This is a genomic window from Vibrio sp. Vb1127 (assembly GCF_033338735.1).
In the GTDB taxonomy this organism is placed as follows: Bacteria; Pseudomonadota; Gammaproteobacteria; order Enterobacterales; family Vibrionaceae; genus Vibrio; species Vibrio alginolyticus.
Genome location: NZ_JAWOTF010000007.1, coordinates 1 through 115,343 on the forward strand (window position 1 = coordinate 1; position 115,343 = coordinate 115,343).

A 115,343-nucleotide genomic window follows, 5' to 3' on the forward strand; every position below is an offset into this window, starting at 1 on the left:
GCCTTTTTCATTTTCTTATTACCCTAGTTGTAATCGATGGGCTTTCTTGCCCGATGTGTTGATGACGCTAAGGTAAAGGCTGAAAATGAAAGATAGATTTCTGTTAAGTTATGATTTGATTGCACTTTTATTGCTGGAAAGAATAAGTTCCCCTTCTCATACCACTTATAAAAAGAAAGGTTTATCTTTTTTGAGGTTTTTTCCTCTCCGTTAAAGACTGTGTTTTTTTCAAAAAGTTCCTGAATTGCTTCTTGACCCTAAATGTAAGTAAACATTTCAATTTGGCAGGGAAGTTTGGCCTAAAAATAGCGAATCATCAGCTATTTGTGAGCTAACTCTCTCTAAAGCATTTCTTATTGTAAGGTTTTTATTTCTCGATTTCTTGAAGACTAAGTAAACGATTGCTTTTTAGGTTTTGTCTGAGATCTTTTCACTCGGTTGTCAGGAACTAATCAAATAAAGTGTCGGCAGTTGTTACACAAAGGTAAAACTAATCTGGTGGAAACGATGCCTCGGATAGCCTTTGTATTCCTCTCTTTGTTCATCATTTCGTTTTTACGAAAGTGAACCAAAGCCGGGTCTAAAACTGACTAACCAACTAATAAGTAATGGATTTAGAAATGAATAAAAAATTATTAGCAGCGGCAATCGCGGCAGCAACCTTCGGTACTCAAGCAGTTGCAGTGGAACTATATAATAACGATGGCACAACATTTTCGATGGGCGGCCACGTTTCTGTTAATTTAAATGGATCAGAGCAAGGTGACACGGATGTGGGTACTAACTCTCCTCGTATCAATATCTCTGCGACACAGGATTTGGGTAATGGCTTCACCGCAGACGCACGTGGTGAATGGGCGCTAAACTACTTAGACGGTGGTGAAGAGTCGTTTAAAACTCGTCTAGGTTACTTAGGTATAACGCATGAGGTTTATGGTCGTGCAGTAGGTGGTACGCAATGGTCACCTTACTACGATGTCGCAGGTATTGCAGATATGCCAATCGCGTTTGCCAACGACTTCATCTATGACGATCATGGAAACCTTGGCACTGGCCGTGCGGATAAAATGCTTTCTTACCGTAATGCCATCGAGCTGGGTGAAGCGGGTGTGATCAACTTTGGTCTTGGTTGGCAGGGTGCAAACGATGATTACACGCGCAACGATGCTGGAGTTATAACTGGCGGTGCTAAATACGATGACCGTGTGCAAGCTGCGCTTTCCTACTCAATCATGGGCGCTAAAATCGGTTACTCTTACAATGGCGGCGATTTCCAGCACCCTGCATATGCAGGTAAGCACACGGCGGAATCACACGTTGTATCAGCATCTTACGGTGCGTACGGCCAAGGCCTATTCCTTGCTGCGGTTTATGGTTCAAACGAAAACATGAACTTCAGTGCAAAAGGCGACCGTTTAGAAGAAAGTGATGCGTACGAAGCGATCATCGCATACGCTCTAGCAAACAGCCTAAACTTGAGTGTTAACTATGAGATGGTGGAAGGTAAAGAGTTTAAGAGCTCTAAAACAGAAACTGCTCGTGAAGAAATGGCACTACAAGCAGAATACAACTTCACGCCTAAATTTGTTGGTTACGCGGGTTACCAATTTGACCTAAATGACGACAATGGTCGTGAAACTGATGACAAATGGGCGTTAGGTGCTCGTTACTACCTATAATAGGGTTTAGCGAGAACTATTATTCAAGCTCATTGATCTAAAGCCAGCCTCGTGCTGGCTTTTTTGTCTATTTGTTTTACAAATACTTTGCTGTGTCAATTAGATGATACAAAACTCAAAACGGGGTGAATGTCTTATTTTTTACACTAGAGGTTGCTATTTAGTGTCGTTAAGTCAATAGGTTAGATTATGATGGGATTTTTGTTTTGCAGGGAAGAATGATGAGTGTTATTCAAGTTGAAGAAAAGAAAGTAGAAGTGGGTAAAGTGCTTTGTGTTGGACGAAATTACGTTGAACATATTCATGAGCTTAATAATGCAATGCCTGAGCAAATGGTGGTATTTAATAAACCCGCAACTTCCGTATCAACAACTCTGCGTTCATTCCATCAAGAGCCCCTTCATTATGAGGCTGAAATCTGCTTTTTGATCAAGGATGGACGTTATTCAGCGGTTGGTTTGGGATTGGATCTGACCAAGCGTGGTTTGCAATCCTCGCTTAAAAATCAGGGGTTGCCGTGGGAGCGTGCTAAGGCATTTGATGGATCTGCTGTGTTTAGTCGGTTTGTCTCTTTGGAAAACATTGATATCAATGATCTTAACCTTGAGCTCTTAATTAACTGTGTTCGTGTACAAAAAGGTCACGTTAACCAAATGCTCTATCCGCCGCTAAGTATCCTGGATGAATTAACCAGTTACACAACACTTCAAGATGGCGATGTAGTGATGACTGGTACACCAAAGGGCGTTGGTGAGGTACATGAAGGTGACATCTTCCTTGGTCGATTAAAGTGTGGCGATGTCACCTTGTTGGAGATTGAGTGGTTGGCGGATTAAAGCCAAATTCGCAGAACGAGAAATACCACCATACTGATAACCGTCGTTAAAAGAACATTTTTAGTAAAATACGCGATTAAAGCAGCCAGTACGGCAGCCAGTAAAAATGGGTTTTGCACATTGACGCTGAGCTCCCCATCGGGAATGAAAACGATAGGTGCCCAGATCGCAGTCAGTACTGCGGGGCTAGCGTAATTGAGTACTTTTTGAGTGCGCGTCCCTAATCGCAATGGTAGCTTGGGTTCTAAAAACAAGTAGCGGCTGGTGAAAACAAGTACCGTCATCAGCAAAATAGCCAACATGATCATTAGCGTTTCTCCTTTACTTGTTCCACAAAGTAACCAGTAAGCATGGCTAAAATGCTCGAAATCATCAAACTTCCCTCAATTTGATAATAGGTTAGGGCAACTGAGCTCACCAAAGCTACAATAACACTCGCGAGCACCGCTGCATTTTTAATGGTGGGTACTACTATCGCGATAAAAGTAGCGGCTACAGCAAATTCCAAACCCATTTCGTTCAGTTCAGGGATTAGACTTCCCGCAATAATGCCCGTCAATGTCGCGACATTCCAAAACAGGTAAAAACTCAGACCAGCCCCAAGTGCATACCAGCGATTAAACTGTTTATCGGAGTGGTGGCCTACAATCGCAAACAGCTCGTCAGTAAGTAAGAAGCCGAGTGATAATCGCCATTTTAGAGGGAGCGGTGCAATTTTACTGCGCATCGATACACTGTAGAGGAAATGTCGAGAGGTGATAAAAAACGTTGTCAGTAACATGGTCACTAGACCTGCTCCGGTTTTAATCATTCCCATCGCGACGAGCTGTGCAGAACCTGCGAACAAAATGGCGGATAGTGCTTGTCCTTCCAAAGGGTGAAGCCCAGTATCTATTGCGAATGAGCCTGCGAGTAAGCCCCAAGGGAGCACTGCGATACTCAGAGGCATCATCGCAAGTGTACCTTGCCAAAATAGCGTGGCTTTTGATTCTTTTTGTAACGGCAAAGTGTGGTCCATAGTTTCTTCTTATTTATTCCTAAATCAGATTACCAAGATAGCTCGGTAGTCGCATAACGCCTTGTACAATATTGCTGCTTTAGCTGTGACGGACGTATTGGCCGGGAGTGACGCCCATGGCTTTTTTAAAGTGTCGATGCAGATGGCTTTGATCATGGAAACCGCATTCTTGTGCCACGTCTGAAATTTTTTGTCCCATTTTTAATAGCTTCTTCGCCATACGTAAACGTTGCTGAATTTGATAGGCATGAGGCGGAAAGCCAAATTGCTTTTGAAACTCTCTCAGCAGATGAAAAGGGCTTAATCCAGACAGTTTCGCGAGTTCTTCTAGTGAGACGTCCGTTTGTGGAAAGTCTTCCAAAAATTCTCTGACGAGCTGCACTTGTCGCTGAGCTCTGGTTGACTCTTTCAGTGGTGCCCGATGAGTGCTGTGTTTACTGGCTAGCTTGATCAACGTGCCGTAAACCAAAGTTTCTCTCAATAAACGGTTGTCTGATTTTTCTAGTGTTTCAAATACCAGTCGTAACTGACTAGCCAGCTCAGGATCGTAAACCACAGGTTGAGGGAAATAGGGCAGAGCTACATTTGGTGAGCCAAGCTCTTGTCCTAAAGTTTGAAACTGCTGAGGTACGGGGTACATTGCTTTGTATTCCCAGCCGCCTTCCGAGGCTGAATGCCCGTTGTGTACTTCATCTGCATTAACAAGGATGATGCTGTCCTGTGGCGCGATATGATTCCCGCCCGTCCTAAAAAATTGTTGTGCCCCTTTTTCGATGACACCAATAGTGTAACCTTCGTGGCTATGGCGTGAAAAATTCTGCTTCTCATACTTTGCATCGAGAAGCTCTAAACCTCCGAGCTCTTGAGCTATCTTGAAGGTAGCGATTTCCTTATTCTTTTCTTTCATCTTTATCCGGTCTGCTCAAGAAAATCATTTTAGAAGTGTAACGGATCCATCGTGCTTATTTTTGTACAAAATTGCTATTCGATTTTGATAAACAGGCGAATTGATTGCTATTTTTCGGCTGGGCAAACTATGATTTTTATTTTTTGATTTATCTTGGCTATTTTGGGCTGGATGATGTCATTTTGTTGGTATAACATTCGCCGCCTTGTTGTAGAAAAGCGGTTCCATCATGATTGATTTATCTGTACTTCCTGTTTATCTCACCGCAGTTGTCGCCTTATTGCTCTTACCAGGGCCTGATATGTTGCTGATAGCGAGCTCAAGTATGAGTTACGGTAAGAAGGTCGGTCTTTTTGCTAGCTTAGGCAATGCGACGTCTGGTGTTATTCTTACTTTGCTTGCTGCGATGGGCGTATCTACCCTGATTGCCATGAGCCCAATAGCCCTTAAAGTCCTTCATCTATTAGGTGGCGCTTACTTGTTAAAAATGGGTTGGGACTGCTTACGAGCTGAGGCATCTTCGGCTCCGGAGCTTGATGGTCAAAACAAAATGGCATCAACTTATTATCAACGTGCTTTGATGAGTAATTTGCTTAACCCTAAAGCCTTGGTCTTTTTTGTAATGTTTTTGCCGCAGTTTGTCTCAAGCAATATCACGGCATCTTCTGGTGAGCAGATGCTAGCGCTAGGGTTATTGTTGAACGTTCTTGGCTTGTCATTCAATTTATTACTTGTTGGGTTAGCAGGCACATTGGGCAAAGGGCTGCTCGAGAACGAAAAATTCCGCACGTATCAACATAAACTAATGGGGTTAGTGTTTGTTATTCTGGCGTTGTGGATGCTGAGTAGTTTCGCCTTGTAAAGTTATCATATTCCATCAGAAAGCCAGCAATTGCTGGCTTTTTGTTTTAGGATATTGGTGTTTCCTAAGGAGAGGATATATGAAGCTTGAATTTTGTTTAAATCCAGATCAAACAGACCTTGATTTTGTTCGTGAAGGTATTCGATCTCATAACCGACTGCATTTACCTGAAGGGGAAGTGCATGCTGTAGGCTGTTTCGCAAAAGATGAGAATGGCAAGATCATGGGTGGCTTGACTGGCGAAATGTTTAAAAATACGGTGTTTGTTGAGTTTTTGTGGGTAGACGCTGAAAGTCGAACCTCTGGTCTCGGTAGTCAATTAATGTCGATGCTAGAACAAAAAGTAAAGCCTCATGGGGTTACCCATGTTTATTTGGATACCTACAGCTTTCAAGCTCTTGAGTTCTATCTCAAATTGGGTTTTGAGAAAGTGGGGCAGTACTCAGGCTATCCTGCAGAGGGCATCCACAAGTACTTTCTACAAAAGGAAATTGTAGGCTAGGGAAAGCACGGGTTAGCTTGACTTGTTCTAGTGAAAATCAAAAAAGAGGCGCGAATTTGCGCCTCTTGTTGTATCAAATATCTATGTTTCTCTTTGACTTACAAACTTTGCTGGTGCGCGTCGATAAGTTCGTTCATCTTCGCTTCTGCTGCTTGCTGTGCTTGTTCATAGCTCATATCCGCAGGGAAGAGGTTGATGACTTCGTAGTAACATTTTAGTTTTGGCTCAGTACCAGAAGGACGAACAATCACGCGTGATTGATCTTCTAGGTGATAAATCAATACGTCACTTGCTGGTAAGTCAATGGATTCTTCAGAGCCGTCGTCAAACATGCGAACCGATGTTTTAAGATCTTCGGTTACTGCAACTTTTTTACCAGCAATCTCTGTTGGTGGATTTGCTCGGAGTTTGTCGCCGATTGGTGGAGAGTTCGGGTCGAGAGCGATGCTGCGTTGCGCGTTGAAGTAGAAACCGTGCTCGCGGTACAGCTCTTCCAGTTTATCCCACAGTGTTTTGCCTTGCGCTTTAAGCTTGCCTGTTAGCTGTGAAAACGCGACGATTGCAGATAAACCATCTTTATCCCACACCTTGTTACCCACGGTATAACCGAGCGCTTCCTCATAAGCAAACAAGAATGGGTTGACTTCTGTCTCTTGTTCCATGGCAACATTAGTAAGCCATTTAAAGCCAGTTAATGTTTGATAGTATTGTGCGCCATGCGCCTTAGCGATGCTGCTCAGCATTCTTGAGGATACGATGGTGTTGCCAACCAAAGCGTTAGGTTGCTGTTCCAGCAAGTAATCGCCAAATAGTGAGCCCACCTGATCACCTGTTAGCATTTGATACTCGCCATCTGGGCGTTTAACTGCCACGGCAAAACGGTCTGCATCTGGATCGTTCGCGCAAGCGATATCGGCATCTACGGACTTACCTAATGCCATCACCATATCCATTGCACCGGCTTCTTCAGGGTTTGGGAAGTTGACGGTTGGGAAGCTTCCATCAGGTTCGCGCTGTTCCTTAACACTTGCCACTTTTTGGAAGCCTGCGTCGGCAAGTAGCGTTTCCGCCATATTCGCGCCAACGCCATGCATTGCGGTGTAAGCAATAGATATATCGGTATTGTTGTCAGGAGTAAGCAGCGCGTTTTCGTTCATTGTCTTACGGTAAGTTTGGTAGTAGTCGTCTTCCAACCAAACTAACAAACCGTGCTGTTTTGCATCATCGAGAGACATTAAAGGTAATGGCTTCGTTGTTGCGTCATCAATTTTCGCTGCGATTCCAGAGTCGTGCGGAGGAATAATCTGTGCGCCATTCTCCCAATATACTTTAAAGCCATTGTATTCTGGTGGATTGTGACTGGCAGTAACAACAACAGCGGCCGCCGCATTCAATGTACGGACACCAAACGCGACAATTGGGGTTGCTGCAACGTCATACGTTAGGTAAACCTTGATACCAAGGGCCGTCAGTACGGATGCGGTATCATGCGCGAATTGCTTTGAATCGGGACGACCGTCGTAGCCAATAACGACACCACGACTCGCGGCATCTTTGACTTGCTCAAGCAAATAGTTCCCTAAACCAGTGGCGGTCTCTTGAATCACCAAGCGGTTCATTCGGTTTGGACCTGCGCCCACTTTGCCACGTAAGCCTGCAGTACCAAAGGCAAGGCGTGAGCCAAAGCGATCAGTAAGTTCTTGTTCATTGTTCGTATCGACGAGGTGTTGTAGCTCTTCACGAGTCTTAGGGTCAGGGTCTCGTTCTAGCCATTGCGTAATTAGTGCTGTCATATCAGTCATTCCTTAGTAGGGGGAGCCTACTTTCTTGGACACTTCGTTTGGTAAGTATCTCAATGTTTTCTTTTAAATCAATGTAAATGGTTCTCAATTACATTTCAAAGAGGGCAATCGATAAACCGAATTAATTTTTCTTATCCGAACAAAATTTAATCATATTTAATTTCTTGAAGAACCTTGGAACTATAACTAGCCTTTTAACATAAATATAACAAACCGTGTCGAAATCGTAGTTTTTGTGATTTTTCGTAAAGTTGTTCGATATTTGCATCGGGACGCAAGGAAGCTCGCGTAGGCGTAGCGGCTGAGCAGAGGAGAGATCTTTTGAAAAGATTAACGACTACTCTAGCCTTATCACTGAATGTGATTTTAATCACATTTTCCTCTTTTGGTTGGTCAAAGGAAAATGACTACAACATGACAAAAGGGGTCACAGAGATAAGTGGGCAAGTGTATGAATTACATATGCTGATTTTCTATATCTGCTGTGTAATTGCTTTGATTGTTTTTGGTGTGATGTTCTATTCCATCTTCCGCCATCGCAAGTCAAAAGGAGCAGTTGCCGCACATTTCCATGAAAGTACAAAAGTGGAAATTATTTGGACGGTCATACCCATCATCATTCTTGTCGCTATGGCGATTCCCGCAACAAAAACTCTAGTAGCAATGGAAGATACAAGCCAATCGGATATCACGGTCAAGATCACAGGTTCGCAATGGAAATGGCATTACAGCTATTTTGGCGAAGATGTTGAGTTTTTTAGTTTGCTTGCCACCAGCCAAAAACAAATTGATGGAATCGAAGCTAAAGGCGCACATTACTTACTGGAAGTAGACAACCCTTTGGTGTTGCCTGTGAATCGCAAAGTGCGTTTTTTGATGACTTCTGATGATGTCATTCACTCTTGGTGGGTACCGGACTTTGCCGTCAAGAAAGACACCATTCCAGGTTTTATTAATGAAGCATGGACAAGAATTGATGAGCCAGGCGTATATCGCGGCCAATGTGCGGAGCTATGTGGTCGTGCACACGGATTTATGCCAGTGGTGGTGCATGCGATGGAAGAAGAAAAGTTCGATGAATGGCTAGCGAGTAAGAAGCAAGAACTCGCACTTCAAAAAGCGGCGGCACAAGAAGCGCTCTCTCAAGACTTATCTATGGACGAATTGATGTCGCAAGGCGAATCGATATACACGGCGCGTTGCGCTGTGTGTCATCAGGCAAATGGTGAGGGGATTCCGGGTGCATTTCCCCCGATTAAAGGCAGTCCTATTGCAACCGGAGATGTTACAGAGCACATAGATATTATTGTCAACGGTCGCCCTGGTACCGCAATGCAGGCTTTTTCTAATCAGTTAAGTGACAAAGAAATTGGCGCGGTTATCACATATCAACGAAATGCATGGGGCAACGATACTGGCGATACAGTGCAAGCATCCGATGTGAATGCCTTTAAGGCACAAGGCAGTGCTAAGGAGGAAATATGAGTAAGCCAATAGATAAGGCAGTGAAGTCTGCGCCAGCAGAAGCCAGTGCGAACAGTACCATTGCGATTGATGATGGTCACGAGCATCATGCACCCCAGGGCATCACTCGTTGGTTGTATTCTACAAGCCATAAAGACATAGGCACCCTCTACCTTTGGTTTAGCTTTGCGATGTTTCTAACAGGTGGTGCGATGGCTATGATCATTCGTGCCGAACTGTTCCAGCCAGGGCTACAGCTAGTCGATCCGCAGTTTTTTAATCAAATGACCACGGTACACGGTTTAGTAATGGTATTTGGTGCGGTGATGCCAGCATTTACGGGTCTTGCTAACTGGATGATCCCGATGATGATCGGCGCTCCAGATATGGCGCTACCGCGCATGAACAACTTGAGCTTTTGGATCTTACCTTTTGCATTTCTCATCTTGTTGAGCTCGTTGTTTTTACCTGGCGGCGGTCCTGATTTTGGTTGGACGTTTTATGCTCCGCTGTCCACGACTTATGGCCCGGATAGCACTGCGCTGTTTGTATTCTCTGTTCATATCATGGGTATCAGCTCCATTATGGGCGCGATCAACGTTATCGTGACGATCGTAAATATGCGAGCTCCGGGAATGACTTGGTTCAAGTTACCAATGTTTGTTTGGACTTGGCTAATCACCGCTTTCTTGTTGATCGCGGTTATGCCGGTACTAGCGGGTGCGGTGACCATGGTTCTTACTGACAAATATTTCGGGACTAGCTTCTTTGACGCAGCTGGTGGTGGTGACCCGGTAATGTTCCAACACATCTTTTGGTTCTTTGGTCACCCAGAAGTGTACATCATGATTTTACCGTCGTTTGGAATCATCTCCGCCATTCTGCCTGCTTTCAGTGGTAAGAAGCTGTTTGGTTATCATTCGATGGTTTACGCGACGTGCAGCATTGCATTGTTATCTTTCCTTGTGTGGGCGCACCACATGTTTACCACGGGGATGCCAGTTTTTGCTGAGCTCTTCTTCATGTATTGCACTATGCTGATTGCGGTACCAACGGGGGTTAAAGTCTTTAACTGGGTTGCCACCATGTGGCGTGGAGCTCTGACATTTGAAACGCCAATGTTGTTTGCCATTGCCTTTATTGTGCTGTTTACCATTGGTGGCTTCTCGGGACTGATGTTGGCGATTGTGCCGGCGGACTTCCAATATCATGACACTTACTTCGTAGTTGCCCATTTCCATTATGTGTTGGTATCTGGTGCGGTATTCTCGATCATGGCAGCGGCATACTACTGGCTACCTAAGTGGACGGGTAATATGTACGACCACAAGCTGAGTTTATGGCATTTCTGGTGCTCAATTATTTCCGTCAATGTCCTGTTTTTCCCAATGCACTTCCTAGGCTTAGCGGGCATGCCAAGACGCATACCGGATTACGCCATTCAGTTTGCTGATGTTAATCAAATAGTATCAATTGGTGGGTTTGCATTTGGGTTGTCACAACTGATCTTCTTATGGTTGGTGATCAAGTGTATTCGTGGCGGGGAAAAGGCTTCTGCAAAACCGTGGGAACGTGCGGAGGGCTTAGAGTGGACAGTGCCAAGCCCTGCGCCACATCATACGTTTACTACACCGCCTGAGATTGACTAGCAAAGAGTGGGGTGAGTGACATGAAACCGAATCCATCAAACAAGAAGCTCACAGTGAAGTTGCTTTTGGCGACCCTGTTAATGTTTGGCTTCGGCTATGCACTGGTCCCACTTTATGACGTGATGTGCGACGCACTGGGAATCAATGGAAAGACAAGTGAAGTAGCCGCCATTCAACCGACAGGTATGCAACCGGACATGAGCAGAACTGTTCGCGTGGAGTTTATGGCGCATGTCAGCCCAGATATGCCTTGGGAGTTTAGACCCAAAGTGATTTCGATGGATGTTCACCCAGGTGAAGTCGTACAAACCGAATACCTTGCATTTAATGAAAGCGGGCAGAAGTTGGTGGGGCAAGCCGTTCCTTCTGTTTCTCCCGGGACTGGAGCTGCTTACTTCAATAAGATTGAGTGTTTTTGCTTTAACCAGCAGCCTCTGGATGGTAAACAGCAAGCTCAAATGCCGTTGATTTTTTATATCGAACCGGACTTGCCGGAGTCTATACACACGTTAACGCTGTCTTACACACTCTATAAACTTCCCCCTCCTACAGGCTCTTAGCCACTCAGGGAGAGAGATACAGACCAAGGTTGGTCAGTAAGGAGAGAAATTATGAGTAACAAGCCAGGAACATATTATGTTCCCGCTCAAAGTAGCTGGCCGATCATCGGTGCATTTGCTCTGTTTTTGGTTGCTGTTGGCGCAGGCATGACCGTCCAGGGGACACAAAGTGACGGTGCAGTGGGAACCATTGGTGGCATTGTGCTAGCGGTGGGCTTCTTGTTCTTGCTTTACATGTTGGCTGGTTGGTTTAGTAATGTGATTACTGAATCACTGAGTGGAAAATACAGCTCGCAAATTACTCGTTCTTTTCGCCAAGGAATGAGCTGGTTTATCTTTTCTGAAGTGATGTTTTTTGGTGCCTTTTTTGGTGCCTTGTTCTACGCCAGAATGATTTCTGTGCCTTGGTTAGGTGGGGCAGATAATAACTTCATGACTAACGAAGTCCTGTGGCCAACCTTCGAAGCGATGTGGCCACTCACACTGACGCCGGGAGGAGAAACAACACAAGCTATGCCGTGGCAGGGCATACCCCTTACCAACACTATCTTGCTGCTATTGTCGTCTATTACGCTACATATGGCGCATATAAGCCTTGAACAAGACAAAAGAACGGCACTGATTGTTTGGTTAGAGATAACCATCGTACTTGCTGGCTTCTTCCTATATTACCAAGCGGTTGAGTATGTTCATGCTTATCAAGACATAGGGCTCACGTTGCAGTCCGGTATTTACGGTAACACGTTCTTCATGTTGACGGGATTCCACGGTTTACACGTTTGTCTTGGGACTATCTTCTTAATCGTGCTGCTGTTCAGAATCGCTAAAGATCACTTTTCGCCAAAGAACCATTTTGCCTTTCAAGCGGGCAGCTGGTATTGGCATTTCGTGGATGTGGTTTGGTTATGTCTGTTTGTGTTTGTTTACGTACTTTAGGCGCAGTGTGAACTCTTGGTTCGACTAATAAGGGCGAGGGTTTGGTGCTAGCCAACCCGAGCTGAGCGCAATAAGCAAAAGGACGACCACCAAAGCGGAGAACATGACTCGACGGCCTAAGTAATGACTCATGGGTTTGTCTCTTTTTTCAGGATTATCTGGGTCTTCACGAACCATTTCGATAAGCGCTTTTACGAGGTTGAAGATAATGAAAAGCAGCAAAAGGACAAGCGTCAGTTTGAATAGAAATACGGTGGACATGGCACCTCCGGTTTCATCATTGTTGTTATCAAGACAATTATGGCTATCGAAACGGTTTTGGGTTGCAGTTGGTTTAACTGTGGTTGTGTTTTCTCTTTTGGTCAAACTGGGTTTTTGGCAGTTTGAGAGAGGGCAAGAAAAACAAGCATTGGAACAAGCCATTCTCGCGCGTGCGGATAGTGCGTACCAAGCACTAAGCGTCGTTCTTGAAGACAACGACTGGCGAGAGGAAAGTATCCTCGGGAAAAAAGTGGAAGTTAATGTTGTTCCTCAGGCGTTTCCCGTAATTTTGTTAGACAACCAAACGCATCAAGGCAGTGTGGGATATTTAGCATTTCAGATTGTATTGACGATCGATGAGCCTAGTGCCTATGCGTTATTGGAGCTTGGTTTTGTCGAGGGAAGAGCAGAACGCTCAGTGTTACCAACGGTCACCAAACTCGATAATTCGACTTTCATCACAGGACGCCTGTACCGAAAATCTACTAATCCACTGAGTTCAGAGTTAATGCCGGAAGTTGGCGATGTTATTCGCGTGCAAAACCTAAACATCGCGCAATTGAATCAGCTACTGAATATTGAACTTATGCCCGCAGTCTTGCAGCCAGACAATTTAACTCGTTGGCCCTATGACTTTCCTTGGAATCCATTGCCACTCAATAGTGCCAAACATTTTGGCTATTCGATTCAATGGTTTTCGATGGCAGGTGTTTTCTTAATACTGACTTTAATTGTTTTTGTTCGTTGGCAAAAAAAGTTGCGTCACATGGAGGTGAAGCATGACATCTAAAGTAACCAAAGGACGACTAATGTTGATTGCGCTGGTTTGTACGTTCGCGCTTCCCGCTGTCATTGCAAAAGTCATTCTCACACAAGGGTGGTATCAAAGCGGAGTGACCAATAGAGGCGAGTTAGTCGAACCATACACGACGTTAGAGCAGCTTGGTCAAGAGTCACCTCTCAAAGACCATGGTTGGCAACTCGCTTATGTATTGCCTAACGAATGCACTGAACAGTGTAAACAGCAGCTTTACCTGCTTCAGCAAAGCCATGTTGCTTTAGGTAAGTATCAAGAGAGAGTAGTGCCAGTCGTTTGGCAGACTGAGCATTCAGAACCCATGGAAGTATCGATTTTAGCGATGCAAATGAATGAATTGGTTACCGCTAAAGTGAAACCTGGGCAAATATTGATCGTTGATCCTCTTGGGCAACTGGTGATGTCTTACTCGCCGAAACCAAATGAGGACTTAGTCCTATTGAATAAAGGTATGTTGGCGGACTTACGCAAGCTCTTAAAACTGTCACGAGTCGGTTAGAGGAAGTGCATATGAAATTAATTCAGTTGGTTAGATTCAGTTTGCTGCTAACTCTCGTGGTGATCATGTTAGGGGCATATACTCGCCTTTCAGATGCAGGGTTAGGTTGCCCGGACTGGCCTGGTTGTTATGGGCACTTTTCTGTACCGCATCAAGAAGAAGACGTCATACGTGCTAACCTGAACTTCCCCGAGCGGGCAGTAGAGCATGAGAAAGCATGGCTTGAGATGATTCATCGCTATTTTGCGGGAACGTTAGGTTTAGTCATTTTTGCGATGGCAGCGATATCAGTAAGGTCTGAGCGTGTAAATTCAACCATTCCGATGTTGCTAAGCGTATTGGTGATTGGGCAGGCACTTTTGGGAATGTGGACAGTTACTCTTAAATTAATGCCCGTCATCGTGATGCTTCACTTGCTCGGTGGTTTTGTTTTATTGGCGTTACAGGCGATTTTTTACTGCCAATTAAAAGCGCAAAACAATCTCTATTTCTCTCCATCTTCTAGCTCTCTGAGAGGCTTTTCATTGTTGGTTTTTCTGGTTGTTTTGGTGCAAGTGCTCCTTGGAGGATGGACTTCGTCAAATTATGCTGCGCTGATGTGTACCACACTGCCGATTTGTGAGGGAGACTGGATGAGCCATCTCTCATGGAAAGAAGCGTTTTCTTTCTGGCAAACTGGATTCGAGAATTATGAATTTGGTGTCTTGGAGTATCCGGCAAGAATGACTATACACGTCACTCATCGTATAGGCGCTATTGTTACCGCCACCGTGGTATTGGCTTATAGTATTGGGCTTATGAGGCAAGATTCTCATCATTCACAGAGAATTGGAGGGTGGTTGTTATTCACTCTGGTGTGCCAAATTATGCTGGGTGTAAGCAACGTAGTATTTCAACTTCCTATCTATGTCGCGGTGGCGCACAACCTTGGTGCCGCTGTTATGTTGAGTCTCGTTTGTGTTAGCCAGTTTTACTTGTGGCAGGGTAAAACGGCTTGGAATTACACCGCGAAAGGAGTTCGCTATGAGTAAAGAAATCGCGCTGTCGTTAAATGGGCGAAAGCGACTAAGTTCCGTTTATTTGAAGTTAACGAAACCTAAAGTGGTGGCGTTAATGTTGGTGACGGCAGTAGTAGGTATGAGCTTAGCCCCGGTTGATGATTTCCCCTGGTTGCAGGCGGTAGTTGGCCTAACGGGGATTGGTCTGATGGCAGGGTCTGCGGCAGCGTTTAATCATCTAATTGACCGCCGAATTGATGCGAGAATGGCACGTACACACAAACGACCATTGCCATCGGGTGAGACTAAACCATCATCGGTGATAGCCTTCGCTACAGTTTTAGGTGTCTTAGGGTTTGTACTTCTCTATGCGATGGTCAACCCGCTGACGGCATGGTTGACTTTGATGAGTTTGCTCGGCTATGCGATGGTATACACAATGTACCTCAAACGTGCTACGCCCCAAAATATCGTCATTGCAGGGATTGCCGGTGCGATGCCGCCTCTTCTCGGTTGGACTGCTGTAACAGGGCAATTACATGCGAATGCTTGGCTGCTCGTAATGATCATTTTTATCTGGACGCCACCACATTTTTGGGCTCTGGCTATTCATCGTGTCGAGGATTACCGCAAGGTAGATATTCCCATGCTGCCAGTGACACACGGCATTGAGTACACCAAAACTTCTATTCTGTTGTATACGGTGCTATTGACTTTGGTTTGTGTCCTACCGGTTTTAGTTGGTATGGTCGGCGTGGTGTATCTTTTTGCCTCGCTACTACTCAATGCTGGCTTTATGTACCATGCATGGAAGCTAAAATATGCACCAGAGCCAAATACCGCGATGGAGACGTTTAAATTCTCTATCTATCATCTTTTGGCGTTGTTCATTGCATTGCTTTCGGATCACTATATTGGTTTTTAACCTCTCTTAAAACAGAAAACGCCGCTTGGTTCGCGGCGTTTTTGGTTTTGATACTTTGGCTTTAAGACAGAGCTTTCTAGATTTATTGAATTTCTAGCAGTTCAACATCAAAGATCAAAACACTTGCTGGTGGAATTGGGCCAGAGCCACTCTTACCATAGCCAAGCGTGCTTGGTACGAAAAGGCGGATTTTCTCACCTTCTACCATGTATTGTAGACCTTCTTGCCAGCCTTTAATGACTTGGTTAAGGCCAAATGAAATCGGCTCACCACGATTAACAGAGCTATCGAATACCGTGCCATCAATCAAGGTGCCGTGGTAGTGTACTTTTACTTTACTTGTTGCCGTTGGGTGAACCTCACCTTCGCCTTTTTCAAGAACCATGTATTGAAGGCCACTTTCTGTTGTGATGACGCCTTCTTTTTTCGCATTTTCTAGTAAGAATGCTTGGCCTTTGGCAAAGTTTTCATCTGCTACTTTATGGTTTGTCCAAGTACGGTAAATGAAAAAGCCCGCCAAAATAAAAATAATAAGAGGAAACAAAAATTTAGACACGTAATCTCCTTGTCTATTTAGGTTGTTTTAGCAAAAAGTTGATGGTTTCTGCCATGGCTTCAACGCTGTCATGACCACCAGTAATCACTTGATATTTTCCGTTTACGATAAAGGCTGGAACGGAGTTAATTTGGCCTCGCGTGGTGATCGCTTCTGCCTTAGTGATGTACTCAAACAGCGCTTTTTGCTGTGCTTCATCTAAATGGTAAGGGCTGATAAGGTTGCGAGACTCAAAGGCTTTCTCAACAGCGATTTGGCGTTCCTCAGCCGTTGCATCGGCACCCATTTGCACAGCAGTAAAAAGATCCGCCATAAACGCTTTATCTGGTGTTGATTCAAGCTGCATTACGGCAGTATAGAAGATGATGGCGCTCACTTGTGCACTTTCATTGAACGTTACATGCATTTTTTCAACGCTTTGATCGGTCAATGATTCAATTTGAGGGACAAACTCTTCCATTGAGCGGCAGTGGCCACAAGTTAAAGAGAATGCTTCAGTCAGGGGAGCTAAATCATATTCTTCAAGGGATACTGGCAAAACTTTGTATTGTTTGCCTTGCTGAGGCTGACTCTTGCCGCTATCGCATGCCGACAAAGCCATTACGGCAACAACAACAGCAAAGCCTTTCGATATGGTTTTTAACATAGTAGTGCTCTAAATGAGAAATTTGCGTTAGTTTATCGGTTAACGATAGTGACTAAAACCATTAAATAACAATAAAGTGAGACCATTGGTAACAGACTTAGCCTGACGTATGGGCTGCAAGGGTAGGGTATTTTAGTGTTGCGTTTTATTTGAGAGATGATTTTGCATTGACTCCAGTGGCATGAACGCTGCATAGACAAACCAATCGGTGGACAAAAGCGCTAAAGATTCGGCGTGTTTTGTCGACACAATGAACAAGAGTTTTTCTACGTTGGTAATGGTATGAAGCATTGGTTTTTAATTGTTTGTGGCATTCTGGCCGGGTGCAGTAGCCTCGATCAAGATATGGTCCCAGGTGGGAACATTTTAGATACAGCTCCTAAATCAAACACAGAGCTGAGACACCCAGAATGGGGATACCCGAGCGCATCCAATGTGGCTTCTTCCCCTCGTTCATATCAAACGGCGAGGGCGTCAGTAAAAAAGTCGCAAAACGTGACCTCTCTGGAAATGTTCCTGAGCAGGCATAACATTCCTCACGAGACGCTCAGTGGTGGTCACCTGATGATACGTTTGAAAGAGCAAGTGCATTTTCAAACGGGTTCTGCACGGTTATCTGCTCAATCTCAAGACTGGATTCGAAACATTGGTCACTATCTGGCTGGAAGAACTGATGTTGATGTCGTGATTGATGGTCATGCGGATAGCACGGGAGCTGAAAGCTTCAATGACACGCTATCTGAAAAGCGAGCTCGTGAAGTAGAAAAACAACTATTGGCGACGAGTATTCCACGTCAACGAGTGTTTTCTAGAGGCTTCGGAGAGTATGTACCGAAGTGCAGCAATGCGACAGCGAGTGGTAAAGCTTGCAATCGGCGCGTAGAGCTAACATTGATCGTGGATGAATAACGCAGACGTTAGGCGGTAATCTTCGTTGTGTTGTTCTCGCATACCCGTTATTTGCTTAGTGGAGTTTAAGTTCGGAGTTGAGCAAGAAGACTGAATAAGGAAAGCTCGCACGGCAACATTTAGCTAGAAAAAATAGAAAAGAGGCACCGTTAGGTGCCTCTTTTACATCCGCCAATGTTCATAGGGGGAACTTAGGCAAATTCTTTTTCAACGTAAGCGACGATGTCAGATGACTCGTATAACCACTGTGTCTCGCCATCTTTTTCGATACGAAGACAAGGGACTTTAACTCGCCCACCACCTTGCTCTAGTTCAGCTCGATGAGTCGGGTTATTTTTTGCATCACGTAGCTCAATGTTCACCGATTGACGCTTCATTGCACGGCGGACCTTTACGCAAAAAGGGCAGGCTTCAAATTGGTAAAGTGCGTATTGTTTCGCTTTTTCATCAATACGTTGCTGTTCTTCTGCGGTGCGCTTAATACCACGAGGTGAGAACACCACGTTCAGCAATAAGATAACCTTGCCTAAAATCCAACGGATAAACTTCATAATGATCCCTTGATGTTCATTGGGTAATTGTCCTTTAAGAATGCAATCATGATGCTTGTTGCACTGAGCGTGAAGTCTATCAGTTGTTTGAAATGGATAAAACCATGTATTTTATATGGAAAATAGACGTTTAAACCAACCCCAAAAGCCACTTGCTGAAGCCGGACGGACCTCTTTACCTTGATAAAAACTTTGCATGAGTTCGGTTCTGAATGCATCAACGTCCATGCGTTTCATGACAAGCTCGTGCTGCAATGTATTTTGAGTCTGCTCGGCATGATCGTGCGCCAAGCTGAAATCCATATTTAAATAGCCTTGCGTGTATAACCAAAGGTGGGTGACTAAGATTAGGTCTTCAGCAGATTGGTTAGTAAACTTATCCGCGTGCTCATTACCCAAGGAGTCAGTCAGAACTTGCTGCATACGCTGGGTAGAGTGAGCATGTTGCTCGTAGTTAGCACTTGCTTCAATATGTGATTTGGTCAAAAGGCCAAGCAGGTGAAGAGTAGGTGCTGTTGTGGGTTTGTTCTCACAAACTTTTGTAAATAGTTGTGACTGTTCTTTTAACCAACGTCGCTTTGCTGCTTTATGTTCTTTAACAAAGGGGATTTCTTCAAATCCCATCTCTTGACTCAGTTCACTAAGAGACGTCATGGTTTTTTAGTTCCTTCACCGTTACTTCGATATGTTGATCATTGATATCAACAAAAATTGAGCTGCCAGTAATCATAACAGAAAGGCTAGTACCTCGGTCAAGGTGCTGACAAATCAAGTCGATAGCGTCATAGTCAAAGCTCTCTACGTTGACGGGAAGCATTGAGAACTTTCCTGACATTTTGTCCCACCAGACAGCCGCTTTGGTGTTATAAGTGTAAACTTTTACATGCTTTGCTAGGCGAGAAGCTTTCTTAATTCTGTCTGGTTCTGGTTCGCCAATTTCAATCCAGTGAGTAATGCTTTGATCATCGCCAACATGCCATAAATCAGGCTCTTCAATCGTAGAGAGTCCTTTTGTAAACTCCAGATTGCTTTGAGCATTTAAACAGTAAGCTAGAATGCGAGCCAACATTCGTTGCGGCTTTTCAGAAGGGTGGAGGGCGATAGTTAGATTTTTAGAATCGTAATAGTCATTATTCATATCGGAAATGGCGATACGAAATTTGTAAATGGTTGGTTTAAGAGCCATAGATTTATATCGTTTTGTTGGCAAAATAAGTTTTAGGCAAAAAAATAGCCAGCTTTAAAAGCTGGCTATCGTATCAAATTCTTTAAGAATTAAAGTACTTTGATTTGCTCTGCTTGAGGGCCTTTTTGACCTTGAGAGATAACAAATTCTACTTTCTGGCCTTCAACTAGAGTACGGAAGCCGTCACCAGTGATTGCAGAGAAGTGAGCAAATACGTCAGGACCGTTTTCTTGTTGAATGAAACCGAAGCCTTTAGTTTCGTTGAACCACTTAACTGTGCCAGTAGCTGTGTTAGACATGTCTATTTCCTAAATATCTAAATAATGTAATCTTTCGCCTCAACGGCGCTTATAGCGTGGAAAAATAAATTGCTATTGCGTACCACAGGACGACGGGTTACAAGTAATCCAACGAAATGTGAAAACAAAGAACTTTCTTTCTAGCCGTGTTTGAGTCTAGGTTAATTCCACGAAGAGTCAACATATATTAGTGCTTTATGGACAAATATTTGTATTTAGTCACTATTTAACCAGCATGTTTTTGATTAAATTTCAAATAAATGACGGTGATGTGAAGTTTTTTAGCATAAAATTCAACTAAATCTATAAATTTGACTTATTTATATAATTATTGTCCAATCTGGTTCGACCATTAAGGAGGATTTATGGCAAAGCGTAAAATCAGTCCTCAACCGAGTGGCTCACAACATGAGACCGACTTCGGCAGAGGTGAAATCAAAGACAACGCGCTAAAAGCGGTTGTTACCAGTCAGCTGTTCCAAACACGAGTCGTTAAAGCGAAAAAAGGTAAAGGTAGCTTCAGCCGTAAAATGAAGCATAGAGGCAAAGAGCCCTATTCAAAGTTCTCCCCAAGGTGGATTTTGAATAGGGCTTTTTTATTGGTACTAGGTGTTTGCAAAACTGATGATATTCAATTTTTTAGTACCAGATAAGTTTTCCTAATTTATCATGTACTGCTTCAACTGCTTCAACTGCTTCAACTGCTTCAACTGCTTCAACTGCTTCAACTGCTTCAGCGAACCAAGTGCTTCAGCGAACCAAGCGTTGAAAGTACCAATTAAGTACTAAAACTTACTAAGTTAGATTCATATCAATAAGCGTCACTTCCTGTCTTATGCAACTCTACTATATCTTTAGTCTAATCAAACAGCCGAGATTATGGTTTAAAAAGACTGGTGAGAAGTAGGTATGTCATCGACGAGTTATGGTACTTATGGTTGCAAATGTAAAAAAGCGTGTGCTTCTTTATTACTACTGTGGCTGTCCATTTGTCCGATGGCGCATGCACACAAGTCAGAGTCTCATTCTTTAATTGTTGCTAACTCCAAAGCGTGGAAGCCGTTCTCTTACCTTAGCCCAGATGGTGAACCTAAAGGTATTTTAATCGACTTTTGGAAAGAGTACGCGGCGAACAACCAAATCGACGTTCAGTTTCTCCTTTTGGATTGGGATGCTTCTTTACAAGCCGTAAAAGAGGGTAAGGCTGACTTTCACGGAGGACTTGTCTACTCGCCCGAAAGAGCGAAGTATATGGACTTTGGCGCAGTCATAATGCCTATCCAAACCAAATTGTACGTAAATAAAGATGTACTTTCGGTTGATATCAGGAGTGTTTTAACTGGCGAAATGACGCTGCCAATTGGCGTTGTTAAAGGAAGTTACGAGTCTGAGTTTGTTCAGACGAATTACCCGAATGCACCTATCGCAGAATACATTAACAATGATTCGATGATACAAGCCGCCGTCGATAAAAAGGTGCTGTACTTTGTTGCAGACCTGCAAGTTGCTAACTTTTATATGGCAACCACGCCGGGAGCGGGTATGTTTGTCCCGACAATTAGCTTATATAGTAAAGATCTTCGGATTGCAGCAGGAATGCACAGTGCAACTTCCATTTTAGAGGTATCAAGAGCGTTTGAAAAAGTCATCGATACGGATCGTGAGCGGATCCTCACCCGTTGGAGTGTGGTGAAAACGGTTTATCCACTTTATCTTTTCCCTATTGCTATTTTCATTATGGCGATTGCAACGCTTTATCATATTTTTGCCCTCAAACGTATGGTTGCTCTTCGGACAAGGCAATTAACGATTGCCAATCAGCAATTGCTGGAGATGACGTTGACGGATTCTCTCACAAAGCTATACAACCGTAGACACCTTATTGAGCAATTGGCGCTACTGAATCATTTGAAGCGAAACTTAACGGTGATGGTGTTTGATATTGATGATTTTAAATCAATCAATGATCGATATGGCCACCTTGCTGGAGACCGAGCAATAGTTGCCATCGCAGAAGCCGCTAAGTCGATGACTGATGACCGAATGACATTGGCGAGAATTGGAGGAGAAGAGTTCGCACTCGTTACGTCGTCTCTGTCAGAGCGAGAAGCACTCAATTTTGCCAATATGCTCTGTAAAGCAGTTTACGATCAGCCTGTTATACTGGGTGGACAAGCAATTCATTTGAGTATCAGTTTGGGCTGTGCTTACTATCCTGAGTTTACCCACATCGTGAGCTTGCAAGATGCTGACGAGTTGATGTATCAAGGTAAGTCTGAAGGAAAGAATCGTGCAGTTTTCCAAGTTATAACAGACTGTCAGCTTCAACCTGCGCTTCGTCAAGTGAATTAGATCTCGCTAATTCAACTGATACTTCAAACCATCCTCAAGCCTCAAAGTTTTAGTTAGAGTAACGTGGTAAGCGTTGACGATCACGTTGCGTTGTTTTCTTTGAGGCCAATTTGCGTACAAATACTATCACTTTCATATATATAAACCCCCGCCTGCTCACGTTTTTATCATAGAAGCAGTAATTGTTTTAAAGTGATAAGTGATTTCTTGGTAAAGATCAGAACCCCTGTCTACACTCAGTGTAAAGTAATGCATATAAAGCATGATGCATACAGTGTTGTACAAAAACAATTAAAGAAGATAATAAATAAGTTGGCTTGAGAAGGACGGGGAATGAACAACGAATGCTTTGCTAGGTTCCGAGCTGTCACGGATGAACTGTCAATGAAAGAATCGTTGTCAGTTGGGAAAGACCCTTATGCTCACTATCTCAAAGATATTGTGGGGATTGATTTGTTGTCTCGTGAAGAGGAGTTGCATTACGCCAAACTTAATCGAGCTGGTGATGAAGAAGCGCGCGAAATGTTGATTGAGTCTAATCTTCGACTTGTTGTGAAAATCGCAAAAGGCTACCTCAAACGGCCAGGCAATAACTTTACTCTGCTCGATTTAATAGAAGAAGGTAATATTGGTTTGATAAAAGCGGTCGATAAGTTCGATCCTGAGCCAGGCTACCGTTTTTCTACTTATGCGGTATGGTGGATTCGCGAGAATATAGAAGCGGCATTAATGAACAATGGCCGCACGGTACGTTTACCTGCTCATGTGTGCAAAGAGATAAATAGCCTGGCTTTAAAAAAGCTCGATGCGTCAAAAAGTGAGAGCAAGGAGTTGTCTATTTCTGAACTCTCACGCTGCTCAGGGGTGAAAGCAGAGCGTATAGATGAACTTGTTGCGCTTAGTGGCTTTATTGATGTATCGACCACTGCGGACCTACATCGTGTTCCATTTGTTCTTGAACTGTGTGAAAGTGAGTATACGCCAGATCCACAACAAGACTGTGAAAACCAGTGCTTTGCTCAAGCTATTGAAAATATTATTAAAACTTTGCCAACTAAGTTGCAGAAAGTCTTGGTCCATCGATTCGGATTATTTGACCAGAGAGTGAAAACCTTGTCGGAAATAGGCCTGTTATTAAACGTATCTAACGAGCGTGTTCGTCAGATGCAGATTGAGGCGGTTGAACGCGTGCAGAAACGTCTCCGATTCGATGGTTGGGTTTAAGATTTTTAGCCCCTTATCCTAGCCGATTAATTTACTGGCTTGCTACTCTGTTCTTCCGTAAGTAACAGCAGCTCAAGCTGTGCTTTAGCTGCTGCCTCCAATCTCCATACACTCAATAATCGGTTAAGTGCTGCGCGATAAGTACGACTTTTGAGTAAAAAAGCGAGCGTACTTGTGTAGTTGTTTACGACTTGCGCTTGTGTCTCGACTAATGCGGTTTTGTTTTCGATGTCGATGTGTTGAAGGTTAAAGTCAGGAAGAAACGCACACTCATACCATACCTCTACAATTTCACGAATTTCGAGTTCTTCTTCAGGCACGTCGAAGTCTTGTAACTGGTAGTTTTCTGGTATCGTTGATAAATAAACCACATCCAATTTGTCTGCAACAAATGTATACATCGGATTCCTTAGTGTACGCGCTTACAGAGTAAATAGTCTCATCGTTTACATTTTTGTCAATGACCGTGCTCAATTATGAATGATGAACCACACCACATTCCGAACTTAACTTAGACTTTTTAAGTACTTATCGGTTAACCCGAAATACTTCAAGTTGCCATCTGGCTCCAAGACTAAGCTCATATTGGAAGTAGAGATCATGCCCGGATCATTCGTTGAGAAAATAACGGTCTTATTGAGTAGTTTGTCGCTGAATAACCGCTTGAAGTAGTGCGAGTTTTCTTGCTCTGCACCATTAAATGGCTCGTCAATGATAATCAAAGATTGTTCGCAGTTGCCTAGCCCTAATGCGAGCCGCAGCCTTTGTTGAATACCATTTGGTAAACTTTTGCAGATATCAACGCTCAATTGAGTGTCCAGGCCTTGTGGCAACCATGTATCGAGCTCAAAGAAACTCACCATTTCACGCATTTTTTCTGTTGGGATTAACCCATTATGCAAGATGAAGTTAGTCTCCAGGGAGCCTTCAAAAATATGCAGGTTAAACGGGATGTAGTTAATCGAGGTTCGATAGCGGTAACTGTTGAATTGTTTGATGTTATAACCGTCCACCGAAACTGAGCCTTGATAGCGTTCCTCTAGCCCAGCGATAATAGAAATGAGCGTCGTTTTACCGCAACCTGTTGGTCCACAAATCACAACTTTTGCGCCCGGTGGAATTTTAAAACCAAGATTAGTTAAACCTGTTGCCGCACCACTATAACGATGGCTCACACCAGAGCCGACGATACTACCTTGAAATAGGCGAATAGGGGGGCTTTTCTCTAACGTTAGCTTATCGTCATTCATCGCCATAAGGTTGTTGATTTGCGCAGAAGACGCCTTAATGGATTGGAACTTAGAAATAGAGTTGTAGATGCCCATAATAGGCCCCAACGCCTTCCAGACTAAAATTACGGTAGCGAGCATTGCACCTGCATCGGAGGTGCCGTCCATCACGCCGATAACGGCCGCGACGATACTTGCGGTACCAATAACCTGAATCAAACTCCCGCCTGCTGCCTGAACTCTGCTATTAGTCACTGAAACATGTTCTGCATCGTTGGTGCTTTGTAAATGCGATGCGCTAAAGCGGGACTGGATAACACGCAACAATGGCAAGCCTTGGATGGTTTTTATACCGCGAAGAATCTCATTCCATTGGTAAGAAACCATGGCGTTAGCGCGTGAGCTCTTAGACGTGGCTTGTGAATAGATGTAACGAGAATAAACACAGAACACCAACATCAGAATCAAACCCGCCATGACGACCAATGCTGCGGTTCCTGACATGATGGCAATCGCGACAATGAACACGATAACAAACGGCATGTCGAAGTAGCTCAAAGTTGACTCTGCCGTTACCAATCGGCGGAATGTGTCGATGTCTTTCAAACGCGCCAACTGAGAAGACACGCCAGCGGTGGATGTCATCGCATAAGGGAGCCATAAAAGCTTGGATATAACCGCTTGAGAAATGTGTACCGCCAAATCCTTACCTGACGTGGCAATGATGTTGACTCGCATTTTCTTGAAAAAGTATTCCGAAAACCCAACAATCACGGCAAACAACGTGAGCCAATAGAGCGTGGCTTGCGAGCTAGACGTCAAGGCGAAGTTGTACACACTCATAATAAAAAAGGGCTGGAGTGCGCCGAGAATACTGACCACGAAGCTGAGGATAATCAGGCTCTTGAGTTCATTGTTGTAGCGATAAAACGCGTATTTAATCCAGTTACTGCGGTCTTGAGATTCAGGTGGCGGCTCTCGGAACAAGCGCGAGTATTCGCTGATCGAGACCAACAAACATGGCTTCTTGCAGAGCGGGTATTCAATGGTGTTGTTATTGGTGTAATCAAACAGGATCAGTTTGCCGTCTTTGGTGCCCAAGAAAATCGCAGTGAGGTTTTCGATCTCGATAAAACAAGGATGAGGGTGCCCCTCGATGTGTTCCAACGTTTTTAATTTGGTGACGTCACAACGGTAACCAAGGCGTTCAATCGTGGCAACAAAACTGTCGCTGTCTTTTGGTTTAGGGATAAAAGCGTCACTGAGGATAGAAGGTGTGCCTTCCCATTCAAGCGCAATGAGGGTGTAAGCTAAACCACGAATCAAAGGTGACTGATTGTATCGCTCGTCATAACTGCGAGCCTCAAAGTCCAACAAGCGCTGAGGGACATTATTAAAATCAACCAAAATACTCATTGGTCACCTCCGGTAAGTTTGACGCGTTTGAGGCGATGATTGAGCTTGTCCATCTTATTGCTGACGATGATGAGTATTTTGTCGTTGGCGCGATAGGCAGTACTGGTCAAAACCAATCGAGCAAAGTCGTCATCATAAACACAGTCGATGTCGTCGAAGATCAACACACGTTTGTTCGCGAGTAAGGCACGCACCAACAACAGGGCATAAGCGACTTGGCGAGAGAATGGGTTGCGTAAATGTCCTTTAAGCTCGGTGTAAAAACCAGCGGGAAGGGCATCGATTTGTGCTTTGATGTTCATGGTTTCGCAAAGCGCAAATGCCGTGTTATTTAAGCTTGGGCGGAAACAAGTCAAGTTGTCGATGATGGTGCCTTCGACGAACGAACTGGTTTTGTCGACCATGAGCACGCTATTACGCCAGACGTTGTAGTTGACGTCATCGAGTGGTGTCTCGTTGATCTTAATGTCCAGTTTGTTGTCGGTGTTTTGCCGCGTAATGCAATTGGCAAGATGGGTTTTGCCTGCGCCGCTTTTCCCCGTCAGCAAGTAAGCCTGACCACGTTCAAACTCGATGCGTTGCTTTTCCGAATACTTCACCGAGATGCGCTCGACTTCTGTCGTATCATTTTGTTGTTCTACAGATGCCGCAAGCTCAAGCAGCTCGGCGATACGTTGAATATGAAGCTTGTTCAACTCCCATCGACTCACCGTGCGCATTACTTGCTGGTATGGCGCGAAGTAGCGGTTGGTAAGCATGATGATGGCAGCCATGATGCCTTGGCTAGATTGCATGTTGATAACTGCCGTTGCCAAAACTACCACCACACAAGCAATGGAGAGCTGTTGTATGAGCGACAAGATAAGGCTGAAGTTCGATTCAATTTGCTCGTATTTGATGTTCTCGACTTCACGCTCTTCCACCATTTGTGTCATGAGGCTCTCAACGCGATATTCCATATTGCGCGCTTTGATATCGAGTGGGCTAGAGATGATCTCGATGATTTTAGAAGTAGTTAAGCCTTCGATGTCGGATTTGTTTTCTAAGCTGTTGATTTTCTGCTTAGATAGGCTCAGTGCGAACACCGCCAAAATGATGGAGGCGAGCAAGATGGTCACTCCCGCCCAAATGTTGATCACACCGATAATCAGAATGGTCAGTATGCTGACGGCAAGGTTGATCAATGCCCGTACAGATTCTCCGCCAAAGAAGGATTTAATCTCTGGAATGGTCGCAATACGCTCTAGGTATTCACCGGGTTCTAGACGACGAAACTTCGATATCTCAGCCAAACAGATTGATTGAAACACCTTGTTGGTTAAGTTGGTTTCGAATTGCTTCATGATCACCGACGAAATCTTCTCTTCCTGATTCTTTAAGTGATAGTCGAGGAAGATGGTGATCAAGATAATGGCAAACAGAAGAAACAGCGTGTCTTTGGCTTGGTTAGGTAAAACACGGTCAAAGATAATAAGAATCGAAAAGGGCAGCACTAAACCAAACAGTGTTGAGATGACCGTTGAGAAAGTCAGATAACACTTGTCAGCAAAGTTAATCTTTTGGGAAAAGTGCTCAGTTTGCATTGCGACCTCCTTTCTTAATCGATGGTTTAGAGAGAAGGTGTTTTGGAACTAAGTCTTGATTGCTTCTGCCTTCGATATCGCTCATCAACTGCATGATGCTTTCGATAGATTGAACCGATAGCATGCCTTTGATTTGCTCAAGATTGATCGATTCAATGATGTAGTCATAACGCGCGCTCTCGTAATCACGTAGCGCGCTAAACAGTTTACTTTCCGCGGCCAGTAAGTCGGTAATGGTTCGCGTGCCAAGTTGGTAGGCGCGTTGAATGCCTTTGTAGGAAGCGTAGTTGGCACGGATGATGTTCTCGTAACTGCTAATAGCGCGGGAGAAGTCATTAATGTTGAGTACCGAGGTGTTAACGCTATTGCGAGTTGTGAACAACGAATCTTGGTACAGCAGCTCCGTTCGCTCGATGGCAGTCGACGATTTTTGATAACCGTAGTAATCCGAACCGCCGGAGAAAATCGGCACATTCAAGTTCAAACCGACGCTGGTGGAGTTACTGTCCCCTGTTGCGGTGGGGTCGGTTCGGTCATAGTTGTTCGCATCGTCGTAACGGTAACTGGCAGAGAGCGATACCGTCGGCACAAAGTTTGAACCGCTTTCTTTCAACCCTCTTCGGCTGCGTTCTACGGTTTTCTTCGCAACCAATAAATCGTTATTGAGCTTCAAAGCTTGTTCAAGAATCGCGCGTTGTTCGGATTCGCTGATTTCCGCCAAGGGCACGCTTTCGTAGATGTCCTGCGATGGGGTGACTGGATATTGAACTTGAATCTCTAAACCGTTCAAAATCACACGTCGATCTTTCTCTAAGGTTCTTAAGCGGTTGGCAATGCCTTCTTTCTGAGCAATTACCTCATACAACTCGCTCGCCGCAGTGTTGCCAAGCTCCACGTTGCGACGCATTTGGCGCTCACGTGTTTCAGACGATTTAAGCTCGACTTTGGTGGCTTTGATTTGCGCGTTGTTTTTCAGGTACTCGAAATATTGCGTCGCGATTTCAGAAATGGTGCTCTGGATTTTGTTCTCGTGTTTGATTTCTTCAATGTTGAAATCAAGTTTCGCGGTGCCGTATTTGAAGATGTCGCCAAGGTTAAACACTGATTGAGATAAAGACACGCTGTAGCTGTTTGAGTTGTAGCTAGAACGCGTATCCGGTGTTCCCGTTAATATGGTCTCGTTTTCATTCCATGTGGTATCAGCAGCACCGTTTAAAGAGGGTAGGAACTTAGAGCGGCTAATGTCGATGTTGTATTCGTTTTCTTCCACGCCTTTGTCACTAGCGCGCAGAGATAAGTTGTTTTCCAAGCCGAGTTTGACCGCCTCAAGCAAGGTGGTCGCCATTGCCGAAGGAGCATTGCTCAATGTAAGCGCTGCCAATACGCAGCTAGTTAAGTTTCTGTACCGCCACATACTTGTTGATCACCTTGATGATTTCGTCGTTTTTATAAGGTTTGCTGATCACGTAATCCATTCCAGCTTCGATACAAGCTTGGTGTTCATTACTGCTGGTCAATGCTGTCGCACCTATGATGGTGCAGGGGTTTTGTCCGTTCTCTTGTTCGTATTGTCGAATGCGTTTGGTTGCTTCAATACCGCCCATGCCTGGCATGATGCAGTCCATAAAAATGATATCCGAGCGCTGATTCATGAAGTGCTGAACGGCGTCTGCGCCATCGCCAACGGTATCGGCTTCGTATTCTTGCTTGCTCAAAATACGTTTGAGTAGAATCTGTTGAACACGGTCATCCTCAACAATCAGGAATGAGCTGTTCTCCATCTGATCTTCTGAGGCTTCCGCTTCCATGATTGCTAAAAGATTGGGGATGAACTCATACGGAATCGCAGGAGAGTTCAGAATCTTGTCGACAAAGGTATGGCTCTCTTGTGCTTGCTGAGTGCTAGTGACTGAAAGCAGCAATTTAGTATTCGGGTGATTGCGCAGTTGCGATTTCACCGTTTTGCTCAGTGAGGGCAGCTTGTTTGGCTCGAACGTGTCGGTCAGCATGATGGCGTCGTATTCGCCAAAGGTTTTTGCAGTAGAGAAGAGCTCGTTCGGTGTGCGAATTGGCGTAATCTCTAAGCCCAAGTTGACGAGCATTTTGTTCATCACATCAATGCGCAGCTGAGAGTTGGCACACAGTAATAGGCGCTTATTGTCGAAGCGAGTTTTCTCGGTGTGGAAGCTCTTGGCTTTCAAATCGAGCTGAATTTGAAAACGTTCCTGATTGCCCGATTGATACCAATGGCTCTCGTAATAGCCGTAATCTTTCAGTACGCTTTTCGCCAAATCGTCTTTGGTTGCAGTGTGCTGTTTATGGTCGCTCCAGTGTAGAGTATTGAGCTTGGCAAACGGCACATCCAGTGTGGTTAAGAAGTTTAGATTGATGGTCAGGCGAGTGTTTTCAATGTCTGACGCCGCGCCCGATTCAATGGTGACAAACAGTTTCTTATCGGCTTTGAGTTGGATGGCATTCGATAGCTGTAGGAACAACACCCAGAATAAGCTGGTGGACTGTCCTTCAACACGATTTGGTAGGTTATCCGAGATAAAGCAGTCTAGTTCACCTTCATTCCGCTGTACTTTTGAACTGATGTGAATCATCAATTCAGACAGCACATTAAGCAGTGAAAACTCTTTCGATTTGCTCTCGGTCCCTTGTGAAATGAGTCGGTTGTAGTTCTCTGCCAATTCAGACAGGGTATTGGCAGCCGAGGTTATATCTTGCGCCATCAACACGCCGCTCTCATCGGTCTCTTGTACAAGATATTGCACACCGCCGTTAATGGTGTTGGTGATGCCTCGAATCTCGTAACCAATAAGAGCATAGAGCTGTTTGTAGAGATCGTTATTGCGTTTTTGCTCTTCGAGTTTGCTGAAAATCAGTTTTAAGTGAGAGTAGATCTGACGCTGCTTCGGATTGATGCTCACTTCATTCAGCAACTCTTCTAACCTTTGTAAATCCAGTTGTTTGAGCTCTTGATAAAGCCCATCGAATTCTTGGTCAATGTCTCGCTCATTCGAACTGGATTTTTTCAGTTTTAGGATTGCCACTAAATTCGATAGAACGGCGATACCAACCAACACAACAACGACCATAAACAACCAAATGAAGAACTCGTTTTTCTCCATCATTAGGTCGCTCGCGTGGTTGTTAAACATGGTGCGATAGTTGTCGTCCATTTGTAGGTAGTTATTGGTGAGCGAGAGATACAGTGCCAACACATCGTCACGCGTTTTTGAGCTGTCCGAGAAGCGATTAATCGCCAGTTCAAGCTGCGTATATTCGGTCGCGCCTACCAAGCTAAACTCGGTTTTGTTGAGTGACGCGAGAGACTTAAACTGGTCAATTTCGTCTTTCAGAACCTCAAAATCAAGCTCTGTTGTACTGCAATAACGTGCGCTTAAACAGCGTTGAAGCGTTTGAATATCAAACTCGATAGTTTGGTTGAGCTGTTGAGCTTGAACCAAAAGAGGCGCGTTTTGCACTTTCTCGACTGAATCCACTTTTTCCCAAGAGATATACAAATAAAAGGCGAGGGCAGCCAGCATCAAGCTGAAAGCAATGCTTAGGCGCATAACAGGAACGGAAATATTGTAAGAAGGTTTGCTACTCATCCATCACCTCTCATCGAATGCGTCTTCGATAGCCGACATAACCGGCTTCGCTGCGTATTCGATCACCCGGCGTGAACCTGTTTTCACGTCTGCGGTAAACTCCATATAAGGGGACAGCTTGTATTGTGTGCCTCCGCGCTCTAGATAGTTTTGACTGATTTGGATTTCCGCGAGATAGAATTCAGCGTCTTCTTCTTCATAAGAAGAACGGCTGATCGATGCAATTCGACCTTCCAAAAATCCGTATTTGGCAAAGTTGTAGGTATCCATCTTCACTTTGACCGCTTGTCCGATTTCTACAAAGCCCATGTCTTTACGCGGGATCTTCGCCTCTCCGTGAAGGGCGTTATTGATCGGTGCAATGTCCGCGATGCTTTCACCTGGCGGTATCACAGCGGAGCGGAAGTTGAAGTGCACTTTATCTACTACACCGTCAATAGGGGCGTAAACCACGAGGCGATCCACTTTATCTGAGTGTTGAGGACGTAATATACGTTTCAACTTTAAGTCCTTGTTTGCTTGAATGATTTGTGCTTGATACTCGGCATTACGATTCTCCACCAAGTCTCGGTACTGCTTCTCTAGTTTGTCGAGTTGGAAGCGCTCATTCATGACCGACTCATCAAGGTTTTCTATCTCACGCACCATGTTTGACTCTTGAACCTGCATATTCAGAACATCGACGTAAGACGCCATTTCCTCTTTGTACAAGGTGTTCTTAATATTGAGCTGCTTGCGTATCAAGGAGAGCTGGTTCTCGGAGCTTTTACGGCGCTTGAGCATTGAATCAATAAGCGAATTCTTATGTTGGATATCGTGAGTGATCAACTCTTCATTGGAACGGTTTTTAGAAAATTCTTGCTGCCAGGTATTCATGTTGACTTGCACTAATTCTGGGTAGTTTTCGATGTAGGCAGAAAAATCGGGTTCCACCATATCGCGCAGGCTTTCGTAACGAATCTTGTCTAGCTCTAGCTGAATGATCTCTGTGTTTACCGTATCGAGTTGAGTGTTTCTATCCAGAGAGCGAAGGCGTGCAATAGGCTGACCTTCGTAAACTACTTCGCCTTTGCGCACTAGCATTTCTTCTAGAATACCGCCTTCAAGGTGTTGCACTTTTTCGATGTCAGATTCGAGCAATAGCTCACCGCGCACCGACACCACAATGTCGATACGAGCCTGAGATGCCACGGCGATAGCCACCATGGAAAGCAAAAAGATAACCAGCAAGGTTTTGTGTACGCTGGTCATTGCACTGGCTAGCACGATTGTATCGTCTGTTGTTACCTTCGAAGCTTCGTTGTTCGAAACGAGCGCCTTTTTGAGGTGATGTTCTATTTGCTTATTACTCATGAGCCACCCCTACGATTCACTACCTGTGCGGCTATCGATTGAATTTTCGATTTTTAACAGCTGGCTAATTTGTTTGTTTACGTTGTTAAGCTCGGTTTTAACGTCCTCGATCAATTCATTAGGAGCAGGGAAATGGTGTTTGTTTAAGTGTTCAATCTTTGCCAATTTTGGTGGTAAGTCGTCATCACATAACAAGACGAGAATGGTCTTTAGTCTTTTTGAATAACATCTGAGTGCTTCAAAACGGTTTTGTTTATGCAGCATCTCAATATCAATCCCTGCGTCACTGAAATCTTGGTAAAAATCGCCTAATAGCAATTGCAGCCCTTTATGGCTGTTGTCGACTGAGCGCAACAGATTTGTCATATTTATCATTATCCCACCGCACTAATTGCTTTAATGACAACAAGTAAGGATCTTTATACTGGGTTTTCAAATTTTTTTGTTTTTATGGAACTCGAAAGGTATGAAAAAAGTTGTATAAAAAAGTTGGTTTCTAAAAATGGTGTCCTTTACTGCCTCTAAATACGATCAGTTAGCTAAAAGCAACGGAGGCTGTAATGGCAGGCGACACTAATCAAGAAAAAGACAATGAAAAGCTTAACGATGCGGTAGAGCAAACAGAAACGAAGGATACGGGGACAAAAGAAGAAAAACAGCAGTCGACCGTCTCTTCGACTGTAGCGACCGGTGCTGAAAGTGCAGATGCTGTTGATGAAGCCAATCGTGCGATGGAAGAAAATCCTAGTGGCGCGGGTACGGAAGAAGAAGCAGTGAGCTCGGGTGGCGCAGTTCAAGAAGAGGATACTGAAAGTAGCAGCGACTCTGACGCTACACAATCCAATGTTGTTGATAGTGTAGCTTCTAGCGGAGAATCAGGTGACCAGGCTCTGGGCAGCGGTGGTTCGGATTCTGGGGCGGGTGCCCAAGCGGTCGGTGGTGGTGATGCCTCTGGCTCTGAAGGTGGTTCGGACGCAGAAGGCAATGAAGCGCAAGGACAAGCGGTACAAACTTCATCTGCGCCAAGTGCTTCTTCAGACTCTGAAGGTTCTCAAGGTGGTGACGAGCTAGATTCAGAAACCACTGAAGAGAGCTTCGCGGTGGATGTACAAGACACCAGCGAAGAAACCACGACGCAAGTAGAAGACGATTTCGACTCCGAAACTACGAGCGAGACGTTCCAAATTAAAGTCGAAGGTGAAAATGACGCGCCAGAAGTAGGGCAAGATCTGGCATACATCATGGATGAAGATGGCACTATTACCTTCACTCAAGAACAACTTCTCGGGTACGCGAGTGATGTTGATGGCGATGATCTTGCCGCATTTAACGTGCAAGTGGGTGCTAATGCATCCGTTGTGGATAATGGTGATGGCACTTATACCGTCACACCTGAAGCTGATTTTAATGGTGAACTCGACTTAACGTTTGATATCAGTGATGGTCAAGAAACCATTTCTAGTTCGATTGATTTAACTGTTCGTCCAATCAATGACGCACCAGTGCCTGAAGATAAAACCTTTGAGATTGAAGAGGATGGCACTCTGATCTTCACCGATGCTGACCTGCTTGCTGGCGCAACGGATATTGAAGGCGATAACCTCACAGTTGAAGGTGTAAGTTACGATGGTGGCGACGGCATCCTGACCGATAACGGTAATGGGACTTACACTTTCGCGCCAAATGAAAACTTCAATGGCGATGTGAACTTCAGCTTTGATGTGTCCGACGGTACAGATACGGTTTCTGCCAACATTGATGTAAGCGTCACACCAGTCGATGACGCACCAGTATCTGGCAATCTTGCTTACTCGGTGGATGAAGATGGCTCGATTCGTTTGAGCCAAGAGCAGTTGTTGTCGCAAGCTTCCGATGTGGAAGGCGATGCACTGACGGCGTCTAACCTTTCGGTAGATGGCAATGCGACGGTGACTCAAAATGACGATGGTAGCTTCACCATCACGCCGGACGCAGATTTCAACGGTGATATCGACATCAGCTTCGATATTTCCGATGGCACGAACACCGTTCAAGCAACCGCTGATCTAACCGTTAACCCAATAAACGATTTGCCGGTTCCTCAAGACCAGCAGTTCAGCGTGGAAGAAGATGGCACGCTGATCTTTACGGACGCAGACCTGCTTACTGGCGCAACGGATATTGAAGGCGATAACCTAACAGTTGAAGGTGTGAGCTACGACGGTAGCGATGGCATCCTGACCGACAACGGCAATGGGACTTACACTTTTGCGCCAAATGAAAATTTCAATGGTGATGTGAACTTCAGCTTTGATGTATCCGATGGCACAGATACGGTTTCTGCCAACATTGATGTAAGCGTCACACCAGTCGATGATGCGCCAGTGTCTGGCAATCTTGCTTACTCGGTGGACGAAGATGGCTCGATTCGTTTGAGCCAAGAGCAGTTGTTGTCGCAAGCTTCCGATGTGGAAGGCGATGCACTGACGGCTTCTAACCTTTCGGTAAATGGCAACGCGACGGTGACTCAAAATGACGATGGTAGCTTCACCATCACGCCGGACGCAGATTTCAACGGTGATATCGACATTAGCTTTGATATCTCAGATGGCACGAATACCGTTCAAGCAACCGCTGACCTAACCGTTAATCCAATCAACGATCTGCCTGTTCCTCAAGATCAACAATTCAGTGTGGAAGAGGACGGCACACTGCAATTTACTGATGCGGATCTGCTTGCAGGTGCTACCGACATTGAAGGCGATGACCTTTCTGTAACGGGAATCAGCTATGAAGGCACCGACGGCGTTCTAACTGACAATGGCGATGGCACGTATAGCTTTGCGCCAAATGAGAACTTCAACGGTGATTTAAACTTCAGCTTCGACGTGTCTGATGGCACAGATACAGTTTCAGCGAATGTAGATGTGAGCGTTACGCCGGTGAATGATCCTCCGGTGGCTGGTTCAACGTCTTACACGGTTCACGAAGATAACTCTATTACCATTTCTGACGCGCAACTGTTGGCAAACTCTTCGGATTTAGAAGGGGATGTCTCGATTGATAGCGTGAGCTACTCTGGCAGCGATGGTGTGTTGCAAATCAATGGAGACGGTACGTACACCTTCTCTCCAAATGAAAACTTTAATGGTGAAGTGACGCTTGATGTTGTCGTCGCTGATGAAGAAGGCTCAACGGATGTCACCACTGCTGGCATTACGGTGCTGGAAGTGAATGATCCACCAGTCGCAGGACCAACTTCTTACACCATTGATGAAGATTCTGTTCTGACCTTTAGTGAGTCGCAAGTGCTGCTGAATGCCTCTGATGTGGAAGGCGACGTAGAGCTTGTTGGTATTAGATACGATGGTCCGGATGGCATTTTCACCGTTAACGATGATGGTACGTGCAGCTTCGCGCCAAACGAGAACTTTAACGGACAAGTTCAACTTGATGTGACCATTCGAGATGAGGATGGGGCAGAAGTTGATACCGTCATCAATGTGAATGTATTGCCAATCAATGATGCGCCAGTATCGGGTGATTTGGCTTACAGCGTTGATGAAGACGGTGCGATTACACTCAGCCAAGAGCAGCTTCTTTCTCAAGCGTCTGATATTGAGGGCGATGACCTGACTGCTAGCGATTTGACTGTCGATGGAAACGCAACCGTTACAGCGAACGATGATGGCAGCTTCACGATTACGCCAGATGCGGACTTTAATGGTGACATTGATATCCAATTCAACATTACGGATGGCACAGACACTATCCAAGCAACGGCGGATCTAACGGTTAATCCAGTTAACGATCTTCCTGTTCCTCAAGACCAGCAGTTCAGTGTTGAAGAAGATGGCACGCTTCAGTTTACCGATGCAGACTTGCTTGCTGGCGCGACCGATATCGATGGCGATAACTTAACGGTTGATGGCATTAGCTACACAGGCAGCGATGGTGTGCTGACTGACCACGGTGATGGTACTTACACCTTTGCACCAAATGAAAACTTCAACGGAGACGTCAGCTTTAGTTTTGGTGTTTCTGACGGTACTGAAACCGTACCAGCAAATGTGGACGTGAGCGTCACTCCAGTGAACGATCCTCCGGTTGCGGGTTCTACGTCTTACACGGTTGATGAAGACAACGCAATTACCATTTCCGACGAGCAGCTTCTGGCTAACTCTTCGGATGTGGAAGGCGCAGTGTCTATCGATAGCGTGACCTATTCAGGCACCGATGGCGTATTCCAAGACAACGGTGACGGCACTTACACCTTCATGCCGAATGAGAACTTCAGTGGTGATATCAGCCTTGATGTGATTGTGGCGGATGAGCAAGGTGCGATTGACGAAACGACCGCAGGCATTACGGTCATTGAAGTGAATGACCCTCCAGTTGCCGGTCCAACGTCTTACACGATTGATGAAGATTCAGTACTGACATTCAGTGAGTCACAAATTCTTGCCAACGCATCTGATATCGAGGGCGATGTAGAGCTTGTTGGCATCAGCTATGAAGGCTCGGATGGTATCTTTACCGTTAATGGCGATGGTACTTGTAGCTTTGCGCCAAACGAGAACTTCAATGGCCAAGTTCAGTTGGATGTGACCATTCAAGATGAGAATGGGGCAACCGTTGATACGCACATCAATGTCGATGTATTGCCAATCAACGATCCGCCAGTATCGGGTGATTTGGCTTACACCATCAACGAAGACAGCTCAATCACGCTAAGCCAAGAGCAGCTGCTTGCCAAAGCGGGCGATATTGATAGCGAGAACCTTGAAGCCATCAATCTATCGACAGATGACAACGCGACGATTCAATACAACGATGATGGCAGCTACACCATCACACCAGATGAAAACTACAATGGCGACCTAGATCTGACCTTCGATATCATTGATAACGATGGCGGCTCGGTACAAGTTGGTCTGGATATTACGGTTAATCCTGTGAATGACTTGCCACAAGCGCAAGATCAACAGTTCACGGTAGAAGAAGATGGCACCTTGCTGTTCACGGATGCAGACCTATTGGAAGGTGCATCGGATATTGATGGCGATGATCTGTCTATCGAAAACGTTCTCTACACAGGTGCGGATGGTGTACTTACCGACAATGGTGATGGCACTTATAGCTTTGCGCCGAATGAGAACTTCAACGGTGATGTTCAGTTCACATTCGATGTGTCTGACGGCACAGGTTCAACACCAGCATTCATTGATGTCAGCGTGACACCAGTGAACGATCCACCGGTTGCAGGTTCTACGTCTTACACGGTTCAAGAAGATGGTCAAATTACCATTAGTGACGAGCAGTTGTTAGCCAACTCTTCTGATGTGGAAGGCGATGTAGCCTTGGCGAATGTTAGCTACTCTGGTAACGACGGCAGCTTCGTGGACAACGGCGACGGCACATATACTTTCACACCAAATGAGAACTTTGACGGTAACATTTCGCTCGACGTGACGGTCATCGACCAAGATGGTGCAACGGATACGACAACCGCAGGCATCGATGTTATCGCGGTGAACGACGCACCAGAAACGTCAGGCATTCAAGCGGAGGTGGATGAAGATAACGCCATCACCATTACACAAGAACAGTTGCTTGCGAATGCGACAGATATTGAAGGTGATGAGCTTGTTGCCAGCAATCTACAAACCAATGACCCGGATGCGACGATCGTAGCCAACGATGATGGTTCATTCACGATTACGCATACGGAAAACTTCAATGGTGAGTTGGACTTCACTTACAACATCAGCGATGGCGAAAATGATGTTCTGACCACGTTGGCTCTGACCGTTAATCCTGTCAACGATGCGCCAGAAGCGGGCGACGAGATCTTTATTCAAGCAGAAGAAGACCAAACAGTGGGTGTTTCTCTGCGTGAAGAGCCTGCGTTACGTCTCGACCAAGCCCCTGAAAACGGCATCATCGAAGCAAATCTAAATGACGAATGGGTACAGCTAGAAGTCGGGCAGGAGGTTCCTGCAGACACGGAAGTGCGCTTCATTCCAAATGATGACGCATTGGCAAACGGTACGCATACGAGTCAAATTGGTACCTTTGATGACAACGCCAGCCTCGATGATTGGGGTACAGCTGTTGACCCTTACACACGTGAGTTTGTTGATGGCGATTTGAAAGTTACCGTTCAAAGTAATGACGACCCACTCGGTGCGTGGAATGGTAAAACACACATCGGTCACGGTATTGGCGATACTGACCGCCAAGGCTTGAGCGGTGATGAAAAACTGACTGTGACCGTTGAAGGCCAAGACATCAACGAAATCAGCTTCCACCTAGATGGTCTAGGCGGCTGGTTTATGGAAGAGTCTCGCCACTTTACGGAAGTCGAAATTCGCGCATTCAACTCCGATGGTGACTTGATCGACTCGATGACTTACCACAAAGAAGATCGTGGTAGCTATGAGACGGATTACACCCTAACGGTGAACGAGCCGGTGTCTTACTTTGAGCTAGGTACGATTCAAGGTAACGGTACATACGTGGTGCAAAACATGACGGTTTCGCAAACTTGTCATGATGAAGCGGTGTTCACATCTATTGGCGTGGACGGCACGGAAATCACGGAAACGGTAGAACTGAATATCCGAGAAGGTGACAGTGAAATCGAACTGACTGCTGATCTGCCAAATGTGACCATCGATACCGAAGGTTCTACGCAGTTTGCCTCTGTGGTTATCACAGAAGAACAGCTTTTAGCACAGGCGAGTGATATCGATAGTGACGTTCTTGATATTCAAAACCTTGAGCTGGTGGGGGATAACGCGGAGCACGCTACGTTAACCGACAACGGCGATGGTACATGGACAGTCACACCAGATGAGAACTTCTACGGTGAGATTGAGCTTGGCTACCAAGTCACGGATGGTGAGCTAACCGACGACAACATCATCAACATCAACTTCGAAGCAGTAAACGATGCGCCAATCGTTTCTGGTCCGATTGTGTTGTCGACTGATGAGGATGTGGGCATTACGTTTAGCGCGGATGATTTGCTTGCCAATGCAAGTGACGTGGAAGGCGATGCGCTGTCTATCTCTGATATCTCTTACAGCGGTGATAACGGTGAGCTTGTCGACAATGGCGACGGCACTTACACCTTTATGCCGAATGAAAACTTCAATGGTGAAGTCGACATCGATTACAAAGTCTTCGATGGCACCGATGAAGTCGATACCCATCTAGATCTGACCGTTATTCCGGTCAACGATGTGCCAGTTCCTGGTGCACCGCTGCATACTCAAATGCTAGAAAACGGCACCATCATCATCGAAGCAAAAGACCTGTTATCAGGTGCGACTGATGTGGATGGCGACATTCTACATATCGAGAATCTGCTGCTTGTTGACCAGTCACAAGGTACGTTGACAGACAACGGCGACAACACCTTTACCTTCGAGCCAACTTCGAACTTCTACGGTGAAGTGAACTTGACCTTCGACATCAGCGATGGTCAAGCAAGTGCACCAAGCACTGCGAAGATCGATGTTGAGATCGTCAACGAAGGTCCAGAGGTCAGCGGTCCTGTTGATGCGGTCGTCGATGAAGATGGCTCAATTACCATCACTCAAGAAGACTTGTTGGCGAACGCGACGGACGTGGATGGTGACAACCTTGAAGCGGTGAACCTGTCGACCAACGATCCTAATGCAACCATCGTTGAGAACGCTGATGGTAGCTTCACGATTACACCGAGCGAAAACTTCTTTGGTGAAATCGAATTTACTTATGACGTAACTGATGCGATTGAAACCGTCGCTGCGGATCTAAACCTCACCGTTAATCCAGTGAACGATCTGCCAGATGTACCTGATTTGTCCTTCACTACAGAAGACGGCGAAGCCATCACAATTACTGAAGCAGAGCTGCTGGCTCAAGCGACGGACATCGAAGGCGATGACTTATCTGTTGTGAACGTGACGAGCTTAAGCGATACGGTTCAAGTAACAGACAATGGCGATGGCACTTACACGTTAACGCCAGAGCAAGGCTTCTTTGGTAATGTTGACCTCACGTTTGATGTGAGCGATGGCACCGATGTGGTGGCGGCAAACATCGACTTGAAAGTTGAGTTCGTCAACGACGCACCAGAAGCAGCGCCAATCGTGGCAGACGTGGACGAGGATGGCTCTATCCTCGTGACACAAGAAATGCTGCTTGAAAACGCCAGCGATCAAGATGGTGATGACCTATACGCAACGGCACTAGAAACCAATGATCCGAATGCCTCTATCGTGGATAACGGTGACGGCACCTTTACCGTTACGCCTTCACAACACTTCAATGGAGACATCGAGTTTACTTATGAAGTGAGCGACGGTGAATTGAGTGTTGCCAATGAAATGACATTGACGGTGAACCCAGTCAATGACATTCCAATTGTTGCGCCTGGCATGTACCACATTGAAGAGGATGGCAGCATCCTGTTCACGCAAGAAGATCTGCTAAGTGGTGCGATTGATATTGATGGTGATGACCTCACTGTTACCAGCATTAACTACTCGGGTGATGAAGGTACTGTAACGGACAACGGTGACGGTACATTTAGCTTCGTACCAGAAGAGCACTTCAGTGGTGACTTGCAGTTCAGCTTTACGGTTTCTGACGGTACGGATGAAGTTGAGCAAGACATTAATGTCCATATCGAAGCCGTGGCAGATGCGCCAGACCTAGTCATCACTGATGGCGATGGTCGAAACGTGGATGATCAAGCGATCTTGGTTGAGCCAGGCGGCATTGTTGAAGTGAACATCGCTGCAGCATTGGTTGACCAAGACTTGTCAGAAACGCTGACTGTGACCGTTGATGGTGTTCCTGAAGGTTCGGTGATCAGCTACGACAACGAAGGGGTACTTAACGATCAAGACAACGGTATCACCAGTTTCAACGATACTGAAATCACGGTTACGTTTGAAGGTGAAACCGCGGGTTACCAAAACACAGCGGGTTACTACAAAGTCGATGAAGATGGCAACATCACTGGCGTTGAAGTGGTGTACGAAAATGCATCTCAAGTTGGCGGAGGTGGTGACCTAGTTCCTGGACAAGATCAATTCAGCTTCCAAATCTCGGAAGGGGAAAGCTTCAACCTATTCTTGATTCCTAACGGTCATAACTTCAATGACTTTGCGTCCATGCAAGATGGTCAGTACGAGTTCCGTGCAGCAGATGGCTCTCCTGCGAACATGGATACAGTTGACCCACAACTCGTGTTTGTGGGTGCTGATGGTTCTGAAACCGTGATTCAAAGCCAATTTGGTGATGCAGTCTTCCATGGCGGCACAAGCTCAGAGCTCAACCAAGATGGCATTGAACATACTCGAACTACTGTGAACGAAGACGGTGAACTGGTTTACGGCTTTGAAGATCTCTACGGTGGCGGCGATGCCGATTATAGTGACTTCAACTTCACCATTGATGTAGGTGAAGTGAACAGCCAGATCTACAGTGGTGAAGTAACAGTCGGTCCAGATGGTTCTGTAACGCTTCCAACCACAGCAATTGAACAAGAGCTACAGATTCAATTGCCAGAAGACTTTAACCAACAGCTAGAAATCAATGTAACGGCAACGGCGACAGAGCTATCAAATAATGATTCTGAAACCGTTTCTCAAACCATCTACGTCAATGCAACGGGTGCTCACATTGAACATACGCCTGAAGCATTGCCTGTTTCTGCTGTGGTTGAAGAAGATGGTTCAATCCTAATCACGCAAGAAGATTTGCTCGCTAATGCGCGTGACTTGGATGGAGACCAACTGACAGCACTGAACTTGGCAACGGATGATGAAAACATCACCATCACAGACAATGGTGACGGTACTTACACCTTAACGCCAGATGCGGACTTTAATGGTGACATCACCTTTACGTTCGATGTGTCTGACGGCGATGATGTTGTCTCAACCAACCTTGAGTTATTGGTGTCACCAGTTAACGATGCGCCTGAACCACAAGATCAAGCGTTCACCATTGGTGAAGATGGTGTGCTGACCTTTACTGATGCGGATCTGCTAACAGGCGCTACCGACATTGAAGGGGATGACCTCTCTGTTGAGGGCGTCACTTACACAGGCACGGACGGTGTTCTTACTGACAATGGTGATGGTACCTACAGCTTTGCACCGAACGAAAACTTCAATGGCGACGTAAACTTTACCTTCGATGTTTCTGATGGCACGGATACTGTGACCGCGAATATCGATGTAACAGTGACGCCAGAGAACGATCCACCGGTTGCAGGCAGCACGGCTTACACCGTTCATGAAGACAATTCGATTACCATCAGTGACGAACAGCTATTAGCGAACTCATCGGATATTGAAGGCGATGTATTGATTGATAGCGTGAGCTACAGCGGTAACGATGGTGTGCTGGAAATCAACGGTGATGGTACTTACACCTTCTCACCAAACGAGAACTTCAGCGGCGAGGTGAGCCTAGATGTTGTCGTTGTCGATGAAGATGGTGCAACGGATTCTACCACTGCTGGCATTACTGTGATTGAGGTTAATGACCCACCAATCGCAGGTCCTACTGCATACACTATCGATGAAGACCAAGTTCTGACCTTTAGTGAATCGCAAGTGCTACTGAATGCTTCGGATGTTGAAGGCGACGTTGAGCTAGTAGGCATCAGCTACGACGGTCCAGATGGCATCTTCTCAGTAAATGGCGATGGCACATGTAGCTTTGCACCGAATGAAAACTTCAACGGTCAAGTGCAGTTGGATGTAACCATCCGCGATGAAGACGGCGCAGAGGTCGATACTTACATCACGGTCGATGTCTTACCAATCAATGATGCACCAGTTTCGGGTAACTTGGCGTACAGCGTCGACGAAGACAACTCAATCACGTTGAGTCAAGAGCAGCTTCTTGCTCAAGCATCGGATGTGGAAGGTGATGTGCTGACTGCGTCTAACCTAGTGGTTGACGGTGATGCGACGGTTACGGCTAATGACGATGGTAGCTTCACTATCACGCCTGACGCGAACTTCAATGGCGACATTGATATCACGTTCGATATCAACGATGGCAGCGATACTATCGTTGCAACGGCGGACCTAACGGTTAACCCAGTTAATGACTTGCCGCAGCCTGAGGATCAAGCGTTCACCATTGGTGAAGATGGCGTGTTGACCTTCACTGATCAAGACCTGCTGGATGGCGCAACGGATATCGATGGCGATAATCTATCGGTTGAAGGTGTGTCTTACACTGGCGCAGATGGTGTCCTAACCGACAATGGCGATGGTACGTATAGCTTTGCACCGAATGAGAACTTCAATGGGGATGTGAACTTTACCTTCGATGTTTCTGATGGCACGGATACCGTGACCGCGAATATCGATGTGACAGTCACACCAGAGAACGATCCACCGGTAGCAGGCAGCACGTCTTACACGGTGCATGAAGATAATTCGATCACCATCAGTGACGAGCAGTTATTGGCAAATTCATCAGACGTCGAAGGAGATGTCTCGGTTGATAGCGTCAGCTACAGCGGCACAGATGGTGTGTTCCAAGACAATGGTGATGGTACGTACACCTTCTCGCCAAACGAGAACTTCAATGGCGAAGTGAGCCTAGATGTTGTCGTAGTCGATGAAGACGGTGCAACGGATTCAACTACCGCAGGTATTACAGTACTTGAGGTGAACGATCCACCAATTGCAGGCGCGACCAGCTACTCAGTGAACGAAGACGAAGTCATCACCATTAGCTCTGAGCAGTTATTGGCGAACGCTTCTGACGTTGAAGGTGAAGTTGCGATTGGTAGCGTAAGCTACAGCGGCTCTGACGGTATCTTTACTGATAACGGTGACGGCACATTCAGCTTCGCACCAAACGCCAACTTTGATGGCGATGTTAGCCTAGATGTTGTGGTTGTTGATGAAGACGGTGCAACTGCGGCAACTAACGCAAACATCGATGTATTGCCAATCAACGATGCGCCAGTATCGGGCAACTTGGCTTACAGTGTCGATGAAGACAATTCAATTACGCTAAGCCAAGAGCAGCTTCTTGCTAATGCATCGGATGTAGAAGGCGACGCGCTAACCGCATCTAACCTAGTGGTTGACGGTGATGCAACGGTCACGGCAAACGATGATGGCAGCTTCACCATCACGCCTGATGCGAACTTCAATGGTGACATTGATATCACGTTCGACATCAACGACGGCACCGACACTATTGTTGCAACGGCTGACCTAACGGTTAATCCAGTTAACGACCTACCACAACCAGAAGATCAAGCGTTCACCATTGGTGAAGATGGCGTCTTGCTGTTCACTGATGAAGATCTGCTTGATGGCGCAACGGATATCGATGGCGATGACCTATCGGTTGAAGGTGTGTCTTACACAGGTGCTGACGGTGTCCTAACTGACAATGGTGATGGCACTTACAGCTTCGCGCCAAACGAAAACTTCAATGGCGACGTGAACTTTACCTTCGATGTTTCTGATGGCACGGATACCGTGACCGCAAATATCGACGTAAGTGTGACGCCAGAGAACGATCCACCAGTGGCAGGCAGCACGTCTTACACGGTGCATGAAGATAATTCGATCACCATCAGTAACGAACAACTATTGGCTAACTCATCTGACGTCGAAGGCGAAGTAGCAATCGACAGCGTCAGCTACAGCGGCTCAGATGGCGTGTTCCAAGACAATGGTGATGGTACTTACACCTTCTCGCCAAACGAGAACTTCAATGGTGAAGTGAGCCTAGATGTTGTCGTGGTCGATGAAGACGGTGCGACGGATTCAACCACCGCAGGTATTACGGTACTTGAGGTGAACGATCCACCAATCGCAGGCGCGACCAGCTACTCAGTGAACGAAGACGAAGTCATCACCATTAGCTCTGAGCAGCTATTGGCGAATGCTTCTGATGTTGAAGGTGAGGTGGCGATTGATAGCGTCAGCTACAGCGGCTCTGACGGTATCTTTACTGACAACGGCGATGGCACATTCAGCTTCGCGCCAAACGAAAACTTCAACGGTGATGTTAGCCTAGATGTGGTCGTGATCGATGAAGATGGTGCAACGGTAGCAACCAATGCAAATATTGATGTATTGCCAATCAACGATGCTCCAGTATCAGGTGATTTGGCTTACAGCGTGGATGAAGATGGTTCTATCACCCTCAGCCAAGAGCAACTTCTTGCTCAAGCCGGCGACGTAGATGGCGACGACCTAACCGCATCCAACCTGACAGTTGATGGCAATGCGACCGTTGTTGCGAACGACGATGGCAGCTTCACTATCACACCGGATGCGGACTTCAATGGCGACATTGATCTGAGCTTCGACATTACGGACGGTGATGCAACCATTCAAGCCACTGCCGATCTGACTGTGAACCCAGTAAACGACCTACCAACGGTTGGTCAGCCACAGTTCGTCACGCAAGAAGACACCAGCTTCACCTTTACCGAAGAGCAACTGCTGCAAAATGCAGGTGATATCGATGGTGATAACCTAACGGTTGAGAACGTTGCTTCTGACAGTGGTACGTTAGTCGACAACGGTGACGGCACGTACACCTTCGCTCCGAATGAAAACTTCGATGGCAACGTGAACGTAACGTTTGATGTCAACGATGGAACCGCTACCGTGCCAGCAGAAGCGAACATTGATGTTCAATCTGTGGTTGATATGCCAGAGCTGTCGATTGCTTCAGACTTGGTGATTGCCTCTGATAACTTCGAGTCTGGCTCGAACGGTTGGAACGCGAACACCGAAAGTTCACAAGGCTTCGAAACGGGCGACATGCTGGGTCGTATTGGTGGCACTGGCGGTGATGAAACGGTCAGCAAAACCTACGAGATCCCAAGTGATGTTAATGAAGTGAATATATCGTTTAGCTTCTACGAAATCGATTCTTGGGATGGCGAGTCGTTCCAAATCTTTGTGGGTGGCGAACAGCTAACCACCTTGGAGAACTCCGCGTTCCGTACTCAAGATGGTACGACAACGCTATACGATTCTGACGGTAACGAAGTGGGTGAAGTGATCCACGGAGCCTCTCAACGTGAAGGCTTCAGTGGTTGGAATGACCAAGCTCACCAAATCAACCTGACGGTTCCTGTCGAGGATGGCGAACTGCAACTCGGCTTCGGTTCAACCTTGAATCAAGACGTTTGGGATGAATCGTTTGGTATCGACAACATCGAAATCACGGTAGCGGATGCGGATTACCAAATTATTGGTACCGAAGATACACCAGTGCCGCTTGATATCGATGCAGCGTTAAGCGATACCGATGGTTCAGAAAACCTCTCAATCTTGATTGAAGATGTGCCAGAAGGCAGCGCACTATCAGCGGGTGTCGATAATGGTGACGGCACTTGGTCACTACAACCAGGCGAGCTAGAAGGACTAGAGTTTATCCCTTCTGCGGACTTCAACGGCGATGTGACGCTAACCGTAAATGCAACCTCTACGGATGTGGATACAGGTACAACGGCGACAGCGACGCAAGATGTGACGATTCATATCTCGCCAACCAATGATGCACCAGAAGTAACGGGTGACATCACTGCAGTCACTGCCGAAGACAACAGCATTACGCTAACTCAAGAGCAGTTACTGGAGCACGCTGTTGATATCGATGGCGATGACTTAAGTGCAATCAACCTGAGCACCAATGATGAAAATGCAACGGTTGAAATGAACGAGGATGGCAGCTTCACCATTACTCCAAGCGAGAACTTCTACGGCGACATTGAGTTTAGTTACGATGTCACGGATGGCGAAGAAGTGGTTGCTGCTGGTCTTGACCTAACCGTGACACCAGTCAATGACGCTCCAGAGCCACAAGAGCAAGCGTTCACCGTGGGTGAGGACGGTCTTCTTACCTTTACAGATGCAGACCTATTAACAGGCGCGACGGATGTAGAAGGTGACAACCTAACAGTTGAAGGCGTGACTTACACTGGCGCGGACGGTGTCCTAACCGACAATGGTGATGGCACGTACAGCTTCGCGCCAAACGAAAACTTCAATGGCGACGTGAACTTCACCTTTGATGTTTCTGATGGCACGGATACCGTGACCGCAAATATCGATGTAAGCGTGACGCCAGAGAACGATCCACCGGTGGCAGGCAGCACGTCTTACACTGTGCATGAAGACAACTCGATCACCATCAGTGATGAGCAACTACTGGCTAATTCGTCTGATATCGAGGGTGATGTTGCGATCAGTAGCGTGAGTTACAGCGGTAACGACGGTGTGCTAGAAATTAATGGCGATGGTACTTACACCTTCTCACCAAACGAAAACTTTACAGGCGATGTTAGCCTAGATGTTGTCGTGGTTGACGAGGACGGCGCGGTTGATACAACAACAGCGGGTATTATCGTTCTTGAGGTGAACGATCCACCAATCGCAGGTACAACCAGTTACACCATTGATGAAGATGAAGTCATCACCATCAGTGCAGAACAGTTGTTGGCAAACTCTTCCGATATTGAAGGTGAGGTAGCACTAGATAGCGTGAGCTACAGTGGCAGCGAAGGTATCTTTACCGACAATGGTGATGGTACGTTCAGCTTTGCACCAAACCAAAACTTCAATGGTGAAGTGAACCTTGATGTTGTAGTCGTGGACGAAGATGGTGCGACCGCTTCGACGACGGCAAACATTGATGTTCTGCCAATCAATGATGCCCCAGTATCGGGTGACTTGGCTTACAGTGTCGACGAAGACAACTCAATCACGCTAAGCCAAGAGCAGCTTCTCGCTCAAGCAACGGATGTAGAAGGTGATGCACTAACCGCTTCCAACCTAGTGGTTGACGGTGATGCGACGGTTACGGCTAATGACGATGGTAGCTTTACCATTACGCCCGACGCGAACTTCAATGGCGACATTGATATCACGTTTGATATCAGTGATGGTTCTGACACCTTGGTCGCGACGGCAGATCTAACGGTTAATCCAGTTAACGACCTACCACAGCCAGAAGATCAAGCGTTCACCATTGGTGAAGATGGCGTGTTGACCTTTACTGATCAAGACCTGTTGGATGGTGCAACCGATATCGATGGCGATGACCTATCGGTAGAAGGTGTCACATACACTGGCGCGGACGGTGTTCTTACTGACAATGGCGATGGCACATACAGCTTCGCACCGAACGAAAACTTCAATGGCGACGTAAACTTTACCTTCGATGTTTCCGATGGCACGGACACCGTGACCGCGAATATCGATGTGAGTGTGACGCCAGAGAATGATCCACCAGTGGCAGGCAGCACGTCTTACACAGTGCATGAAGATAACTCGATCACCATCAGTGATGAACAGCTACTAGCGAACTCATCGGATATTGAAGGTGATGTATCGATTGATAGCGTGAGCTATAGCGGTAACGATGGTGTGCTGGAAATCAACGGTGATGGCACGTACACCTTCTCGCCAAACGAGAACTTCAATGGCGAAGTGAGCCTAGATGTTGTTGTAATCGACGAAGATGGCGCGACGGATTCAACTACCGCAGGTATCACGGTACTTGAGGTGAACGATCCGCCAATCGCAGGCACAACCAGTTACACCATTGATGAAGATGAAGTCATCACCATCAGTGCAGAACAGTTGTTGGCAAACTCTTCCGATATTGAAGGTGAGGTAGCACTAGATAGCGTGAGCTACAGTGGCAGCGAAGGTATCTTTACCGACAATGGTGATGGTACGTTCAGCTTTGCACCAAACCAAAACTTCAATGGTGAAGTGAACCTTGATGTTGTAGTCGTGGACGAAGATGGTGCGACCGCTTCGACGACGGCAAACATTGATGTTCTGCCAATCAATGATGCTCCAGTATCGGGTGACTTGGCTTACAGTGTCGACGAAGACAACTCAATCACGCTAAGCCAAGAACAATTGTTGGCACAAGCAACGGATGTAGAAGGTGATGCACTAACCGCTTCTAACCTAGTGGTTGACGGTGATGCGACGGTTACGGCTAATGACGATGGTAGCTTTACCATTACGCCTGACGCGAACTTTAATGGCGACATTGATATCACGTTCGATATCAACGATGGCAGCGATACTATCGTTGCAACGGCGGACCTAACGGTTAACCCAGTTAATGACTTGCCGCAGCCAGAAGATCAAGCGTTCACTATTGGTGAAGATGGTGTGTTGACCTTCACTGACCAAGATCTGCTTGATGGCGCAACGGATATTGATGGTGATGACCTATCGGTAGAAGGTGTCAATTACACTGGTGCCGATGGTGTCCTAACCGATAACGGTGATGGTACCTACAGCTTTGCTCCAAACGAGAACTTCAATGGTGATGTGAACTTTACCTTCGATGTTTCTGATGGCACGGATACCGTGACCGCAAATATCGACGTAAGCGTGACGCCAGAGAACGATCCTCCGGTTGCGGGCAGCACGTCTTACACAGTACATGAAGACAACTCGATCACCATCAGTGACGAGCAACTACTGGCTAATTCGTCGGATATTGAAGGCGACGTAGACATCAGTAGTGTGACTTACAGTGGCAACGATGGCGTCTTCCAAGACAATGGCGATGGTACGTACACCTTCTCTCCAAACGAGAACTTCAATGGCGAGGTCAGCCTAGACGTTGTGGTTGTCGATGAAGAGGGTGCGACAGACTCAACCACTGCGGGTATCACAGTACTTGAGGTGAACGATCCACCAATCGCAGGTGCGACAAGTTACTCTGTCAATGAAGACGAAGTCATTATCTTCACGGAAGAGCAACTGCTAGCGCAATCAAGCGATGTGGAAGGTGACGTGAGCCTAGAAAGCGTCTCTTACAGTGGTAGCGACGGCATTCTAACGGCGAATGACGATGGCACTTACAGCTTCGCACCAAATGAAAACTTCAACGGTGGCGTAAGTCTCGATGTGGTAGTCGCTGATGAAGACGGTGCAACTGCGACAACCAACGCGAACATTGATGTATTGCCAGTCAACGATGCTCCGGTATCTGGCGACTTGGCTTACAGCGTCGATGAAGACGGTTCAATCACATTGAGTCAAGAGCAGTTACTGGCTCAAGCGGGTGACGTAGACAGCGATAATCTAGAAGCAGTGAACTTAACCGCGGTAGCCAATGCAACCGTTGTTGAGAACCAAGATGGTAGCTTTACGATTACGCCTGATGCGAACTTCAATGGCGATATCGACCTAAGCTTCGACTTGATTGATAACGATGGTGCGAGCGTGGAAGTGGGCGTTGACCTAACGGTGAACCCAATTAACGATGCGCCGCAATCAACGCCAGTGAATATTGCTGGCACCGAAGATACCACCATTCTTATCACGCAGGATATGTTGCTTGCTAACGCGACAGACATCGACAACACCTACGATGAACTGTCTGCTGTCGACCTAGTGATTGATGAGCAATACGGTGACTTGCTAGACAACGGTGATGGTACTTGGTCATTCACTCCGGCTGAAAACTTCAATGGTGATGTGCCAATGTCGTTTGGCGTCAGCGATGGTGATTTAGTTACGCCGGTTGAAGGCAATCTAAACATCGAAGCGGTTAACGATGCACCAGAAGCGCCAACCATCCAGATGCAAGGCGAAGAAGATGTGGTCATGGTGATTGACCCTGCTTACATCGCTGATCAAGTTACGGATCTTGATGGTGACGAAATCAGCGTAGAAAGCATCACGGTTCGTGCTCCTGCAAACGCGACATTAACCCAGCAACCAGATGGTATGTACCACTTGGTGACCACTCAAGACTTCAATGGTTTGGTGGAACTGGGCTACACCGCGACGGATGGTGAAGAAGTGGTTGAAGGTTCGTTGAATGTGGATGTTATTCCAGTCAACGATGCTCCATTCAATGTGGGTAATGCCTTTATGGCAACCGACGAAGATGGCGCATTCACCTTCGACGCTGGCGACCTGATGAACTTGTTCGGCGATATCGATACTGAAAACCTAGTCGTATCACGCATTATCACCGCAGAAGGTGAAGATGGTGGTGAGGTAACAGACAACGGTGACGGTACTTGGACGTTCACACCGACTGGCGATTTTGCAGGGGTTTCTGACTTGCAAGTTGTGGTAAGTGACGGTGAGTTTGAAACAGTACTTGATGTACCAGTGTTTGTTCGCCCTGTTGCGGATGGCGCGGTCATCACAACCGACCATGATGGTCCGTTAGTCTTCGGTGAGGACGAAACGGGTCACCTAGGCTTGAATGTCGGTCTAATCGACGATTCAGAAACGCTAAGTAACCTAGTGATGACTGGTTTCCCTGTTGGCTTCGAAGTTACGGATGGTGTGAACACCATTACCATCACGGAACCGGGTCAATACATCGACTTGAACGAGTGGGATATCTCAGACCTGCAAATGACGCCTCCGGCTGACTTTAATGGCGAGTTCTTCGTAACCGTGACCGCAACAACGGTGGATTACGGTGATGAGCCAGAAGAGTTTGAAGATGGCATCGATTCAGGTGACTTCGAAACCCTAGCGGGTGAGCCAGTTATCCTAACCGCAGATGACCTAATCGGATTGGCAGAGAATGTGGACGCTGACGCGGGTGATGAAGTGAAATTCGTTCACCTAGCTGATCGCAGCCAAGGTGAGATTGTCGATAACGGTGATGGCACATGGACATTCAATCCAGCACCAGGCTTTACTGGTGAAGCGGATATCGCTTATGTGATTGATAAAGACGGTGTGCTTCATGATGAGCAAACGGGTGTGGTCGTGAAAGAAGATGCGCCACAAGAGAATGCTTCTCCAGAAATCGACAGTATTTCTACCACAGAAATGGCAGCGGATGGCACCTTGTCGTTCACCAATGATGACATGCTATCGACCTTGAGCGATGCAGAAGGCGACAGCTTGAGCATTGAGTCAGTGAGTCTAATGGAAGGTCAAGGTGTGATAGAGACCGATAACCAAGGTAACTACCAATTCACACCAGCAGAAGGCTACACCGGAGATGTTCAAGTTGGTTTCATTGCAACTGACGGTGAAAACCGCATTGAGAGCTTCTTTAATGTCGACATCCAAGGTGAAGGTGAAACCACAACCAGCGAAGGCTACGCACTGGCTGATGATGGCTCACTAACACTAACGGAAGCACAGTTGATTGATGAGCTTGGCATTAGCCCTTCAGCAGAAGTGTTGGATGTCGCCGATGCAAACGATGCTGGTTTCTTCGCGAAATCAGGTGATGAAGAGTGGACATACTGGCCGAATGATGACTTCGATGGCAATTTAGCTATGGATGTTCAGGTCAACGACAACGGTGAAGTATCGACTCAGAATCTGAGCATCCAAGTTGCGGACGATTCAGCGCAAAGCGACGAGCCACAAATCCAAACTGCTCAAGCATCATCAGAGCAGCAAGTCGGCGAAGCGCAACAGCCTGAAGAGCAAGCAGCAAACGGTGCAGACAGTGAAGATGAGAGCGCAGCTGATGTGACTGCAGCACCAGGCGATACCATTTCTATCTCGGTTCCAGATGAGGTCAGTGGTAACGAATCGGTGGATTATGCAGAAATGTCCGGTCTACCTGATGGTGCATCAGTAAGCAACGCACTGGATAATGGCGATGGCAGCTTCACATTAAGTGGCAACCTGAACCAACCAGTATCGGTTGACTTACCAGAAGGTTACGAAGGTACGAGCGAAATCCAATTCCAAGGTTACGACGAATTGGGCAACGCGGTAGAAGGTGCGAGTGGCACAGTTGAAGTTGAAGTCGATGATCAATACACCATGCAAGGTTCTGCTCAAGATCAGCAACCAGACATGGCGGGTATGGAATCTGGCGGCAGCGACTGGACAAGTGCGGGAGGTCAAGATCAAGGTGTCGACTTCACGGATGACTCTGGCAGCTTCGACTCGGATACTCAAACGGGTACTGACCAAGGCAACGATTTCGATCAAAGCTCAATGTAACCAGTCCTAGACAAGGGCAGTGTCATTGCTGCCCGAACCAAAGCCATGCAGAGCCTACTTTGCATGGCTTTTTTGTTGGGTTTCTTTCTATGAGCTTTAGAAAAAACTTGGAAATTGAAAAAAGTATTCTTAGCTAGTTAAAGAGTGGGTTACAAGGAGGAGCGATATGTACCGTTATGTCAGTTCGCCAAAAGCATCGAAGTACATAGTGCCACCACCACAGCATCGTGAGTTGTCGAGTATCGATGTGCCGGAGTCAGAACTAGAGATGCGTGAAATTCTGAACAATTGGTTTGCCGATGGATTGGCGCCCATCATTCAAAATGAAGACAATTACATCTCTGCTAATGAGCAACAGCGCTTTGAGCAACTCAGCCGTACGGTGGGCGTGCTACTGCGTAATAAAGATTACTACTTCGCCACCAAGCGGATTCTCTCGTTGTGGGAGCAAGACTGCTTAGAAACGACTTACGTTAATTATCTGATTTTACGTAGTGAGCGCATACCATACTTCGAATAAGTCCCATTTCTTAGCTTGAAATAGTCGTTTACATGGTTTTCTTAGTAACTTTTGATACCTGTATTTAACATTTTTGTAAACATCGTTATATTTAAGGCTCATCGTTGTCAGGAGTTTATGGATGAACCTTACGATATCAGGGAAGTTGCAGCTCAGTTTTGTGCTGCTAGCCGTACTTTTTATGGCATCAGCGGTATTCACGTATCGCAACGTCACCACCGTAGAGCAATACGCCTCTTCGTTACTTAAATCCGATTTACCGACCGTCGACACCAGTCGCGGTATCCAACAGTCCGTTCAAGCGTCGCTGTCTTCTATTCGAGCCTACATGTTGCTAGGTGGCGATGAAGAGGCGAGCGCCCGTCTGAGTGGGGACGTGCGTAATATCATGGCGTCAACAGACGAGTCGCTTCCGACTTTGCAGGCTTTGATCTCTGAACAGGATTTTCAAGCGATTCAAACCCAGTGGGACGCGGTAAAAGTCTCTTTAAACAAGTTGATTGAACTCAGCCACAGTGACGAGAACTTGCCTGCGCACAACCTCTTTATTAACGAAGCGGCACCCATTGCAGAAGTGGCACTTGATCAGCTTCAAAGCTTAATCAATGAAGAGTCAGGAAACCCATTTGGTGGGGACAGAAAACGTCTGTTTAAAGTCTACGCCGACAGCTATACCTCGCTCGCTAATGCACTGTCTGCTTTGCGAGATTTCCTGTTGTACGGGCAGCAAGATCATTTGGACAAATACCACGACTTGATTAAGTACCACAATCAGTCCGTGGCGGAAATCGACAGTAAACTCGACAGACTGACTGATAACGACCAATCATTGTGGTCACTGTTTAAGGAAATGCAGCAACTGTACTTTCCTTTAGCAGAGCAGGTAATTGCATTGCGTCAATCGCCAGAGTGGAACGAATCAAACTTGTTAATGGCGAATGAACTGTTGCCAGCAGCGGATGCACTAGACCAAAGTTTAGAAACAATCGTATTAGCTCAGCAAAGTCGTGCAGATCAAAGCGGACAGGGTATTAATCAGTCGATCAAGAACGTACTGACCACTATGTTGATTGCTGCGGCATTGGTTTTGTTTGCCGCAGTAGCGATTTCAAAATACATGGGCAATACCATTGGTCGCCGAGTGAAAAACTTATCGGAGCGAGCCAAGACGATCGCTTCAGGGGACGTTTCTCAGCCTCCGCTCACCGTTGTTGGGAAAGATGAATTGGCTGACCTTACCGATTCGATTAACCGCATGAACCAATCGTTAGCGAGCATCGTGGCAGGGGTGAGTGAGAAAGCGCACCAAGTGGATACCAGCATGGGGGCTTTATTGGAATCGGCGCAAGTCACTTCATCGAATGTTGAACAGCAACAGACCAGCATTGTTGAAATGGGAAGCCAATTGGATGAAATCGCTTTAGCCGCGCGTAACACCCTAGATCAAGCCAATCAATCGGTGCAGAAGCTTTCTGATTCAAAAGGCGAGATTGAACAAGGTCGCGATGCACTAGAGCAAAACAAAGTCACCATGGAAAGCTTACATGGCAGCATTGAAGCCGCGAGCACGCAAGTGACGCAGTTAAGCAAAGAGAGCGAAGCCATTGGTCGAGTGACGGAAGTGATTGAAGGCTTAGCAGAACAAACTAACTTACTGGCATTGAATGCCGCGATAGAAGCAGCGCGTGCGGGTGACCAAGGACGAGGCTTTGCGGTTGTGGCGGACGAAGTACGCATGTTAGCGACGCGCACTACTCAATCGACGACAGAAATAAACGGCATTATCAATGCGATTCAACGCTCGACCAATTCGGTGGTTGAGGAGATAGAACACAGCCAATCACTTGCGGAGCAGGGCGCTGAGCACATTGAAAAAGCGGTAACTCGTTTGCTTGTCACGACCGAGCAAATTGGTTCTTTGAATGAACAAATGGCAGAGCTTGCGGCAGCGGCAGAGCAGCAATCTCATGCGACCAACTCGATCACTGGATTGATGTCCGGTATTACTCAATCAGTAGATGAGGTTTCGAATAACAGCCAACGTGCATCAGAGACATCATTGCAAGTAAAAGAGCAAGTTACCGAGCTGAATCAACAGATGGCAACTTTTAAAACGGCGTAGATAAGGTTTACGCCTGTTCATCTACTTTTGAACGTTAACCAAATAGTAAAAAAGCCCCAATCCTTTTTACACAAAAAGGGTTGGGGCTTTTTGTTGGATGATACGCCGATATTCGTCTACTTGCTCATTGGATTTAGCTATTTAAATCATAGCTAAAACCAAATTTTCTTCATCGAGTCGGAGTCGTAATATGACTCCATCGGCAGCAAATACTGCAAAAGAATTTTTAAACTTTATACCAATCCCGGTAAGAGAATCGTTCGTTACTACGATTGGTATTATCCTTCTAGGAGCAAGATTATGAACAAACAAGTAAGCCTAATTGGTCTAGACAGCGAACAATCAGCACAACTAGCTCAACAGTTAAATCAACTGCTAGCGCATTACCAAGTGTTGTACATGAACTCTCGCGGTTACCACTGGAACATCAAAGGTGCGCAATTCTTCGAACTGCATGTAAAATTTGAAGAGATCTACACTGATCTACAAACAAAAATCGATGAGCTTGCAGAGCGTATTCTAACTTTGGGTCATACGCCAGCGCACGCATTCAGCAACTACTTAGAAGCAAGTGAAATTAAAGAACATCAAAACGCGACTTCTGGTGAGGAGTGTGTACAAGGTCTGGTTCAAGGCTTTAGCGTTCTACTTCTAAAACAGCGTGAGATTCTACAAAACGCGGGTGAAGCAGATGACGAAGGTACAGCGGCATTGATGGGTGACTACATCCGTGAGCAAGAAAAATTAATGTGGATGCTTAACGCCTACCTACAAGGCTAAGCAGCGCATCACCCAAGCAATCCTTGGGAACGCATGAAACAATCGGGAATAAGTCATAAGGGGCACGTTGGTGCCCCTTTTTTGTGTGCGTATTTTATATGTGTGCTTTATTTGCGTGGTAAGGATTGGAAACGGCTCAATAAATCGCTGAGTTCATTAATCGCCAACGAGGCTGAATCATTGAAGGTTTCTTGATTACCGTGATGAACAAGGCAAGAGGGCATCTGCGCGTTATACGCTGCCTGCAAGTCGTAAAGGTAATCGCCGACATAAAGCACTTCGTCCGGCATCAAACGCCACTCTTTCGCCAATACCTGCAGAGACAAAGGGTCTGGCTTGGGCGGGAAGCATTCACGAGTGATGACTCGTTCCACTGAGATTTGGTTGTGTTCTAGTTTGCGCTGCGTGGCGATTTGGCAGTTGCGCGTCACGATAGCGGTTTTGATTTCATTTTGATGCAAGTGGGCGAGCAATTCATGGCAGCCAATCATTGGAGCAGACTGCTCAGCATCAGAAATCTCGTAATCAAATATCACGTTATGAGCGTGCTCTCGATGATGAGGATGCTCAAGTGCGTCGACAAAATCCAATAGATCTTCACTTTGCGGACAACCTAGCTGTTGTCGCAATTCTCCGAAGTTCATATCAGAACTCACCAAGGTGTTGTCTAAATCAAACACCACGGCTTTAATTTTATCGAGCTGTAAAGGGAATGGAATCATAATGACCTCGTACAACTTAACCGAACTATCGTTTTAAAAAACAAAAGGTTATTGTTAAGTTTAGATTCTTCTGCTTAGATTGTACGAAAATAAATCAACCATGTATCACAAAACAAGGACGCGCATGATCATTCCTAAACCATTACAAAAAGGCGACACCATCGGCTTTTTCTCGCCATCCTCCCCAGCCACGGTATTTGCACCAGCGCGTTTTGAGCGTGCCAAAGCGTACGTGGAATCTCATGGTTACCAGCTAAAAGCAGGCAGCTTAACGGGTAAAACTGACCAATATCGCTCGGGTTCGATTCAAGAGCGAGTAGAAGAATTGAATGCGCTGATTCGTGATCCCGAAGTGCGCTGTATTATGTCGACCATTGGCGGTAACAACAGTAACTCATTGCTGCCTTACATTGATTACGAGGCATTGAAGAAAGATCCCAAGATCATTGTTGGCTATTCGGATGTGACGGCTCTACTCATGGGCATTTACGCACAAACTGGCATCGTTACTTTTTATGGTCCTGCTTTGGTGGCATCTCTGGGTGAATTCCCACCACTGGTGGACGAGACCTTCGCTTCGTTCGAATCGATAGTGAATACGTTAGATGGCTTGGCGCATCAATACACAATGCCTCAAGGGTGGACAGATGAATGGATAGAGTGGGGCGAGCAAGATCGCGCAAAGCAAACCTTGCAAAACCAGTGGCACTTCAAAGGTGAAGGCAAGATCACCGGACGTTTGATTGGTGGCAACCTCAATACCATGACGGGTATTTGGGCAAGTAAGTTTATGCCGAGTATCGAACAAGGCGATATTTTGCTAGTGGAAGATTGTTTGCAGGGCATTGAAACGGTCGAACGCTCTTTTGCGCTGCTCAAGCTTTCTGGCGTGTTTGATAAAGTTGGTGCGATTGTGCTCGGCAAGCATGAAAAGTTCAACGATAAAGGCACAGGACGAGCACCTATAGATGTGTTGCTAGAAGTGCTTAACGGTCAACCGCTGCCGATTTTGTATGATTTTGATAGCTGTCATACCCACCCAATGCTCACCGTTCCATTGGGCTCGACCATGACGCTCGATTTTGACAATGAAACGGTGACAGTGAGTTTAAAGAGCTAGCTTTTTTGACTAGCTCTTGAGAGAAAACTATTTCTCCTCAAGACGAAAGATTTTGCCGCTGTCGGTAGAAAAGTAGATATAACCATCGGGGCTGATGGTTATATCTCTTACTCGCTCACCAAGATTCTCCATCAATCTTTTTGATTCGGTGAGCTTGCCATTCTCAATAGAAACCACGTTGATGTGCGCTAGTTTCAATGCACCGGCGAGGATTTTTCCGTCCAACTCTGGGTATTTATCGCCACGGTACAAGATCATATTGCTGGGTGCGATAGAAGGGATGTATACCAACTTTGGATCTTCCATTCCCGGTAACGACTTAGCTTCCCCGACGTCCAACGGACCCCAATATTCTTTACCATGAGAGACTTTTGCCCAGCCGTAGTTCGCACCTTTCTTGATTAGATTAATTTCATCGCCGCCGCGCGGCCCATGTTCAATCGACCACAGCTGTTTTGTTGCTTCGTCGTAAAACATACCTTGTGGGTTGCGGTGCCCGTAACTCCATATCTCAGGACGAGCTTCGGAAGGTTTGAATGGGTTGTCTTGCGGAACCGAACCATCAAGGTTGAGACGAAGAATACTGCCAGCATGGGTTTGAGTGTTTTGCCCATTATCACGTTCGCCACGGTCGCCGATTGAGAAGTAAACTTTGTCGTCAACAAATGAAATTCGACTGCCGTAGTGACGCCCTGTGTCGGTGATGGCATCAGCAACAAAGAGATCTTTCCAACCTACAAGCTGATTGTTTTGCAATTGCGCCGTCGCTAACGCCACCGTATTGCCTTTACTCGTTCGCTTGCTGTAGGTAAAGAAGAGTTGCGGGTTTTGCTTATCGGCATTCGGTGCGAGCGCGACATCCAATAAGCCAGCTTGCCCACTGGTGTTCACATCGGGGACGTTAAACAGCTTTTGAGGTTTGCCTGTGGTGATATCCAGCAACGAAACCGTACCGTTCTTTTCATTAACGATAACGCGTTGGCTATCTAAGAACTCGATCCCCCAAGGGATCTGAAATCCATTCGCCACTTCGTTAGCGCGGTATTCGGCAGCGTTGGCAGAAAAGGATAAACAAGCGAGTAGGGCAGCAGCAATCGTTCTCATGGTTCCTTCCAATATGAATCGTATTAATACTTAAAAGCTAACACTAAAAGACTATGTTTGGCAGAGATTCACTTGTATATGAATGTAAAAAATCCCCGATACGAGATCGGGGATTGAATTAAGGCTAGAGAATTGTTTAGTTAGCGAGATTACATCGCTTCTTCGAAGATCTTAGAAATTTCTTCGTGAGTTGCTTGTTTAGGGTTAGTGAAACCACAAGCGTCTTTCAGTGCGTTGTCTGCTAGTGTTGGGATGTCTTCTAGTTTCGCACCAAGCTCTTTGATACCTGCTGGGATACCCACATCTTTCGCTAGAGTAACGATAGCGTCGATTGCTGCCGCTGCACCTGCTTCAGCAGACATGCCTTCTACGTTTACGCCCATTGCTTTTGCTACGTCACGTAGGCGCTCAGGACATACTTGCGCGTTGTAACGCTGTACGTGAGGTAGAAGAATCGCGTTACAAACACCGTGTGGAAGGTCATAGAAACCACCTAGCTGGTGTGCCATTGCGTGTACGTAACCTAGAGACGCGTTGTTGAATGCCATACCCGCCATGAACTGCGCGTATGCCATTTGTTCACGAGCTTCTAGATCTTCACCGTTTTTCACTGCTGTGCGTAGATAAGCCTGGATAAGCTCAATCGCTTTAATTGCTACCGCATCAGTGATTGGTGTTGCTGCGATAGATACGTAAGCTTCAATCGCGTGAGTTAGGGCATCCATACCTGTTGCCGCAGTTAGCGAAGCAGGTTTAGCTAGCATTAGCTCTGGATCGTTTACCGAGATAAGCGGTGTTGTGTGCTTATCAACGATAGCCATCTTGATGTGACGCTCTTCGTCAGTGATGATGCAGAAACGCGTCATTTCAGATGCAGTACCTGCCGTCGTGTTGATTGCGATAAGTGGCATCATTGGTTTTGCAGACTGGTCTACGCCTTCGTAATCTGCGATTTTGCCGCCGTTAGAAGCAACAAGCGCGATACCTTTCGCACAGTCGTGTGGTGAACCACCACCTAGAGAGACAACGAAGTCACATTCGTTATCAGTAAGAAGTGCTAAGCCGTCGTTAACGTTGCTGATAGTTGGATTTGGTTGAGTACCATCAAACACAACGGTTGCTACATCGCGCTCAGTGAGAAGGTCTTGAACTTGTTTGACTACACCGATTTGGTTAAGGATCTTATCCGTAACGATCAAACCTTTTTTAAAGCCTTGAGATTGGATGCTGTCTGCTGCGTCTTTCAAACAACCAGCGCCCATTAGGTTTACCGTAGGGATAAAAAATGCACTTGTCATATTGGATAGCTCCGTCGTTATTTTTAATAATCTTTCTTAATTTGCCATTTACTGTCGCACATTCGTTTCCAGATTGAAGTTGATCTGAAGCAAGTTTACCTACTTAGAGGTACTTGCAAGAGAAAAACTGTGACAGTGATCTTGTTGCACTGCGTATAAGTGCAACACTGATATAAAGTAGAACAAATATGAAACTATGGACGCAAACGATTGGCAGAAATTGACTTCTGACGCGGATATATCTCTAAATTCGACTAAAGTATAAAAAATCCCCATTAATAACTTAATTATCAATGGGGATAGGGAAGTGTTTTATAAGCTAACTACTAATAATTAAGCTATTTTAATCAGTTTTGATACTAATTTTTCGATACCTGAAGCCGCTTGAGAGATATTCTCTGCCAACATGTAAGCAGGGGTTGAAAGTACGAGGTGTTTTTCATCAAAAATGATGCCTTCGACAGGGCACGTGGTGTGTTCACCGCCCATTTGATTAAATGCTATTGAGACTGCCTCATCGTTGCCTACCGTTCCTTTCACGCCTTGCTCATAAATCATCGGAATAATGACAGGAGAAATACACAGATAGCCAGCTGGTTTCTTCGCATTAGCAAACGCGCGACAAGCTTGAGCTACGTGTGTGTTAATGGAGCACTCCGCACCTGAAACGGCGAAGTCGGTTAAGTTTTTCGCAGCACCAAATCCACCTGGAAGCAGTAGGGCATCGTATTCATCAACGTTAAGTTTGGCAACATCGTCAATGTTTCCGCGTGCGATACGAGCTGATTCGATCAGTACGTTACGGGCTTCATCCATTTCGTCACCAGTTAGGTGATTGATGACGTGGAGTTGGTCAATGTTAGGTGCAAAGCAGTGCCAAGTTGCCCCTGCTTTCTCGATGGCGTAGAGCGCCAACACTGCTTCGTGGATCTCAGAACCGTCGTAAACGCCTGAACCACTTAAAATGACTGCGACTTTTTTCATGTTTGGATTCCTTTACTCTGAACGTTCCTTAGATTGCTCTTCGCTATCTAGACCATGCGTTTCCGAGTGTGTTTTAACGTTTTCACTCTCGTCGTCATCTTCATCATAGTAGCGCACAACAAAGGGTGTAAGCATAACACTAGAGGGCAGAAAATGTTTCATATCAACTCCAACGGCTTAATAGAATGATTTTTATACTGATTTTTATAAAACAGTACGTTGAACCTGATCATTTTTGAGTTAAGCTGACGTTTCCTTTGGCATTCGTGAGTGGTAGGTCACATGAAATCAGTGCAATTTCGTTTCACACTTTATGGTTGTATCGCGATTCTCTCTTGGAGTTGTCTGCTTGGCATCGCGAGGTTGGTTACGGAGAGTTTAGGTCCTGTAGGCGGGGCAGCCATGTTGTACTCTCTTAGCTCTGTTTTCCTTCTTATCGTGGTCGGTATTCCAAAGTTGTCTTACTTTTCTCCCAAGTATCTTGTGCTTGGTGGTGCGATGTTCGTTTGTTATGAAATATTTCTCGCTTTATCTTTGGGATATTCCAACTCGCGCGCGCAGGCAATTGAGGTGTCGATTGTCAACTACCTTTGGCCCGCACTGACGGTTTTATTTGCGGTCCTTGGCAGCAATAAAAAAACAAACTGGTTGCTTTATCCAGCAGTTACGCTGGCGTTTGTTGGGGTTGCTTGGACTGTGAGCGGTGAGAATGGCTTATCCATAACTCAGATCATGTCCAATGTTAGTAGTAACCCTCTGGTATATTTTATGGCTTTTGCTGGGGCGGTTATATGGGCTTTTTATTGCAACTTAACCCAAAAGCAGCAATCTAAACATAATGCGATTACCCTGTTTTTCATTGCAACAGCTGTTTCGCTTTGGATCAAATATGCGTTTACCGATGAGCCACCAATGACATTCAGTTGGGAAGCGATGGGGTACTTAGTGGCTTCTGCGGCTTTAATGGCTGGTGGTTATGGTTTATGGAACATCGCGATCGTTGGCGGCAATATGGTTTTTCTCGCCACCTTGTCTTACTTCACGCCCATTTTTTCCGCTTTATTTTCTTCTATTATTCTTGGCGTAACTCTGAGCCATAGCTTTTGGCAGGGCGTTGTGATGGTAACGGTGGGCTCGCTGATGTGTTGGTTAGTCACCAAAGAGAAGCGCGAAGCGGCTGGGTAAGTTACCAACGAGATCAGAGAATTTAAGTGAGCAACGAACAGATCTCCCTTGCGAGCTGTATTCGAATACGAAGCAACTAAATCGAAAAAATTAAAAAAGCTCCCGAGATTGGGAGCGTTTTATTGAGTTTTAACGGCTCTTTGGTGGCGCTCTAATAAGCGACGTTCAAGTGTAGTTGAAGCTTGAATCTGTGCTTCGACAGTCGCTTGATAAGCTGCTTACGAGTGTGCTCTAGTGTATCAAGCTCCAATGTGTCGTCATCAATATGTACGTCCACATTTACTCGTAGCTCTTGGCCCACCTTCGTTACGCCAGCCAGTTTCAATTGATGCTCAGTTACTTTTTCAATCTCAAGAACATCTTTGCCAACGCTCTGACACAGCTCTTTGCTTGGTGTCATCATTAGTAGTTCACGTAAGGCACCTACTAGCATATCGAACGGTACTTTGAGGAAATAAAAGCCCATTAAAACCATCATCATGGGGTCGGCATATACCGCATACTCAGAGAATGGCGTTAGTGAAACAGCCCAAGCCGAGATAAATCCTACGGTCACCGCCACACTCAACAAAGTATCCATTTGCCACTGTTTTTTCTCCGCTTCAATCAAGCCTGATGAGAAGCGGCGGCTGCGTTTCGCCATAAACCACCAAGCGTAACCACAACCGATAACATTCACGATGCCGAATAAGGTCGCAATAGAAGCATCGACCTGGCGACCTCCAGACATCAATGCTGATATCGCAGAGTAGAGAGAGAAGCTTACAACCACTAAAATGACGGCTGCTTTTATCGCAATAACGATTGGTTCTAAGACCGCTTTTCCAAATGGGAATACAGATTTTGAAGGCTTGTTAATATAGTAAGAAGCGGCCAGTGACAATAAAGTTAACAGTAAGCTGACCAAAGAGTAAACACCGTCAAAAACGATTACAATTGAGCCTACAAGCAAGCCAAGTACCATACCACCAGCAGCGAACCCAGATGCCAAAAGGGCTGAAATGGTTAGAATACGGTTTTCGTTTTTGCTTGTCCTGTCACACATAAAAGATGCCTTTGAATTTTAATACCTTACTATTCTTCGCTCATAAGGTAATTTAGGCAACCACAAAGTGACCAGTAACTAATCTAAAAAATTGCGTTTTTATTTATGTTCTTATAAAACAATGGCTTACTATGATTTCTTGGTGTCAGTAAAATTGACGCTCACTGATAAAATGTTTAGAAGTCAAATAAATACTCGCTCAATTTATCTGCTAACCACGTCATTGCTGGATGCTCAGTATGGCCGTTAGGTGAAAACATACAGTAGTCTTCTTGCGTCAAGCCGTATGTGTGTTTGATAACGGCGAGCTTCTGCTGACGAAGGTAATGGCGGATTAATGGTTCAGGAAGCACGCCCCAAGCGTCTTCTTCTAAGATGGTGTTCAGCATGTAGTCAAAACTCGAAAAACCAATATATCGAGTCGAGAAAGGTTGCAGTTCAGGGTTGTCTTTCTCATTTAGGTACACCATTAGTGCTTGCATCTGACTACGTAGATCTTCGTCTGAGACACGGCGCATCTTACTTAGGCGGTGTTCTACACTGCATACTGACATCATACGTATCTTACCTAAAGGGTTATATACGATACGAGGATCGTCTACTCGCTCATAATCAACGCCGAAAGCAAAATCTACTTGGTGGGTACTGACCAAGTTGGCTAAGTCGCCACTGGATGCCAAGATTAAGTTGAAGGTTGTTGAAGGAAAGCGGTTATTCAATGTATGAGATAATTCTTGCCAGAGATCATCAGGTAAGGAGTCGTCACGTGCTACCCAAACTTCCGCGTTAAACCCTTCCGAGATTTGAGCGCAGGTCTTTCTGACCCGTTGTGCGATGATAAGTAGGTGTTCGCAATCTTTGTAAATGGCTTTACCAGCTTCAGAGAGGGTGAGCTGGTTGCCAGTTCGGTTAAACAATTCAACGTCGAGATCTTTCTCTAATGCCTTAATCGACATACTGAGTTTGGTGCGATTGCAGTCGAGTTGCCTTGCCGCTTCAGAAACAGAACCACACTCAGCGATGGTGCAGAAGGCTTCTACTTGAGTTAAGTTCATGATTTGACACAACCAATAAATGAATTCAAATAATTTGGGTATTATGCAGATGCGCTCCCAAAGCCATGAAAGATTATCGAAAAAAACGCGAATCCGCCAGATAAGTCTATGGTCTTTTAACGGTTTTGCGGTAATCTATGTGGGTTACAAAAAGTGAACATGGAGGCCACGATGGCACAAGATTGGGACGGCTTAGCAAAAAACTGGGAATCAAATCCAGCAACAGAGCAATTTGCGCAGTCGGTGTTTGAGCAGTTACAACAGCTAACTCAGCTTGATGGCATTAAAGTACTAGATTTTGGATGCGGAACAGGGCAGTTAAGTCAACGATTGTCACCGATGGTTAAAGACATCGTAGCATTAGACGCATCGGAAGCCATGATTGAGGAACTCGATAAAAAAGAGCTCGTCAACGTAGAACCTGTGGTAGATGCACTATCTCGCGGCTTGGTCGCTCAGCACCCTGCGTTTCGTGGACAGTTCGATTTGGTGGTTGCATCATCAGTTTTAGCGTTCGTGGAAGACTTAGACGCGTCATTAACGATCTCGCATTCTCTACTTAACCACGGCGGCTATTTTGTTCATTTTGATTGGATTGCAGAATGTGAACAAGACGGTTTTACCCTTGCGAAGTCTGAGCGTGCACTGAAAGAAGCAGGCTTTACTGAAGTTGAATCGCAACACGTTTTTGACATTACATCTGACGGTAAAACAATGTCGGTATTAATGGGGCTTGGTCGCCGCTAATACTGCTGAATAAAGAACACAAAATGACAAAAGCGAGCTAACAAGCTCGCTTTTTTCTTATCTGCTGAGGGTATATGTAACTTCACTTGCTCTAAACAAGTCGTCGTGGTGCAGGCAAGGACATACTCGAACAACTAAGTCTTCGGAGGTTATTTTGAGACGACTATCCTGCGTATCTCCTCCAGCACTTCAGGGTTGGCTATTGCGCCTAAATTTTCGACGCTTCGGTTGTTAACGACTTGCTTAACGGCTAACTCGACCAGCTTTCCTGAGCGTGTCTTAGGTATATCGCTTATTGCGTAAATCGCACTAGGTACATGCCTTGGAGAACATGCAGACTTTAGCTGTGCTTTGATGGAAGCGATCATCTCGTCATTGAGCTCTACCCCTTTGACTAATTGGACAAACAGCCATATTTGTTCGTTGCGATCGACTTCTTTTCCTACTGCGATCGAATCTAGAATACCGTCTATACAGTTCACTTGCTGATAGATTTCGGCCGTGCCGATTCTTACGCCACCGGGATTCAACGTGGTATCACTTCGACCATAAAACACGTATCCCCCAACGCTGGTCTGTTCAACATCATCGCCGTGGTGCCAAATATTGTCGAATTTATCCCAATAAGCGCGATGATATCTCTCACCGGTGTCGTTCCAAAAGCCAGCAGGGAAGTTGGGTAATGAATTGGCACAAACCAACTCACCGCGCTCTCCCATTACGCTATTACCTTGTGGGTTAAAGACTCGGACATCGACCCCTAACGCTGCTGATTGGCACTCTCCCCGATAAACGGGAGAAATAGGGTTGCCTAATACAAAGCAGCCACAAATATCTGTTCCGCCAGAAATCGAGGCGAGGTGTACATCTTCTTTAATGTGCTGATAGACATAATCAAACTGTTCTGGATACAGAACAGAGCCAGTCGAACAAATGGTTTTCAGACTTGAAAATGCATCACTTTTCTGCGGAGAAAAAGATGCTTTTTCCAGCGCCTCTAGGTATTTTGCTGAGGTTCCAAATAGCGTCACTTCGGCTTGTTCTGCGAGGTCCCAGAGCACATTATGAGTGGGGTAAACAGGGCTACCATCAAAAATCACCAAACATGCACCGCTCGCGAGTGAAGAAACGTGCCAGTTCCACATCATCCAGCCGCAGGTTGTGTAGTAAAACACTCGGTCGTTCGGTTGAATATCGCAATGCAGTTGATGCTCTTTCAAGTGATTAAGCACCGTTCCGCCGACGGAATGAACGATGCATTTCGGTTTGCCTGTTGTGCCTGAAGAATAAAGCACAAATAGCGGATCGTTAAAATTCACACGAGTAAAAGTCAGCGCTTCGGGTGTGTATTGATTCAGGACGTTTTGCCAATCTTGGGTGCAGACATCGCATTCAAAAATGTGTGGTTTAAGGTAGCTAATTTGGCAAACTTGTTTAAGACCATCAAGATGATCCGCAATATGCTGGTTTTTCTCAGACATATCGAAAGTTTTGCCATTGAATGTATAGCCATCACAAGTAAACAGGATTTTGGGTTTCACTTGACCAAAGCGCTCCAAAACGCTTTCGACGCCAAAATCAGGTGAGGTGGAAGTCCAGGTCGCCCCTAAACTGGTGGTTGCTAGCATAGCTATCACCGTTTGAGGTAGGTGAGGTAAATAACCAGCGACGACATCACCTTGCTTAATTCCACATTCTTTCAACCATTGCTGCACACTCGAAACTTCTTCGCACAACTGTTTCCAGGTGTAGGTCTGTTTTTCTTCACGTTCATTTTCAAACCAAATCGCGAGATAATCGGGTTGGTGACACGCGTAGGTTAGCAAATTTTCGGCGTAGTTAATTTGCGCGTTTGGGAACCATTTTATATCCCTATTTTCAACAGGTTGCTGCCAGCGACTTTCTGCTCGCTCTTTTATGGTCTCTCCCTGAGTGCCGATGACGTCGCAGAATAGCCAAACTTCCTGCCAAAATTTTTCTACATGATCGAGTGACCATTGATGCAGATCAGCGAAGCTTTCAAGGGTATTTCCTTGTCGATTAATGTGTTCAATAAACTGTGTAATGTTGGCTTCTTCGATACGACTTTCGCTCGGTTGCCATACTTTGCTGCTCTCGCGCATAGGTCCCTCTATAACAAAGTGATAACAGGTTTTAGTTTGAGAGGAATACACGATAAAGTCAAACAAGCCAGATATTATATCGTGTCATAAAAATCATGCAGTTACGATGAGTTGTAAACAATATGTTACATCGGGATGATGCTGAGAAAATCGCGCAGGGATTGGAAGCTCTTAAGACTACAGATAGGCTTAATGTAAAGGATTTGTTAATGGAGATGAGCCATGACCCAGTATCGTTCTAAACCCGTAAACCAGGAAGGCAGGGTTGAATGGAGCCGTGAAGAAGACGCCATTTGGCGAGATTTGGTAACACGACAAATGGGTGTGATCCAAAACAGAGCTTGTGAGGCTTATTTACACGGTTTGACGCTGCTTGATTTACCTCAAGACCGCGTTCCTCAGTTGCCAGAAATTAATCGTGTCTTGATGGAGACAACAGGTTGGCAAGTGGAGCCCGTTCCCGCGCTTATTGATTTCGACCGATTTTTTAATCTACTCGGTAATAAGCGCTTTCCAGTCGCCACATTCTTGCGTACAAGAGATGAGTTCGATTACTTACAGGAGCCAGATTTCTTCCACGAAATATTTGGTCATTGCGCGATGTTAACCAACCCAGACTTTGCTGCATTTACCGAGCATTATGGTCAACTAGGGCAAGCCGCTACCCCAAAACAAAGAGCCTATCTCGCTCGTCTCTACTGGTTTACCGTAGAGTTTGGTTTGGTGAAAGAAGGGGACAAAACCAAAATTTACGGTGGTGGTATTCTTTCATCTCCTGGCGAAACCCTCTACGCATTAGAGAGTGATGCAGCAATTCGCGACCCATTTGAATTACAAACAGTGCTGAGAACGCCTTATCGTATCGACATCATGCAACCGAAGTATTACGTGATTGATGACTTTTCTCAGCTCTTTAAAATTAGTCAGTTAAATTTATTGAAACAAGCCGATCTAGCGATTGAAGCTGGACTGCTTCCTCCACTTTTTGAACCAAAGGAACCTGCTCATGCTGAATGAACAAAAATGCGAAGCTTGTAGTATCGATGCCATTGCACTAAGCAAAGAAGAGCAACAGTCTCTGCTTCTGCAATTGTCTGATTGGCAGATCATTGAAAGAGAAGATATACCTCAACTAGAAAAGGTGTATAAATTTAAGAACTTCAAACAAGCATGGGCTTTCAGTAACAAAATCGCGGAACTGGCAGAAGATGAGTTCCACCATCCCTCTATTTTGTTGGAATGGGGTAAGGTTACCGTAACGTGGTGGAGTCACTCTATCAAAGGTCTGCATAAAAACGATTTTATCTGCGCATCAAAGTGTGACGCGCTAGCATCGGCAGAGTAGGACATTACCTCATACAAAAAAACGCCCGGCTTACGTCGGGCGTTTTGGTTCTAAATGACTTTTACATTACTTTATAGATTGATTCGGAAGACGGATGTCGTGCCCGATACCTCATTGCCAACGACGATAAAATGACCACCATTACGGGTAAAGTAATTAATGGATTCTGGACCTAAATCGCCTGCTTTTGGATTGTATGTATCGTTCATGCATTCGCCATCTTCGACTTCTGTACACACTGGTTGATTGTAATCATGGCGGTTGACGTAATGTATAAACTGCGCTTGTTTCGGGTCTGTGATGTCATAAATCATGATACCGCCTTGACGCTCCAAGCCGATAAACGCGTAATGGCGGCCGTTAATTTGTGCTACTTCAATCGCCTCTGGCTCAATGCCTTTATCATCACTTCGGTCATCGCCACTATTATTGTTATCGTTGGTGCTGTTGAAGTTCTTGCCTTCATTCAGCAGCGCGATAGTCGCGAAATCGTCACCACTATCGAAGACCAACTTGCCGTTTTCATCCCAAATCGAGAATGAACGCGCGCCAAATGATTGAACATTCTCTTGTGCAGAAAGCGTTTGTTCCGGCTTAATCACTTTTAAACGCGCGAGTTGTTTGTTGTCTTTTAGTGCCTCTGCCAATGGGTGTTCTGCTGCCACTTTCAGCTTCTTACCGCGCACTTCATCAATATGGCTTAAACAGCTCCCTTGCTCAGATGTGTATTCATCTGTACCGAGGTAATCGTCTTCATCCCACATAAAGCCAGCTTTGTCGCACAGTTCTTGAGTGGTTTTGAATCTGTACTCACGCCCGTCGCCTTCATTTGCAGATACGATGTAAGTACTCCCATTCACTGAGTAGCTGTCGATGGTGTCAGGCATAAATAAGCCAACCAGTTGTGGGTAGCTTTTCAAGTTCCCAATGATTTTGTCTTTGTTGGATGCATCGAGTTTAGCGCCCGACCAAGACTTCTCTCCTAAGCCAACAATTTTTTCTACCGATTTGCTCTCTGGATTGACGATTGCCATGGCGTTATTTTCTTGTAGCGCGACATAGATTTTACCGTTATCTGCAAAAGTGAGGTATTCCGGCTCTAGATCTTGTGCGATGGTGGCGTTTGGCCCCGAAATACGCACATTCATTGGGAGCTCTGCTTTTCGTGAACCATCAAATTCGTTAAAGCCAATTTGTGTTACTTCTGCTTGAGTAACACCAAGGCTCAGATCGATCAAAGTGATACTACCTTCAGGGTCAATGCTGTAATCGCTGTTTGGTTCTCCTTCATTAGCGGTTGCGATGTATCGGCCATCTTTTGAGAAGCCAACCATGTCTGGCAATGCGCCTGTTGGGAAAGTCGTGACTAATGACAAATCGCCGGAGCGGTACAAGCCAACAATACCATTCGCTTGTTTATTACTGTTTTCAATCGCAACTGCTACCAAACCATTGAATACAGCGACACTGTTTGCTGCGCCAATTTCAATGCCCGCTGCTTCGCCAGCGCTGTTGAGATCAATGAATGCGCTTTGCGTTGGTACGCCGTTGTCATCCATAGAAAGTACATCGACACGTTTTGCTTGAGCATTAACCACATAGAGTTTATCCGTACAAGCGTCATAACTGACGATTTCAGCTGCCGATGTGTCGAATGGAGCATCAGCAACGGATGTTCCGATAAACGTTAAACCTTGAATTGACGTTTCCCCAGTAACGGGTGCAGTGGTAGGTTTGCATTGTGTAGCGAATGAAGCCACGGTATCTTCGGGTTGTGATGAACACGCGATGGCAAGTGATGACAATGCGAGTACACCGATTGCCTTTAAAGGGGTGATCATGATATCTCCTTATCAATCCGATAGGTTGTCAATCAGCATGGGTTTTATGCTGCTGTCCATTTCCGCAATTGGAATGATAGAGCGCTGAATGACGTTTGATTTGGTAAGGCTCTGAATATATGTATGATTGATGACTCTTATATTGGCTTTTTATGAAACTAATGTGTCATCAATATGATGAAGTAGGGATAGAGGAATAATGGAATTAAAATCGTTTTTAGATTTATTGGCAGCGTCACCAGAGCAGGTCGAATTTGAAGCAACGATGGCGGTGATCGAAGATAACTATACGTTTGAGCCAACCGCTTTTGTAAATGGTGAGACACAAAACAATGCAGGCGAGAACAACGGTTCGTGTAAGATCTTCGCTTTCGGTTTGCTAAACAACCTAGACAAAGAAGCGACGCTAGCCTGCTTTGGCCGTTTTTATCGTGAAGATGTATTGCAGCATCCAGAGAACAGCGATCACCAGAATATTCGTAATTTTATGGTGACAGGGTGGGAAGGCATTAAGTTTGAAGCGTCCGCTTTAACCGCTAAATAAACACCAGTCAGAAAACGATGATCAGTAAGCCAGTCGTATTACGCGACTGGCTTTTTTTCTAGACATTTTCGGCACAAACACAGTTGGTTGGCGCTTGGCTTGGGTAAATCACGGGTTTCAATAGTAAAGCACCAGCATGTCTCTTTGCCTGCGGCGATATCACAATGGGCTTGAGTCCCGCACTCAGGACAACTGTGCGTTGAATCTTCTCCTGCGATTTGTTCGATAATCGCATCTCGTTGGAGATCGGTTTTGTCTTTCCATTGGATGATTTCATCCATCGTTCGGTGACAACCAGAGCATATTCCGGCGTTATTTTTACATGCAGCTCGACAAGGTGACTTCATTGCTTTCTCGTTCTCATTTTTTATGCCGCGTACTCTAGCATAAAGCGAGTCAAGGCCGCCAAAAATAAACGTGACTGCGATTTGCTGGTGAGGAGGGAGAACCAGTGTTACCCTTGGACGAGTTACCTTAACTCTCTGTCACTTATGTTAGAAAAAGAAAACCTCATTAAACTCGCTAGAATGCAAATGCCATTTGGGAAATATGCAGGGCGAGTGTTAATCGACCTGCCTGAAGAATACTTACTGTGGTTTGATAAAAAGGGCTGGCCAAGCGGCGAGCTAGGGGATTTGCTCAAGCTATGTTTAGCGCTCAAAATTGAAGGCTTAGATAGTGTCGTGAAGCCTTTGAAGCGTATGTAACTAGCCACAGAAACTCCCACTCTTAATGAAAAGACTTATTATGAATTTTGATATCGATGCACTGAAACATCACCAATTGGTCGAAGATGGTAAACTAGAGGGATGTTACATTCATCAGCCAGCTCAAGGTAGCCAACACAATGACAAAGCTGTTTTGGCAGAGCGCCAAGCGTTGGAAAAGTTGGGATATAAGGTAATACAGCTTAAAGCTAAAGGCGGGACAACAACGTTTGCCGAGGCGATGCAAAAGCTTGCGAAGGAAACTGGTCACCTGCCTAAGGAGTAAGTGAGTGTAACCTGCCACAGCCTTACAAGTTCTCCCACCAGACTATTTTTTCATTCAAAAGAGCCAGACCGTTAGGCTGACTCTTTTTTGTCCCCAAATGAGCTGAAATCAATTTCGAAGTGGATAATAGAGTTCAAGATTTTCAAGTATTTAATCTAATAGAAGGCAAGATCACACTCCTACGCTTATTGACAACATAAAGGGGGAGAATGTCTATTCCTTTACTTTAAATGTACTTAAACATTAACTGTTCAACTTGTGCCATACAGGCTCTTTATCGTCTCCCTCAACCACACGATTTTAGGGTTCTGGTTATTGCGCTTGTGCCAAATCATAGTAAATGGAATCAGTAGCTTGTGCTGATAATCTTCAGCAACGGGGATAGGCAACGCTATTAAGTTGGGGTGAAGCTGTTCGCAGTATCGCTGACAATATTTTGGTGCTGTGGTTAACATTTGATGGTCGGGCTTTTCTGCAACAAATAAAGCTTGCTCGAAACTCGCCATCGTTAGGCTAACGTTTCGAGTGTGTCCCTGCTCAGCCAAGATCTCATCCAACACCCAACTGTCATTTTTCTCCCATGCTACATTGATATGGGCATAGCTTAAGAAAGTATCCAAATTCCACTCTTGCTTGAGCGCAGGATGATCTTTGCGGACATACACCATAGGTAAATCTGAGAACAACACTTCGAAGTTAATGAAATACGGTAGCAGTTCTAACGACTCTTTGGAGCGAGGATGGCTTTCGCGGCCAGTAAAACCAATATCCACTTCACCGCTAGTGATGGCATCTAATGAGTCCTCATCCCAGTTATGGTACTTTACCGTTGAGTCTGGGTAAAAGTCATGGATTCGTTTGGTCAGTTCGTCGACCATGATGAGTGACAATGGCGACTCTACTCCAAGATGAAATTTAACTCCGCTTGGAACATCATCACCTCTGAGTGAAACAATCTGGTTACCGATCTGCATCCAGTCTGACAAAAGCACTTGCACGTTTGTCGCGAGATTTGTTGGTTTTAGGCCTTGCGGCGTATTCACAAAAAGCGGGTCATCAAACCAAGCGCGTAGTTTGCCTAGAGACTTACTCACGGTTGAGGGAGTTACATTAAGTTTTTTCGCCGTTTTAGTAACACTCTGCTCTTGCAGTAGCAATTGCAGAGTGAGCAGTAAATTAAGATCAAGTCGGGCAAGAGATTTCTTCATGAGGCTCACTAACGTTATGATTTGGAAATAATAATATTACGGAGAGTCCAATAACGCCACTAGCAACCAACGCTATCATTAACATCATCACGGCCGACACACCTAGCGTCGCCATCAACCAAATGTAAAGTGCAGACCAAGAAACCTGACCTATGCCAAGCATAGAGCTTGCAAGTCCAGCTTTGCGTGAGAACTGGCTTAACGCTTGGCTCATCGCCACACCAAACCCCATTGGAAAACTCATGCTGAGCAGAGTGAATCCTACCATATAAAGTGTCGGACTATCGCTATTCAAGTGAGCCGCGAGAATAACGATAGCCGACAGAAAATTGGTCATTTGTGCAGCGAACATCAATGTGGTTTGTTTGAAGCAAGAAAGAGCAAATGGAACTGAAAACGATGTCGTCATACCTACCATCGCGAGTAGTGCCATCGTTGTTGAATATTCGCCTCGAGTAAAACCAATTGAATCCATTATTATCATTGGTGACGTATTTACATAAGAGAGAATAGCTGTGACGCCTAAAGATGTATAAATAACGCGCGATATGAAAAAGCGGTTAGATAGTGATTCGTTCGAAGCTTCACTCACCTTTAAAGTTGTGCGCTTGGTTTTAGGCAAGGTTTCTTTCAAGACAAAGCAAGCAATTAAACCTATCACAACACCCATTATCGCCATGGCAGTGAATAACACGGGCCACGGAAACTTGATCATAATCAGATTGCCGATCACGGGGGCAAGTACTGGAATAGAGCAGATAATTCCATTAAGCATCGATAGAACCTTAGCTCGCTCTGGGTCCCCTAGAGTGTCACGCAAAATGGCAAAGGCCACTACATAGCAACATGCGGCACCTACGCCTTGGAAAAAGCGCATTATTAGGAAGCTATTACTGGTCTCAGCAGAGCCCGCGAACATTGATGCAAGGGTAAAAATCACTGCACCGCAAATGGCAACAGGTTTGCGTCCTAAACAATCAGCAGTTCGCCCAACAAAAACCATAGTCGATGCTAGACCAGCGAGGTAAATAGAAAAAGCAATATGAAGTTGTGATTCGCTGGCAGACAGGTCATGGGCGATTTGTGGTAAAGCAACCAAGTAGAGATCTATTGCCGTAGGATAAAGCAACACAAAGGCGAAGCTACATATCAGATATCGGGATAAATTAATTTTTTCCATTACTACCTCGTGAAGGAATTGGGCTTACGAGGATGATATGCAACATTACTCATCTTGGCGCGTTACCTTTCTGACAACAGGTATTTCCATATACGACATCAGTAACGATTGTGGCTATAGCAGTCAAATTTGCCCTAAGAAGAACCGTGGTATTGGGAGAAAGTAATCTATACAACCGAGTCCACTACATTAGTTAAATAGACAACGATGGACATTAGTGACCTGGAGTTTTCTCAAGCTATATTAAGCTCTCAAAACCACAGGGCTTAAATAGTGTGGTTAAGCCTTTGATTCGGATGTGGCCTGCCTTTGTAATCTCTTTCCCCAAAATACAATGTGTTTTGTTTTACAGGAGTCAGAATGCCTGGCTCCTTTTCCCTTTGCTTATCGCGAACGCTACCATCTTGGTCGTAGAGTATTGGTTACCGAAACCATTAACTCATGTTAGTGAAAGGAAATTCCTGAACCCTATAGTGCTTCTTTCACCAATCTTCTGTTTGGGCCATTATCTCTAACATCCAGACGCGAAATAGCATAAGATACACGGCCTTTACTAGCACTGAGCCACTCATCGTAATGACAGATAAAACACAGCAAGCGACATTTGCCGATCTTGGCCTGATTCCAACCTTAGTCGAGCGACTAGAAGCGTTAGAATACAGCCAACCGACACCCATTCAATCCCGTGCTATTCCTGATATCCTTGAAGGGAAAGATATTATTGGTGGTGCCAATACGGGTTCTGGTAAAACCGCTGCTTTTTCGCTGCCAATCCTGCAAAAAATTGTTCAGCAAGACGGATCAAACAATCGCCGTGGTAACTTCGTTTCTCACCTGATTTTAGTTCCAACTCGTGAGTTGGCATCACAGGTGGCATACAACGTCAAATCTTACTCGTACCATCTTAGAGATAAGATCAAAACGGTTGCCGTATTTGGTGGTGTATCGGTGAACCCACAAATGCTAGCGCTTCGCGGTGGCTGTGACATTATCGTAGCTACGCCGGGTCGATTACTTGATCTGGTATCCAGTAACGCGATTAAGTTGAGCCAAGTAGAAACGCTCGTCCTTGACGAAGCCGACCGAATGTTGAGCCTCGGATTTACCGAAGCACTGAATAAGATTCTTGCGTTACTACCAGAGAAGAAACAGACGCTGTTATTTTCTGCTACTTTCCCTGATAAAGTCACGACGCTGGCTCAGCAGTTGCTCCGCGACCCTGTTGAAGTTCAGTTGCAGAGCGCAGAAGCCAGCACTTTGGTGCAGCGCGTGTTTAGTGTAAATAAAGGTGAGAAGACGGCGGTACTCGCGCACTTAATCAAACAGCATCAGTGGCGACAGACTTTGATTTTTGTGAACGCTAAGAATGCCTGTAACCATTTAGCTCAAAAGTTGTCAAAACGCGGTATTACCGCTGAAGTTTTCCATGGTGATAAAGGGCAGGGCGCTCGTACTCGTGTCCTTGACGGTTTTAAGTCTGGCGAGATTCAAGTTCTTATTGCCACTGATATCGCAGCACGCGGCCTTGATATTGAAAAACTTCCAGTGGTGATTAACTTCGATCTTCCGCGTAGCCCTGCTGATTATATGCATCGAATCGGTCGTAGTGGTCGTGCTGGTGAAGTAGGTTTAGGATTATCTCTTATCGATTACGACGACTACCACCATTTCAAAGTGATAGAAAAGAAAAATAAGTTCCAACTTGAACGCGAGCAGGTAGTCGGTTTTGAAGTGGAAGACGATCAGAGTGAAGCCTACTTTTTACCAATGAAGCCGCGAGCGAAGCCGGCAGGTACGGGTAAAAAGAAGAAAAAGCGTAATCAATAGAAAACGTAAACTACATGTGAGTTTACTTACGGGAGTTGTTAGAGAAAAGGAATGCTCACTAGCTTGAGTCTTCGCTTCTAGCCATTCCTTTAAAGAACAATAGAGCCCTGCTGGAGCTACCAGTAGGGCTCTATTGCTTTTCAAGATAGTGTTATTGGCGACGAGCAGGGCGTCCGCGAGGTGAACGCTTTTTAAATGCAGACGCTGCTTTGGCTTGTGACTTAAGAATAGAGTCAACGGTTAGCGGCATTGGCTCTTTAGGTTCAAGGCCATGAGGGAAGGTACGAGCTCTTGGTGGTAAGTTGTATTCTTCTTCGCTCGCGCGTGGCATGCGCTTAAAGCGATAAAGGTAAAAGTTTTCTAATTTTTCTCTCGCCCATTCGGTTTTCTTTAAATACTTCACGCTACTTGCAATCGAAGGCTTAGTGTTAAAGCAATTAAAACGCATTGCTGTATCTAGAATGTCCCAGCCGTAAAAATCCACTAACTCTTGCAACATAGTCTCTAGCTTTAATCCGTGCAGTGGATTGTTCTGTTGCAGCTCGATTCTCTCTTCGTCAGTCATCATTTTTAAGGGCCTTACTCATTAAAGGGCGGAGTTTAACAAAGTATACAATGTAGAGATATCTATAGTTACTTTGCGATGGATGCGAGCACAGTGCTCTCTACCTTGAAAGTATAAATCGGAATTGGCCGCTCTACTTGGCTCTCTGCTCAAAAATGACTCTTAAAAGTTCAAGCGTCCCAGCTCGATGTTAAATTATTGTGTAATAAGTGAGATTTTTGTTGTTCTTTTACTAATGTCTAATATTCCTACCCATAGCAACACATGCTTAATAAGCTCAAAATCAAAATTGGTTCATGCCGCTTTCTTAGTATGGCCTAGAAGTTTGATGTGGGTGTTGTCTCGTATTGGTCGAAGGCCTGTCTACCAAGCGAAACTCTAGTTGACGTAGTTCAACGTTGAAACATAAAAGGATGACTCAATGTCTGACAAAAGTAAGACTTTTTACAGGGATGTGCGCAAAAAACCGCATGAATTTGAAAGCCGAGAAGACTTTCTAAATCATGATTTAACCGTCATGAGTTTCCGTCGCTGGGGAATTCATTTGCCTTCACGTGATTACAGTATTGAAATCGAAGACTGGGTACCGGCATTAGCAGCAACCATTGGTAAAGTGGTTATGGTCACTGCCATGGTTTCCGCTTTTGCTGCTCAGTTTGGTTTATCTCCGGAATTCATTGCAGAAAACGTGCGTTACGAATTACTTATCGCTGGAGCCCTGTTCGTCATACTGTTTTCTGCCATCCTAAACCCGAATGCAAACTTAGCGGGAACCCATGGCCCAATGATACCGCTGATTCCTATGATTGCAGCTGCAGGAGGGCACCCTCTCGCGCTAGGTTTGATGGTGTGTGTTTTTGGGTTAATTCTCGCCTTAACCAAAGGTGGCTCTAAACTCATGACTCTTACTGGTATCGGGGTTCGAGGAGGGTTGTTGATCTACCTTGGTGCCGTTGGGTTGCTCGGGCAAATTAATAAGACGGAAGCGTGGGCTGCAAGTACGGACCAAGGTTACATTTCGTTTGTGGTCATAGGCCTAACCGTTATGGTTTACGCTTACTTAGCCAAGATCAATAAACGTTGGCTCGCTATCCCATTGTGCTCTGCACTCGCGGGTATTGTTGCTTATTTGATGGGCGCTGAGTTTGCTTTTACCACAGAACCGGGCCTACCTAATTTCAGTCCATTCTACTGGTGGGGCGAAGATACAGGCTGGCAGCTAGGCTGGCCAACCCTAGAGCACTTTATTGCCGTGACTCCATTTGCTCTACTGGCAGTCGCTATGTGGTCCCCTGATTATCTCGGCCATCGTGTGTTTCAAGAACTTAACTACCCAAAAGAAGCGAAAGGTGTACTCATGGATGTCGACGACACGATGGTCGGAGCATCTGTTCGTCAGGGGGTTGGTTCACTCTTAGGGGGCGGAAACCTAGCTTCTTCTTGGGGAACGTACATGATTCCTGCCGCAATTGCCAAGCGTCCTATTCCAGGTGGCGCTCTGTTGACGGGTTTCATGTGTATTGCGGCGGCGGTAATTGGCTACCCAATGGATCTAGCAATGTGGGAACCTGTTCTGCGCGTTGCTTTGATTGTGGGTGTATTCTTACCACTCCTTGAAGCGGGTATGCAGATGATCCATAAGCATAAAGATTCACTCAGTGCAGGTATCTGTATTTTTGCCTGTGCATTCGTTAATCCAGTCTTCGGTTGGGCAATCACGATGCTGTTGGATAACCTCGGGCTTATCGGCGACCATGAGCGTGCTAACGAACTATCGCGCAAAGATAAATATCTGATTCCTGGCACTGCGTTTATCGTATGTGCAGGCTCCCTTGCTATTGTTGGTCAGCTTCCAGGCATTCCAGCTCTTATCGGTTAATCGAATTATGCTCTAAAGGTATAGTGAGAGCAGTGAGTAAAGGGACTTGCTTCTTAAAATAGTAGACAAAAACAAAAAGCTACCTAGTACCAGGTAGCTTTTTGCATGTAGGGTTAGGCTACGGAGTTAGGCTATATGAGTGATTCAATGCCGTATTTTGCGCCGTAGTGTTCAACGACAAAATCAATGTCTTTGTCACCACGGCCTGATAAGTTGATCAAAATCGAGCCGGTTTCTCCTTGCTGTGCGAGTTTAATTGCGTAAGCGACAGCGTGTGAGGATTCAATAGCAGGGATTATTCCCTCTTCACGAGACAGCTCAAAGAAGGCATCAATCGCTTCGTCATCACTGATTGAGCCGTAATTGACACGGCCAATGTCTTTTAAGTAACTATGCTGAGGTCCAACCGATGGGTAATCCAAGCCACTTGCTACAGAGTACACTTCCTGAGGTTCGCCTTGCGCATCTTTAAGCATGTAAGACTTAAATCCGTGCATGATACCTGGCTCACCGAGTGTGAGTGTTGCAGCATGCTCGCCAACCTTTTGCAAAGAGCGGCCCGCAGGTTCAACGCCGTGAATGGCGACTTGTTCATCCTCTAAGAAAGCAGTAAATAGCCCCATCGCGTTAGAACCACCTCCAACGCATGCGACGAGATTATTGGGTAACTTGCCGGTCATTTCTTTGAATTGAACTCGTGCTTCGTTACCGATAATTGATTGGAAATCTCTCACCATTTTAGGGAATGGGTGAGGGCCAACGACAGAGCCTATCGCATAAAGTTGTGTATCAGGATCTTTCAGATAAGCTTCGAATGCAGAATCTACCGCTTCTTTGAGGGTTTTGCGCCCATGAGTGGCAGGAATGACATTAGCACCAAGGATTCTCATGCGGACGACATTCGGATGTTCTTTGGCGATATCAACTTCACCCATGTAAATATCGCATTTCAAGCCAACCAATGCCGCGGCTGTAGCAAGCGCAACACCGTGTTGCCCTGCGCCAGTTTCTGCAATTAGTTTCTTCTTACCCATCTTTTTAGCGAGAATGGCTTCCCCTAAGCAGTGGTTAATTTTATGTGCGCCTGTATGGTTTAAGTCTTCGCGCTTTAGGTAGATGTCTGCTCCGTATTTTTTAGACAAGTTTTCCGCATGGAAGATTGGGCTAGGTCGTCCAACAAAGTGCTTATACAGGCGAGCGAGTTCCGCTTTAAATTCAGGATCTTTGCTGCATTCCTCATAAGCTGCGTTGATGTCATGCATGATTTGTTCAAGCTCAGGTGGAACAAAACTACCACCGTATTCACCAAAGTATCCTTCTTCGTTGGGCATAGTGAGATCAAACGAGTTTTTCATTATTTACATCCTAGTTAGCGAAAGTATTGATACTTTTATACCCAAAATTTAGAAGTGGTTGTGTGATCAGTTGCTTAAATCAGAGTTCGCGATCTAGTGCACTAGTTAAAAAGTACAGCTTGTGTAGGGGATAATAGTTGTGATGTAGAATCAGGTGGTTTGAATAGGTGCAAAAAAGCCTCGAGAGATCCTAGGCTGTCATAAGAACCTCTCGAGGCAAACAGAGTGCTGGAAATACACTCTGCGATGGTGTCTGGAAACAAAAATTAGATTCGTTTCCTTTGTCAGATATTAGGGTTTTAGAATGAGTCGATGTCAGCGAAATGTCACAAGTTAATTGCGGTATTAAAAGCTTATTTTTTATTTTTGATTAATGGATTAGAAAGTAACCTAAAACAGACTAACCTACCGTGTGTTCTGCATCTTTTAAATTGAACATGATCTTTCTTTGTTTCGAATCGACGTTTTTAACCAATACGTGCACTTTAGTCCCTAAAGTAAACGTGGTGCTCTGGCTAGAAATTTTTTGTTTGACTGCATCAAATTCGAACTCACCATTTTGGAAACTTGATAAAGGAATGAGACCTTCGATTCGGTTTTCCTCTAACTCAACAAATGCTCCGAAGTGTGTGAATCCAGACGCTGTCCCTATAAAGTGTTGTCCGATAAATGGCTTCATGTAATGGCATTTCAGTGCAAACTCAATCTCTCAGCTAGGGATAATGTGCTCGTAATTATTAGAATTTATTGATTGAGCAGATATATTTAATTTCATTTTTTCTCTTATATTCGCCAATCGCTTTTATTTTATAAACTTTATTTTTATGAGCAAAGCATGAGGCGAAGTGATTCAGATATGAATGAGATTAATTTAGTTCCAAACTGGAATTGCAAGGTAGGCGGTGTGATTACCTAAAGATGTATACCAAAGTGACTTTATTGAAAGTGATTAATGATGGTGTGGGAGAGGTAAGTGATTTGGGTATATAAACTTAGATAGAGAATAGTAAGGGCAGTAATAAGTGGAAGGGGATTGTGGCACCAACAACATTGATGCCACACAAAGAATTACAGTGCAGTTACTTCAGCTGCTTGTAAACCTTTGTTACCTTGTTCAACAACGAACGATACTTTTTGGCCCTCAGTAAGAGTTTTGAAGCCTTCAGAAACAATAGAACGGAAGTGAACGAATACGTCATCACCGCCATTGTCTTGAGAAATAAAACCAAAACCTTTAGTTTCGTTGAACCATTTTACTGAACCAGTTAATTTATTAGACATAGATACCTCTATATTTGATTGTTTTAAATATTGAATTTTTAGCTAATATCAAGTGCTACTATATGATTTTAGAGATAACTATTTTGTCGCAGGAACGTAAACGAGGAATTCGATGTGGAACTGAGAGAAACTTTGATCTTTAATTACATTAATAGCTCTTTCCGTAAGAGCTGATGTGCAGTATACCGACAAAATTAATAAAGGCTAGCCTTTTCTTTTTTATTTTTTGAGTACACCAAGCGCATTGCTTTCAAAGCATACGCTTGGTGTATAAGACGGCGTGATGTTATAGGTGGCGTCGAGCGCTTAGTGTTTTCTGGTTGGGCCGTTACGAACGATGTCTTTACCATTGTCATATACGTGCTGCGAAACCCAGCGACCGAGGAGCAATTGGTGCTTTTCTCCTAATACGGCAACAAATGGACGGCCATCGGTATTAGAGGTGGCTAGCGCAACGCCAGTGACACCTTCAAGACCCAGAGCGCCGCTTTCTACTAAATGCAGAAATGCCTCTAACTCTTCAATCGTTTCGATTACATGGTTATCAATATTCATTGTATTCAATCTCTTCGAATTGCATTGCGGTCGCGTACTCTACCTAAGTTAAGCGTGGAAACCAAGCTTCTACGTGCGTCATGTAATGAGAGAACCTTGCCCTGCCACTAATCATCAATAAGTTAGTCTCGATAGTCCGGAACTTGCCTAGATTCAATGAGGCAGAAAACACTCTCTGGTTAGACATGAGTCACATAATGTTGTCTGGTTTATCTCATCAATACTTTTGCTATTGGATGGGGTGAAGGGGAGTGCAATAATTTGTGAAACTCTTTTCCTAAAGGCTGTTATGAAGAAAGTCCTGATTACCGGTTTTGAACCTTTTGGTGGTGACGCCATTAACCCCGCCTTAGAAGCGGTCAAGCAATTAGAGGCCGCGGCCATAAAAGGAGGTGTGATAGTTACTTGCCCAGTCCCCGTAGTTCGATATGACTCGGTGAAAGTCGTTATTGAAGCAATAGAAGCGCACCAGCCAGACTGTGTGATTACTGTAGGGCAAGCGGCCGGGCGTAGCGCGATAACCCCAGAGCGTGTCGCAATCAATGTCGATGATTTTCGTATTCCAGATAACGCTGGTCATCAACCGATTGATGAACCCGTGGTGGCTGATGGTCCTGATGCTTACTTCTCGACACTACCGATAAAGCGTGTTGTGCAAACATTGCAAACGCAGGGTATACCTAGCCAGATTTCCAACAGTGCTGGAACATTTGTATGTAACCACCTTTTTTATGGCATCCAACATTACTTGAAAGACAATCCGATTCGTCACGGGTTTGTTCATATTCCATTATTGCCAGAACAAGCAGCAGATGGCAGTCAGCCTTCTATGTCTCTGGAGATGATAGTCGAAGGGCTAAGGCTGGTGGCGCAAGTTTGTATTGCCAATGAAAACGACATATTGGTCAGCGGCGGGTCGATTTGCTAGTAAGTGTTTTAAAATCCAGTAAGTATATGAAAGATAATAATAAGCTCGTCGTTTGATGTTGTAGTAAATGTTAGCTTTGTCAAATTTCACAAGTAGCGAAAGGAGTAGCATTGAATAGTCAGGTTGGATGTTGTTCAAACTGGCATTCCTCTAGTACAGGAGGTGTTAGGGGCTAACTTTACGAAAGGCGAGTTATTATGAAAAGCAACAAAAGTAAGTCAATCGCACTTATCTCTGTCGTTGTTTTCGCGTTGGCTATTGCTGCGCTTAAATTCGAAAACACGCTCGGAGTTCTTCCCATCGTAGTCGCTATTATCGCGTTTTTTACTTGCGTTATTTATACCAGTAGATACCTGTCTGATATGAAGCGTTCAGAGTTGATAAGTCAACCCAAACAAGCTCGAAAAATGTGTTCCAACGCATCACGCAATGAGCTTGATGCGTGCGATAAAAAGCGTTGAAGCGAGTCACATTCTCCGTATACTTTGCTGGAGCATTAATGCACTAACGTGTCGGAGATAAGCATGTCAAATCGAGTACCAACCAACATACTGACCGGATTTTTGGGTGTCGGTAAAACGACCACGATTTTAAATCTACTGAAGAACAAACCGGAAAAAGAAAACTGGGCGGTTTTGGTCAATGAATTTGGTGAGATTGGCATCGACGGTGCATTGATGACCGACCAAGGCGCGCTGATTAAAGAAGTGCCGGGTGGTTGTATGTGCTGCACTGCGGGTGTGCCGATGTCGGTAGGTATCACCGCATTATTGCGTCAAAAACCGGACCGTTTATTGATTGAGCCGACAGGCCTTGGTCATCCAAAACAGGTTATCGCGACGCTTACCTCACAGCAGTATGAACCTTACGTTGATCTTAAAGCGACGATTGCCTTGGTTGATCCGCGTAACTTAAGTGATGAAAAGTATCTTTCTAACCAAAACTTCGTGGACCAGTTAGACAGTGCAGATGTGGTTATTGGTAGTAAGGTTGACCTATGTTCCAGCCACGACCTTGATGTGTTTAATGACTGGGTGACGGACCAATCCCCTTCAAAAGTATTCAGTAAGCTTATTCATGACGGTGAGTTGCCGATAGAAGTCTTGGATATTGAGCGGGTTTACGGCAGCGCTTCTTCCCATATCGAGTCACATCATCATGACCACGCTCATCAAGAGCCTCAATTCCAATTGGCGCCTGGTGAAGCCTTTGTGCGCAAAGAGAACAAAGGGCAGGGTTATTTTAGTTGTGGGTGGTTGTTTGGGGCAGAGTATAAGTTTGATTTTGAAAAGCTTTTCTCTATGCTTTCGGACTTGACCGCAGAGCGTGTTAAAGCAGTGGTCAATACGGATCAAGGTTGTTACGCGTTTAATGTTGCCAACCGAGTCGTGTCGGTGAATGAAATCAGCTTAGAAGGCTTTGAATCACGATTAGAAGTGATAGATTCTCAGCTGTTGCCATGGGATGAGCTTGAGCGAATTCTCCTTCAGTTATCTGGCATCAAACATTAAATCGCGCAAAGGTTAAACGAAAACGGTGAACCACTAATATATCTGTGCTCACCGTTTTTTCTTTTGTAGGATTTCAATGAGAAAAGTGAGATAAATCACTCAAATTCGGGTATAGTGCACGGCTAAATTTTTAAAGCTATTTTTAGTGGTTTGTTTAAGGAATACGCTCAATGTCATTTTCATCTCAAGGTTTTGCGCCAGAAGTGGTTAAAGCACTGGCAGAATGCGGTTATGAAAAGTTAACGCCAATTCAACAGAAGGCGATTCCAATGGCTCGCAAAGGCCATGATATTTTCGCTACAGCACAAACAGGTACTGGTAAAACGGCTGCGTTTTCTCTGCCTATGATTCAGCAGTTGCTAGACAGTAACCGTAGCGCTTCTCGTAAGACTGCTCGCGCACTTATCTTGGCTCCAACTCGTGAGCTTGCTGAACAAATTGCTGACAACATCAAAGCTTACACGAAGTACACGAACCTGTCGGTGGCTGCGATTTTCGGTGGCCGTAAAATGTCTTCTCAAGTAACGGCATTAGAAAACGGTGTAGATATCCTAGTGGCTACACCAGGTCGATTGGAAGAGCACATTGAACAAGGTAATGTCTCGGTCGCACACTTAGAGTTTTTAGTGTTTGATGAAGCAGACCGTATCTTGGACATGGGCTTTATTCACGCAGTACGTAAGATCATGCTAGATGTGGATACTGATCCGCAAATTATGATGTTTTCAGCAACGACTTCGAGCCAACTAAATCTGTTAGCAAAAGATATCCTGCGTAAGCCTAAGCGTATTGAAGTTGAGCGAGCGAATACGACAGCACAGACAGTTGCTCACGTGTTATATCCAGTTGATCAAGAGCGAAAAACGGAACTGCTTTCGGAGCTGATTGGTCGTAAGAACTGGAAACAAGTGTTGGTATTTGTGAACTACAAAGAGACCGCAAACGAAGTAGTAAAAGAGCTGAAACTTGATGGTATCAAAGCGGTGGTTTGTCATGGTGACCGTGCTCAAAGTGCTCGTCGTCGTGCGTTAGAAGAGTTCAAGTCCGGTAAAGCACGTGTCATGGTGGCTACCGATGTCGCTGCTCGAGGTCTAGATATTGAAGATTTACCTCACGTTGTGAACTATGACATGCCTTTCCTAGCGGAAGATTACGTTCACCGAATTGGTCGTACAGGCCGTGCAGGTAAACAAGGTCATGCCGTTTCATTTGTAAACCGAGATGAAGAGCTCACGGTTGTTCAGGTTGAAAATCTAATCCAGCAGCGAATTCGCCGTATTGAGCTTGCAGGCTATGAACCAAAACAGCGTGAATCTTACATTGAAAAGCTGCACTCAAAACCAGCGTTTAAGAATCGTCAAGGTCGTCGTAATAACCCGAACCAGTCGGCAACAGACCAAGGGTCGGCAGAGCGTCGTCTTGCTATGGTGAAGCGCCTGAAAGCGCGTCGTGGCGCAAAGTAAATTACATCCGTTTTAGATGAAAAGAGCCCCTCAATATAGGGGCTTTTTTTGTTTTGTCGTTTCGCGTTAATTTAGGCCAAGCATATTTGGCTCACCACGATAAATAATGCGATCGTTTCCTCGGTGAACACCAAACGTAACTGTAACAGGTGGATTTTCCTCTTCACTTGTCGTGTTATCCCAATCGTATTTCAGCCAAGGGATGCGATTACCTGAGCCGTCTAAATCCAGGTGGAATTGTATTTGCTCGCGTGCTGAGTCAATTTGGCTTGCAACGATATCGGTCATTCTGCCAATACTCATCGTTCCAACGCCAGAAAGCAGGGCGTTGTTTGCTAGCGCATGAGACCAAATTGGCGTGCTGAAGTAATATTCACCACTCGCCGTTGTTGAGCTGTCATCGAAGTTAGTCGTAAATCGACCGTTTTGCCAAATTTCCACATCAAGTGGCACTTTGATCACCATGCCTTGGTTGCCACCTACATCTTGAAAGTTCAAACGACCGAATCGAATGTCTGGTTGTTTTGTGAGCACTTCGCTATCGTCGAAGAAGTTTACCTCATCAACGGCTTTAGTCGTGACTAAACCTATTTGGCTGCTGTCACTGTTAGTCCCTTTATTAAATGGGCCATCAGGGTATTGTTTATCTGTCGTGTTCTTTTTCCAACATGGGCTATTGTTACAAGTCGCATTGGTCGAGGGCTTCTCGATCACAAACGTTCCAACACTCGCGCTACCCAGTAGTTTCCAGTCTACCTTCTTAGGCTTAGGCGGCAAAAACCGATCGGAGTATGAGCTTAGCTCGCCTAAGTCGAAATGTTGTTGAAGGTTAGATGAAAAGTGGACGTAGTTCTTCACGTTTTCCTTATTCGCATTGAGTGCGACAACATCGTAAGTGACTTTCTCAAAAGGTTGATTCATGTAAGCAAAAGTTTGGCCATGTGGGTAGTGCCATTCTTGGTCTTGCACTTGAAAATATTTTGGGTAAAAACGACCGATGTAACGATAGCTTTCGTTAACAGTCATACCTAGATATTTACTTTCTAGGTTTGCTTTTACTCTCAAGCTCCCGACTTCTTCCCAATATAATCCATTAAAGACGAATTGATCATTCTTGGCTGAATTATGCGCCTGAGCCAGTGAGTCACTACTTTTTAGCAATTTTGAGGTTTGGTTCGCTGTCTCTGATGGCGTATGTTGCTCACTCGACAAGACAACCGATGCTGCTGGAGCGTCATCAAGCATAAAATTACGGGTGATAGAGGCATCACAATAACGTGCTGATTCAACAGAACCACTTACAGAGCCGTCAGTTTGCCAAATGATCGGCTTCACTGTTAGAGAGAAAAGTTCTCCGGCGGCAATAAACCCATCTCCTTGTTCAGAGGTGCCAGAAGGCAAAGCACGTTGGTTGTCACAGATAGCGAATGTCCATGGTCGCGAGTGCACATTAAATGTCCCTTTCACTTCCACTTTGCCTTCTTCAGGGCACTCTTCAAATCCCTCACATTCAAAATGATCGGACAATGTCACTTCAAATATGCCGGACTCGTTCGTGACAAGACCATGTTCAGACAAGCCGTCTTTAAATTCCGCTGAATAGCTAAAGTTTCCTTCACTTCCTCCTAATGGTTGAACCAATGGATGAAAAACCTTAGGAGTACCATTGTAGTTGCTTGCGACTACAGGTTCGCCGGTGGAAGCACAAGCAAGCAATCGCGTATGCACGTTTTCTGGTTTACCTGCAATAACGCGTATTTCATTTAAAGTGGCGCTTTTCGTCTTTGAGTAGGCCTCAAACATAAATGGCGTAAACATAAAGCTAACCGTTTGATGCTTGCTGGTGTCTTCTGCCATAGTGAAAGTCAGCGTGTAGTTAGTACCTAACGCGATGGTATCAATATCGTTCGGGACCATTCGAACAACGAGCTCACCATTGTCGTCAGACATAAATTGGTTTGCTTTTAATGTCTGCTGACCTTTGATCACCTCTAAAGTGAACAAGTCAGGGTGTGATAGGGCTGCACTGACTTCTGCGCTTACAACTTCTCCATTATTGGTTGTCATTGCTGTAAATTGCGGAAGATCGTCGCCGCACATCAGTGCCATGTCGTCCGATGGTGTGACGCTGAGGTCGAAGTCGTTCTCTGATGGAGGCGTAATTTTACATTCAGGGATATAAGAAGGAATAGGGCAAGTTGTTGGTGTTTGATTTGCGTAACTACAATTGGGTTCATCAATGCCACAATAGTGGTTGAAATTTGAACTTGATTCTAGGGTGGCTGTCACACTACCACAAATAGAAGTATTGGAGTTATTAATTGAAAAATGCATTGCCGAAATAGCTTGCTTATTCGCATATATTTTGGTCGTGCCAAAACCTGTATCTACAGTATGTCCCTGAGATGTCAAAGAACCAAAAACTGTCGTATTATTAAGATTTATCCCCGATAGAGCATTAATGTTGCCCACAACTATTGGTGTATTAGAAAGCGACGATTCCAGTTGATTAATTTCTACTTTTGTTCCTTTTGATTTGATATCACCGCAGAACATACCAGATTCGATGTACACGTCACTTTGAGCAATGATGTTGCCATTAAGGACGTTGTGCTCTCCGTAAAACTCGACAGAACGGCCATTTCCACCAACACCATTGGTTTCTATATCTCCTTCGATTTCACTATCAGTTATTTTTATAGAACCTAAAGCAGAGACATTACCTAGTACGTAGCTATTACCATTAATTTTTAACCAAGTTCCTTTAGCTTTGATGTTTATAGGGCTTTCCTTTGAGCCTATGACATTCTGCCCACGGAGTGTTATGGAACCATGAGCGGTTAAAGACGATGAGCTTTGACTACTATTTATAATTTGATCGCCTTTCGGGAGAACAATATTTGTAGTGCAATCGTAAGTAGAACCCGTTACATGAATGGTTCCGTTTTTACAAAAGGCAACATTAGTGTTTGACTTGATATCTGCTAAGTCATAAGTGGTGGCGTGTGAGGTTAGCGGTAAAAAAAGAACCGCAGTGAAAATACTGCAAAGACGCATCATCAAATGTCCTAATGAGTGGAACAAGATGGCATCAAGCGAGCGTGAGCAAATGCTCACTGAAATTGGAATAGCTGCGGTACTTTTTGTTTTGAAGCCGCTTAGTTATTGAACTTTGGTTATTTTTTATTTCGTATGTCATACCAAAGTTTAGCGGCCTTATTACAACGTAAGTGTCAGGTTAGTTCAAGAGGTAAGTGTGATGTGTGTCGATTTATATGTGTAACTATTTGTTAGTTAAGGATAATAAGTAAGCATGTTGGTTCAGAATCAGGAAGGACGCGATCCTGATTCTGAATGTTTATAACGCTAGGCAGCGTGAACGATGAGTGGGGCCATCTGATATAACTCTTCGAGTATGGCTTTCGTTTGTCTCGAATACACCAGACAATCTCGATCGCCAACGAGCTGAATTGCTCGCACTTTACCTGCAACCAAACATTGCCTAATCGTGCGTAGAACCATTTGGATATCAATTTCTGACGCGCCATCAAGGCTGTTTTTGGTTTTTAGAGATCCAAGGTCGATACTAATGATTATTTGGTCGCAGTGGTCTAGGTAATTGCCGATCTGTTGCTTAACATTATTGCGATGACGAAAAGAAAACTCTTTATCGGTTACCCAGTCACAACCTTGATCCTCCGCGTATTCCCACGTTTCTTGCTTTGTATCTTGTTCGCTAACACCAGCAAAAAATAATCGTACGTTTTGATAGCGAGAAAGAGCAAAATGAAATGCCGAGCCTAAACGTGGTTCAAGTGTTGGTTTCAAGTTCATGTCATGTCCAATATTTACCACACCCACTTCGTCTCGATAGGACACGACCACAGGTAACATGGACAAGATTGCCTCGGTACAGTTAGTTACTAAAACAGGAATTGAGTGGCGAGAAAGCGAAAGGCTTAATGCTTCCTGAAACTCGCCATTTTCCAGCTTGTCGTGGTTGAAGTGACCAAAGTTTTCAGCGGTTTCATGATCATGCTGTTGGTATAGCCAATCGCTAGCATTTTCCAAACTTTGATCAGCTAATTCAAACGCACCCTTCGACATAGGAGGCAAATACTCACACACTGTCATAAAAGAAAAAGGGTAATGCTGCGGCTGTTTCACTGTGTGATGGAGTTTATAGCGTTTGAAAAAGCTTAACATGATGAATTACCTTTCTGGTGGTAGTGCCCTTGCCGCTTGCAGTACATGTAAAATAATGCGCTGCTTATCCTTTTCGACTCGGTGGGCCGGAGCCATTACCGAGACTGCGCCAATCAGTTTGCTTCCTTTCATTACCGGTGCGCTAATACCTGACACACCAGGGTCAATCTCAGAAGTACTGACGGCATATCCGTGTTTACGGATGGTTGTGAGCTCTTTTTCCCACTCGTCACGTCGGTGATCTTGATTAAAATATCTCAAGATTTTCTCGCATCGACTTTGAGGCATAAAAGCAAGCATCACTTTAGATGAGGCACCGCGCAGCAGAGGTTGACTTTGACCCTGGACGAAGCTGCAACGCAGCGCCTGCATACTTTCTTTCTGTCTGACACAAAGCGCACGATAACCCGCTGGTACCATATAAGCGGCCATTTCCCCGGTTTGTTGTACCAACCTAGCCAGTATGGTTTCGACCATGTCGAGCCCATGTTGCGCGGTCTCATAGCTGTGCATGAGTAATAATGCCGCCGGACCAACGACAAATGTCTTGTCGTGAACGCTTTCTTCGATCAAGTTCCACTCTTTAAGCAGTTTTAAGTGTCGGTAAAGGCTGCTTAAAGGAACGTTCAATTGCTCGCTTAGCGTTTTCGCAGAAACTGGGAACGGACTAACTGCAACTTGCATTAACAACTGCAGTGATTTTTCGTTTACCTGGTTAGCATTAGCTTTGTTTGTCGTCATGAGAGTGTTGTAACGTGTTGTAGGAGTTACGACAAATATAATTCTTAATCACTGAGAAAAGAAAAATAATTTTAATGGGTAATTCTTACATGATGAGAAACAGACAGGTAAAGACTTTCGCAACTACCGATAGACATAACATGGTGTCGAATTAAAGTCTCAGGTTTGAGGCGCTTGATACTAAATTGGAACAGGAGTGATTAAGACATTGTTTAGTTTGCGGTATTACTCAGCGTTTCGCATACTGAGTTAATCCAAACAAATAATGTTAAAAAACGTGAGTTGCTAGCGGGTATCGGAATCGAGGTACCATCTCAGTAAATCGGTTTTATAAAAGGTTACTTTTATATGCTGAATAAGGCGATTTTTAAAAAAGCCATCATTTTTCTTCTGCCTATTCCCTTGGTTATTGGAGAGGTTTTGTATTTAGCTCGTGAAAGCGTGCAAAACAATCTCAATCATTTATTAGAAAAAAATGTGCAAATTGCAGATGAAATTTTATTCCAAATAGAGACAGAAAACCGCACGGCGCTGCTACACCCTGAGCGATGTGAAGAGCTCCAGCAAAGCTTAATGTTTGAACGAGATATTGAAGAAATGCTCATTGTGAAAGAGGGAGTCATTACTTGTTCTTCGAAATTGGGAAGTATCTCTAAACCGTTAGCTGAGCACATCACCTTTCCCAAGGGACAAACGCTAGCGCTTGGTAGTGTTGATAGCTTGTACGATCAGTTCTTGCTAGTGGTAACGGAAGGAGAGCGGGGTTATCAAGCCGTAACGATTATCGATCATGACTACTTTAATGCGACAATAGGGTTTAACAACGATTTACGCCTAAAACGCTCTGCGCTGTTTATCCATGATCAAGTTTCACCAGAAGGAGCATTAAGAGCGGGAAGTAATCCTATCGGTATCAAATCGTCGCAAATGTTTGAGTATGAAGCTTTGAGTGAAGCCAGCGATCTTTTCGTCAAACAGAGAACACTTTCCTATTTTTTGTACTCAATTCCAATTATTTTCGTGATCTACCTTTGCTTGTATGCGTTGAATAAGTTTATTGATCCTCATCGCAATTTGATACTGGATCTTAAAAGAGCGATAAAAAGAGGAGAGTTGACCCTGTATTACCAACCGCAAGTTAACGTTGATACCGGCCAGTTATTCGGGTTTGAAGCGCTAGTGCGATGGGAGCATCAAAGTAAGGGGTTCATTTCTCCGGACGAGTTTGTCCCTGCGGCAGAGCAAAGTGGATTGGTTTTTTTACTTACTGATTTCGTTCTGGATAAAGCGGCAGAGGACTTCAGTAAATTAGGCTTTGATCAGCCTGTCCACCTTGGTATTAACGTGCCGCCTGGTTATTTAGTCGGACCAAACGCGATCAGAAAAATTCAATTGCTCGACAGACAGTTGAGCCGAAACAAAGTCTCATTAGGGGTAGAGATAACGGAGCGTCAGCTCATTGATTCAGAGGCGAGAAAATGCATTGCAGCGCTGCGAGTGCATGGTATTGATGTGCTGATCGATGATTTTGGAACTGGCCAAACCTCGTTAGCATTTCTACAGCACATGCGCATAGATTACTTAAAAATCGATAAGTGCTTTGTCGAAACTATTGGTATTCCTAGCCTTAGTGCTTCTGTCTTAAAAGCGATGGTTCACTTCGCGGAAGAATTACAAGTACAATTGATCGCTGAAGGCGTGGAAACCATAGCGCAAGCTGAACACTTAAAGAAGATGGGAGTGAGATATCATCAGGGATACCTGTACTCCAAACCATTACCTTATGAGCAGCTTGCGCAGCGAAGTCATTATGATTGGTAGACGTTAGCTCTATAACACTGAGCATTTTCATCAAACACAAACTCTAACTCATTTTTGATGCTATCTAAGCGGTCTTCTTGGTAGTGAGACACATACAATAGTTGGCTTAAATTCTCTCTAGCGATGAGCTCAAGTGTGTTCTTAACTAACCGTCTACCCAAAAAATCTAACCCTTGATACGGCTCGTCCAAAATCAATAATGTGGGTTGTTTCACGATGGCTCTTGCAATCAGTAACAGTCGCTGCTGACCGTACTCTAATTGCTTGAATGAGGTTTTTTTGTACTGGCTCATATGTAAGATATCGAGCCACTCGTTTGCAATATTCATCTCTTTGCGAGTTGGCTGGTTATACAACCCAATCGAATCGTAAAATCCTGACAAAATGACTTCTAATGCGCTGCAATTGACTCGATATTGGAGGTGTAGCGCTGAAGACACCATACCGATATGCTGCTTAATTTCCCAGATTGTCTCGCCAGTACCACGCTTTTTACCAAAAATATCAATGTCATTGCTGTAGCATTGCGGATGATCGCCAAAGATCAATCCAAGTAAGGTACTCTTTCCACAACCATTTGGGCCTTTGACCTGCCAATGTTGGCCCTTGTCTATGCGCCAGTTCAAGTCAGTAAAAATCTTCTTATCGGTGTATTCGACAGCCCCATTCTTTAGTTCAAATATTGGGTTGTTGAATGGCGTCGAGTGCTGATGCTGACGTATCAAGCTCATCATTTCTTCACTCTGTTGCTTTGACTGAGATTTAATTTGTCCAATGATTGGATGATTATCCCAACTGGACTTATCCATTGTACTATCAAGCTTTCCTGCACTGAAAAGCGCGATGCTATTGATCCACTCAGGCATGTCAGATTCGCGAGAGAAGGTTACGAGTAGTTGCACATTTTGAGAAAGCGAGTGTAAATAGCGAGCGAGAGCAGCTCGGTGCGCAATATCTAAGCCAGTAAATGGATTATCGAGTAATACTAAGTCAGGTTGTGTGGCTAAAGCTCGGGCGAGCATTACTCTTCTGGTTTCTCCGGTAGAGAGAACACGGAAGCCACTATCTCTAAGATGACTTAGGTCGAGATCATTAACTAGCTGTTCAGTTAAGTTAGTGTCTTGGCTCTGTTCTAGGATTAATGAATAAACAGTGCTTCCTTGGTCGATACGATCAAGAAAATCCGTATCATCTTTTTCTAATTCTCTTTCCAGTAATCGCTGTTGCTCTGATAACGACACTTGCGCAACGGACAGCCCATTTAGCTCAATTTCCCCACTATTTGGTGATATTTCATCACAAATAAGGTCTCCAAGCAGAGAGCCAATATCTCCATCCGCGCTGAATATCCCCCAAGACTGCTGAGTGTTAATTTTCCAATCGTCAATAAACAAGTGTGTCGTGTTTCTCTTAGCTGCAAGCTGACGAAAGTGAATAGTCATTGTGTTTGTCTTCCTTGTTTTCGTTTTAGTGGATTACTTATAACAATTTACGAACTCAGTACGGAAGCGCTTTTGTGTATTAATTTTGAACAGTGCTCAGTCTTGTGCATATTAACGAAGCCTTGTATTAGAGGATAAAAATGCGACTAGAGTCATTAAGTAACAAGTAAGCTTGTCAATAATTTTGTTTTATTTTTGAATCAACCTATCATTATGCATGTAAATGTTATGCTGATAAATTCATATTTGCCGTTTGTTAATTAATCAATGTAAGGACACATGTTTATGAGTGAAACGGAATACGATTACCCTTCGAGTTACAGCCTAGTTTCCATTACCGATACCTCCAGTTACATCAAATATGCCAGTGAAAACTTTAATGAAGTAGCGGGGTTTGATGAAGGGGAGCTTATCGGTAAACCCCACAATGTTGTGCGTCATCCTGATATGCCAAAACAGGCTTTTAAAGATTTATGGACTCACCTGAAAACTGGCAAACACTGGATGGGAATGGTCAAAAATCGACGTAAAAACGGCGGCTATTATTGGGTTGACGCGTTTGCTTCTCCTATAAAATCTAATGGTGAAGTTGTGGAATACCAATCAGTGAGATTTAAACCTGAGCGTATACACATCCAGCGAGCGGAAAAAGCGTATTCGAAGCTTCGAAATAATCGTAAGCCGTGGAAAATGTATCTTCCTCGTACACGTTTGTGGATGAGATCGGCCTTCTTCCTTTTAATTTCAAACCTTCTTGGCTTACTCATTCTACAAATGAATCAATCACCAGTGATAGCGTTTGGCGTTGTTGCGTTACTTTCCGTTTTCTCTATTTATGTATTAACCAGACCAGTTGAGAAGCTCGCTAAACAGGCTAGGCAAGACTTCAACAATCCACTCATGGAATATATTTATTGCGGAAGAATCAACGATCTGGCTGAGATTGAGCTGGGTATGAAGATGCGTAAGCAATTTGCAAATGCGCTATTGGGGCGCGTTGGCGTGTCTGTAAAAGACTCTTGCGAAGAAACGCGCGCAAGTGCTAACAGTGCTGCGACAAATAGCCAGCAAGTGACGGAGAACTTAAGCGCACAGAAAGTGGAGATTGACTCGGTCGCAACAGCGGTCAACGAGATGCAAGCCTCTTCATCTGAGATATCAAATAATGCTCAAGCGACCGCCGAGGCTACGTTAGAAGCGCAAAATACGATGATAGACAGCCGTAGCGTTATCGATAATGTTAACCAATCGGTTTTAGAGTTGGTGGGTGAGCTCGGCGAAATATCTAAAGTGGTCATACGTTTGAACCAACAAACCGAGCAAATTGGAACCGTTGTTGAAGTCATCAATGGTATTGCCGAACAAACTAATTTATTAGCGTTGAACGCTGCAATTGAAGCCGCGAGGGCAGGCGAACAAGGCAGAGGGTTTGCCGTTGTAGCAGATGAAGTGAGAACCTTAGCTAAAAGAACTCAGGAATCGACAACAGAGATTAAATCGGCCATTGAAGGGATTCAAAATGGGAGCAAATCAGCGGTTTCTGCGTTAGAGAAAGGTAATGAAATGTCGACCGGAACGGTAACATTGTTAGGTACTGCTTTGGATAGCATTCAACAATTGGAATCCCTTGTTCAGGACGTCGTCGAACGAAACCAACAAATTGCGGTCGCGATAGAAGAGCAGGTTTATGTAACGGATGAAATAAATGAAAACATCCAGTCGCTTAATTTAAAGTACAGTGAATCGTATGAACTGATGACTGAAACGAATCATATGAACACCAAAGTGCAAAATTGCACCAATGACCTGTCTGAAATGATTAAGAAGTTTGCTTAAACTTTAGAAAATCGAAGTTAAAAGCCCGCTAAACATTAGCGGGCTTTTAACTGGAATATAGTGAAGTGCCGGATTCGTTTACGAGCGAGGATTTCTAAATCTCGTTTTTTAAGAGCTAAAACGACGAAAGCTCGCAATAAATGCGAGCTCTCTAAATAAGTGGCGGAGAGATAGGGATTTGAACCCTAGATACGCTATTAACGTATGCCGGTTTTCAAGACCGGTGCTTTCAACCACTCAGCCATCTCTCCGTTGTGGGCGGTATAATAAGGAGCATAGTCCGACTTGTAAAGTGCTGAATTATAATAGAAGTACTGTTTGCTTGTTTTATGATCACTGATGTGATGTTGGACAGTTTGAAAACGGAGTGAAAAAGGGACAAAAAGTACCAATTTATAGAGTTTTTACTTTATATTGGCGCACGTCAATAAAATGGTGTTTTATTGTTATCTTGCTGATATATAAGACATAACATGCTTTTAGGGTACATGTGTTCGCCCGAAAGTATTTGCAAGACTTTGTGAACTAATTCAAACTTAACTGGTATAGCCAGTTGTGCTTAGAATTCTTAAGGGTGTTTATGAAGGTCACAAATCTATTTAAAGACAAAGTTGATGCGATTTCTGCTCATCAATCCGAGTTTATGAATTGGATGTCTCCAACGTTACGCGATTATTGGAGTGACTTTTTGGGGAAAGCTCAAAATAGCTTTCTTTTCTCAAAAGTTCGTGATCACCAGCAGCCAGCCGTCAACGAAGAAGTTGCACCTCAACCTGCACCGATCGTAATGGCACCTGAGGCTCAAAAGCTTTATGACGAGTTAAGTGAAAAAATTGGCGAAGTTATTCACACTGGTGATTGGGTTCATGTGTCTCAAGAACGTATTAACCAATTTGGTGCTGTAACGGAAGACATGCAATGGATTCATACCGATCCAGAGCGTGCTTCAACTGAATCTCCATTTAAGACAACTATCGCTCATGGCTTTTTAACATTAGCATTGCTGCCTAAACTGACGGATTCAGTCGATCCAGACAAGCCAATGTTCCCAACAGCTAAAATGGTAGTTAACTTGGGTTTAAACCAAGTCCGTTTCCCTTACCCTGTCAAAGCAGGCAATAATGTTCGTGCAGTCAGCACGTTAACAAAAGTAACGCCAATCAAAAAAGGTTTGGAGATTGAGCGCGAAATTAAAGTGGAAATTGAAGGTATTCGTCGACCTGGTGCGGTTGTGGTCTCTGTAATTCAACTGCATTTCTAATTCCGAAACCGGATAGAACACGACATAGTAAAAGAGAGCATCAGGGTGCTCTCTTTTTCATTTTTACTGATTAAAGTTTTTTACTGGCGTATAACCGTAATCTGCAATCGCTTTTTGTCCCTGCTCTGAACGAAGGAAAGCGATAAAACCTTTACCTGCATCGCTAATCTTATCTACTTTGTATAGCACTAGGAATGGTCGCGCCAACTTGTACTTATGATTGCTAATGTTTGTCGAGGTTGGGTCAATACCATCTAACTGAATCGCCTTGATCGAGCGATCTACTGACCCTACAGAGATAAAACCAATGGCGCGAGTGTTATGGTTAACAATGGTTTTTACCATGCTGTTGCTGTTTACAACCAAGTTGTTTGGGCTGATATCCGAGACAAGGCGATCATTAACGATTTTGGTCAGTCCCAGCAAGCTTTCGAAGCTGTAACGTGAACCTGAAGACGCTTCTCTAGTAACCACCGCGATAGGCTGATCTGCGCCCCCGACCTCTTTCCAATTCTTAATCTTACCTTTGTAAATATCAAACAGCTGTTGCTGAGAAAGGTTTTCTACAGAGTTGGTACGGTTTACAACAACAGCGAGGCCATCATAAGCGATAGGGTATACATTGAGATCTTCACCTTTTTCGCTTTCAGTCAGATAGCGAGAGCTCATGCCTATTTCGGCTACTCCTTTATTGACCATGGTGATACCAGCACTCGAACCAATGCCCTGAACAGCAACGTAATCGTCTGGGTGTGTTTTGTTGTATTCCTCAGCAAGTACATCCATCACACGAGCAACCGACGTTGAACCCGAGATGTTGATTTCTTTTGCAATGGTAGGGAGGGAGACTGCTATGGCCAATAACGTCGCCACAGTAAAACGTAACATATTAAACTCCATATACGGGATAAAGCAGAGTTTATGATATTGCGTTCAGGTTACACTTTTGTGAACTGTTAGCGCTAAACAGGGGAATTGTTTCTAGTCAAGAGGTGATGGAGCTAGCGTTTCCAAGTGGACTGAGATGATAATCTGGGCAAATGATAATATAGCTATCTTATACTTGAGTTAGGTAGATAACTACCATCGGTGATGATGTAAAGGTTATATACTAGGATCGACAGCTCTAACTATCATCCATCGGGAGAACGTTGATGTCAGTGTCCCAAATGGCGACAAGTCGTTTATACAAATCAGTTCAATCGCTCTGCTCTGCGCGTAATGCTAACTTGCCTGTCGAACAGGGCAAGTGCCTCTATGAGCTAGTAGAAAATGGCGTTGAGCTTCATCGGGCGCATTTTCTCCTCGACTCCCAGCATAGCGAGTATACTTCTCCCGTCGCGAAGATCATGTTTGATGAGGAAAACCAACTTTGGTATTTCTATGTTCCCACATATCACAACGAGCTGTTAAGGTGGGTGCCTTATAAGCCACTTCCATTTAGCCGAATGCTTGAGGACTTACTCAACGAGTTGGAGCGCGATCCTCAAGCGTGTTTTTGGGAATAGGGCGAGCCCAACGGATGCGAATGCCGACATGATTTATACTTTAGGCCTAACAACTTGGTTTCTAAAGTCTTTGGGGGTCATGTTGTAAACGGATTTAAATGCTGTACTGAAATGCGCTGCACTTTTAAAGCCAGACTCAAACGCTATTTCTGTTATTGATTTTTCTGACTTGCGCAGTTGGGTTGCTGCGAAGTTTATCCGTTTCACCTTTAATATCTGAGAAAACGAAAGATCATCTGCGGCGAGGCGACGTTTTAAGGTTGCGATGGACATGCTCATATGAGCCGCTAAGCCTTCTAGCGTGATGTCTTTTTCAATATTACCCTCAATGTACTTAATGGCTTTTTGAGAGTCGCTCAGGCTACTTGCATCATCTATGATAGATAGGATGTTTGGCTCTACCTCAACCATCAACGACAGCAATGCCATTGCGATATGGCTTTGTGTGTAGTCTGGAGCATTGCGACTCGCTAACTTAACCAACATGTCCTTCAATTGTGCTACTTCGCTACTGGATTGCGTTGAAAAAGGATAGAAGCGCCTTTCTTCCGTTTTGGAACGTAGCATCGGGTGCGCTTTCTTAAAGTCACAGAATATATTTGGATTGAAGACTAAAGCCAGTGCTTTAAAGCCTCCGTCACTAGAGACGGCTTCTGCACTGCTCAGATCTGCGGAGTTATAGAGTGTGAAATCTCCGGCTTTAAGTTCAAATTGCTCGCCATTAGGTTGATGAACTAATAGGGCACCTTCTTCAACAATATATAACCCATTATGTGTTGCAGTGTAACGCTCACTTTTGCGCGCAGTGAAGTGATTAAAGCGAATGATCTCAATGTTCGGCATACTCTTTCTTATCGTTTTACATAACAAATAAAAAAGGCGCTCAATAGAGCGCCTTTTAACTTCATTCGGTATTACTCACTTACAGTCTGTTCTGTTTGTGCTGCTGGTTGTTCAGCGAATACCTGGGTTGGCTTTGCAACTAAACTGCGGTTTTCTTGGTTTACGTCCGTAAGGACAATTTCCAATGTATCCCCAAGTTTGTATACGACCTCTTTATCGATAGAGATGGTACCGTTGTCGCCATTGCACTCAATTCTTTCTTTATTATCAAGAATTAGTGCACCAGGAATAAAGGCTGCTGCGCCATTTTCGAGAAGTCGGACACGTGCGCCTGCACGATTAATATCGAAAATCTCACCTGTGAAACAAGTTTTCTTACTCGGCTCATCAGCAAGCGTGCGTGCATATAGCCAATCTGAGACATTTCGCTCAGCGATTTTATGATGTTTACGATGTAGAGCTAGCTCTTCGCCTACTTGGTCATCTGGTTTTTGTACGGGTTCTTTACCAAGGATGACGGCCTTCAACATACGGTGGTTGATCATATCACCGTATTTACGAATTGGTGATGTCCAAGTTGCATAGATGTCTAAACCCATTGCGTAATGAGGCAGAGGCTGATTACCCACCTCACTGTATGCTTGGAACTTACGAATGCGGTTATCTAGATAAGACGTTTCTTGAGCTGCCAACCAGCGGCGCAACGCAGCAAAGCCTTCTAGCGTAGCAATAGACTCCGCTGTGAACTCCAACTGGCCTTCTGGATTGACAAGTTGAACCACTTCTTCAATCTTCTCGTTCTTGATACCTGCATGCGTATTGAAGACACCTGTTTCAAATTTATCGCGTAATGTACGACCTGCACAGATGTTTGCGGTAATCATGGATTCTTCAACAAGACGGTTTGCACTGCGGCGCATGTCTGCGTGGATAGCGATTACATCGTTATCTTCACTGAGCTCAAAACGGTAGTCAGGACGATCAGGGAAGACCACTGCGTTTTTCTCACGCCATTCAGCGCGAGCAAGAGAGAACTCATAAAGATCACGAACGATGGTCGCGATCTCTTCAGATGGCGTCCATGCTTCAGAGCTGCCGTTTTCTAACCAATCAGACACGTGATCGTATGCTAGGCGTGCATGTGATTTGATGTTTGCCGCGAAGAATTTAATATCGTCGCCAATCACACCATCTTTACTTACCGTTACGGTACAGCAAATAGCAGGGCGGGTTTCACCTTCAATCAGAGAACATAGGTTGTCCGCTAAATCGCGAGGTAGCATCGGGATGTTGCGTCCTGGAAGATAGATAGTATAGCCACGCTCACGCGCTACTTTATCCATTTCATCTTCAGGTGTGATGTAAGCGGTTGGGTCCGCAATAGCGATGGTGAGTTCGAAATCGCCAGATACGGTTTTCTTCGCGTACAGCGCATCGTCCATATCTTTAGTCGATTCACCGTCGATAGTGACGAATGGAACATGAGTCATGTCTACGCGTTCTAGCTCCGCGTCGTCTTTCAGTTCCCAGTTATCGATGCCTGCTGGCTCAGAGTTTGGTAGATCGTTTTGAGCAAGCGTTACCCACCAAGGCGCAATTTTATCATTCGCGTCAGTGATTTTTTCAGAAATTTCTACGAAGAAAGAGTTATCGCCTTTTAGAGGGTGGCGAATAAGATGTGCGACAACCCAATCACCTTCGGCGAACTCGTCAGGTTTTAGACCTTTCTTTAGTTTCGCTTTAAGAGATAGCTTTTTAAGCTGTGGGTGATCAGGTGCTACGTTGAGCTTGCCTTTGAACATTTTTACTCGACCAATAAAGCGAGTCACGGCTTGTTCTAGCAGCTCTTGTGGCTCTGCAACTTCGCGTTCATTTTCGGTGCGGATAATGGCGATGACTTTGTCACCGTGCATGCACTTTTTCATGTACGCAGGCGGGATGAAGAAGCTCGTCTTACTGTCCACTTCCAAAAAGCCAAAGCCTTTATCTGTGGCTTTTATTGAGCCTTCTTTTTTAGGCAGGTTTTCTTGGATTTGCTGCTTAAGCTGAGCGAGTAGTGGGTTATCTTGAAACATCTTTTCTTAAATTACCTATGGAGTTGGGCACACTATAATCATTGCGAGCTATTATTACTACCTGTGGAGCGTAATTTCGCCGTGAATTTTGCCAATTTAACCACGAGAAATTGGCTTAAATATTGATGAAATTCTCATCTGTGAGTTACGCGAATCTACGGGGAATGGTAGGGTTGGTGGAAAAATATGCTAAAAATACCATTGTTGAGAATAAATTGTGATGTAATTCAATTTTTTCTGGATTTTTTTATGCTTTTAAGGAATAATCCGCCTCCCTTAGTCGTCCCTAATGGCTTATCGCGGTTGTGTACTGTGCTGTGTTCCCGTCTGAATGGAATCAGTATCTGGATGGATCAGTATCGAATTGGAAGAGCATATGGGACTGTTTTTTTGTTTAATTAAGTAGGATCCCAATGCAAGATTCTGTTATTCAATTCAGTGATTTATCTCTGAATGATTCTATCCTTTCTGCTCTAGACGGAATGGGTTTCGTGTCACCAACTCCAATTCAGGCTGCGGCAATCCCACACCTATTGGAAGGTGCTGACGCGCTGGGTAAAGCTCAAACAGGTACAGGTAAAACAGCAGCGTTCTCTCTGCCTCTTCTCAACAAACTCGATCTAAACCAACGCAAACCGCAAGCGATTGTACTTGCTCCGACTCGTGAGCTGGCAATTCAGGTTGCAGCGGAAATGAAAAACCTTGGTAAAAACATCAAAGGTTTGAAAGTTCTAGAGATTTACGGTGGCGCATCTATTGTCGACCAAATGCGTGCTCTTAAAAGTGGCGCTCATGTAGTTGTCGGTACTCCAGGCCGTGTTCAAGATCTTATCAATCGCGAACGTCTACACCTAGACGAAGTTAGTACTTTCGTTCTTGATGAAGCAGACGAAATGCTAAACATGGGTTTCGTAGATGACGTAACTGCGATCATGGAGCACGCTCCAGAGTCAGCACAACGCGTTCTGTTTTCTGCAACTATGCCTCCAATGCTGAAGAAGATCGTTGAACGTTTCCTTCGTGACCCTGTAACGGTTGACGTTGCTGGTAAAAACCACACTGTAGACAAAGTTCAACAACAGTTCTGGGTAGTGAAAGGTGTAGAGAAAGATGAAGCAATGTCTCGTCTTCTTGAAACTGAAGAAACTGACGCGTCAATCGTATTCGTACGTACTCGTCAAGATACTGAGCGTCTGGCTGACTGGCTATCTGCACGTGGCTTCAAAGCAGCTGCACTGCACGGTGACATTCCTCAGTCTCTACGTGAACGTACTGTTGATCACATCAAACAAGGTGTTATTGACATCCTAGTTGCAACTGATGTTGTAGCTCGTGGTCTTGACGTTCCACGTATTACGCACGTATTTAACTACGACATCCCATTTGATGTTGAGTCATACATCCACCGTATCGGTCGTACTGGCCGTGCTGGACGTAAAGGTAAAGCGATCCTTCTAGTTCGCACTAACCAAATTCGTATGCTTCGCACTATCGAGCGTGTAACTAAGTCATCTATGGAAGAAATCCAACTTCCTCTACGTGACCAAGTTGCTGAAGCTCGTCTAGCTAAGCTAGGCGCTGAGCTTGAAGCAGAGAAAGAGCACAAAGCACTAGACAAATTTGCTGAGTTGGTAGAGAAACTACAAACTTCTCTAGACATCGACCCTGCAACACTTGCTGCTATGCTTCTTAAGCGTCAGCAAGGCAAACGTCCTCTGTTCTATATTGGCGAAGACCCAATGGTTGAAGCAATTGAGCGTGACAAGCAACGTCGTAAAGAGCGCCGTGAAGGTGGTCGCGACGGCGGTCGTAACTTCAACAACCAAGACTGGGATACTTACCAGCTTCAAGTTGGTCGTGAGCAAGGCGTTCAAGTTAAAGACATCGTTGGCGCTCTAGCAAACGAACTAGGTCTAGGTAAAGGTTCTATCGGTGCGATCAAACTAGCTCAAGGTCACACATTCGTACAGCTACCTAAAGCAATGACTTCAGACGCGGCGAACAAGCTAAGCAAACTACGTATCCGTCAACAAGATGTTGGTGCTGTAGTATGTGACTTCGATGATTTCCGCGAGTCTCGTGGTGGTCGCCGTGACGGTGGTCGTCGCGATGGTGGTCGTCGTGATGGCGGTGGTTACCGTGGCAACCGCGAAGGCGGCAATCGTGGTGGTGATCGTCGTGAAGGCGGTCGTCGCGAAGGTGGTTTCCGTGGTAACCGTGACGGCAACCGCGATGGTAATCGTGAAGGTGGCGAACGTCGTTTCGATCGCAACCGTGGTGGTGATCACCGTGGTGCACATCGTGGTGAACGTGGTCACGGTCGTGGCCGTCGTACAGACGCATAATCACGAGTGATTAAAGCGACGGTTTAAGTTGCTACAAAAAGAATTGAAAGCCGAGCAAAGCGCTCGGCTTTTTTATGCGCGTCTAATACGGTTTTGCTTTTCATCGTGTTTGTTTACCCAACTTATTACTTCGTCTAAGGGCAGGGCAGAACAAGTAACCCTGAATGATGTCACAGCCTCGACTTCTCAAAAAATGCAGTGTGTCCATGTCTTGAACGCCTTCTGCTACGACCGAATACCCTAATCCATGTGCTAGCGCAATCGTGTTCTCAACGATAGAGCGGGAGCCTTCAGTGCGGCTTGCTGTGAAAAGAAATTAACCAGCTTACCTTGAAACGTATTATCAATCTTTCGACGTTTTTGAGGTTATCTCATAATTTGAATCAGTCATTGGCCTTCAGGTTGTGTCATGTCTTCGATAGACTCAAAGTAGTATTTACGATAAGGGAGCCCAGTAAGAGCGTCATGGACGGCATTGCGCTTCTCTCTTTCAGCAACAGTATGAAGCTTTAATATCGAATCGTTGCTCCACTTAATCACCAGCACGACAAAGATACTGCCGCCAAAAAGTATAAGAGAAACCCCCGTTTCTAAGAGAGAAGTAATAGGTTTTTGCATGATAGCGTGCAAAAAAACGGCATAAGCAAAAATGAAACAGCTGATTAACAATAATAGGAAAGTCCACCCGGTTACGTCAGTTTTCGAGCAGATGTTTTTTGTCATCTGCCATCCCCAGCAGAGCAAAATCAAACCTAAGATCACTAATAGAAATGCAATAGTGGGCACATTATTACCCCGATTTATTGATTGGTTTGTTATTTTTGTTCACCCAATAAACAACGTAGCTTATATATCTGACTTTGTACAAATTGACCTATTCATAAATTATGTTTAACAAGTGATATTTTTTAGTCTTCAAATAAAATCAAAACTTGCTACAGATCAACAAAATTTGTTCAATCAAATCGCTTTTACTAAAAGATTGTTGAAAGATTAAAAAATTATTGAATAATAGAGGGACAAACAAGAAGTACGCAGCGCACAAGCGCTATTACAACCTCTGCTCTACAACAGGATAACTATTTCATGTCTAATTCGTTTGTACTGGTGATCAACTCTGGTAGCTCTTCATTAAAATTTGCTGTTATTGATTCTGAAACCGGTGAAGCTTTGGTATCAGGTATTGGTGAGTGTTTTGGCCTACCTGAAGCTGAAATCAGTTGGAAATATCAGGGAGAAAAAACCGTTGAAGCAATTCCAGCTGGTGGCAACCATCATCAGTACGCTGTTGAGCGAGTGGTAAAACTACTCGATACTCTAGGTTTGAGCTCAAAATTTGTCGCTGTAGGCCATCGCATTGTCGCAGGCGGTGAAACCTTTAAAGGAACTGTGAAAGTTGATGAAACAGTTATTCAAGAAGTAGAGCGCCTTGCTGAACTTGCACCACTTCATAACAAAGCGAACGCTGAAGGCATGAGAGCGGCAATGGCGGCGTTCCCTTCACTGCCTCAATTTGCTGTATTTGACACTGCTTTCCACCAAACAATGCCAGCCAAAGCCTTTATGTACGCACTTCCTTACGAGCTTTACGAAGAGCATAAAGTGCGTCGTTACGGTGCTCACGGTACAAGCCACTACTACGTAAGCCGTGAAGCAGCGAAAATGCTAGATAAGCCGGTTGAAGAAAGCAGCTTTATCACTGTGCACTTAGGTAACGGTGCATCAGTGAGTGCGGTTAAAAATGGCGAATGTGTTGATACAAGTATGGGTTTGACGCCGTTAGCTGGCCTAATGATGGGCACTCGCTGTGGTGACCTTGATCCAAGTGTTATCGAGTTCCTTTTCCGTAAAGGCTGGGAAAAAGACGAAGTGTTCGAGATGATGAACAAGAAGTCAGGTTTCTTAGGTGTATCTGGTGTGACAAGTGATGCTCGTGGCGTACTAGAAGCAATGGAAGCGGGGAATTCACGTGCGAAGTTGGCATTTGAGATCTTCACTTACCGCGTTGCGAAATACATTACTTCCTACCTAGCGGCTCTGGATTCATTAGACGGCATCATCTTCACTGGTGGTATTGGTGAAAACTCACTACCAATTCGTCGTGAAATCTTGAAAAACCTAAAACTGTTAGGTTTTGTTGAAGATGAGAAAGGTAACGAAGATGCAAGATTTGGTAACGCAGGTGTTATTGCAACATCTGAGTTATTAGGTGCCAAAGCTCTTGTTATTCCTACTAACGAGGAATTTGTGATAGCTAAACAATCGGTTGAGCTATTGTAATATATAACGAAAACAGAAAGTTAAAAGCGAGCCTCGTGCTCGCTTTTTTACTTAAAGCAATTTGGTAATTACTCTTTGAGTTTCAGAGCTTCGCGCTTTTCGATTAAAAAATCCATCAAGACGCGGATTTTTTTCGGCATATGCTCTCGTGAAGGTATATATAAATAAAACCCAGGAAACTCTTTGCACCAAGGTGTCAGAACTCGGGTCAATCTTCCCTCATTTATGTGCTTTTCCACCCATAAATCAATATGCTTCACTAAACCCACACCCTGTATTGCAGCTTGTAACATACTATAGTCATCATTAAAAATAGCATTGCCTTTAGGCTCGAAAACGAGGGTGCGCTTTGCAACATCTGGAGAGGTTAGCGACCAATGATCAATTGTTCCGCTAGAGGTAAAACGATAAGCAAGGCAATTGTGACCTTCTAAATCCTCAGGAGTTTGAGGTAGTCCATTTTGCCTAAAGTATTCAGGAGAGCCCACTATTGCCGTTGTTAACGGCGGAGTAATAGGGACCGCAACCATATGTTCATCTAAGCTTAATCCTAAGCGAATGCCAGCGTCAACGCCTTCTGCGACGATGTTAGAAAACCCATCATCCATGATTAGCTCTAGGCGTATTTTAGGATAACGAGAGAGGAACTCACCTAGATAGGGCTCAATAAGCAGCCGAGCAGCGGTTCTTGATACACTGATACGGATTAATCCCGAAGGCTCAAGATGAGAGTCGTTCAATTCGTTAACGACCTGCTCAATGTTCATCAATGAAGGTTGCAAAATATCAAGCAGACGTTGGCCTTCTTGAGTCAACGACATACTTCTGGTGGTTCGATTAATTAACCGAACTTGTAGCTGTTGTTCTAACGCTTTTAGGTGTTGTGATAAGGCAGCACGGGTTACCCCCATTTCTAAGGCTGCTTTAGTGAAACTGCGATGGCGAGCAATATGTCCAAACCACGTCAGTGATGAAATTAAAGAAGGTTCTATTCTCATTTGTTAAGTATAACTAAACAGTCATGTAGATAAAACGATATTTATCCGAAACAGTGTGTTGACTAATATTACATCGAAGCTTAGGTCAGCCTGAGATGAACAGTTAACCTCTAATGGAGAATGTCGCTATGTCTAAAGTCACTTTCAAAAATCTCAATGGTCAAGGTATTGAGATTTCAGCGGTTATCAACTTCCCTACAGATTTTGATGCAAGTAAACAATATGCGGCGGTTGTTGTTTCACACCCAGGTGGTGGCGTAAAAGAGCAAACCGCAGGCCTATATGCGAGTAAACTTGCAAAAAGCGGCATAATTGCCATTGCGTTTGACCGTTCGTATCAAGGTGAAAGTACAGGTGAGCCTCGCCAAATGGAAAACCCTTACACGAGTACTGAAGACGTGAGCGCAGTCGTCGACTATCTGACAACGTTAGAGTACGTCGATAACGATAAAATTGGCGCAATGGGGATTTGTGCTGGTGCGGGCTATAGTGCAAATGCAGCGATCAATGATCGTCGAATCAAAGCACTGGGTATGGTTAGTGCCGTAAACATTGGCCAAATGTTCCGTAATGGTTGGGATAATTCGGTTAACGATGCTGACGCTGTTGGTTACTTAGAATTTGGTTCGAATGCTCGCACAACCGACACGAATGGTACAGAATTCGCGACTATTCCTCTAGCTCCGATGCGTGAAGAAGATGCCTCAAATGCAGAGCTACGCGAAGCTTGGGAGTATTACCACACACCACGTTGTGAACATCCAAATGCGCCGGGTTTTGCTCTAACTCGTAACTTAAACCAGATCATTACTTACGATGCGTACCACAAAGCGGAAGCATTCCTAACTCAGCCAATTCTTGCTGTCGTTGGTAGTGACGCAGGCAGCAAATGGATGAGTGATGACCTGATAGAACGTGCAGCGAGTTCAGATAAAACCTTGTATGCCATTGATGGTGCAAACCATATGTCGCTTTATGATGTTGCCGAATACGTCGATGACGCAGTATCCCAACTCGCATCTTTCTTCCAACGCACTCTTTAATATTCCCGATGAAAGGCTCAATTGCTTCGAGCCTTTCTGCTCTCAAGGCTTTTTACTCTTAAGGTATTGATTATGAATATGCAAAAAATCACTTTTAGAAATGCTGATATGGCTTGGGATATGTCTGCATTAATTTTATTTCCAGAAGGCTTCAATGAATCGAAACGCTACCCAACAATGATAAGTGTTCATCCTTTTGGTAGTTGTAAAGAACAAACATCCAGCGCTGTCTATGGTAAAGCCCTTGCTGAGTTAGGTTACGTCGTGATCGCATTTGACGCGAGCTTCCAAGGAGAATCGGGGGGATTGCCTCGCTACGTAGAAGACCCAAGTCAACGTGTTGAAGATATCAGTCGCGTTATCGACTATGCAGTGACTTTACCTTATGTCGATGAGAATAGAATTGGTGGACTCGGTATCTGCGGCGGTGGTGGTTACATGATCAATTCAGCCCTAACCGAAAAGCGCTTGAAAGCTGTCGTAGGTATTACGCCTGTTAACTTAGGTCGCTTGTTCCGTGAAGGCTTTAGTATGTACGACCCTATCGCCAATCTTGAAGCTATGGCTGCACAGAGAACAGCCGAAGCTCGCGGCTCAGAGCTGAAAATCGATGAATTTCTTCCTCCAAATATTGAATTTGCAAAAGAAAATGGATTAACAGAACGAGACGTGTTCGAAGCTACTGAATACTACAAAACATCACGTGGACAAACCGAAGGTGGTGCAACTCGTATGCTGTTTTCACATGCACAGAAAACACTGAGCTGGGATGCCTTTGCATTTGCCGAAACGTTATTGACTCAGCCTGTTATGGCCGTGGTAGGGCAAAAAGTCGGGGCGTTTGGTGCTTATCGTGATGGGCAGGAAATTTATGGCCGCTCTGTTCAATCAAAAGACCGACAGCTGGTTAATTTGGAAAATTGGTCTCACTATGAACTGTATGACCATCCAGAAGCAGTCGGCATTGCAATGGACAAGGTTTCTGCATTCCTTGAAACACACTTAAAATAATCTAATAAGTTAGAAGCGTTTTGTAGAGTTGCAAAGCGCTTATTTTTAACAGCGTAAGATGTAGTTCGAAGCGAGTAGGTCGGTAAATCTTCGTGCGAATAACCTCATCTACAGGCTATTGACTAAATACCACTGCCAAATACTGTTTAAGACAATGTACACTGAAACCTAATTAAAGGCGTTAGATAGGAATGAAGTTTAATTTATGCGCAAATCAGATAAGAAGGTCGAGAATCTAATTAGAGAAGTGTTGACCGAAGTTTGTGAAGATACGCTAAAAGGCTACGATGGCTTTCTTTGGGTGACTCATACCGTCAAATTCTCTTCTTTTCCACAAAGCTTAGAAATAGTCTGCGTATTCGAAACGAAGCAAGATCGAGCTAACTTTTTTGAAGGAGAGGGCCGCCAGCATGTTTCCACAACTATTCAAAAGGCATTTAATAAGGCAGGAGTGCAACTAAAGAACGTCAGTAAGCAAATCAGTTACGATACAAAACAAAAGTGTTAGTGCGGGCAGCAATGGTCCGTAATAAAATGGTGCTTGGCTACCTTGCTATAAAAATGCAAAGGGCACTGGATGGGCAATGAAGCTTCAGCTCACTTAGATATACATCGGTGTAACTACGAGTTATGGATTGTGAATACGGTTGGTTTTCTAATGTTGCCTTAAGAGGCCATGATTAGTCGTTTACAATGAGTAAAGTACAAACTTCTGCATGGTGGATATCCGCAGAAAATTATTGAAAAGAAAGGCTCTAGCTGGAGCGGTCTATCATTTTCTTTGGGTTACCTCGACTATGAATAGCTTAATTGCTATGTTTCGCAAAATATATGGAGAATCTCCTGCGCGTTATTTTTCTAGATGCCGTGCAGAATAATGTGTTGACCGGCTGAGGGAAAAATGAAAACCAAAATAATAATGTCTTTTCTACTCGCTACATTGTGTGTCAGTGCCAGCGCCAGTACGAATGAGCCGAAATACCATTCTGCGCTAACAATCAAAACGGCATTCAGTGAAGACAGAGACAAGCCAGTAGAAGTCTATTATTGGTATCCCACAACGAACGAAAAAAACAATTTCACGTTTGGTAGGGGGAACATTTTTAAATCAGTCGAAACGCAGTTAGATGCCCCTTTAGCAAGTGGAAAATTTCCCGTTGTGCTTTTGTCGCAGGGCGGAACACGGTCAGCGTTTTCCCACAGTGGTTGGATAGCCTCGAGCCTGGCGCAACAAGGTTATGTCGTTGTGGTACCAAAGCCTCCTGCACCGAACGAAATCAATGCAGAAATGGCTGTTGATGAAATCACATTCAGAACCAGTGATTTGGTGCTTGGGCTGAACGAATTAAGTTCGGTCGGGATACTGTCCGGAGGCGTAGATACTGATGCAGTGCAGGGGGTCGGCTTTTTTCTGGGCGGCACATCTATGCTGATGCTCTCCGGAGCGCAAATAAGCCCGGAGAAATATCGAACATCGTGTCACAACGCCACCAATGTAGACTGTCATTGGTTACGTGAAAATAACGTTGATATTACCAGCATCCCGGATCAAAAATTCCCCCGATTTCAGTCTGAAAACAAACTGAAATCGGTCGTCGTTATCAACCCTGAGCTAACGAAAACTTTTGTCCCTGAAACTCTGGCTTTGATGAACAATGCTATCACCGTGGTGACGCTTTCTGATCGGCTACATCCCGCACTGACACCAGCCGAATCACTTGTTGATCTTCCCAATGTGACGTTTCAAGAGATTCCTAGTGCGAGTCAGTTTAGTGCGTTCGCAGAATGTACTGAGCGTGGCATTAAAATTCTCGCATCAGAAGGGGAGGAAGCACTTTGTCAGGAGCGTGACGAGGTTTCCAGAAAGGACAATCATCAGCACATTTTGGATGTAATTCTGGCCAGGTTAACAAAGTCATAAGAGTGCAACAATGAGGAGCTTTCTTACACATTGTGTGCTTGGACCAGCAAAGCGAGAAGTAAGTTTTTGCAGGCTTATCCTTTCACCATAGTGCAAGGCCTACTAGTGACCGTGTTATTTGCTCTAACTAAGTACTTGTACCAACATTTTGAAACTTAGAAGAACACACAAAATACCAACGATTTTCTTAAGAACTTTATTTGGGAAATACTCTGCACAACGCACGCCGAGGCTAGTAGTTAAGTAGCTACTAATGGAGAAGCTGAGCATTGCAGGAAGGTATATGTATCCTAATACTAAGTTGTTCCAATCTGTGTTTCCCCATCCGTTTAACATGTAACCGAGGCTTCCTGACAGCGCGATAGGGAAACCTATCGCAGCAGAGGTACCAATAGCACGTTTTACCTCAAAATTTTGCTGGACAAGATAGGGGATGATCAACCCCGCACCGCTTATAGAGACAAGTGCTGATACAGAGCCAATCACCGAGCCTACAGTGATATTACCGATAGCCCCATGTGGGTTCGGATTGTACTCATTTTCAGTGTTGAGAAACATCTTATAAGCAACATACAACATGAATACGCTGAAAAAGCCTGCCAGATAGACTCCTTGTAGATACGATGCTACGAATGTGGCGCAAAATGTTCCGACTAGAACTCCGCTCAACATTTTTACTACCATTGTCGAGTCTACATTCTCTTTTTTGTAGTGAGCGCGCATGCTGCCCAATGTTGTAACAATCATCGAAGCCATTGATGTCCCTAACGCAAGATGCACTACTTCCGTATCAGCTATTCCCTGTAGTGAAAATAGAAACGCAAAAATAGGGACGGCCATTCCACCACCACCCACACCAACGAGTCCTGCGAGAAAGCCAATGCCCAAGCCTGCTGTAATGTAATAGATAATAAAGATAGGTTCGTTCATGATGGTTCTGCCTTCGATAAAATGATCGTTGCTAAAATGTTACTCGAACGCTAACTTGCTATGGTAACGTTAAGAGGACAGAAAATAATGAATAATGGCCAAAATGGAATTGAGTAAATAAAGTGACAAACTCTGATTACAGCGAATGGAAAAATGGTGCCGCACTGATCGCTAAGGAGTGGCAGCATGAAAGGAGCGACTTCAACCATTTGGATCAACGGCCACATAATTGGCACAGTCATCATCGAGGCCAGTTACTGTGTATAGATGAAGGGCTAATTCAGGTCAAAACCGATGAAGGAACGTGGATACTACCACCTCACCGAGCTGGTTGGATCCCCCCGGGTGCGATGCACAGTGTTTATTTTTGTGGTTCTCTGAAAGGTCGTTCATTACTGTTTACTCCAGAGAGTTGTGAGCGGTTTCCAATGAGACCTTGCGTGATCCAAATGAGCGATGTGTTGAAAGCCCTATCGGTTAGAGCATCGATATGGAGTAAAACAGACGATCTATCCATACAGTCTTTACGTATTCTTGCCGTAATATCCGATGAAATCGTCAATAGCCCTCATGAGTCACTCCACATCCCACTGCCCAGTGATCCGAGACTGCAAAAAGTTACTCAAGCAATTTTAATAGACCCAAACAGCAAGCATTCTGTGGAGCATTGGGCCAATATCGGGGCAGTCTCATCTCGGACGTTAAGACGATTGATTCGTAGTGAGTTAAACATGAGTTTTAGTGAATGGCGGCAACAAGTACTGCTAATACATTCATTAGAAATGATAGCTCGAGGGGAATCGGTGGGAGATATTGCACATGCTTTAGGTTATTCGACGCCCAGTAACTTTATTGCGATGTTTCGTCGGGTCTATGGCGATTCACCCACGCGTTACTTTTCTAATCGCGGAATATAATTTCCGTGCTCGCATGCTCATGATGTTCCCCTAATTATCTTTAATCAAAAAAGGTAAATATTGAAAAGATTAATTGTTATGTTATAGCATTTCCTTGTTTGGGGCTCTACAATTTGTTGTTTAAAGAATTGATCTCACAACCAGTAGTCTCCTATTGAGAGAGAGTAAACGTTGATTTCTTCACAAGCGCTGTCTGACTTGACTCTACATGGGGTGGGACTGTGTCAATATGTCCGTGAACTAGAGCGAAATCGTAACGATTACTAGGTCTCATAGCCCTAGAAAATCAACGTTATTAAAACCTTTACCTGACCTTTTTAACGCTTGGGAGGAAGATATATGAGCATTGATGTAGTTGAGAACCCGCTTCGTGTCCAAACAACATCATCGTTGGCGATATCGACATCAGCGAACATACTTAGCGACATCTACAAACCAGAGCACAATATTGCCATATGGCAGCGAACGCTCTCGAAAGAGTTGACGAAGGACATTAATCTGATGCTGGCTCAGGAGCCTAGATTGGCACTGGTACAAAGTGTCACGCCAGATGATGCTGCACAATGGGTACGAAGCAAGTTAGAGGGCTATGCGTGTGCTGATGCGCTGAGTGAAGATGTTGCTTTAATCGTCGATATGTTCTGCTGTTTGTTTGAGGTTAAAGAAGCAGGTTTGAGACTAACTCGCCTAGACAGCCCGATGTGCCCGAAATTTCACTTTGATCGTGTGCCTTGCAGACTTGTCATAACTTATACCGGCCGAGCGACCGAATGGTTAACCAACGATACCATTGATCGCACTAAACTCGGTGCCGGTAGTCTTGGTCAACCTGATCACCTATCGGGCTTATACGACTCTGAAAGTGTCATACGACGAATGCAGCCTGGCGATGTTGCCCTGCTCAAAGGAAGTGGTTGGGAAGGCAATGAAGCCACTGGACTTATACATCGCTCTCCACATGTTGCAGATAATGAACGTCGCTTACTACTCACATTGGATTTCATCTAGAGATATGAGAAAGCTCAAAACGGTAGATGACGTCATGAAGCAGGTAGAGAAAATCTGCCTGCTGCGAGGTAAACAACTCACTACTAAACGGAAATTGATACTGACTTCGCTGCTATATGCGGAGAAGCCGCTTTCTGCCTACGAACTAGTTGACTACTGCAATCACAACTTTTCTCAAAACATTCAAGCGATGCCGGTTTATCGAATACTCGATTTCCTTGAAGCAGAGCACTTTGTCCATAAGCTCAATACATCTAGTAAATACGTCGTTTGTTCTC

At 44.9% G+C, this 115,343-nt stretch carries 91 protein-coding genes, 1 tRNA gene and 2 pseudogenes (1 of these 94 running past the window's edge); 47 read left to right on the forward strand and 47 right to left on the reverse strand.

The window, feature by feature from the left end:
* The first annotated feature begins 620 nt into the window (after positions 1 to 620).
* Together R7H07_RS11425 and R7H07_RS11430 are read left to right on the forward strand one after the other, a co-directional pair.
* Positions 621 to 1,679: a porin gene (locus tag R7H07_RS11425; RefSeq protein ID WP_042521502.1), complete on the forward strand. Its 1,059-nt coding sequence runs from the start codon at positions 621 to 623 to the stop codon at positions 1,677 to 1,679.
* A 221-nt stretch (positions 1,680 to 1,900) separates the two neighbouring features.
* Entirely contained in the window at positions 1,901 to 2,515 is a 615-nt protein-coding gene (locus R7H07_RS11430) for a fumarylacetoacetate hydrolase family protein (RefSeq protein WP_082240193.1), read from the forward strand.
* On the opposite strand, the gene R7H07_RS11435 is transcribed toward R7H07_RS11430, so the two are convergent.
* The 3 genes from R7H07_RS11435 to R7H07_RS11445 form a co-directional block, all read right to left on the reverse strand.
* Positions 2,512 to 2,823: an AzlD domain-containing protein gene (locus tag R7H07_RS11435; RefSeq protein WP_005385193.1), complete on the reverse strand. Its 312-nt coding sequence runs from the start codon at positions 2,821 to 2,823 to the stop codon at positions 2,512 to 2,514. The genes R7H07_RS11430 and R7H07_RS11435 overlap by 4 nt on opposite strands.
* The gene (locus tag R7H07_RS11440) at positions 2,823 to 3,533 is read right to left on the reverse strand and encodes an AzlC family ABC transporter permease (protein ID WP_005375526.1); all 711 of its coding nucleotides are present in this window, start codon (positions 3,531 to 3,533) and stop codon (positions 2,823 to 2,825) included. Before R7H07_RS11440 ends, R7H07_RS11435 begins: the two co-directional genes overlap by 1 nt.
* A 79-nt stretch (positions 3,534 to 3,612) precedes the next feature.
* On the reverse strand, positions 3,613 to 4,440 hold the full coding sequence (locus tag R7H07_RS11445; protein WP_005385198.1) for an AraC family transcriptional regulator: 828 nt from the start codon (positions 4,438 to 4,440) through the stop codon (positions 3,613 to 3,615).
* Between the two features lie 229 nt (positions 4,441 to 4,669).
* Here R7H07_RS11445 and R7H07_RS11450 point away from each other — a divergent pair, with 229 nt between their 5' ends.
* Together R7H07_RS11450 and R7H07_RS11455 are read left to right on the forward strand one after the other, a co-directional pair.
* Positions 4,670 to 5,302: a LysE family translocator gene (locus tag R7H07_RS11450; RefSeq protein ID WP_005375522.1), complete on the forward strand. Its 633-nt coding sequence runs from the start codon at positions 4,670 to 4,672 to the stop codon at positions 5,300 to 5,302.
* Between the two features lie 79 nt (positions 5,303 to 5,381).
* Entirely contained in the window at positions 5,382 to 5,804 is a 423-nt protein-coding gene (locus tag R7H07_RS11455) for a GNAT family N-acetyltransferase (protein ID WP_064369154.1), read from the forward strand.
* A gap of 98 nt (positions 5,805 to 5,902) precedes the next feature.
* On the opposite strand, the gene R7H07_RS11460 is transcribed toward R7H07_RS11455, so the two are convergent.
* Positions 5,903 to 7,597: a phospho-sugar mutase gene (locus R7H07_RS11460; RefSeq protein ID WP_053307843.1), complete on the reverse strand. Its 1,695-nt coding sequence runs from the start codon at positions 7,595 to 7,597 to the stop codon at positions 5,903 to 5,905.
* Between the two features lie 330 nt (positions 7,598 to 7,927).
* Here R7H07_RS11460 and coxB point away from each other — a divergent pair, with 330 nt between their 5' ends.
* From coxB to R7H07_RS11480, 4 genes are read left to right on the forward strand one after another with little or no spacing between them, the layout of a single operon-like run.
* Entirely contained in the window at positions 7,928 to 9,091 is a 1,164-nt protein-coding gene (coxB, locus tag R7H07_RS11465; RefSeq protein ID WP_206958945.1) for a cytochrome c oxidase subunit II, read from the forward strand.
* Positions 9,088 to 10,719, forward strand: a complete 1,632-nt coding sequence (ctaD, locus tag R7H07_RS11470) for a cytochrome c oxidase subunit I (RefSeq protein ID WP_017821601.1) — start codon at positions 9,088 to 9,090, stop codon at positions 10,717 to 10,719. The genes coxB and ctaD overlap by 4 nt, the downstream gene beginning before the upstream one ends.
* Positions 10,720 to 10,739: 20 nt before the next feature.
* Entirely contained in the window at positions 10,740 to 11,279 is a 540-nt protein-coding gene (locus R7H07_RS11475; protein WP_005385211.1) for a cytochrome c oxidase assembly protein, read from the forward strand.
* A 51-nt stretch (positions 11,280 to 11,330) separates the two neighbouring features.
* A complete protein-coding gene (locus R7H07_RS11480; protein ID WP_005385214.1) occupies positions 11,331 to 12,215 on the forward strand; it encodes a cytochrome c oxidase subunit 3 in 885 nt (294 codons plus the stop codon).
* 24 nt (positions 12,216 to 12,239) lie between these two features.
* On the opposite strand, the gene R7H07_RS11485 is transcribed toward R7H07_RS11480, so the two are convergent.
* Entirely contained in the window at positions 12,240 to 12,476 is a 237-nt protein-coding gene (locus tag R7H07_RS11485; protein WP_206958943.1) for a DUF2909 domain-containing protein, read from the reverse strand.
* Between R7H07_RS11485 and R7H07_RS11490 the strand changes: the two genes are divergently transcribed.
* Genes R7H07_RS11490 through cyoE form a run of 4 tightly spaced genes read left to right on the forward strand, consistent with a single transcriptional unit; the run spans position 12,475 to position 15,715 of the window.
* A complete protein-coding gene (locus tag R7H07_RS11490; RefSeq protein WP_182039332.1) occupies positions 12,475 to 13,266 on the forward strand; it encodes an SURF1 family protein in 792 nt (263 codons plus the stop codon). The two genes, R7H07_RS11485 and R7H07_RS11490, sit on opposite strands and share 2 nt — an antisense overlap.
* The gene (locus tag R7H07_RS11495; protein WP_206958940.1) at positions 13,256 to 13,792 is read left to right on the forward strand and encodes a cytochrome oxidase biogenesis cluster protein; all 537 of its coding nucleotides are present in this window, start codon (positions 13,256 to 13,258) and stop codon (positions 13,790 to 13,792) included. The genes R7H07_RS11490 and R7H07_RS11495 overlap by 11 nt, the downstream gene beginning before the upstream one ends.
* Positions 13,793 to 13,803: 11 nt before the next feature.
* A complete protein-coding gene (locus R7H07_RS11500) occupies positions 13,804 to 14,823 on the forward strand; it encodes a COX15/CtaA family protein (protein WP_017635865.1) in 1,020 nt (339 codons plus the stop codon).
* Positions 14,816 to 15,715, forward strand: coding sequence for a heme o synthase (gene cyoE, locus R7H07_RS11505; protein WP_005385222.1), 900 nt, complete (start codon positions 14,816 to 14,818; stop codon positions 15,713 to 15,715). The genes R7H07_RS11500 and cyoE overlap by 8 nt, the downstream gene beginning before the upstream one ends.
* An 82-nt stretch (positions 15,716 to 15,797) precedes the next feature.
* Here cyoE and R7H07_RS11510 read toward each other — a convergent pair whose 3' ends face one another.
* Together R7H07_RS11510 and R7H07_RS11515 are read right to left on the reverse strand one after the other, a co-directional pair.
* Complete coding sequence (locus R7H07_RS11510) at positions 15,798 to 16,271, reverse strand: FKBP-type peptidyl-prolyl cis-trans isomerase (protein ID WP_005375638.1); 474 nt, start codon at positions 16,269 to 16,271, stop codon at positions 15,798 to 15,800.
* A 13-nt stretch (positions 16,272 to 16,284) separates the two neighbouring features.
* Positions 16,285 to 16,917 carry a thiol:disulfide interchange protein DsbA/DsbL gene (locus tag R7H07_RS11515; RefSeq protein WP_206958938.1) on the reverse strand — a complete coding sequence of 211 codons (633 nt, stop codon included), beginning with the start codon at positions 16,915 to 16,917 and terminating at the stop codon, positions 16,285 to 16,287.
* A gap of 282 nt (positions 16,918 to 17,199) precedes the next feature.
* Between R7H07_RS11515 and R7H07_RS11520 the strand changes: the two genes are divergently transcribed.
* Entirely contained in the window at positions 17,200 to 17,826 is a 627-nt protein-coding gene (locus tag R7H07_RS11520) for an OmpA family protein (protein WP_025768460.1), read from the forward strand.
* Between the two features lie 191 nt (positions 17,827 to 18,017).
* Here R7H07_RS11520 and R7H07_RS11525 read toward each other — a convergent pair whose 3' ends face one another.
* From R7H07_RS11525 to R7H07_RS11540, 4 genes are all read right to left on the reverse strand, one after another.
* Entirely contained in the window at positions 18,018 to 18,377 is a 360-nt protein-coding gene (locus R7H07_RS11525) for a glutaredoxin family protein (RefSeq protein WP_042521486.1), read from the reverse strand.
* A gap of 111 nt (positions 18,378 to 18,488) precedes the next feature.
* Entirely contained in the window at positions 18,489 to 19,031 is a 543-nt protein-coding gene (locus R7H07_RS11530) for a hypothetical protein (protein WP_206958936.1), read from the reverse strand.
* Positions 19,018 to 19,563, reverse strand: coding sequence for a YaeQ family protein (locus tag R7H07_RS11535; RefSeq protein ID WP_005375627.1), 546 nt, complete (start codon positions 19,561 to 19,563; stop codon positions 19,018 to 19,020). The genes R7H07_RS11530 and R7H07_RS11535 overlap by 14 nt, the downstream gene beginning before the upstream one ends.
* A gap of 89 nt (positions 19,564 to 19,652) precedes the next feature.
* A complete protein-coding gene (locus tag R7H07_RS11540; protein WP_005375625.1) occupies positions 19,653 to 19,862 on the reverse strand; it encodes a cold-shock protein in 210 nt (69 codons plus the stop codon).
* 365 nt (positions 19,863 to 20,227) lie between these two features.
* Here R7H07_RS11540 and R7H07_RS11545 point away from each other — a divergent pair, with 365 nt between their 5' ends.
* The 3 genes from R7H07_RS11545 (at position 20,228) to R7H07_RS11555 (ending at position 23,438) form a co-directional block, all read left to right on the forward strand.
* Positions 20,228 to 20,515 carry an alternative ribosome-rescue factor A gene (locus R7H07_RS11545; protein ID WP_017821594.1) on the forward strand — a complete coding sequence of 96 codons (288 nt, stop codon included), beginning with the start codon at positions 20,228 to 20,230 and terminating at the stop codon, positions 20,513 to 20,515.
* A 256-nt stretch (positions 20,516 to 20,771) separates the two neighbouring features.
* Positions 20,772 to 22,214: a diguanylate cyclase domain-containing protein gene (locus R7H07_RS11550; protein WP_132936358.1), complete on the forward strand. Its 1,443-nt coding sequence runs from the start codon at positions 20,772 to 20,774 to the stop codon at positions 22,212 to 22,214.
* A 333-nt stretch (positions 22,215 to 22,547) separates the two neighbouring features.
* Positions 22,548 to 23,438 (forward strand): RNA polymerase sigma factor RpoD/SigA, encoded by an 891-nt coding sequence (locus R7H07_RS11555; RefSeq protein WP_206958933.1) that lies wholly within the window; start codon positions 22,548 to 22,550, stop codon positions 23,436 to 23,438.
* 26 nt (positions 23,439 to 23,464) lie between these two features.
* Here R7H07_RS11555 and R7H07_RS11560 read toward each other — a convergent pair whose 3' ends face one another.
* The 7 genes from R7H07_RS11560 to R7H07_RS11590 form a co-directional block, all read right to left on the reverse strand.
* Positions 23,465 to 23,839, reverse strand: a complete 375-nt coding sequence (locus R7H07_RS11560; protein ID WP_005375619.1) for a hypothetical protein — start codon at positions 23,837 to 23,839, stop codon at positions 23,465 to 23,467.
* A gap of 105 nt (positions 23,840 to 23,944) precedes the next feature.
* The gene (locus R7H07_RS11565) at positions 23,945 to 26,083 is read right to left on the reverse strand and encodes an ATP-binding cassette domain-containing protein (protein WP_206958931.1); all 2,139 of its coding nucleotides are present in this window, start codon (positions 26,081 to 26,083) and stop codon (positions 23,945 to 23,947) included.
* Entirely contained in the window at positions 26,080 to 27,666 is a 1,587-nt protein-coding gene (locus tag R7H07_RS11570; RefSeq protein ID WP_053303763.1) for an ATP-binding cassette domain-containing protein, read from the reverse strand. The genes R7H07_RS11565 and R7H07_RS11570 overlap by 4 nt, the downstream gene beginning before the upstream one ends.
* Positions 27,656 to 29,080, reverse strand: a complete 1,425-nt coding sequence (locus tag R7H07_RS11575) for a TolC family protein (RefSeq protein ID WP_017821589.1) — start codon at positions 29,078 to 29,080, stop codon at positions 27,656 to 27,658. The genes R7H07_RS11570 and R7H07_RS11575 overlap by 11 nt, the downstream gene beginning before the upstream one ends.
* Positions 29,055 to 31,286, reverse strand: coding sequence for a response regulator (locus tag R7H07_RS11580; protein WP_053307834.1), 2,232 nt, complete (start codon positions 31,284 to 31,286; stop codon positions 29,055 to 29,057). Before R7H07_RS11580 ends, R7H07_RS11575 begins: the two co-directional genes overlap by 26 nt.
* A gap of 3 nt (positions 31,287 to 31,289) precedes the next feature.
* Complete coding sequence (locus tag R7H07_RS11585; RefSeq protein WP_053307833.1) at positions 31,290 to 32,639, reverse strand: HlyD family type I secretion periplasmic adaptor subunit; 1,350 nt, start codon at positions 32,637 to 32,639, stop codon at positions 31,290 to 31,292.
* A 9-nt stretch (positions 32,640 to 32,648) separates the two neighbouring features.
* A complete protein-coding gene (locus tag R7H07_RS11590; protein ID WP_025998718.1) occupies positions 32,649 to 33,017 on the reverse strand; it encodes a hypothetical protein in 369 nt (122 codons plus the stop codon).
* A gap of 182 nt (positions 33,018 to 33,199) precedes the next feature.
* On the opposite strand from R7H07_RS11590, the gene R7H07_RS11595 reads away from it, so the two are divergent.
* The 4 genes from R7H07_RS11595 to R7H07_RS11610 all read left to right on the forward strand — a co-directional run bounded on the left by R7H07_RS11595 (position 33,200) and on the right by R7H07_RS11610 (position 57,021).
* Entirely contained in the window at positions 33,200 to 53,599 is a 20,400-nt protein-coding gene (locus tag R7H07_RS11595; RefSeq protein ID WP_206958929.1) for a tandem-95 repeat protein, read from the forward strand.
* Between the two features lie 166 nt (positions 53,600 to 53,765).
* Entirely contained in the window at positions 53,766 to 54,119 is a 354-nt protein-coding gene (locus tag R7H07_RS11600; RefSeq protein ID WP_005375589.1) for a hypothetical protein, read from the forward strand.
* 121 nt (positions 54,120 to 54,240) lie between these two features.
* Positions 54,241 to 56,241: a methyl-accepting chemotaxis protein gene (locus R7H07_RS11605; protein ID WP_065275394.1), complete on the forward strand. Its 2,001-nt coding sequence runs from the start codon at positions 54,241 to 54,243 to the stop codon at positions 56,239 to 56,241.
* A gap of 300 nt (positions 56,242 to 56,541) precedes the next feature.
* Positions 56,542 to 57,021, forward strand: a complete 480-nt coding sequence (locus R7H07_RS11610) for a Dps family protein (protein ID WP_005388254.1) — start codon at positions 56,542 to 56,544, stop codon at positions 57,019 to 57,021.
* Positions 57,022 to 57,128: 107 nt separating this feature from the next.
* On the opposite strand, the gene R7H07_RS11615 is transcribed toward R7H07_RS11610, so the two are convergent.
* Positions 57,129 to 57,743, reverse strand: coding sequence for an HAD family hydrolase (locus R7H07_RS11615; RefSeq protein WP_065275393.1), 615 nt, complete (start codon positions 57,741 to 57,743; stop codon positions 57,129 to 57,131).
* A 124-nt stretch (positions 57,744 to 57,867) separates the two neighbouring features.
* Here R7H07_RS11615 and R7H07_RS11620 point away from each other — a divergent pair, with 124 nt between their 5' ends.
* Complete coding sequence (locus tag R7H07_RS11620; RefSeq protein WP_206958927.1) at positions 57,868 to 58,863, forward strand: S66 peptidase family protein; 996 nt, start codon at positions 57,868 to 57,870, stop codon at positions 58,861 to 58,863.
* Positions 58,864 to 58,890: 27 nt separating this feature from the next.
* Here the strand turns inward: R7H07_RS11620 and R7H07_RS11625 are convergent, their stop codons facing one another.
* From R7H07_RS11625 to R7H07_RS11640, 4 genes are all read right to left on the reverse strand, one after another.
* Positions 58,891 to 59,967, reverse strand: coding sequence for a PQQ-dependent sugar dehydrogenase (locus tag R7H07_RS11625; protein ID WP_065275392.1), 1,077 nt, complete (start codon positions 59,965 to 59,967; stop codon positions 58,891 to 58,893).
* Positions 59,968 to 60,116: 149 nt separating this feature from the next.
* Positions 60,117 to 61,265, reverse strand: coding sequence for an L-threonine dehydrogenase (gene yiaY / locus R7H07_RS11630; protein WP_042521463.1), 1,149 nt, complete (start codon positions 61,263 to 61,265; stop codon positions 60,117 to 60,119).
* A gap of 333 nt (positions 61,266 to 61,598) precedes the next feature.
* A complete protein-coding gene (gene elbB / locus R7H07_RS11635; RefSeq protein ID WP_065275391.1) occupies positions 61,599 to 62,249 on the reverse strand; it encodes an isoprenoid biosynthesis glyoxalase ElbB in 651 nt (216 codons plus the stop codon).
* A 12-nt stretch (positions 62,250 to 62,261) separates the two neighbouring features.
* Positions 62,262 to 62,411 carry a hypothetical protein gene (locus R7H07_RS11640; RefSeq protein WP_165439042.1) on the reverse strand — a complete coding sequence of 50 codons (150 nt, stop codon included), beginning with the start codon at positions 62,409 to 62,411 and terminating at the stop codon, positions 62,262 to 62,264.
* 120 nt (positions 62,412 to 62,531) lie between these two features.
* Between R7H07_RS11640 and yddG the strand changes: the two genes are divergently transcribed.
* Complete coding sequence (yddG, locus tag R7H07_RS11645; RefSeq protein ID WP_065275390.1) at positions 62,532 to 63,434, forward strand: aromatic amino acid DMT transporter YddG; 903 nt, start codon at positions 62,532 to 62,534, stop codon at positions 63,432 to 63,434.
* 151 nt (positions 63,435 to 63,585) lie between these two features.
* Here the strand turns inward: yddG and R7H07_RS11650 are convergent, their stop codons facing one another.
* Positions 63,586 to 64,479 (reverse strand): cation diffusion facilitator family transporter, encoded by an 894-nt coding sequence (locus R7H07_RS11650; RefSeq protein WP_065275389.1) that lies wholly within the window; start codon positions 64,477 to 64,479, stop codon positions 63,586 to 63,588.
* 176 nt (positions 64,480 to 64,655) lie between these two features.
* Complete coding sequence (locus tag R7H07_RS11655; RefSeq protein ID WP_005375568.1) at positions 64,656 to 65,534, reverse strand: LysR family transcriptional regulator; 879 nt, start codon at positions 65,532 to 65,534, stop codon at positions 64,656 to 64,658.
* Between the two features lie 171 nt (positions 65,535 to 65,705).
* Between R7H07_RS11655 and R7H07_RS11660 the strand changes: the two genes are divergently transcribed.
* Positions 65,706 to 66,281 (forward strand): class I SAM-dependent DNA methyltransferase, encoded by a 576-nt coding sequence (locus R7H07_RS11660; protein ID WP_017821100.1) that lies wholly within the window; start codon positions 65,706 to 65,708, stop codon positions 66,279 to 66,281.
* Positions 66,282 to 66,430: 149 nt separating this feature from the next.
* Here R7H07_RS11660 and R7H07_RS11665 read toward each other — a convergent pair whose 3' ends face one another.
* Positions 66,431 to 68,404, reverse strand: a complete 1,974-nt coding sequence (locus R7H07_RS11665; protein ID WP_065275388.1) for an acetoacetate--CoA ligase — start codon at positions 68,402 to 68,404, stop codon at positions 66,431 to 66,433.
* Between the two features lie 222 nt (positions 68,405 to 68,626).
* On the opposite strand from R7H07_RS11665, the gene phhA reads away from it, so the two are divergent.
* Positions 68,627 to 69,421 carry a phenylalanine 4-monooxygenase gene (phhA, locus tag R7H07_RS11670; protein WP_318128765.1) on the forward strand — a complete coding sequence of 265 codons (795 nt, stop codon included), beginning with the start codon at positions 68,627 to 68,629 and terminating at the stop codon, positions 69,419 to 69,421.
* Complete coding sequence (locus R7H07_RS11675; protein WP_005375563.1) at positions 69,411 to 69,749, forward strand: 4a-hydroxytetrahydrobiopterin dehydratase; 339 nt, start codon at positions 69,411 to 69,413, stop codon at positions 69,747 to 69,749. The genes phhA and R7H07_RS11675 overlap by 11 nt, the downstream gene beginning before the upstream one ends.
* Positions 69,750 to 69,820: 71 nt before the next feature.
* Here the strand turns inward: R7H07_RS11675 and R7H07_RS11680 are convergent, their stop codons facing one another.
* A complete protein-coding gene (locus tag R7H07_RS11680; RefSeq protein ID WP_065275386.1) occupies positions 69,821 to 71,590 on the reverse strand; it encodes a choice-of-anchor I family protein in 1,770 nt (589 codons plus the stop codon).
* A 199-nt stretch (positions 71,591 to 71,789) separates the two neighbouring features.
* On the opposite strand from R7H07_RS11680, the gene R7H07_RS11685 reads away from it, so the two are divergent.
* On the forward strand, positions 71,790 to 72,134 hold the full coding sequence (locus R7H07_RS11685) for a HopJ type III effector protein (RefSeq protein WP_005375560.1): 345 nt from the start codon (positions 71,790 to 71,792) through the stop codon (positions 72,132 to 72,134).
* Positions 72,135 to 72,172: 38 nt separating this feature from the next.
* Here R7H07_RS11685 and R7H07_RS11690 read toward each other — a convergent pair whose 3' ends face one another.
* A complete protein-coding gene (locus R7H07_RS11690; RefSeq protein ID WP_080276966.1) occupies positions 72,173 to 72,481 on the reverse strand; it encodes a cysteine-rich CWC family protein in 309 nt (102 codons plus the stop codon).
* Between the two features lie 144 nt (positions 72,482 to 72,625).
* On the opposite strand from R7H07_RS11690, the gene R7H07_RS11695 reads away from it, so the two are divergent.
* Both R7H07_RS11695 and R7H07_RS11700 read left to right on the forward strand, forming a co-directional pair.
* Positions 72,626 to 72,841, forward strand: coding sequence for a DUF3820 family protein (locus R7H07_RS11695; RefSeq protein ID WP_005375557.1), 216 nt, complete (start codon positions 72,626 to 72,628; stop codon positions 72,839 to 72,841).
* 40 nt (positions 72,842 to 72,881) lie between these two features.
* Positions 72,882 to 73,127 (forward strand): hypothetical protein, encoded by a 246-nt coding sequence (locus R7H07_RS11700; RefSeq protein ID WP_033906842.1) that lies wholly within the window; start codon positions 72,882 to 72,884, stop codon positions 73,125 to 73,127.
* A 251-nt stretch (positions 73,128 to 73,378) separates the two neighbouring features.
* On the opposite strand, the gene yidZ is transcribed toward R7H07_RS11700, so the two are convergent.
* Together yidZ and R7H07_RS11710 are read right to left on the reverse strand one after the other, a co-directional pair.
* Positions 73,379 to 74,335, reverse strand: a complete 957-nt coding sequence (gene yidZ, locus R7H07_RS11705) for an HTH-type transcriptional regulator YidZ (RefSeq protein WP_033907131.1) — start codon at positions 74,333 to 74,335, stop codon at positions 73,379 to 73,381.
* Positions 74,310 to 75,515 carry an MFS transporter gene (locus tag R7H07_RS11710; RefSeq protein WP_053307823.1) on the reverse strand — a complete coding sequence of 402 codons (1,206 nt, stop codon included), beginning with the start codon at positions 75,513 to 75,515 and terminating at the stop codon, positions 74,310 to 74,312. The genes yidZ and R7H07_RS11710 overlap by 26 nt, the downstream gene beginning before the upstream one ends.
* A 576-nt stretch (positions 75,516 to 76,091) precedes the next feature.
* On the opposite strand from R7H07_RS11710, the gene R7H07_RS11715 reads away from it, so the two are divergent.
* Positions 76,092 to 77,342 carry a DEAD/DEAH box helicase gene (locus tag R7H07_RS11715; protein ID WP_206958925.1) on the forward strand — a complete coding sequence of 417 codons (1,251 nt, stop codon included), beginning with the start codon at positions 76,092 to 76,094 and terminating at the stop codon, positions 77,340 to 77,342.
* Positions 77,343 to 77,493: 151 nt separating this feature from the next.
* Here the strand turns inward: R7H07_RS11715 and R7H07_RS11720 are convergent, their stop codons facing one another.
* Positions 77,494 to 77,910, reverse strand: a complete 417-nt coding sequence (locus R7H07_RS11720) for a VF530 family DNA-binding protein (RefSeq protein WP_005375544.1) — start codon at positions 77,908 to 77,910, stop codon at positions 77,494 to 77,496.
* 418 nt (positions 77,911 to 78,328) lie between these two features.
* Here R7H07_RS11720 and R7H07_RS11725 point away from each other — a divergent pair, with 418 nt between their 5' ends.
* Complete coding sequence (locus R7H07_RS11725; RefSeq protein WP_053303744.1) at positions 78,329 to 79,786, forward strand: DUF3360 domain-containing protein; 1,458 nt, start codon at positions 78,329 to 78,331, stop codon at positions 79,784 to 79,786.
* Between the two features lie 131 nt (positions 79,787 to 79,917).
* Here the strand turns inward: R7H07_RS11725 and trpB are convergent, their stop codons facing one another.
* The 4 genes and pseudogenes from trpB to R7H07_RS11745 all read right to left on the reverse strand — a co-directional run bounded on the left by trpB (position 79,918) and on the right by R7H07_RS11745 (position 82,977).
* Positions 79,918 to 81,141 (reverse strand): tryptophan synthase subunit beta, encoded by a 1,224-nt coding sequence (gene trpB, locus R7H07_RS11730; protein ID WP_005375643.1) that lies wholly within the window; start codon positions 81,139 to 81,141, stop codon positions 79,918 to 79,920.
* A gap of 400 nt (positions 81,142 to 81,541) precedes the next feature.
* Positions 81,542 to 81,850: pseudogene (locus tag R7H07_RS11735) on the reverse strand (S1 RNA-binding domain-containing protein); the annotation flags it as partial.
* A gap of 359 nt (positions 81,851 to 82,209) precedes the next feature.
* Positions 82,210 to 82,422, reverse strand: a complete 213-nt coding sequence (locus R7H07_RS11740; RefSeq protein ID WP_005375644.1) for a cold-shock protein — start codon at positions 82,420 to 82,422, stop codon at positions 82,210 to 82,212.
* Between the two features lie 306 nt (positions 82,423 to 82,728).
* Positions 82,729 to 82,977 carry a hypothetical protein gene (locus R7H07_RS11745; RefSeq protein ID WP_005375646.1) on the reverse strand — a complete coding sequence of 83 codons (249 nt, stop codon included), beginning with the start codon at positions 82,975 to 82,977 and terminating at the stop codon, positions 82,729 to 82,731.
* 289 nt (positions 82,978 to 83,266) lie between these two features.
* Here R7H07_RS11745 and pcp point away from each other — a divergent pair, with 289 nt between their 5' ends.
* From pcp to R7H07_RS11765, 4 genes are all read left to right on the forward strand, one after another.
* Entirely contained in the window at positions 83,267 to 83,905 is a 639-nt protein-coding gene (gene pcp / locus R7H07_RS11750) for a pyroglutamyl-peptidase I (RefSeq protein WP_017821091.1), read from the forward strand.
* Positions 83,906 to 84,102: 197 nt separating this feature from the next.
* Positions 84,103 to 84,366 carry a hypothetical protein gene (locus R7H07_RS11755; protein ID WP_005375648.1) on the forward strand — a complete coding sequence of 88 codons (264 nt, stop codon included), beginning with the start codon at positions 84,103 to 84,105 and terminating at the stop codon, positions 84,364 to 84,366.
* Positions 84,367 to 84,429: 63 nt separating this feature from the next.
* Positions 84,430 to 85,416, forward strand: coding sequence for a CobW family GTP-binding protein (locus tag R7H07_RS11760; RefSeq protein WP_017821090.1), 987 nt, complete (start codon positions 84,430 to 84,432; stop codon positions 85,414 to 85,416).
* Between the two features lie 170 nt (positions 85,417 to 85,586).
* A complete protein-coding gene (locus R7H07_RS11765; RefSeq protein ID WP_005375652.1) occupies positions 85,587 to 86,879 on the forward strand; it encodes a DEAD/DEAH box helicase in 1,293 nt (430 codons plus the stop codon).
* A gap of 66 nt (positions 86,880 to 86,945) precedes the next feature.
* Here the strand turns inward: R7H07_RS11765 and R7H07_RS11770 are convergent, their stop codons facing one another.
* From R7H07_RS11770 to R7H07_RS11780, 3 genes are all read right to left on the reverse strand, one after another.
* Positions 86,946 to 89,936, reverse strand: a complete 2,991-nt coding sequence (locus tag R7H07_RS11770) for a DUF6701 domain-containing protein (RefSeq protein ID WP_405523861.1) — start codon at positions 89,934 to 89,936, stop codon at positions 86,946 to 86,948.
* A gap of 309 nt (positions 89,937 to 90,245) precedes the next feature.
* Positions 90,246 to 91,085, reverse strand: coding sequence for an arginase family protein (locus R7H07_RS11775; protein WP_025768977.1), 840 nt, complete (start codon positions 91,083 to 91,085; stop codon positions 90,246 to 90,248).
* A gap of 6 nt (positions 91,086 to 91,091) precedes the next feature.
* Positions 91,092 to 91,826 (reverse strand): IclR family transcriptional regulator, encoded by a 735-nt coding sequence (locus R7H07_RS11780; protein WP_005386192.1) that lies wholly within the window; start codon positions 91,824 to 91,826, stop codon positions 91,092 to 91,094.
* A 348-nt stretch (positions 91,827 to 92,174) separates the two neighbouring features.
* On the opposite strand from R7H07_RS11780, the gene R7H07_RS11785 reads away from it, so the two are divergent.
* Complete coding sequence (locus R7H07_RS11785; RefSeq protein ID WP_065275384.1) at positions 92,175 to 93,647, forward strand: EAL domain-containing protein; 1,473 nt, start codon at positions 92,175 to 92,177, stop codon at positions 93,645 to 93,647.
* On the opposite strand, the gene modF is transcribed toward R7H07_RS11785, so the two are convergent.
* Positions 93,635 to 95,089, reverse strand: coding sequence for a molybdate ABC transporter ATP-binding protein ModF (gene modF / locus R7H07_RS11790; RefSeq protein WP_065275383.1), 1,455 nt, complete (start codon positions 95,087 to 95,089; stop codon positions 93,635 to 93,637). The genes R7H07_RS11785 and modF overlap by 13 nt on opposite strands.
* A gap of 285 nt (positions 95,090 to 95,374) precedes the next feature.
* Here modF and R7H07_RS11795 point away from each other — a divergent pair, with 285 nt between their 5' ends.
* On the forward strand, positions 95,375 to 96,925 hold the full coding sequence (locus R7H07_RS11795; RefSeq protein WP_033907145.1) for a PAS domain-containing methyl-accepting chemotaxis protein: 1,551 nt from the start codon (positions 95,375 to 95,377) through the stop codon (positions 96,923 to 96,925).
* A 160-nt stretch (positions 96,926 to 97,085) separates the two neighbouring features.
* On the opposite strand, the gene R7H07_RS11800 is transcribed toward R7H07_RS11795, so the two are convergent.
* Positions 97,086 to 97,176 (reverse strand) — tRNA-Ser (locus R7H07_RS11800).
* Between the two features lie 329 nt (positions 97,177 to 97,505).
* On the opposite strand from R7H07_RS11800, the gene R7H07_RS11805 reads away from it, so the two are divergent.
* The gene (locus R7H07_RS11805; protein WP_005375670.1) at positions 97,506 to 98,186 is read left to right on the forward strand and encodes a MaoC family dehydratase; all 681 of its coding nucleotides are present in this window, start codon (positions 97,506 to 97,508) and stop codon (positions 98,184 to 98,186) included.
* 63 nt (positions 98,187 to 98,249) lie between these two features.
* On the opposite strand, the gene R7H07_RS11810 is transcribed toward R7H07_RS11805, so the two are convergent.
* The gene (locus R7H07_RS11810) at positions 98,250 to 99,074 is read right to left on the reverse strand and encodes a phosphate ABC transporter substrate-binding protein (RefSeq protein WP_017635752.1); all 825 of its coding nucleotides are present in this window, start codon (positions 99,072 to 99,074) and stop codon (positions 98,250 to 98,252) included.
* A gap of 266 nt (positions 99,075 to 99,340) precedes the next feature.
* Here R7H07_RS11810 and R7H07_RS11815 point away from each other — a divergent pair, with 266 nt between their 5' ends.
* Positions 99,341 to 99,694 carry a DUF3024 domain-containing protein gene (locus R7H07_RS11815; RefSeq protein ID WP_017821084.1) on the forward strand — a complete coding sequence of 118 codons (354 nt, stop codon included), beginning with the start codon at positions 99,341 to 99,343 and terminating at the stop codon, positions 99,692 to 99,694.
* Between the two features lie 33 nt (positions 99,695 to 99,727).
* Here the strand turns inward: R7H07_RS11815 and R7H07_RS11820 are convergent, their stop codons facing one another.
* Complete coding sequence (locus R7H07_RS11820) at positions 99,728 to 100,537, reverse strand: helix-turn-helix transcriptional regulator (protein ID WP_017635750.1); 810 nt, start codon at positions 100,535 to 100,537, stop codon at positions 99,728 to 99,730.
* A gap of 71 nt (positions 100,538 to 100,608) precedes the next feature.
* A complete protein-coding gene (rnb, locus tag R7H07_RS11825) occupies positions 100,609 to 102,612 on the reverse strand; it encodes an exoribonuclease II (protein WP_017635749.1) in 2,004 nt (667 codons plus the stop codon).
* A gap of 413 nt (positions 102,613 to 103,025) precedes the next feature.
* On the opposite strand from rnb, the gene R7H07_RS11830 reads away from it, so the two are divergent.
* Entirely contained in the window at positions 103,026 to 104,957 is a 1,932-nt protein-coding gene (locus R7H07_RS11830) for a DEAD/DEAH box helicase (protein ID WP_005375680.1), read from the forward strand.
* A gap of 72 nt (positions 104,958 to 105,029) precedes the next feature.
* Here the strand turns inward: R7H07_RS11830 and R7H07_RS23920 are convergent.
* Both R7H07_RS23920 and R7H07_RS23925 read right to left on the reverse strand, forming a co-directional pair.
* Positions 105,030 to 105,273: pseudogene (locus R7H07_RS23920) on the reverse strand (EAL domain-containing protein); the annotation flags it as partial.
* A gap of 71 nt (positions 105,274 to 105,344) precedes the next feature.
* Complete coding sequence (locus R7H07_RS23925; RefSeq protein WP_224721257.1) at positions 105,345 to 105,575, reverse strand: hypothetical protein; 231 nt, start codon at positions 105,573 to 105,575, stop codon at positions 105,345 to 105,347.
* Positions 105,576 to 106,043: 468 nt separating this feature from the next.
* Between R7H07_RS23925 and R7H07_RS11840 the strand changes: the two genes are divergently transcribed.
* Positions 106,044 to 107,237, forward strand: coding sequence for an acetate/propionate family kinase (locus tag R7H07_RS11840; protein ID WP_005375697.1), 1,194 nt, complete (start codon positions 106,044 to 106,046; stop codon positions 107,235 to 107,237).
* A gap of 68 nt (positions 107,238 to 107,305) precedes the next feature.
* Here the strand turns inward: R7H07_RS11840 and R7H07_RS11845 are convergent, their stop codons facing one another.
* Positions 107,306 to 108,235 carry a LysR family transcriptional regulator gene (locus tag R7H07_RS11845; protein WP_065275382.1) on the reverse strand — a complete coding sequence of 310 codons (930 nt, stop codon included), beginning with the start codon at positions 108,233 to 108,235 and terminating at the stop codon, positions 107,306 to 107,308.
* 128 nt (positions 108,236 to 108,363) lie between these two features.
* Here R7H07_RS11845 and R7H07_RS11850 point away from each other — a divergent pair, with 128 nt between their 5' ends.
* The 4 genes from R7H07_RS11850 to R7H07_RS11865 all read left to right on the forward strand — a co-directional run bounded on the left by R7H07_RS11850 (position 108,364) and on the right by R7H07_RS11865 (position 112,210).
* Positions 108,364 to 109,278 carry an alpha/beta hydrolase gene (locus R7H07_RS11850; RefSeq protein WP_017821078.1) on the forward strand — a complete coding sequence of 305 codons (915 nt, stop codon included), beginning with the start codon at positions 108,364 to 108,366 and terminating at the stop codon, positions 109,276 to 109,278.
* 72 nt (positions 109,279 to 109,350) lie between these two features.
* Complete coding sequence (locus R7H07_RS11855) at positions 109,351 to 110,289, forward strand: alpha/beta hydrolase (RefSeq protein ID WP_206958923.1); 939 nt, start codon at positions 109,351 to 109,353, stop codon at positions 110,287 to 110,289.
* A 205-nt stretch (positions 110,290 to 110,494) separates the two neighbouring features.
* Positions 110,495 to 110,797: a hypothetical protein gene (locus R7H07_RS11860; RefSeq protein ID WP_054574367.1), complete on the forward strand. Its 303-nt coding sequence runs from the start codon at positions 110,495 to 110,497 to the stop codon at positions 110,795 to 110,797.
* A gap of 393 nt (positions 110,798 to 111,190) precedes the next feature.
* A complete protein-coding gene (locus tag R7H07_RS11865; RefSeq protein WP_054574366.1) occupies positions 111,191 to 112,210 on the forward strand; it encodes an alpha/beta hydrolase family protein in 1,020 nt (339 codons plus the stop codon).
* Between the two features lie 123 nt (positions 112,211 to 112,333).
* Here R7H07_RS11865 and R7H07_RS11870 read toward each other — a convergent pair whose 3' ends face one another.
* A complete protein-coding gene (locus R7H07_RS11870; RefSeq protein WP_047104470.1) occupies positions 112,334 to 113,140 on the reverse strand; it encodes a sulfite exporter TauE/SafE family protein in 807 nt (268 codons plus the stop codon).
* 122 nt (positions 113,141 to 113,262) lie between these two features.
* Here R7H07_RS11870 and R7H07_RS11875 point away from each other — a divergent pair, with 122 nt between their 5' ends.
* The 3 genes from R7H07_RS11875 to R7H07_RS11885 all read left to right on the forward strand — a co-directional run.
* Positions 113,263 to 114,057, forward strand: coding sequence for an AraC family transcriptional regulator (locus R7H07_RS11875; protein WP_047104473.1), 795 nt, complete (start codon positions 113,263 to 113,265; stop codon positions 114,055 to 114,057).
* A 339-nt stretch (positions 114,058 to 114,396) separates the two neighbouring features.
* Positions 114,397 to 115,065, forward strand: a complete 669-nt coding sequence (locus R7H07_RS11880) for a DUF1826 domain-containing protein (protein ID WP_065275381.1) — start codon at positions 114,397 to 114,399, stop codon at positions 115,063 to 115,065.
* Positions 115,066 to 115,069: 4 nt separating this feature from the next.
* Positions 115,070 to 115,343: the 5' portion of a Fur family transcriptional regulator gene (locus R7H07_RS11885; protein WP_065275380.1), read on the forward strand. 197 nt of this gene lie beyond the right edge of the window; only the first 274 of its 471 coding nucleotides appear in the window; its start codon is at positions 115,070 to 115,072; the stop codon falls past the right edge of the window.

Bases quoted from the DNA above. Each gene is read 5' to 3' on its own strand.
- R7H07_RS11425 (WP_042521502.1), top strand. From the start codon at position 621: ATGAATAAAAAATTATTAGCAGCGGCAATCGCGGCAGCAACCTTCGGT.
- R7H07_RS11430 (WP_082240193.1), top strand. From the start codon at position 1,901: ATGAGTGTTATTCAAGTTGAAGAAAAGAAAGTAGAAGTGGGTAAAGTG.
- R7H07_RS11435 (WP_005385193.1), bottom strand. From the start codon at position 2,823: ATGATCATGTTGGCTATTTTGCTGATGACGGTACTTGTTTTCACCAGC.
- R7H07_RS11440 (WP_005375526.1), bottom strand. From the start codon at position 3,533: ATGGACCACACTTTGCCGTTACAAAAAGAATCAAAAGCCACGCTATTT.
- R7H07_RS11445 (WP_005385198.1), bottom strand. From the start codon at position 4,440: ATGAAAGAAAAGAATAAGGAAATCGCTACCTTCAAGATAGCTCAAGAG.
- R7H07_RS11450 (WP_005375522.1), top strand. From the start codon at position 4,670: ATGATTGATTTATCTGTACTTCCTGTTTATCTCACCGCAGTTGTCGCC.
- R7H07_RS11455 (WP_064369154.1), top strand. From the start codon at position 5,382: ATGAAGCTTGAATTTTGTTTAAATCCAGATCAAACAGACCTTGATTTT.
- R7H07_RS11460 (WP_053307843.1), bottom strand. From the start codon at position 7,597: ATGACAGCACTAATTACGCAATGGCTAGAACGAGACCCTGACCCTAAG.
- ctaD (WP_017821601.1), top strand. From the start codon at position 9,088: ATGAGTAAGCCAATAGATAAGGCAGTGAAGTCTGCGCCAGCAGAAGCC.
- R7H07_RS11475 (WP_005385211.1), top strand. From the start codon at position 10,740: ATGAAACCGAATCCATCAAACAAGAAGCTCACAGTGAAGTTGCTTTTG.
- R7H07_RS11480 (WP_005385214.1), top strand. From the start codon at position 11,331: ATGAGTAACAAGCCAGGAACATATTATGTTCCCGCTCAAAGTAGCTGG.
- R7H07_RS11490 (WP_182039332.1), top strand. From the start codon at position 12,475: ATGGCACCTCCGGTTTCATCATTGTTGTTATCAAGACAATTATGGCTA.
- R7H07_RS11485 (WP_206958943.1), bottom strand. From the start codon at position 12,476: ATGTCCACCGTATTTCTATTCAAACTGACGCTTGTCCTTTTGCTGCTT.
- R7H07_RS11495 (WP_206958940.1), top strand. From the start codon at position 13,256: ATGACATCTAAAGTAACCAAAGGACGACTAATGTTGATTGCGCTGGTT.
- R7H07_RS11500 (WP_017635865.1), top strand. From the start codon at position 13,804: ATGAAATTAATTCAGTTGGTTAGATTCAGTTTGCTGCTAACTCTCGTG.
- cyoE (WP_005385222.1), top strand. From the start codon at position 14,816: ATGAGTAAAGAAATCGCGCTGTCGTTAAATGGGCGAAAGCGACTAAGT.
- R7H07_RS11515 (WP_206958938.1), bottom strand. From the start codon at position 16,917: ATGTTAAAAACCATATCGAAAGGCTTTGCTGTTGTTGTTGCCGTAATG.
- R7H07_RS11520 (WP_025768460.1), top strand. From the start codon at position 17,200: ATGAAGCATTGGTTTTTAATTGTTTGTGGCATTCTGGCCGGGTGCAGT.
- R7H07_RS11525 (WP_042521486.1), bottom strand. From the start codon at position 18,377: ATGAAGTTTATCCGTTGGATTTTAGGCAAGGTTATCTTATTGCTGAAC.
- R7H07_RS11530 (WP_206958936.1), bottom strand. From the start codon at position 19,031: ATGACGTCTCTTAGTGAACTGAGTCAAGAGATGGGATTTGAAGAAATC.
- R7H07_RS11535 (WP_005375627.1), bottom strand. From the start codon at position 19,563: ATGGCTCTTAAACCAACCATTTACAAATTTCGTATCGCCATTTCCGAT.
- R7H07_RS11540 (WP_005375625.1), bottom strand. From the start codon at position 19,862: ATGTCTAACACAGCTACTGGCACAGTTAAGTGGTTCAACGAAACTAAA.
- R7H07_RS11545 (WP_017821594.1), top strand. From the start codon at position 20,228: ATGGCAAAGCGTAAAATCAGTCCTCAACCGAGTGGCTCACAACATGAG.
- R7H07_RS11550 (WP_132936358.1), top strand. From the start codon at position 20,772: ATGTCATCGACGAGTTATGGTACTTATGGTTGCAAATGTAAAAAAGCG.
- R7H07_RS11555 (WP_206958933.1), top strand. From the start codon at position 22,548: ATGAACAACGAATGCTTTGCTAGGTTCCGAGCTGTCACGGATGAACTG.
- R7H07_RS11560 (WP_005375619.1), bottom strand. From the start codon at position 23,839: ATGTATACATTTGTTGCAGACAAATTGGATGTGGTTTATTTATCAACG.
- R7H07_RS11565 (WP_206958931.1), bottom strand. From the start codon at position 26,083: ATGAGTATTTTGGTTGATTTTAATAATGTCCCTCAGCGCTTGTTGGAC.
- R7H07_RS11570 (WP_053303763.1), bottom strand. From the start codon at position 27,666: ATGCAAACTGAGCACTTTTCCCAAAAGATTAACTTTGCTGACAAGTGT.
- R7H07_RS11575 (WP_017821589.1), bottom strand. From the start codon at position 29,080: ATGTGGCGGTACAGAAACTTAACTAGCTGCGTATTGGCAGCGCTTACA.
- R7H07_RS11580 (WP_053307834.1), bottom strand. From the start codon at position 31,286: ATGAGTAGCAAACCTTCTTACAATATTTCCGTTCCTGTTATGCGCCTA.
- R7H07_RS11585 (WP_053307833.1), bottom strand. From the start codon at position 32,639: ATGAGTAATAAGCAAATAGAACATCACCTCAAAAAGGCGCTCGTTTCG.
- R7H07_RS11595 (WP_206958929.1), top strand. From the start codon at position 33,200: ATGGCAGGCGACACTAATCAAGAAAAAGACAATGAAAAGCTTAACGAT.
- R7H07_RS11600 (WP_005375589.1), top strand. From the start codon at position 53,766: ATGTACCGTTATGTCAGTTCGCCAAAAGCATCGAAGTACATAGTGCCA.
- R7H07_RS11605 (WP_065275394.1), top strand. From the start codon at position 54,241: ATGAACCTTACGATATCAGGGAAGTTGCAGCTCAGTTTTGTGCTGCTA.
- R7H07_RS11610 (WP_005388254.1), top strand. From the start codon at position 56,542: ATGAACAAACAAGTAAGCCTAATTGGTCTAGACAGCGAACAATCAGCA.
- R7H07_RS11615 (WP_065275393.1), bottom strand. From the start codon at position 57,743: ATGATTCCATTCCCTTTACAGCTCGATAAAATTAAAGCCGTGGTGTTT.
- R7H07_RS11620 (WP_206958927.1), top strand. From the start codon at position 57,868: ATGATCATTCCTAAACCATTACAAAAAGGCGACACCATCGGCTTTTTC.
- R7H07_RS11625 (WP_065275392.1), bottom strand. From the start codon at position 59,967: ATGAGAACGATTGCTGCTGCCCTACTCGCTTGTTTATCCTTTTCTGCC.
- yiaY (WP_042521463.1), bottom strand. From the start codon at position 61,265: ATGACAAGTGCATTTTTTATCCCTACGGTAAACCTAATGGGCGCTGGT.
- elbB (WP_065275391.1), bottom strand. From the start codon at position 62,249: ATGAAAAAAGTCGCAGTCATTTTAAGTGGTTCAGGCGTTTACGACGGT.
- R7H07_RS11640 (WP_165439042.1), bottom strand. From the start codon at position 62,411: ATGAAACATTTTCTGCCCTCTAGTGTTATGCTTACACCCTTTGTTGTG.
- yddG (WP_065275390.1), top strand. From the start codon at position 62,532: ATGAAATCAGTGCAATTTCGTTTCACACTTTATGGTTGTATCGCGATT.
- R7H07_RS11650 (WP_065275389.1), bottom strand. From the start codon at position 64,479: ATGTGTGACAGGACAAGCAAAAACGAAAACCGTATTCTAACCATTTCA.
- R7H07_RS11655 (WP_005375568.1), bottom strand. From the start codon at position 65,534: ATGAACTTAACTCAAGTAGAAGCCTTCTGCACCATCGCTGAGTGTGGT.
- R7H07_RS11660 (WP_017821100.1), top strand. From the start codon at position 65,706: ATGGCACAAGATTGGGACGGCTTAGCAAAAAACTGGGAATCAAATCCA.
- R7H07_RS11665 (WP_065275388.1), bottom strand. From the start codon at position 68,404: ATGCGCGAGAGCAGCAAAGTATGGCAACCGAGCGAAAGTCGTATCGAA.
- phhA (WP_318128765.1), top strand. From the start codon at position 68,627: ATGACCCAGTATCGTTCTAAACCCGTAAACCAGGAAGGCAGGGTTGAA.
- R7H07_RS11675 (WP_005375563.1), top strand. From the start codon at position 69,411: ATGCTGAATGAACAAAAATGCGAAGCTTGTAGTATCGATGCCATTGCA.
- R7H07_RS11680 (WP_065275386.1), bottom strand. From the start codon at position 71,590: ATGATCACCCCTTTAAAGGCAATCGGTGTACTCGCATTGTCATCACTT.
- R7H07_RS11685 (WP_005375560.1), top strand. From the start codon at position 71,790: ATGGAATTAAAATCGTTTTTAGATTTATTGGCAGCGTCACCAGAGCAG.
- R7H07_RS11690 (WP_080276966.1), bottom strand. From the start codon at position 72,481: ATGAAGTCACCTTGTCGAGCTGCATGTAAAAATAACGCCGGAATATGC.
- R7H07_RS11695 (WP_005375557.1), top strand. From the start codon at position 72,626: ATGTTAGAAAAAGAAAACCTCATTAAACTCGCTAGAATGCAAATGCCA.
- R7H07_RS11700 (WP_033906842.1), top strand. From the start codon at position 72,882: ATGAATTTTGATATCGATGCACTGAAACATCACCAATTGGTCGAAGAT.
- yidZ (WP_033907131.1), bottom strand. From the start codon at position 74,335: ATGAAGAAATCTCTTGCCCGACTTGATCTTAATTTACTGCTCACTCTG.
- R7H07_RS11710 (WP_053307823.1), bottom strand. From the start codon at position 75,515: ATGGAAAAAATTAATTTATCCCGATATCTGATATGTAGCTTCGCCTTT.
- R7H07_RS11715 (WP_206958925.1), top strand. From the start codon at position 76,092: ATGACAGATAAAACACAGCAAGCGACATTTGCCGATCTTGGCCTGATT.
- R7H07_RS11720 (WP_005375544.1), bottom strand. From the start codon at position 77,910: ATGATGACTGACGAAGAGAGAATCGAGCTGCAACAGAACAATCCACTG.
- R7H07_RS11725 (WP_053303744.1), top strand. From the start codon at position 78,329: ATGTCTGACAAAAGTAAGACTTTTTACAGGGATGTGCGCAAAAAACCG.
- trpB (WP_005375643.1), bottom strand. From the start codon at position 81,141: ATGAAAAACTCGTTTGATCTCACTATGCCCAACGAAGAAGGATACTTT.
- R7H07_RS11740 (WP_005375644.1), bottom strand. From the start codon at position 82,422: ATGTCTAATAAATTAACTGGTTCAGTAAAATGGTTCAACGAAACTAAA.
- R7H07_RS11745 (WP_005375646.1), bottom strand. From the start codon at position 82,977: ATGAATATTGATAACCATGTAATCGAAACGATTGAAGAGTTAGAGGCA.
- pcp (WP_017821091.1), top strand. From the start codon at position 83,267: ATGAAGAAAGTCCTGATTACCGGTTTTGAACCTTTTGGTGGTGACGCC.
- R7H07_RS11755 (WP_005375648.1), top strand. From the start codon at position 84,103: ATGAAAAGCAACAAAAGTAAGTCAATCGCACTTATCTCTGTCGTTGTT.
- R7H07_RS11760 (WP_017821090.1), top strand. From the start codon at position 84,430: ATGTCAAATCGAGTACCAACCAACATACTGACCGGATTTTTGGGTGTC.
- R7H07_RS11765 (WP_005375652.1), top strand. From the start codon at position 85,587: ATGTCATTTTCATCTCAAGGTTTTGCGCCAGAAGTGGTTAAAGCACTG.
- R7H07_RS11770 (WP_405523861.1), bottom strand. From the start codon at position 89,936: ATGCGTCTTTGCAGTATTTTCACTGCGGTTCTTTTTTTACCGCTAACC.
- R7H07_RS11775 (WP_025768977.1), bottom strand. From the start codon at position 91,085: ATGTTAAGCTTTTTCAAACGCTATAAACTCCATCACACAGTGAAACAG.
- R7H07_RS11780 (WP_005386192.1), bottom strand. From the start codon at position 91,826: ATGACGACAAACAAAGCTAATGCTAACCAGGTAAACGAAAAATCACTG.
- R7H07_RS11785 (WP_065275384.1), top strand. From the start codon at position 92,175: ATGCTGAATAAGGCGATTTTTAAAAAAGCCATCATTTTTCTTCTGCCT.
- modF (WP_065275383.1), bottom strand. From the start codon at position 95,089: ATGACTATTCACTTTCGTCAGCTTGCAGCTAAGAGAAACACGACACAC.
- R7H07_RS11795 (WP_033907145.1), top strand. From the start codon at position 95,375: ATGAGTGAAACGGAATACGATTACCCTTCGAGTTACAGCCTAGTTTCC.
- R7H07_RS11805 (WP_005375670.1), top strand. From the start codon at position 97,506: ATGAAGGTCACAAATCTATTTAAAGACAAAGTTGATGCGATTTCTGCT.
- R7H07_RS11810 (WP_017635752.1), bottom strand. From the start codon at position 99,074: ATGTTACGTTTTACTGTGGCGACGTTATTGGCCATAGCAGTCTCCCTC.
- R7H07_RS11815 (WP_017821084.1), top strand. From the start codon at position 99,341: ATGTCAGTGTCCCAAATGGCGACAAGTCGTTTATACAAATCAGTTCAA.
- R7H07_RS11820 (WP_017635750.1), bottom strand. From the start codon at position 100,537: ATGCCGAACATTGAGATCATTCGCTTTAATCACTTCACTGCGCGCAAA.
- rnb (WP_017635749.1), bottom strand. From the start codon at position 102,612: ATGTTTCAAGATAACCCACTACTCGCTCAGCTTAAGCAGCAAATCCAA.
- R7H07_RS11830 (WP_005375680.1), top strand. From the start codon at position 103,026: ATGCAAGATTCTGTTATTCAATTCAGTGATTTATCTCTGAATGATTCT.
- R7H07_RS23925 (WP_224721257.1), bottom strand. From the start codon at position 105,575: ATGCAAAAACCTATTACTTCTCTCTTAGAAACGGGGGTTTCTCTTATA.
- R7H07_RS11840 (WP_005375697.1), top strand. From the start codon at position 106,044: ATGTCTAATTCGTTTGTACTGGTGATCAACTCTGGTAGCTCTTCATTA.
- R7H07_RS11845 (WP_065275382.1), bottom strand. From the start codon at position 108,235: ATGAGAATAGAACCTTCTTTAATTTCATCACTGACGTGGTTTGGACAT.
- R7H07_RS11850 (WP_017821078.1), top strand. From the start codon at position 108,364: ATGTCTAAAGTCACTTTCAAAAATCTCAATGGTCAAGGTATTGAGATT.
- R7H07_RS11855 (WP_206958923.1), top strand. From the start codon at position 109,351: ATGAATATGCAAAAAATCACTTTTAGAAATGCTGATATGGCTTGGGAT.
- R7H07_RS11860 (WP_054574367.1), top strand. From the start codon at position 110,495: ATGCGCAAATCAGATAAGAAGGTCGAGAATCTAATTAGAGAAGTGTTG.
- R7H07_RS11865 (WP_054574366.1), top strand. From the start codon at position 111,191: ATGAAAACCAAAATAATAATGTCTTTTCTACTCGCTACATTGTGTGTC.
- R7H07_RS11870 (WP_047104470.1), bottom strand. From the start codon at position 113,140: ATGAACGAACCTATCTTTATTATCTATTACATTACAGCAGGCTTGGGC.
- R7H07_RS11880 (WP_065275381.1), top strand. From the start codon at position 114,397: ATGAGCATTGATGTAGTTGAGAACCCGCTTCGTGTCCAAACAACATCA.